Raw genomic sequence first — 115,343 nt, 5'->3', positions numbered from 1 at the left:
CGATGGTGGCTATTACCCCTATTTTTATCGCTATTAAGGCTATCCCCGACGGCACAGGTAAGAATGCTACTGACGGTTCGCAATCCGTTGAAAAAGGGTTGCCATTCTATCGCGATATGCAGTTGCTGCTGATTGGCGTCGTGGTGCTCGCAATGGCATTTGCCGAAGGTTCCGCCAACGACTGGCTTCCATTACTGATGGTTGATGGACATGGATTTAGCCCGACATCCGGATCGCTGATTTATGCCGGCTTTACGCTCGGTATGACCGTCGGGCGCTTCACCGGTGGCTGGTTCATCGACCGCTACAGCCGTGTGGCAGTAGTACGCGCCAGTGCACTGATGGGCGCGCTCGGTATCAGCCTGATCATTTTTGTCGACAGCTCATGGGTGGCAGGTGTCTCGGTGATCCTTTGGGGGCTAGGGGCTTCTCTCGGCTTCCCGCTGACCATTTCAGCCGCCAGCGATACCGGCCCTGATGCGCCAACCCGCGTGAGCGTTGTTGCGACTACTGGCTATCTGGCATTCCTGGTCGGTCCGCCGCTGCTGGGCTATTTGGGTGAACACTATGGCCTGCGCAGCGCCATGTTGGTTGTGCTGGCGCTGGTGCTTGTCGCAGCCATCGTAGCGAAGGCTGTGGCTAAACCGGATGTCAAAAATACCACTGTGATGGAGAACGGCTAATGGGTATCAAGTTAATTGCAGTAGACATGGACGGTACGTTTTTAAGTGACCAAAAGACCTATAACCGCGAGCGGTTTATGGCGCAGTACCGTCAAATGAAAGCACAAGGGATCCGCTTTGTAGTCGCCAGCGGCAATCAGTATTACCAGTTGATCTCTTTTTTTCCCGAACTGGCCAATGAAATCTCATTTGTGGCGGAAAACGGTGGCTGGGTGGTCAGCGAAGGGGAAGATATTTTTAACGGTGAACTGGCAAAAGACGATTTCCAGACCATCGTAGAATATCTGCTGACCCGTGCAGACGTTGATATTATCACCTGTGGTAAAAACAGCGCCTACACCCTGAAGCAGTACAGCGATGAGCATAAATCCATCTCTGCCATGTATTATCACCGTCTTGAATTTGTCGATAACTTCGACAATATCAACGATGTATTCTTCAAATTTGGCCTGAATATCTCCGACGATCGCATTCCCCAGGTGCAGGCCGATCTTCATGAGGCGATTGGCGACATTATGGTACCAGTGCATACCGGATACGGCAGTATCGATTTAATTATTCCGGGTGTTCATAAAGCCAACGGCCTACGCCTGCTGCAACAACGCTGGAATATTACCAACGATGAGGTTGTCGTGTTTGGCGATGGCGGAAATGATATCGAGATGCTGCGCCAGGCAGGATTTAGTTTTGCAATGGCCAACGCCCATGAGCCGGTTATCCAGGCGGCGAAATATCGCGCGGGTTCGAATAACGAAGAGGGCGTGCTGGATATTATCGACCGCGTGTTAAACAATGAAGCACCGTTTACACATTAACGCCTCAGCACAGACGGCAACAAAATGATGGCATGATCTATTCATAATCCGCCTCAAATTAACCCACTGGATTATTACTTCCAGTGAATATTTCAGGTGAGCAGATTATGAAGAAAAGTGTACTGATGGCAACAGTGTTGCTGGGATTTGCAGGAACAGCATTTGCACAGAATGTTACCGTTGATGTACCAAGCGGATACAAAGTAGTAGTTGTTCCTTCTTCCGTCAATGTTCCGCAGGCGGTCAGTGTCGCTACTGCCCCGCAAACGGTTTATGTTGCTCCGGCAGCCACTCCAGCCCCTGTTTACCGCGCACATCCGTATGCGCGTCATGTTGCCAGCGTAGGTGAAGGGATGGTCATTGAGCATCAGATTGATGACCATCACTAATGATTGCAAAGCCCGGAAACCGGGCTTTAACCTTCCCGGGAATTCCCTACCCGCTTATCTTTCAGAAAGATAACCATCAGAATCAGCCACAGCACACCGCTGGCCAGATTAAACAGACTGAACAAGCCGTTTCCACCCAGCAGATAAGCATGTTTGCTCAGCTCAATACCAACGGTAAATATCAGCATTTGCAGCATACCCATTGCTGCTGAAACTGTCCCTTTGCTCATTTCACTGGCAAACAGCGTCAGGCGCACCAACCCGGCATTCGCCACGCCAATGCCAAATGCATAAAGACTTAAACCTGCCGTCATCCACAGATACGCATGAGAAGAAACAACCGTGGCCGCGGCGGCAATGATCAATCCCACGGAGATTGGCCAGCCCCCCATGATGATCAGCGAGCGCACCGTGCGGCGGGATGTCAGACGCGCCAGCACCAGGTTACCTGCAATCAGTGCACCAAAAATCGGCACCTGCAGCAGGCCATATTCGTAGCTGCTGAGATGTTCGCCACTGATAATAATGATCGGGGACTGCGCAATCCACGCCAGCAATGGCAGACTGACAAAGCCCAATGCCAGCGCGCCTGCGACAAAACGCACATTCTTTAGCACCAGCTTATAATCTTTGCCCAACTCTTTGATAGAAAGCTTCTCGCCCAGACGGGTAGCTGTTTCCGGCATCGCGCGCTGCAGGCCAAAAAAGGCAATTGCAGCCAGCGCGGCAAACAGGACAAACATGCCTTCCCACGGAAGGACATGTACCCAGGCGGCCCCAACCAACGGCCCCAAAAGCGGTGCAATCAATGCTACGTTTGCCATTAGCGCAGTGATTTTAATGCACACCGCTTCTTCAAAGGACTCCTGAATTGCGGCGTAACCTACCGCGCCAATAAAGCACAGGCTAATCCCCTGTAAAAAACGCAGGAAAGTAAATTGTTCAATATTTTGTGCAAACAGCGTTGCGAGGCAGGTCACAATGAACCAAACCACCCCGGTTAACATCACCGGACGACGACCAACACGGTCCGACAGCGGCCCTAACAACCACTGTAAAAACATGCCGCCTGCCAGATAAGCGGTCATGGACGTTGGAACCCAATCTAAACCGGCCTGATATTGCTCCACCACCGCCAACATTCCGGGTTGGATCATATCGTTACCGATATATGTAGAGAATTCGTAAAGCACCAGACAGAGAGGGAAAAGTAATGCCTGACGCCCCAAGCGGGCGCCTGAAGATAAACGGTTCTGCATGCAATCTCTTAACAAATGAAAAAACGCGCAAAGTGTAATAAATGCGCCTTACTGGTGATAGTGAATTATGTGATTTGAAAGCAAAATGCGCACATTTTTACACTCAATTGCACGATAGCTTTTTGTTTTAAGGTTAATTTAAGTTGAGACCGCTATCATGCTCAATAAGCCTCATTAATTGTCTTAAAAAGAGTCAGTTAACAGACAAATAGGACAAGACCGCTTTTTATCGCCTGAAAGCAATTTTATGATCCCCAATATGGGCCTTTTTAACGATTACATTGAGTCTGGATGTTATGCTGGAAAATCTGAACAACTCGCTTTTTTACCTGATCAACGCCACGCCGGACTCTGCGCAATGGACGATCTCGCTCGCCATTTTTATTGCCAAAGATCTGATTAGCATCGTACCGCTACTGGCGATCATTCTCTGGCTTTGGGGGCCGCAAAACCGCGTGACCATCCAGCGCCAGTTGGTCATAAAAATGGCGATTGCGCTGGCAGTCGGCTTGACCATTTCATGGATCATGGGACATTTATTCCCTCACGACCGGCCATTCGTCAATCATATCGGCTACAACTTCCTGCACCATGCTGCAGATGACTCCTTCCCGAGCGACCACGGTACGGTTATCTTTACCTTCGCGTTGGCCTTCCTGTTCTGGCACCGCCTGTGGTCCGGAGCACTGTTGATGGTCGTCGCCGTGGCGATTGCCTGGTCGCGTGTTTACCTCGGCGTACACTGGCCGCTGGATATGCTGGGGGGGTTACTGGCAGGTCTGATCGGCTGCCTGAGCGCCCAGATGATCTGGCAACGATTCGGCACAACCCTGTACCACGGTTTGCAGACCTGCTATCGCACCTGTTTTGCCCTGCCTATTCGTAAAGGCTGGGTACGTGACTAACCCACGGTAAAGAGAGTAGTATTAAGCGCGAAACTGAGCACGTATTCTACTCTCCAGGGGAACTATGGAAACTCGACGCGACGAGCGTATTGGTCAATTACTGCAGGCGCTAAAACGCAGCGATAAATTACACCTTAAAGAAGCCGCGACACTGCTGGGTGTATCAGAAATGACCATTCGTCGCGATCTGAATAATAACACGGCCCCGGTCGTACTGCTTGGGGGCTATATTGTTCTGGAACCCCGTAGCGCCAGCCACTATTTAATCAGCGATCAAAAATCCCGCCTGGTTGATGAAAAACGCCGGGCTGCGCAACAGGCAGCCAGCCTCGTCCAGGCGCATCAGACCGTTTTCTTCGACTGCGGAACAACAACGCCGTGGATCATTGAAGCGATCGATAATGAATTACCGTTCACCGCAATCTGCTATTCACTGAATACGTTTCTGGTGTTACAGGAGAAACCACAGTGCCGCGTCATTTTATGTGGCGGCGAATTCCATGCCAGTAATGCTATTTTCAAGCCACTCGATTTCCAGGAAACCCTGAATAACGTCTGCCCGGATATCGCTTTTTACTCCGCAGCCGGCGTGCATATCGATAAAGGCGCAACCTGTTTTAACCTTGAGGAATTACCGGTTAAACACTGGGCGATGTCGATGGCGCAGTACCATGTTCTGGTGGTTGATCACAGCAAGTTTGGGAAAGTGCGTCCCGCGAGGATGGGCGAATTAAAACGCTTTGATACCATCATCAGCGATAACCGCCCGGATGATGCGTTTGTCGAGTATGCCAAAGCGCAGCATATCAAATTGATGTACTAAATTTGTGCCGGATGACGGTGCTTTCATATCGTCATCCGGCATCAGCGATTAAGAGAACCAACCACCAAACCACTGGTGGAATTTCATCATCACAAAGTCCCACATCCGGCTAAAGAATCCCCCCTCGTCCACAGCTTCCATCACCATCAACGGACGCTGTTCAATAGATTTTCCGTTCAACTGGAAGTCGATTGTCCCCACAACCTGGCCCTTCTTCAGTGGCGCGGTCAGTTGTGGCTCTGTCAGGGTAAAGCTCGCCTTCAGGTTTTTCAGCTGACCGCGCGGAATGGTCACAGACCCACCTTCCCCAGCGCCCAGATTGACTTCACTCTTATCTCCAAACCAGACTCGTTGGGTAACAAAGGTGGCGTCCGGTTTAATCGGCGTAACGGTTTCAAAGAAGCGGAAACCCCATGTCAGCAACTTTTCGGATTCATTAAAGCGAATACGATCGGTTTTTGCCCCCAGCACCACGGAGATCAAACGCATATCGCCCTGTGTCGCGGATGCAACCAGGTTATAACCGGCTCCCGCCGTGGTGCCCGTTTTCATACCATCCACATTAAGGTTGGTACTCCACAGCAGGCGGTTACGGTTAGGCTGGCGAATTTTATTAAAGGTAAACTCTTTCTCTTTATGGATGGCGTACTCTTCCGGCACATCGTGGATTAACGCTTTACCCAACAATGCCATATCACGCGCGGTACTGAACTGCCCTGCTGCATCCAGACCATGTACTGTCTGGAAAGTCGTGTTGGTCAATCCCAGTTTTTGCGCATAGCCGTTCATCAAACCGATAAACGATTCCTGGCTGCCGGCAACATAATCAGCGAGCGCAATACAGGCGTCATTACCAGACTGAATGATCACGCCTTTGTTCAGATCGGACACCGCAACCTGATCGCCAGGCTTGAGGAACATCACCGAAGAGCCGCGCAGGGCCGGATTCCCGGTCGCCCAGGCATCTTTCCCGACGGTAACCATGTCATTCAGATTAATTTTCCCGGCTTTTAGCGCCTGACCGACCACATAGCTGGTCATAATCTTGGTCAGACTGGCGGGATCCAGTTTCTCATCGGCATTACCTTCCGCCAGCACTTTGCCGCTGGCGTAATCCATTAAGATCCACGCACGTGCGTCAACGCTCGGCGGGGCCGTTGTTTGTTCCGCCGCCTGTACGGTCGGCGCCAAAAGGATTAAGAGTGCTGAACCTGCAGCAAGGCTGCGTAGGGAAGAGAAGTATTGCGTCATAAATGCCACCCGAGTATCCATTCCAAAAAACCACGTCATACCACACCGTGTTTACACAAAACCGGCCAAGTTGCCTCAGCCAACCATACAGAAAAGTTCTGATGGATGACGTGTAAAATAAGTGCGGTGAGTAATAACGCACTAACGAGCTTAAAGAAACCGTAAGTTGGTAAAGTTTTTAAAGTTTATGCAATAACGCCGCGCTGCGCTGCTCTCATCACGATTTTTTTGCGCCTTGTTGCGTAAATATTAGGTTTACCCCACCATGTGAGCGAGTCAGATAGAGAATGCAGCCATAAAGCTGCTCAATTAATTTGCGGGGTTACTATGATTACACTGTGGGGTCGCAATAATTCGACCAACGTAAAAAAAGTATTGTGGACACTCGAAGAACTGGAACTGCCGTATAGCCAAATTCTGGCTGGGGGACAGCATGGCGTAAATCATGACGCAGACTATCTGGCGATGAACCCTAACGGACTGGTTCCACTGCTACGCGATGACGAAACAGACGTATTGCTGTGGGAATCCAATACCATTGTCCGCTACCTGGCGGCCCAGTACGGGCAAAAACGACTGTGGGTTGACGCTCCGGCGAAACGTGCCGAGGGTGAAAAATGGATGGACTGGGCTAACCAGACGCTGAGCCCTGCACATCGGGTTATCTTATTTGGTCTGGTCAGAACCCCTGCCGATCAACGCGATCAGGCAGCCATCGAGGCCGGTGCGAAGGTCTGCGATAACCTGTTTGCCATTCTCGACAACGCGCTGGCCGACCGGGCGTGGTTTTCTGGCGCTGAATTTGGCACTGCGGACATCGCCGTCGCACCGTTCATCTATAACCTGTTTAATGTCGGCCTGAGCTGGACGCCACGCCCTCACCTGGAACGTTGGTATCAACAGCTCACCGAGCGCCCGGCATTCCAGAAAGTCGTGATGATCCCGGTCAGCTAATCCTGTCAGGGACTCACTTTCAGCAATTCCCCGTCGGACTCGTCGGTTAATACATACAAATAACCGTCTGGTCCGACGCGCACATCGCGGATTCGCTGCCCTCTGTCATGCAAAATACGCCCGTCTTCCGTCACAGTATTACCTTTCACGCTTAACACAATCACCCCCTGTTCTTTCAGCGCACCAATAAACAGTTTGTGTCTCCACTGTGGGAACGTATCGTGATTATAAAAGGCCATCCCACTGACAGCAGGTGATTTTTCCCAGTAAAAGATAGGCTGCTCGGTGCCCGCCACAATTGAGCCTTTTGCTTCGGGGATGTCGAAACCACTGTAGTTAACACCCCATGTCGCGATTGGCCATCCATAGTTTTTACCTTTCCCGGGGATATTGATCTCATCTCCGCCACGCGGGCCATGCTCATTGAGCCACAACGCATCGCTCCAGGGATTCATCGCCATCCCCTGCGGATTGCGGATGCCATACGACCATATTTCAGCCCGCGCGCCAGTCTGGTTCACAAACGGGTTATCCGGTGGAATTTTGCCCTCGTCTGTTAGTCGAACCACTTTGCCCTGTAATTTATCCAGTTCCTGAGCGGTTATGCGCTGGTTATTCTCGCCAAGGCCTATAAATAAATAACCTTTGCCATCAAATACCATACGCCCGCCAAAATGATTCCCGGTTGATAACTTAGGCATTTGGCGGAACACCGTCCGGAAGCCCTGCAGGTGTTTACGATCGTCACTTAACAGCCCGTAGCCTACTGCTGTTCCGGCTCTCCCTTCACTGTCAGCTTCCGCGAAGCTTAGCCACACCCGCCGGGATTGGGCAAAATCCGGTGCCAACGTCACATCAAGCAGTCCCCCCTGACCATTCGCCCAGACTTTGGGTACGCCGGTCAGCGGGTCGGAAAGCCCCTTATCGGGTTGCCAGAGCCTAAGTTGCCCTCCTCTGAGCGTAATCAGCATACTGCGATTATCGGGTAAAAAGGCCAGCGACCACGGGTGGTCGAGTTTGGTTTGCAGGATCTCCACCTTGACGGCAGCGGCATAGGGGGAAAGCAACGCCAGTGAGGCAACACAGAGAAAGAGTCGACGCATAGCACCTCCTTAATGGCTCTGCTTAAAGCGTAGCCAGCAAGGGGAATTATCCCGCCACTTTTACATAATCTTAACGAAAAGGGGGAGCGCCCTCCCCCTGGTTCAGATGTGTTCCAGCGTTGAATAAGCTTGCAAACTCTGGATACTCAGCGTCAGCGTTGTCAGGCAGTTTTCCAGTTTCTCTGCATTAACGGCAATAAAGTTCGGACAATCATGATGTCCACTCATCAGACAAACAGCGGTGGCGGCTAACGCCCCTTCAGCACGACGAAGGGCATTCCACTCTTCCTGATCAAGATGCATACCGTGGAGCTGTGATTGATCGTGCAATTCGCGATTCAGTTCAAAAAAGTTATCACGCAGACGATCGCTCTCGCTGACTGACATATAGCCTTTCGCTTTTCTCAACTGCAGATAAGCGGCAAGTTCGATACGGGCGTTTATCAATTTGTTGAGAAGATCGGTTCTCAGTCTGTCAACAACCATACCTTGTTCCTCCTCTTTCCAACTATGGTGCAACTTAATAGTATGGTTATTTTTTGAACAAAGTCGTGTCCAGGATCAATCCATCACTTAAAATTAACATAATTTACAAATAATCTTTAATTCCGCGCCCGGCAGGCCGCTGATGATTTGAGATTGCGATACAATTTTTGTTCAGAACTCTGTAGAATCCCTGCCCTGAATATTCCAATAACTGAACACTTTTTACGCTATGAGCAATGTAACCCACCAGCCGAAAATCGGCTTTGTCTCCCTCGGCTGCCCGAAAAACCTTGTCGATTCTGAGCGCATCCTGACCGAACTTCGTACCGAAGGCTATGATGTCGTACCAAGCTACGACGACGCGGATATGGTCATCGTTAACACCTGCGGCTTTATCGACAGCGCAGTTCAGGAGTCACTGGAAGCCATTGGTGAAGCGCTGAACGAAAACGGCAAGGTGATCGTCACTGGCTGTCTGGGCGCGAAAGTCGATCAGATCCGTGAGGTCCACCCGAAGGTACTGGAAATTACCGGACCGCACAGCTACGAACAGGTTCTGGAGCACGTTCACCACTATGTTCCCAAACCAAAGCATAATCCTTTCCTGAGCCTGGTTCCTGAACAGGGCGTCAAGCTAACGCCGCGCCATTATGCCTATCTGAAGATTTCTGAAGGCTGTAACCACCGCTGTACGTTCTGCATTATTCCGTCGATGCGTGGCGATCTGGTGAGCCGTCCGATTGGCGATGTTCTCAGCGAAGCCAAACGTCTGGTCGATGCGGGCGTGAAAGAGATTCTGGTGATCTCCCAGGATACTTCTGCTTACGGTGTGGATGTAAAGCATCGTACCGGTTTTCATAACGGCGAGCCCGTTAAAACCAGCATGGTTGACCTGTGCGAACAGTTGTCAAAACTGGGGATTTGGACCCGTCTGCATTACGTCTACCCGTACCCGCACGTTGATGATGTGATCCCGCTGATGGCGGAAGGGAAAATCCTGCCGTATCTGGACATCCCACTGCAGCATGCAAGCCCGCGAATTCTTAAACTGATGAAACGCCCAGGCTCTGTGGACCGACAGCTGGCACGTATTAAACAGTGGCGTGAAATCTGCCCTGAACTGACCCTGCGTTCAACGTTTATTGTTGGCTTCCCGGGCGAAACCGAAGAAGACTTCCAGATGCTGCTCGATTTCCTGAAAGAAGCGCGTCTGGACCGCGTCGGCTGCTTTAAATACAGCCCGGTAGAAGGTGCAGGAGCCAACGATCTGCCAGATCAAATCCCGGAAGAGGTAAAAGAAGAACGCTGGAACCGCTTTATGCAGCTGCAGCAGCAGATCTCTGCTGAACGTTTGCAGGAGAAAGTGGGCCGCGAAATTCTGGTCATCGTGGACGAAGTTGACGAAGAAGGCGCGATTGGTCGAAGTATGGCTGATGCCCCTGAAATCGACGGTGCGGTGTACCTGAATGGCGAAACCAACGTGAAGCCTGGCGATATCCTCCGCGTGAAAGTCGAAAACGCAGATGAATACGATCTGTGGGGCACTCGCATTTAATAAGCGTAACTCAACCGTAGGCCGGATAAGGCGTTACGCCGCATCCGGCAACGCCTGATGACGACGCCAGCGCGTCTTATCAGGCCTTGTATTATCCTTTGATCTTCGGATCCAGCGCGTCGCGCAACCCATCCCCCAGCAGGTTAAACGCCAGCACGGTCAGGAATATCGCCACCGCCGGGAAAATCGCCACGTGCGGCGCGATCACCATATCAGCCCGCGCTTCATTGAGCATGGCCCCCCATTCTGGCGTCGGCGGCTGTGCCCCTAAACCGAGGAAGGACAGGCTCGCGGCAGAGATAATCGACGTGCCGATTCGCATGGTAAAAAAGACCACGATCGATGAAACCGTCCCCGGCAGGATATGGTTAAAAATGATGGTCGCGTCACTGGCACCAATGCTGCGTGCTGACTCAATAAATGTTTGTTGCTTGAGAACCAACGTATTGCCACGAACCAGTCGCGCAAAAGCCGGAATGGAAAACACCGCAACCGCAATAATCACATTCGCAATGCCGCTGCCCAGCACGGCGACCACTGCTATTGCCAGCAAAATCCCTGGAAAGGCAAACAGTACGTCACAGATACGCATAATCAGCCGATCCCACCAGCCTTCGTAATATCCAGCCAGCAGACCCAGTACCGTGCCAATCGCCGCGCCAATAAAGACGGCAAAGACCCCGGCCGCCAGAGAAATTTGTGCGCCAACCAGTACGCGGCTAAAAATATCCCGCCCAAGCGAGTCAACGCCAAACCAGTGCAGCATCGAGGGACCATCATTCAGTCGGTCATAATCGAAGTAGTTCTCGGCATCAAATGGCGTCAACCAGCGAGCAAAAATCGCCACCGCGATCAGGGCCAGGACAAATACACCCGCAATCATCGCCATGCGCTGGCGGCGAAAACGACGCCAGAACTCATGCCACGGCGTGCGTATCTGCTCTGGCTTAACAAGGGGCATTGCATTCAAAATCGCCTGTCGGCGCCAGTTAAAAAATCGCATCCTTACTTGTACCTGATAGCCGGGTTAATGGCGGCGTAAAGCACATCCACCACTAAGTTGATAAGAATAAACTCCAGAGAAAACAACAGCACCTCGGCCTGGATCACCGGGTAGTCGCGCATTTCAACTGAGTCGACCAACAATCGCCCAAGACCAGGCCAGTTGAACACCTTCTCAACCACAATAGAACCGCCCAGCAAAAAGCCAAACTGCAGCCCCATCATGGTGACCACCGGGATCATCGCATTACGCAAACCATGTTTTAATACCACCCAGGTTTCACTCACCCCTTTGGCCCGCGCGGTACGCATATAGTCTTCACTGAGCACATCGACGAACGATGCGCGAGTAAACCGGGCTAACACCGCGGCCACCGCCGCACCCAGCGTAATTGAAGGAAGGATATAGTGCAGCCAGGTGTCAGCGCCAACGGTGGGCAACCAGCCAAGCTCAACGGAGAATATCTGCATGAGCAGCATGCCAAGCGCAAAGGCCGGGAAAGAGATCCCGGTTACTGCCAGCGTCATACTCAACCTGTCAGGCCAGCGGTTGCGCCAAACGGCGGCAATGATCCCCGCCGTCATACCAAACAAAACCGCCCACGCCATACTGGCGATCGTCAGCCATAGCGACGGCATAAAACGACTGGCTATCTCTTCTGAAACCGGACGACGAGAAACCATCGAGGTCCCGAAGTCACCTTGCAACACGTTGGTCATGTAATGCCAGAACTGAATATGCAGCGGCTGGTCCAGACCCAACTGCGTACGCACCAGTTCAATCACCTCGGCGTCGGCTTCCGGTCCGGCAATCAGCCGCGCCGGATCGCCGGGTAGCAGGTGAACAAATAAAAATACCAGCACCGCCACAATTAACAGCGTCGGAATCAACCCCAGCAGGCGCTTGAAAACATAGTTGAGCATCAGACTCCCTTCGCCGGCCCCGTCCATGCAGGGCCGAATGAATAGCTTATTTCAAATCCGCGTCATCAAAACTAAACCCGGTGTCGGGCATGATCCAGAATCCGGTCAAATTCGTACTGTGCGCCGAGATCAGTTTCTCCACCACCAGCGGGATCCACGTCGACTCTTTCCAGATGATATCCTGCGCGTCCTTGTACAGCTTCGCTTTCTGCGCCGGATCGTTGGTTTGCAAGGCCGCCGCTAAATCACTGTCCACCTGCTTATTGCTGTAGAACGCGGTATTAAACAAGGTTGGTGGCCAGTTCTGTGACGCAAACAGCGGCGACAACGCCCAGTCCGCTTCGCCTGTAGACGCCGACCAGCCGGTGTAGAACATCCGTACCCCGCTTTCTTTCTGCGCCTTACCCTCGACTTCCGCCGCCCGCTGCCCGGCATCCATCGCCGTCACCTGAGCCTTCACGCCCACCTGCGCCAGTTGCTGCTGGGTAAATTGCAGCACTTTCTGCGCGGTGCTGTGGTTATGGGATGACCACAGCGTGGTGGTAAAGCCGTTGGGATAACCCGCTTCTTTCAGCAATTGGCGTGCTTTTGCCGGATCGTAAGGCCACGGCGTGTAGCTTTGCGCATAGGCTATTGATGGCGGAAGAACGCCCGTTGCCGGCGTGGCGTAACCGGCAAAAGCCACTTTCACCAGCGCCTGACGGTTGATGGCATAATTCAACGCCTCGCGCACCTTCGGATTATCGAACGGTTTTTGCGTGACGTTCATGCTGATATAACGCTGCATAATAGACGGGCTGGCGACCAGTTCCAGGTTTTTATTCTTCGCCAGTAACGCCGCCTGCTCGTACGGAATAGGGAAAGCAAACTGCGCTTCCCCGGTTTGCAGCATTGCCGCACGCGTGTTGTTGTCCGTTACCGGACGCCAGGTAATCGTATCCAGCTTTGGCAACCCTTGCTGCCAGTAGCCCGCGAACTTCTTAACTTTGACAAAGTCGGTCTGATTCCAGGTTTCAAGCTGGTACGGCCCCGTCCCTACCGGATGAAAGCCTATCTCTTTCCCGTATTTCTCCAGCGCAGCCGGAGATATCATCGCCGTAGCCGGATGTGCCAGAATATTGATAAAGGCAGAGAATGGCTGCTTCAGCGTAATCTTCACTGTAGCAGGATCAACCACCTCGGTTTTATCGATATTCTTATACAGGTTATAGCGTTTAAGGTGATTTTCCGGATTGCTGGCGCGATCAAGGTTGGCTTTTACCGCAGCCGCATTGAAGTCAGTCCCATCCTGAAACTTCACGCCCTGTCGCAGTTTAACGGTGTACGTCAGGCCATCATCAGAAACGGTATAGCTTTCCGCCAACACATTTTTCAGCTTCATCTCTTTATCAAGGCCGAACAGCCCCTGATAAAACGACTTCGCTACCGCCTGCGACAACGTGTCGTTCGCGTCATAGGGGTCGAGCGTGGTGAAATTAGACCCTACAGCAACCACCACATCTTTGGCGGCCCAGCCAGGCGATGCGGCCAGCGCAGAGGCCACTCCCACAGCAACCAGCCATTTCCGAGCAACAATTTTTGTCATGTTATTCTCCTTAAACCCTGCCTGCCTGTCATAAACGCGAAAGCGCACTTTCCGCTGGCACGCGCGCAACGTAATGCCCCGGTTCCACTAACTGTAGTGAAACCGGGGGGATCTCTTCACCGCGTTTGCGGATATTACTGGGGATATCATCCGACAACAGCACGCGCTGTGGTCTTTGATGCGATGGATCGGCAACCGGGACTGCCGCCATAAGTTTTCGCGTGTAGGGATGCTGTGGATTTTCAAACACCGCCCGTCGGGTGCCGATCTCAACAATCTGCCCCAGGTACATCACCGCCACGCGGTGACTAATACGCTCCACCACCGCCATATCGTGGGAAATAAACAGGTACGCAATACCCATTTCCCGCTGTAGGTCGAGCAACAGATTAATAATTTGCCCGCGAATCGAGACATCCAGTGCCGAGACGGACTCATCGGCAATAATCACTTTAGGATTGAGCGCCAACGCCCGGGCTATACAGATACGCTGACGCTGACCACCGGAAAATTCGTGCGGATAGCGCCAGGCGTGCTCAGGTAGCAACCCGACACGCTCGAGCAACCATGCGACCCGTTTTGTCGCCGCATCGCCTTGCAACAAACCGTGCACCCGCAGTGGCTCTAAGATGGAATATCCCACCGTCTGTCGGGGGTCGAGCGACGCATAAGGGTCCTGGAAGATAAACTGGATATCCCGACGCAGCGGCTGCAACTTGCTGGCGGCCAGGGTATCAATGCGTTGTCCCTTGAAGAAAATCTCCCCGCGCTGGGACTCCACCAGACGCAACAATGCCCGCCCGGTCGTTGATTTACCACACCCCGACTCGCCTACCAGTGAAAGCGTTTCGCCGGGCCAGAGATCAAAACTGACGTTTTCCACCGCATGCACCTCGCGGGTCACGCGATTAAGGATGCCGCTACGCAGGGGAAAACGTGTCACCAGGTTGCGAACCCGCAGAATCGGCTCTCCCTCAACTACCGTGTCCTGCTCGGTTTGAGGTTCAACATGATGAGGATCGTGCAGAGAAATAAGCGGGAAGCGTCGCGGAAAGTCATGCCCGCGCATCTCCCCAAGTTGCGGCACTGCTGCCAACAGCGCTTGAGTGTAAGGATGCTGCGGAGCATGAAAAATCTGCTCAACGCTGCCCGTTTCGACCGCTTCACCCTGGTACATCACCAGCACCCGGTCAGCGATATCTGCCACCACGCCCATATCGTGGGTGATAAAAATAACGCCCATCGACATCTCTTGCTGCAGCACTTTTATCAGTTGCAGGATCTGTGCCTGAATCGTGACGTCCAGCGCGGTGGTCGGCTCATCGGCAATCAACACCGCAGGGCGACACGACAGCGCCATGGCAATCATCACACGCTGGCGCATGCCGCCGGAAAGCTGGTGCGGATAACGCGATAAAATCGCCTTCGCCTCGGGGATACGCACCTGGTCGAGCATTCGCTTCGCTTCTACCATCGCCTCTTCGTGACTGGCACCCTGGTGCAAGCGGATAGACTCGGCAATTTGCTCGCCGACGGTAAACACCGGGTTAAGCGATGTCATAGGCTCCTGGAAGATCATCGCGATATCCGCGCCACGCACATGGCGCATCTGGGCTGCGCTCTGCTCGCCGAGTTCAATCACCTGCCGATTACGCCGCCGTAGCAGCATCGCATCACAGCTTACCTCGCCGCCCGCCTGTTCAATCAGGCGCATCAGCGACAAGGCCGTTACCGATTTTCCGGAACCGGACTCGCCAACAATCGCCAGCGTTTCGCCACGCTTCAGGCGAAATGACAGATTGCGCACAGCGCTAACGCGTTGCTGCTCCTGTTCAAAGGCAATATTCAGGTTGCTGACGGACAGCACATCACGGGCATCAAGCTCATCACTGTGTGGCAACGGTATCTCCTTTTTCCCGATAAATACCAGTGGTGGGCGTGTCGCCTGCGTATCCCCAGGCGCGGTACATGCCTTCGCTGTTAAACGGCAAAGCCACATTCCCTTCATGATCGATAGCAATTAATCCACCGCTGCCGCCCAGCGCCGGTAATTTTTCCATCACCACGCGTTCACACGCCTCTGATAAACTCAGGCCGCCATAATCCATCAATGCCGCAATGTCATAGGCCGCCAGTGCGCGAATAAAAACTTCACCTGTTCCGGTGCAGGAGACGGCCACACTTGCGTTATTGGCATAACAGCCTGCGCCGACCAGCGGACTATCCCCCACCCGACCCGGTAATTTGTTGGTCATCCCGCCAGTCGATGTTGCTGCCGCCAGATTGCCAAACATATCCAGCGCAACCGCACCCACGGTACCCATTTTATTGTTTTCATCCAGCGGGGTCGCACTGTGATCCAGCACCGTTTCACCCGCTGCTTGCGCCGCCAGCAGCTGTGCATAGCGTTCTGGCGTCGAGAAAATATCCGCCGAAACGCGCTCCATACCCTGGGCAATGGCAAAATTTTCTGCCCCTTCACCAATCATCATGACGTGGGGGCTGTGTTCCATCACCAGGCGCGCCGCGAGGATCGGGTTGCGCAGATGACTGACTCCGGCGACAGCACCCGCTTGCAGGGTATTACCATCCATGACGCAGGCATCCAGTTCATGGGTTTCATCACGGGTATACACAGCACCAATTCCGGCGTTAAACAGAGGGCACTCTTCCAGTAGGCGCACAGCCTCAGTGACAACATCCAGTGCGCTTCGGCCCGCTTCTAGCATACGTTGACCGGTTTCAACGATATCTGACAGCGCCTGTATATAACGCAACTCCTGCTCCTGGCTTAGCTCTGCGCGGGTTATTGCCCCAGCGCCGCCGTGAATTGCAATGGCTGCTTTGCCCATTTTTTTCATCCATTAAGGTGGCAGGTAACGGGGTTATAAATATCAGAATTTCTGTGAGTTATTGATTCGATTTTTGAATATAGAAAGATGCAGACGTCATGTAAAGGTAAAGGCCCGCCCCTCACACTTCTTCGCATCAGGTCATGCAGCAGTGTTCAACAAACAGGAGATTCCCCGACGTTATTGAATAAATTAATTCAACCGATCGGTAATCTGTTTTTTTGCATAAAACACAAAGCGTTCAACAGACGGCATACATGCGGCCCAGTTCTCTTTGGTTAACCCCAGATATTCCGCACGCGCAGCCTGCAACGTGGCGGCATGTTCAGTGGGCAATTGCGGTATCAGCCAGTACGCAGCCTCATCTTTAGCGACAATATTGCCCGTAATCGCGCTATACCAGATGCGTGCCAGAGCAAGGATAATATTCCGCTCGTCCCCTTCTAAATCGGCCGGTTTCTGCCACATATCAAGGATATGTCGAAATGTTTGTACGATATCGCTAAAAGGGATGACATTGAATAATCTCTCAGCGGGTTCACCGAACAACGGTACGCTGGCACGCCGGGCCTGGGTCAGCAGAATGGAAAGGTCGGGATCCACCTGCGCCGGTTCATACACACCAGCGCAGATATCTTCACGCAACCATTCACCAAACTGCATCTCTCTCGCCGGTGGAAATCGCCACGGTACAATCTGCGAGAACAGTACAACGGTCACTTCCAGCGCACGATACCGCACGCAGACGCCGGGAGGCGCAGAAATAGCCAGCAAATCCTGCATCAATTTTTTTCTTTGCTGCATATCCAGCGGTTGCCTGATGGTAACCAGTAAATCGATGTCGCTTTGGGGTTTTAATCCCCCTTCAACAGCAGATCCATACAAATGAATGGCAACGAGATTCCCCTGGAAAATCTGGCGGATGAGCGCACTGGCGGCATCCACCTGGCGTCGAATGGCGTCCGGGATATTATGAGTCATTTAGCCCCCAGGGAAAAAAGAGCGGAAATAGTGAGTTTATACGGCATTTTTCCTGTCGCGCTATCCTCTGGCAGAAAACCGTTATCAGATCCGATCCTAAGCCTGAGGTGGCATACTGTCCGCGTCCATTTTCTGACATAATAACCGGATTCGATTTTGCCCCGCAGGAGTCTTCACATGGAATTTACCGCCGGACTGATGCCGCTTGAAACGGCTCTCTCTCAGATGCTTTCGCGTATTACCCCACTCACCGCCGTCGAAACGCTGCCCCTGGTTCAATGCTTTGGTCGTATTCTGGCGACCGACATCGTCTCCCCGATTGATGTCCCTGGATTCGATAACTCGGCAATGGATGGTTATGCGGTGCGTTTGGCCGATCTGCAATCCGGCCAGCCGCTCTCCGTTGCAGGTAAAGCCTTTGCCGGTCAGCCTTTCCATGGCGAGTGGCCTGCGGGAACCTGCATCCGTATTATGACCGGTGCCCCGGTTCCTGTCGGTTGCGAAGCGGTAGTGATGCAGGAGCAAACGGAACAAACTGACGACGGTGTGCGTTTTACCGCCGACGTCCGCAGCGGACAAAATATTCGTCTGCGCGGTGAAGATATTGCCAACGGCGCGGTGGTATTTCCCGCCGGGACTCGCCTGACCACCGCCGAGCTTCCCGTGCTGGCTTCGCTCGGTATTGCCGATGTCCCCGTCGTGCGCAAAGTCCGCGTGGCGTTGTTCTCCACCGGTGATGAACTGCAACTGCCGGGTCAGCCGCTGGGCGACGGACAGATTTATGATACTAACCGTCTGACCGTACATCTGATGCTGCAGCAGTTGGGCTGCGAGGTGATCAACTTAGGGATTATTCGTGACGATCCCAACGCGCTGCGCGCCGCGTTTATCGAAGCCGACAGCCAGGCCGATGTCGTTATCAGTTCCGGTGGTGTTTCTGTTGGCGAAGCGGATTACACCAAAACCATTCTGGAAGAACTGGGAGAAATTGCCTTCTGGAAATTGGCCATCAAACCCGGTAAACCGTTCTCCTTTGGCAAACTGAGCAACAGCTGGTTTTGCGGCCTGCCGGGTAACCCGGTGTCAGCGGCCCTCACCTTTTATCAACTGGTCCAACCACTACTGGCGAAACTCAGCGGTAACACCGCCTGCGGACTGCCGCCACGCCAGCGCGTGCGCAGCGCATCACGTCTGAAGAAAACGCCTGGCCGTCTGGATTTTCAGCGCGGTGTATTACAGCGTACCGCAGAAGGCGAACTGGAAGTCACCACTACCGGACATCAGGGCTCGCATATTTTTAGCTCCTTTAGCCTGGGCAACTGTTTTATCGTGCTGGAACGCGACCGTGGTAACGTCGAAGCCGGAGAATGGGTTGAGGTCGAGCCGTTTAACGCACTGTTTGGAGGCCTGTAATGGCAGAACTCAGCGACCAGGAGATGATGCGCTATAACCGGCAAATCATTCTGCGCGGCTTCGATTTCGAAGGTCAGGAAGCGCTCAAGGAGGCGCGGGTACTGGTCGTTGGTCTGGGAGGGCTGGGATGCGCGGCAACTCAGTATCTGGCGGGCGCGGGCATCGGACATTTAACCCTGCTCGACTTTGACACGGTCTCCGTGTCGAATCTCCAGCGCCAGACGCTGCACAGCGATGCGACAGTTGGACAGCCGAAAGTGCTCTCCGCCCGCGACGCCCTGGCGCGAATCAACCCCTATATCGCCATTACGCCAGTGAATGCGCTGCTGGACGAGAGCGAGATTCACTCGCTTATCGCCGAACACGATTTGGTGCTGGACTGTACGGATAACGTCAGCATCCGCAATCAGCTGAATGCAGGATGCTTTGCCGCCGGGGTTCCGCTGGTTTCCGGTGCGGCAATTCGCATGGAAGGGCAAATTACCGTCTTTACGTATCAGGAAGGCGAGCCCTGCTACCGTTGCCTGAGCCGTCTGTTCGGTGAAAACGCCCTGACCTGCGTCGAGGCAGGCGTGATGGCCCCGCTAATCGGCGTGATCGGATCGTTACAGGCGATGGAAGCCATTAAGCTGCTGGCAAGCTACGGTAAACCGGCGTCTGGAAAAATCGTCATGTACGACGCCATGACCTGCCAGTTTCGCGAAATGAAGCTGATGCGTAATCCGGGGTGCGAGGTTTGTAGTCGGTAAAAAAGTCGGGTGGCGGCTTCGCCTTACCCGACCTACAACGGCTCGAACGTAGGCCGGGTAAGCGTTAGCGCCACCCGGCAACAGCATCAGATCGACGTGCGACCAAATGCGCTCTGCCAGTCGTGCTCAAACTTCGCCACGGCAGCATCAACGGCTGGAGAGCTAATCATCTGCTGAGCGACATCCAGCGGCAGCGTGATGGACTCACAGCCGACCAGCAGGCAATCCAGCGCCTGACGCGGCGTTTTGAAACTGGCTGCCAGCACTTTGGCGTGCGGGGCATGCATTTTCAATAAGGCCTGCAGATCGGTCACCGTCTGAATGCCGTCGCCCCCCTGAGCGTCCACGCGGTTAACGTATGGCGCAACATATTCGGCGCCAGCCAGCGCAGCTAAAAGCCCCTGAGCAGCACCGTAAACCGCGGTCCCCAGCGTCGGGATGCCCTCTTCTTTCAGCAATTTAATTGCTGCCAGACCCTCTGCCGTGACCGGCACTTTCACGACGATATCCGCGATGATTGCCCGCAGTTTACGCGCATCGCTGACCATCCCTTCGGCGGTGGTCGCCATTACCTGTGCAAACAGGCGGCCTTGCCCACCCATCGCGTCCTGCAATTGCGGCAGTAACACGTCCAGCGTCTGCTTACCTGCCGCCACAATGCTTGGGTTAGTGGTCACCCCTGCCAACGGAAAAACACGCGCCAGCGCTTTTACCGCGGCAACATCAGACGTATCTAAATAGAGTTCCATCACCTTTCCTCAAACGAATAATTAGCATGAATAAAAGGTAGCACGGCGAAACCTCGCGGTTAGTTGACGCACGTCAATATAACTTTCATTAGAAAGTAATTTAATCTTTATACGAAAGAAAAGAGGCCGCTTATGATTTTCAATATCCAGCGCTATTCCACGCATGATGGTCCAGGTATCCGCACCGTGGTGTTCCTTAAGGGATGTTCACTGGGTTGTCGGTGGTGCCAGAATCCGGAAAGCCGCGCCCGGACGCGGGATCTGCTCTATGACGCACGTCTGTGCCTTGATGGTTGCGATCTTTGTGCTCAGGCGGCACCGGAGGTGATTGAGCGGGCACTGAGCGGGTTGCTGATTCATCGCGAAAAACTGACCGATGATGCTCTGACGGCGCTGACCCACTGCTGCCCTACCCAGGCGCTGACCGTCTGTGGAGAGGTAAAAAGCGTGGACGAAATCATGGCGACCGTATTGCGGGATAAACCGTTTTACGACCGCAGCGGAGGGGGACTCACGCTTTCCGGCGGCGAACCGTTTATGCAGCCAGAGCTGGCGGCTGAATTGTTCCAGGCCAGCCACGAAGCAGGCATTCATACGGCAGTAGAAACCTGTTTGCATGTTCCCTGGAAGTATATTGAGCCGTCATTACCCTACGTTGATCTGTTCCTGGCCGATTTAAAGCATGTCGCCGACGCGCCGTTTAAACAGTGGACCGATGGCAGCGCCTCTCGCGTGCTGGAAAACCTGAAAAAACTGGCCGCCGCCGGTAAAAAAATAATTATCCGCGTCCCGCTGATTCAGGGATTCAACGCTGACGAAGCAGCTATTCAGGCCATTACCGATTTTGCCGCCGACGAACTCCACGTCGGAGAGATCCATTTTTTGCCCTACCACACGCTGGGCATCAACAAGTACAACTTACTCAATCAACCCTACAACGCCCCGGATAAACCGCTTGATGCGCCTGCGCTGCTCAAATTTGCCCAGCAGTACGCCAGCCTTAAAGGTTTAACCGCGACCCTACGAGGATAATCGCCATGACTACTCTGAAACTGGACACACTCAGCGATCGTATCAAAGCGCATAAAACGGCCCTGATCCACATCGTGAAACCGCCGGTTTGTACCGAGCGCGCCCAGCACTATACCGAGATGTACCAACAGCATCTGGATAAACCCATCCCGGTACGCCGTGCGCTGGCACTGGCTCATCACCTGGCGGAACGCACTATCTGGATCAAGCATGACGAGTTGATCATCGGTAACCAGGCAAGCGAAGTACGCGCCGCGCCAATCTTCCCGGAATACACCGTCTCCTGGATTGAAAAAGAGATCGATGATCTCGCCGACAGGCCCGGTGCAGGCTTCGCGGTTAGCGAAGAGAACAAGCGCGTATTGCATGAGGTGTGCCCATGGTGGCGCGGTCAGACCGTACAGGACCGCTGCTACGGCATGTTTACCGACGAACAAAAAGGGCTGCTGGAAACCGGCATTATCAAAGCTGAAGGTAATATGACCTCCGGCGACGCACACCTGGCGGTGAACTTCCCGCTGCTGCTGGAAAAAGGTCTCGACGGTCTGCGCCACAAAGTCGATGAACGTCGTTCCCGCATTAATCTGACTTGTCTGGAAGACCTCCATGGCGATCAGTTCCTGAAAGCGATTGATATCGTGCTGGAGGCCGTCAGCCTGCACATTGAGCGCTTTGCCGCGCTGGCGCGTAAAATGGCGTCCACAGAAACGCGCGCCAGCCGCCGTGATGAACTGCTGACCATGGCGGAAAACTGCGATGTCATCGCCCATGAGCCGCCAAAAACGTTCTGGCAGGCGCTGCAGTTGTGCTACTTCATCCAGTTGATCCTGCAAATTGAATCGAACGGTCACTCCGTATCGTTTGGCCGCATGGATCAGTACCTCTATCCGTTCTACCGTCGTGACGTAGAACTAAACCAGAGTCTCGATCGTGAGCACGCCATTGAGCTGTTGCACAGCTGCTGGCTGAAATTGCTGGAAGTAAACAAAATTCGCTCTGGCTCCCACTCGAAAGCCTCAGCAGGCAGCCCGCTGTATCAGAACGTGACCATCGGTGGCCAGAACCTGGTCAACGGTCAGGCGATAGATGCCGTCAACCCGCTCTCCTATGCCATTCTGGAATCCTGTGGCCGACTGCGCTCTACCCAGCCGAACCTCAGCGTGCGTTATCATGCGGGGATGAGTAATGACTTCCTGGATGCCTGCGTGCAGGTGATCCGCTGCGGCTTCGGGATGCCAGCCTTTAACAACGATGAAATCGTCATTCCGGAATTCATTAAGCTGGGCATTGAACCGCAGGACGCCTATGACTACGCAGCTATTGGTTGCATCGAAACCGCTGTTGGCGGGAAATGGGGCTACCGTTGCACCGGCATGAGCTTTATTAACTTTGCCCGCGTGATGCTGGCGGCGCTGGAAGGCGGACGCGATGCCACCAGCGGCAAAGTATTCCTGCCGCAGGAAAAAGCGCTTTCAGTCGGCAACTTTAATAATTTCGATGAAGTGATGGAGGCCTGGGATACGCAGATCCGCTACTACACGCGCAAATCCATCGAAATAGAGTATGTCGTCGACACCATGCTGGAAGAAAACGTACACGATATTCTGTGCTCTGCGCTGGTAGATGATTGTATTGAGCGCGCGAAGAGCATTAAGCAAGGTGGCGCGAAGTATGACTGGGTATCCGGTCTGCAGGTGGGTATCGCCAACCTCGGCAACAGCCTGGCAGCAGTGAAGAAACTGGTCTTTGAACAGGGCGCTATCGGTCAACAACAACTGGCCGCCGCGCTGGCTGATGATTTTGATGGTCTGACCCACGAGCAGTTGCGTCAACGCCTGATCAACGGCGCGCCAAAGTACGGCAACGATGACGATAGCGTTGATACGCTGCTGGCTCGCGCTTATCAGACCTACATTGACGAACTTAAGCAGTATCACAACCCGCGTTACGGCCGTGGTCCGGTTGGCGGCAACTACTATGCCGGGACCTCGTCTATCTCCGCAAACGTACCATTCGGCGCGGCAACGATGGCAACGCCGGATGGCCGTAAAGCGCATACTCCGCTGGCAGAAGGCGCCAGCCCGGCCTCCGGTACGGACCATCTCGGCCCAACGGCGGTAATTGGCTCTGTAGGTAAACTGCCTACCGGCTCAATCCTCGGCGGCGTACTGTTAAACCAGAAGCTGAACCCGGCCACGCTGGAAAATGAGTCTGATAAACAAAAGCTGATGATTCTGCTGCGTACCTTCTTTGAAGAGCACAAAGGCTGGCATATTCAGTACAACATCGTTTCTCGTGAAACGCTGCTGGAAGCCAAAAAACACCCGGATCAGTACCGTGACCTGGTGGTGCGTGTCGCGGGTTATTCCGCCTTCTTCACCGCGCTGTCTCCGGATGCGCAGGACGATATCATCGCGCGCACTGAACATATGCTGTAACCCCCTCCCGCCCGGTGGCACTGTGCTTACCGGGCCTACATACTCTCCCTTTAGCCGGGTAAGGCGAAGCTGCCACCCGGCCTTTTACTTTCATTCGAAATTAAATTTGTGCTACAGGTCACATTGTTATTAGAATGTTTCTGGTTGCAGTTATAAGCCAGGAGCATATATGACCATCAACGTTATCGTCACCGATATGGACGGAACGTTTCTCGACGACGCCAAGCAATACGATCGCGAACGCTTTATGGCGCAGTACCAGGAACTGAAAAAAAGAGACATTGAATTTGTCGTGGCCAGCGGCAATCAGTACTACCAGCTTATCTCCTTCTTCCCCGAGCTGAAAAATGAGATCTCCTTTGTTGCCGAAAATGGAGCATTGGTATTCGAACATGGTAAGCAACTGTTTCACGGCGAGCTGACCCGCCACGAATCCCGCATTGTCATTGGCGAACTGCTCAAAGATAAGCAGCTCAACTTTGTGGCCTGTGGACTGCAAAGCGCCTACGTGAGCGAAAATGCCCCAGAGTCCTTTGTCGCGTTGATGGCAAAACACTACCATCGCCTGAAACCCGTAAAGGATTACCAGGATATCGACGATGTGCTGTTCAAGTTCTCGCTGAATTTACCTGACCAACAGATCCCATTAGTTATCGATCACCTTCATTCTGCTCTCGACGGCATTATGAAGCCCGTCACCAGCGGCTTTGGGTTTATCGACCTGATCATTCCCGGCTTACATAAAGCCAACGGGATCAGCCGTCTGTTAAAACGCTGGAACCTGTCACCACAAAACGTGGTCGCCATTGGCGACAGCGGCAACGACGCGGAAATGTTGAAAATGGCGCACTACTCTTTCGCCATGGCTAATGCAGCCGAGAACATCAAATTTATTGCCCGCTATCAGACCGACGATAATAACCATCAAGGCGCGCTGAACGTAATTCAGGCGGTGCTGGATAACACTTCGCCTTTTAACGCCTGATCCTGCCAACCGGAGTACCTGCTCCGGTTCTCACCGTTTTTGCATTCCGTGCACACCATCAAGTTTTTAAACTTGCATTAACTTATTTTTAACTTATATTGCACTTGTAAGTTAGATAAGTTTCAAATGAAAGTTATGCGAGGTGGTTATGGCTTTTACTTTTACCAGCGACACATTGCCCGCCGATCACAAAGCGGCAATCCGTCAGATGAAACAGCAACTGCGGGTACAGCTTGGGGATGTTCAGTTGGTCTTCAATCAGCTGAGCGATGCCATTGCCACCCGCGTGGCGGAAATCAACGCCCTCAAAGCGCAAGGCTCCCCGGTATGGCCGGTGTTGTCCTATACGGATATCAAAGCGGGTCGCGTGAGTGCAGAGCAGCGTGAAGAAATTAAGCGTCGCGGATGCGCAGTCATTAAGGGGCATTTCCCCCGCGAACAGGCGCTGGCATGGGATCAGTCGATGCTCGATTACCTGGATCGCAACCATTTTGATGACGTCTACAAAGGACCGGGCGATAACTTCTTCGGCACCCTGAGCGCATCGCGACCTGAAATCTACCCCATTTACTGGTCCCAGGCGCAGATGCAGGCCCGCCAGAGTGAAGAAATGGCCAATGCACAGTCGTTCCTCAATCGTCTTTGGACATTTTCAAGCGAAGGTAAACAATGGTTTAACCCGGATGTCAGCGTTATCTACCCTGACCGTATACGCCGCCGTCCGCCGGGAACCACCTCCAAAGGGCTGGGCGCGCATACGGATTCCGGCGCGCTGGAACGCTGGCTGCTGCCTGCGTATCAGCGGGTATTTGCTCATGTTTTCAATGGTAAACTGGACGATTACGATCCGTGGCAGGCAGCGCATCGCACCGAAGTAGAAGAGTACACGGTGGATAACACCACCAAATGTTCAGTCTTCCGTACCTTCCAGGGCTGGACTGCGCTGTCCGATATGCTGCCAGGTCAGGGATTGTTGCACGTGGTCCCTATTCCTGAAGCGATGGCGTATGTGCTGTTACGCCCATTGCTTGACGATGTGCCGGAAGATGAACTGTGCGGCGTCGCGCCCGGCAGAGTCCTGCCAATTTCCGCGCAATGGCATCCGCTGCTGATTGAAGCGCTAACCAGCATTCCACAGCTGGAAGCCGGAGACTCAGTGTGGTGGCATTGTGATGTCATTCACGCCGTCGCGCCGGTAGAAAATCAACAGGGTTGGGGCAACGTGATGTACATCCCTGCCGCACCGATGTGCGAAAAGAATCTGGCCTACGCTCACAAAGTGAAAGCCGCGCTGGAAAAAGGCGCGTCGCCGGGTGATTTCCCGCGCGAGGATTATGAAACGAACTGGGAAGGACGCTTCACGCTGGAGGATTTGAATATCCACGGTAAACGCGCGCTGGGGATGGAATAATCCTTCCCCTTTCATCGCTTTTAAAATAGTCCGGTTTTCTTCATTATATGATAAAAACCGGGTATTTTTTTATTCTACTGAAATTGCTGCCAGTTTCCATTTATCCTTTTCTTTGAGCATAGTAACGTTAATCTCGCCAGACTCTCCGTTTTTAAACTCTACGCTTCCAGACAAAGAACCAACATCATTTACTACATTGAAACTATCGAAACTGTATTCACTAATATCATCAAAATGAACAGACTCGGTTACAAGCTTAAAATCCTCGCTGTTCATTTTTCTTTGCAAAGAAGAAGAGCTTGCCTGATAAGCCTGAATATATTTTCCATCACGGAGCAAATCTATCTCTGTTCGCGCAGCATCCTTCAAATCACCCATCGTGGAAAAAAGGAAAGTGCCAAGGCCGATAAAAATAATCAGTGCGGCAATCACCGCTCCCGCAATAACAAATTTCCTTTTCTTCTTGTCTGCTAACAGACCACGAACCTGCCATCCCGCATCACGAACAATATCAAAAATAGGATCGGTAATTTCCGTTGATACAAATTTATAGCCATCAATTTTACCGAAGCTACCATCTTCTTTTTTACCCCAGGATCCCCCAGCAGAAAACTCAAGGCGTTTCCCGATCTGGACAGATTTGCTTAATCTGAACCCACCCAAATCTGCATCCCACTCCACATCGGTCGTTTTTTCACGATAAGTAATTTGCTTTTTGCTTTCATTGAAAAACAGTCTTAACTCATATTGTTTTTGCAATCCGTATTGACTGAAATAATCTATCCACTCAGCATCTTCGATATTCCAGGATGCAACAATATCATCACCATCTTCACGTAAAATGAAAGGATGCTCGTTGCTGTTGTTTAAATTTAGTAAGTTTAATTTAAGATTGGCTAAAGAGAGTGGTTCCATCTGACTCATTTTCTTTCCTTGCGTAGGTCGTTATGGAAAGTATCTTAGCCACAATTGTGGCTAAGATTAATCAGTAGAACTTTTTTTCAGAAAAGTGCGGGGAGAGAGACTTATTCGACGCCTTTACTCCGCAGGTAATCTTCGTAGTTGCCGGTGAAGTCGATCACGCGTTCCGGCGTAATTTCAATCACGCGGGTTGCCAGGGAACTGACGAACTCACGGTCGTGAGAAACAAAGATCAGCGTGCCCTGGTACATTTCCAGCGCCATGTTCAGCGACTCGATAGATTCCATATCCAGGTGGTTGGTTGGTTCATCCATCACCAGAATATTCGGTTTCTGCATCATCAGCTTACCGAACAGCATGCGTCCTTTTTCACCACCGGAGAGCACTTTTGCAGGCTTCTTGATATCGTCCTGGCTGAACAGCAGACGACCGAGGAAGCTGCGCACAACCTGCTCATCGTCGCCTTCTTGTTTCCACTGGCTCATCCATTCGAAAACGGTCAGATCGTTTTCAAACTCGTATTCGTGATCCTGCGCGTAGTAACCAACCTGGGCGTTTTCAGACCACTTAACGGTACCGTTGTCCGGCTGCAAATCGCCAACCAACGTTTTCAGCATGGTGGATTTACCCACGCCGTTGGCGCCAATGATGGCAACCTTCTCCCCCACTTCCAGCAGCAGGTTGAAGTTTTTAAACAGCGGGCCTTCATCAAAACCTTTCGCCAGCGCTTCCACTTCCAGCGCGTTACGGAACAGTTTCTTATCCTGCTCGAAACGGATGAACGGGTTCTGACGGCTGGACGCTTTCACTTCATCGAGCTTGATCTTATCAATCTGGCGCGCACGAGAGGTCGCCTGACGAGATTTAGATGCGTTGGCGCTAAAGCGGCTGACGAAGGATTGCAGATCGGCAATCTGTGCTTTCTTCTTGGCGTTATCGGCCAGCAGACGTTCACGCGCCTGGGTTGCCGCCGTCATGTATTCGTCGTAGTTACCCGGATAAACACGCAGTTCGCCGTAGTCCAGATCCGCCATGTGCGTGCAGACCATGTTCAGGAAGTGACGATCGTGCGAAATGATGATCATGGTGCTGTCACGCTCGTTCAGCGTCTGCTCCAGCCAGCGGATGGTGTCGATATCCAGGTTGTTGGTTGGTTCGTCGAGCAGCAGAATGTCCGGGTTAGAGAACAGCGCCTGTGCCAGAAGCACACGCAGTTTCCAGCCGGGCGCGACTTCGCTCATCGGGCCGTAATGCTGCTCTACCGGAATACCGACGCCCAGCAGCAGTTCACCCGCACGCGCTTCCGCAGAGTAGCCGTCCATTTCGCCGTACTGAACTTCAAGGTCAGCCACTTTATAGCCGTCTTCTTCGCTCATCTCGGCCAGAGCGTAGATACGGTCGCGCTCCTGCTTCACTTCCCACAGTTCAGCGTGCCCCATAATTACTGTGTCGAGAACAGTGAACTCTTCAAAGGCGAATTGATCCTGACGCAGCTTACCGATGCGCTCATTCGGATCGAGGGAAACGTTGCCCAGCGTCGGTTCGAGGTCGCCGCCGAGAATTTTCATAAAGGTGGATTTACCGCTACCGTTCGCGCCAATCAGGCCGTAACGATTGCCGCCGCCAAATTTGACGGAAATATTTTCAAACAGCGGCTTACTGCCGAACTGCATAGTGACGTTGCTGGAAACTAACACTGGCGTATCCTGAAAGAGAAAGAAATATGTGACAAACCGCTTATTATGCCATAACTCTGCAATAAGATCGCGCCGTTCATGCAGCACAGATAAAGTGAAAGCAAAAGGAAAAAAATGTGATTTAGTACACATCCGAATTCCTTGTTGCTCAGAATGCACATATAATGCCTGCCCAACACTACATAAATCTCAACCCACTAGCCTGCCTGGCACTGAATCTCGCATACATGAACATGAATATGAAATTAACAACGCTTTTCGCGGCGGCACTCGCAATAGTTGGTTTTTGTAACACCGCTTCTGCCGTCACGTACCCGCTGCCTACCGATGGCAGCCGTTTGATTGGCCAGAACCAGGTCATCACGATTCCTGAAAGCAACACCCAACCGCTGGAATATTTTGCGGCAGAGTATCAGATGGGTCTGTCTAACATGCTGGAAGCTAACCCGGGCGTGGATACCTTCCTGCCGAAAGGCGGCACCGTGCTGAACATTCCTCAGCAGTTGATCCTGCCGGATACCGTGCATGAAGGTATTGTGATTAACAGCGCCGAAATGCGTCTGTACTACTACCCGAAAGGTACTAACACCGTCATCGTTCTGCCTATCGGTATCGGCCAGTTAGGTAAAGACACCCCTATCAACTGGACCACCAAAGTTGAACGTAAGAAAGCGGGTCCAACCTGGACGCCAACCGCGAAAATGCATGCGGAATACCGCGCTGCGGGCGAACCGCTGCCAGCCGTTGTTCCGGCAGGTCCGGATAACCCGATGGGTCTGTACGCGCTGTATATCGGTCGCCTGTACGCCATCCACGGCACCAATGCTAACTTCGGCGTCGGCTTACGCGTCAGCCACGGCTGCGTGCGTCTGCGTAACGATGACATCAAGTTCCTGTTTGAAAATGTGCCGGTCGGTACTCGCGTCCAGTTTATCGATGAGCCGGTAAAAGCCACTACCGAACCAGACGGCAGCCGTTACATCGAGGTACATAACCCGCTGTCTACGACTGAAGCACAGTTTGAAGGCGGGGAAATCGTACCAATTACGCTGAATAAGAGCATTACCAGCATCACCGGTCAGTCTGACGTCGATCAGGCCGTCGTTGAGCAGGCGGTACAGAACCGTTCTGGTATGCCGGTTCGTCTGAACTAATCGGCTATACATGCCCGATGGCGCTACGCTTATCGGGCCTACCAGCACTGTAGGCCGGATTAGGCGCCAGCCGCCATCCGGCACACCACATCAATTACATCATCAACAGCAAGCCATATCCCACCAGCGCCGCCCATATCAGCATCGGCACCGAATACAGATGAAAACGCCACCAGATGCGTCGGTCATTTGCCATGCGTAAAGCAATCAGATTCGCCAGCGACCCCGGCAACAGGCCAAACCCTCCGATATTAACTGCCCAGGCCAACAATAGCGTCGGCGGAACATAGTTGAGCAACAAAATCGTGCTGGGAACGTTACTGATAAATTGCGACAAGCCGATTGCCGTCAACCACAGCCCCGGTGCTGAAAGCGTGCCAATCTGACTGGTTATTCCGTGTAACACCGGCAACTGCGTCAGCAAATGCACATCAATAAACATCGCCATAAACACTAACAGCAACGTCCAGTCAACGCTGAGGATCACACGGCGAGCCAGTACCATGAACCCCGCGGCGACGATCGCCAGGCCCCACAGCTCTTGTTTTAACTCCAGTGCCGTCAGGAAGATGATATACAACGCCAGACAGCTCCACACCAGACGCGGTTGCCAGTCAGGCGCGGACGTACCGGTGTGATAATGCAATGCTTTATTCGGGAAACTGAACCAGCACAGCACCACCAGCGTCAGCATCATGGTCCCGGCAAGCGGCGCCATTTGCGAGGTAAATGCGGCAAATGACAAGCCAGAACGCCCCCACATCAGAATGTTTTGCGGGTTACCGATTGGCGTGAGCAACGATCCGGCGTTAACCGCCAGCGCCTCAAAGATAATCAGGCGATTCACCGGAATAGCGCACAATTTTTTCAGGGTGATCGTCAGCGGAACAACAATAAACAGCGCCACATCATTGGTCAGAAACGTCGACAGCGCCGCCGCCAGCACCATAAATATCGCCAGTTGGCGTTCTGTGTTGAAGCGGCGAGTCATCTTGCGCCCTAACACATCAAAATAGCCGCTGAGCTCGACGCCTTTGGTCAGTAACATCAGACCGCTAAGCGTAATAATCGTGTGCCAGTCAATGGCTCCCGGCCACAGCCGGGGCGCAAATGGCGTGAAAAGGCTCAGTGCACCCCCAACAATGATTAACAGTTGGAAAAAGCGATCGCGCTGTAAGGCGCGTAGCAAAGGGAAACTCATTCAGAGCCTGTTCCTTGCTGTTGCGTAAACCGGCTAAAAGCCTCCAGTGTTTCCTTACTGACGTGATGCTCCATTCCTTCCGCGTCGCGACGGGCAATTTCCGGGCTGATACCTAACATCAACAGGAAATTCTCCACAATCTGATGACGCTCCCGACTCTCCTGAGCTAATCGCTCACCTTCTGCGGTTAAAAACACGCCCCGCCAGGGGATCATTTCAATCAACCCAACGGAGGCAAGGCGTTTAAGCATTTTGGCAACCGTCGGCTGGGAAACCCCAAGCCGCGCGGCCATATCTACCTGGCGTGCTTCACCCACCTCGATAATGAGATCGGAAATCAGCTCTACGTAGTCATCAATCAGCTCACGGCGATGCGCCTCCCGGACCTGACGAAATCCTTCAACGTGTTCTTCGACATTCACCAATTGCGTCACTTTTTTTGTTGTTGGCATACCTGCGCGACGACTCATTCTGCTTCCTCGTTACTGTGACGCGTTAACGGCATCTGATTAGAGAACGCTCATTGTAAACCAGAGTTGCGTGGGCACAAAAAATTAACGTTTTAGCAATAGCTATATAATATAGCCTGTGCTATATCTGTATATAATAAAGACATCCCTCAAGGACTGATGGGATCGTGAAGTCAGGAGGTTTATATGAATGAATTTAAGAGGTGTATACGCGTGTTTAGCCACTCTCCCTTTAAAGTACGGTTGATGCTGATCTCTATGCTGTGTGACATGATTAACGGCAAACCAGAGCAGGATAAATCCTCAGCAAAATAATGCGGCGTCGCGGTACGCCGCTTCATTTCTTTGCCGTAACCTGATTACGGTGATAGGTTTCGTCCGAATAACCCTTCTTTTTGTCTGTTTTGCAGTTGCCCTCTCAAAACAATTTCTTTGTAGTAGTTGACCTTCTCTTGCACACACTCTATCTTTTCGCAGCCCTGCATATATTGCGGCTCGCGGATGCGGACCCATTCCCTCTTCTCGCTCTCTCAGGCAGGCATGACCCTTTGCGCCAGGGGTAGCACATGGCGTTTTTGCAACAGTGGCATATGAATTTAACCCTCAAAGATTCAATCATTGCTCGCAGCCGGGCGATTAGTCCGTGGACTGGCTTTTACTTTTTACAGTCTTTGCTGATCAACCTCGCGCTGGGCTACCCACTAAGCCTTCTTTATAGCGTTGCCTTTACCTGTGTATTGATGCTGTTGTGGCGTACTGCGCCGCGCGCGCAAAAAGCACTGATTGGCGTCTGTTCGTTGATTGCGGCAATGTATTTTCCGTTTGGCCAGGCTTACGGCTCGCCAAACTTTAATACGTTGTTAGCGCTGCACTCGACCAACATGGAAGAGTCGACCGAAATCCTGACCATCTTCCCCTGGTACAACTACCTGGTTGGCGTGTTTATTTTTGCGCTCGGCGTTATCGCCGTACGGCGTAAAAAAGACGAGCAGAAACGTCGCTGGAACAAGTACGACAGCCTGTGCTTGCTGTTCAGCATCGTTGCATTCTTTGTTACTCCGGTACAAAACCTGGCATGGGGCGGCGTTTTCAAGTTAAAAGATACCGGTTACCCGGTTTTCCGCTTTGCCAAGGACGTTATCGTCAATAACAACGAAGTGCTTGATGAGCAAGAGCGTATGGCGAAGCTGTCGAGTGTCAAAGACAGCTGGACAGTCACCGCCGTGAAGCCGAAGTATCACACCTATGTTGTGGTGATCGGTGAAAGCGCCCGTCGTGATGCGTTAGGCGCGTTTGGCGGTCACTGGGATAACACGCCGTTTTCCAGCACCGTTAATGGCTACATTTTTGCTGATTACATTGCCGCCAGTGGTTCTACGCAAAAATCGCTCGGCTTAACGCTAAACCGGGTCGTCGATAATAAACCTCAGTTCCAGGATAACTTTGTCACGCTGGCCAACCGCGCTGGGTTCCAGACGTGGTGGTTTTCCAATCAGGGGCAGATCGGTGAATACGATACGGCAATCGCCAGCATTGCGAAGCGAGCAGATGAAGTTCAGTTCCTGAAAAACGGTGATTTCGAAGCGGACAAAAACACCCGTGACGAAGCGCTGTTGAAAATGACCGCCCAGGTGCTGGCCACCGAACGCACCCAGCCGCAACTGATTGTGCTGCATTTAATGGGTTCTCACCCGCAGGCCTGCGACCGTACACAAGGAAAATATGAGACTTTCGTCCAGTCCAAGGAGACCTCCTGTTACCTGTACACCATGACGCAGACGGATGACCTGCTGCGCCAGCTTTACGAGCAGTTGCGTAACAGCGGCAGTAGCTTCTCGATGGTCTATTTCTCCGATCATGGCCTCGCCTTTAAAGAGCGCGGAAAAGAGGTGCAGTACCTGGCGCATGACGACCAGTTCCAACAGAACTTCCAGGTGCCCTTTATGGTACTGTCCAGCGATGATAAAGCGCATCGGGTGATTAAGGCCCGTCGATCCGCCAATGATTTCCTGAGTTTTTTCTCACAGTGGACGGGGATCAGCGCGAAGGAAATTATCAACAGCTACCGCTTTATCTCTGAGAAAAAAGCCGGGCCAGTGTATATCACCAACTTTAAATTGCAGAAGGTGGACTACAACCATTTGGGCACTGATATCTTCGAGACCAAATCTCGTTAACAGCTCATAATTGCAGGCAAAAAAAATCCGCCCCTGGAGGCGGATTTTTTATATCACCGAAGTGATTAGAAGCGGTAACCAACACCCGCGATCCAGGTACCTACGTCAACGCTACGAATACGGCTCTGCTCGTAAGAGAAGTCCAGAGCAACGTTTTCGATCGGGTTGAACTGCACACCGGCACCGTAAGAGAAACCGTAGTCGCTGGTGTCGTGTTTGTCAGCAGGCGTTGCTGCATCCTGGAATTTACCGTAGCCAACACCTACAACACCGTAGACGCTTGCCCAGTCATTCAGACGGTAAGCCGGACCTGCAGTGATGCCGTAGTATTGGGTTTTGTTGTAATCGCCAAACGAGTCGGTACGATCTTTTTCAGTGTAAGTGAAGGAACCGATCACGCCCAGCGGGCTGTTGTCCTGCTCGTAACGATACTTCAGGTTGAAACCGTTCATTTTGTTCGCTGCGCCCTGAGCATCGCTCTGAGCGTAACCACCAGTAACGGTAGAAGTAGCAGCTACAGCGGTACCTGCGGAGAAAGCCAGAACAGCGGCCAGTGCTGAAAGACATGCAATTTTTTTCATAACCACCTCAAATGTGCTTCAAGTAAATCTTAAGTTTTAAATATACCAAAAACTGATGGGAAACTCTTTGCGATTCGCGATGTCTAACGAAGCTTTTCATGTAACAGAACGTTTCATAAACCCGCTATCTCTTTCAATTAACATCACTTTTCTAATGATTTATGCCATTATTGCGCGCACAACACGGCACATTCATCCAGATGATTCCTAATCGCGCAGATTATTAATCCATCGTTTTCATGCCATTGTACGGATCTCAGTAATTTTTTTTTCAACGAATACTCAACCAGCCGAGCGTATTTCCATTACACTCGCTGTTTTACTTTTCTATACACATACTCACGCGCATCGCAGCAAATCTGCGGCGTCCCGCGGGGCAAGGTGTGTAACCATCATTTGACAGGAGAAAGGATGCCGGGGTCGTCACGTAAAGCGCCAGTCTGGTTGCCTATTTTGGTTTTGCTGATAGCTATGTCCTCGATTCAAAGCGGCGCATCGCTGGCGAAATCGCTGTTCCCTCTCGTCGGTGCGCCAGGCGTTACCGCCCTGCGCCTCGCACTGGGAACGCTCATCCTTATCGCATTCTTTAAACCCTGGCGTTTACGTTTTGCCAAAGAGCAACGTCTTCCCCTGCTGTTTTATGGTTTGTCTCTGGGTGGGATGAACTATCTCTTTTACCTGTCAATTCAGACTGTACCGCTGGGTATTGCCGTAGCGCTGGAATTTACCGGGCCGCTCGCGGTGGCGTTGTTTTCCTCCCGCCGCCCGGTGGATTTTATCTGGGTTGCGCTGGCCGTGCTCGGACTGTGGTTCCTGCTACCGTTAGGTCAGGATGTTTCTCACGTTGATTTAACCGGTGCCGCGCTGGCATTAGGTGCTGGCGCCTGTTGGGCTATCTATATTCTTACCGGGCAACGCGCAGGCGAAGAGCATGGCCCGGCAACGGTCGCAGTTGGCTCATTAATCGCAGCGCTGGTTTTCGTGCCGATTGGCGTCATTCAGGCAGGCGATGCGCTGTGGCACTGGTCTATTCTCCCGTTGGGCTTAGCGGTAGCAGTCCTCTCTACTGCGCTCCCCTATTCGCTGGAAATGATCGCATTAACGCGACTGCCTACACGTACCTTTGGGACACTGATGAGCATGGAGCCTGCACTGGCTGCAGTGTCTGGAATGATTTTCCTCGGGGAAACGCTGACGTTTATCCAGACGCTGGCTCTGGGAGCGATTATTGCTGCGTCCATGGGCTCTACGCTCACCATCCGTAAGGACCCGCAAATTAAGCAAATTGACGTGAATTAACCTGCCAATATTCTGCATGGTTTGCATAATCATGCAGAATATCTTGTTATCTATCCCCACTATTATTATCGCCCTCTACCTCCCTGTTGAAGCACGCTATTTATGCTGAGGCATAGCATTAACACAATAATAACAATACGCTGTGCTAAAATAATTTATTACATTGATTTATATCGATATTTTATATTTTCACTCGCCTCGCTATTAAAGCAATAGGCAACACCAGAAAAATAAAACTGAAATTAGCGCTATACTTATCCTCGTTGAAGATTTGGGACGTAAACATCAAGAGGATATGAGATTATGAGTACTGCAAAACTGGTAAAAACAAAAGCATCAGCCCTCCTTTATACCCGTAACGATGTAACCGACAGCGATAAAAAAGCGACCGTTGAACTGCTGAATCAGCAGGTGATCCAATTCATCGACCTGTCATTGATCACCAAACAGGCACACTGGAATATGCGCGGCGCAAACTTCATTGCCGTACATGAAATGCTGGATGGTTTCCGGACAGCACTGACCGATCACCTCGATACCATGGCTGAGCGTGCCGTACAGTTAGGCGGTGTGGCACTGGGGACAACGCAGGTTATTAACAGCAAAACGCCACTGAAAAGCTACCCGCTGGATATCCATAACGTACAGGACCACTTAAAAGAGCTGGCCGAACGTTATGCCGTGGTTGCTAACAGCGTACGTAAAGCGATAAGTGAAGCAAAAGATGAGGATACAGCAGATATCTTCACTGCGGCCTCCCGTGACCTCGACAAATTCTTGTGGTTTATCGAAGCGAACATCGAATAACAGACATATAAGAAATACCTATATTACCCTCGCATTTGCGGGGGTTTTGCACTTCTATGGTGCACAACATTGATCATTCGTCACTCCAAAGTAAATTATTTGTAATAATCACCTCACACAATCGTTAACGAAAGATTGTTTTATCAACAATTTTTACGCTAAATAGTCATACCGTTTGCACCACGTCCGTCATGCACCAAATGAGTGCCCTGAAACGGTGCAAACAGCCCGCTTTGCCCTACTTATTGTGCAACAAAATGAGACGCCCTCTTGTTAAAACAATGAGTTGCAAAATTGGCACGATTCTTTCATTAAGCCATATGTTCTCGCAGGGGATCGCCCCGTGGATATAAAAGGAAATCCTATGAAGTCTGTATTAAAAGTTTCACTGGCTGCACTTACCCTGGCTTTTGCGGTGTCCTCCCATGCCGCAGATAAGAAACTGGTTGTCGCAACCGACACCGCCTTTGTTCCCTTTGAATTCAAACAGGGTGACAAATACGTTGGTTTTGATGTGGATCTGTGGGCTGCCGTCGCCAAAGAACTAAAGCTGGATTATGAACTGAAACCAATGGATTTCAGCGGCATCATCCCGGCTCTGCAAACCAAAAACGTCGATTTGGCGCTGGCAGGTATCACTATTACCGAAGAGCGTAAAAAAGCCATCGACTTCTCTGACGGCTACTACAAAAGCGGCCTGTTAGTGATGGTGAAAGCGAATAACAACGACGTGAAAAGCGTGAAAGATCTCGATGGTAAAGTTGTCGCAGTGAAGAGCGGCACCGGTTCCGTTGATTACGCGAAAGCTAACATCAAAACTAAAGACCTGCGTCAGTTCCCGAACATCGATAACGCGTATATGGAACTGGGTACCAACCGCGCAGACGCCGTACTGCACGATACACCAAACATTCTGTATTTCATCAAGACTGCGGGCAACGGTCAGTTCAAAGCTGTAGGTGATTCCCTGGAAGCCCAGCAGTACGGTATCGCCTTCCCGAAAGGCAGCGATGAACTGCGTGAGAAAGTGAACGGCGCGCTGAAAACGCTGAAAGAGAACGGTACTTACAACGAAATCTACAAAAAATGGTTCGGTACTGAACCTAAATAATAATCTACAGCACAGGCCCGGTAGCGTGATGCTTGCCGGGTCTACGCCAGCATTTTTGAGACCTGTAGGCCGGATAAGTACATCCGGTAAAACGGGCAATTGACTCTTTTCACCACGGTAACAGGAACGACATATGCAGTTTGACTGGAGTGCCATCTGGCCCGCCATCCCGCTTTTGATAGAAGGCGCCAAAATGACCCTGTGGATTTCAATCCTCGGTCTGGCTGGCGGTCTGATTATCGGGCTTGCAGCAGGTTTTGCGCGTACTTTCGGCGGTTGGATAGCCAACCACGTAGCGCTGGTGTTTATCGAAGTCATCCGCGGTACGCCAATCGTTGTACAGGTGATGTTTATCTACTTCGCCCTGCCAATGGCGTTTAACGATTTGCGTATTGACCCCTTCAGCGCCGCTGTTGTCACCATCATGATTAACTCCGGCGCCTATATCGCGGAAATCACGCGTGGCGCGGTACTCTCAATCCACAAAGGATTCAGCGAGGCTGGCCTGGCGCTTGGACTTTCACGCACGGAGACTATCCGTCACGTAATTTTACCTCTTGCGCTGCGTCGTATGCTGCCACCGCTGGGCAACCAGTGGATCATCAGCATCAAAGATACCTCGCTGTTTATCGTCATTGGCGTCGCTGAACTGACCCGTCAGGGCCAGGAAATCATTGCCGGTAACTTCCGCGCACTGGAAATCTGGAGCGCCGTTGCGGTGTTCTATCTGATCATAACGCTGGTGCTGAGCTTCATTCTGCGTCGTCTGGAAAGAAGGATGAAAATCCTGTGATTGAATTTAAAAACGTTTCTAAGCACTTTGGTCCAACCCAGGTGCTACACAACATCGATCTGAATATTAAACAAGGTGAAGTCGTGGTGATTATCGGGCCATCTGGCTCCGGTAAATCTACCCTGCTGCGCTGCATTAACAAGCTGGAAGAAATTACCTCCGGTGACCTGATTGTTGACGGCCTGAAAGTGAACGATCCGAAGGTAGACGAGCGGTTAATCCGCCAGGAAGCCGGGATGGTGTTTCAGCAGTTCTACCTGTTCCCGCATCTGACGGCGCTGGAAAACGTCATGTTTGGGCCGCAGCGCGTACGCGGGGCAAATAAAGAACAGGCCGAGAAACTGGCGAAAGAACTGCTGGCGAAAGTAGGTCTGGCCGAACGTGCGCATCACTACCCTTCTGAACTGTCCGGCGGTCAACAACAGCGTGTGGCTATCGCCCGTGCGCTGGCGGTGAAGCCGAAAATGATGCTGTTTGATGAGCCAACCTCAGCGCTGGATCCGGAACTGCGCCACGAAGTTCTGAAAGTTATGCAGGATCTGGCGGAAGAAGGAATGACCATGGTGATTGTGACCCACGAAATCGGTTTTGCCGAAAAAGTGGCTTCACGCCTGATTTTCATCGATAAGGGACGTATTGCCGAGGACGGCAATCCGCAGGCCCTGATTGAAAATCCGCCCAGCCAACGCTTACAGGAATTCTTGCAGCACGTTTCCTGATAGCCCTGCCTCCCTTCGCCCGAAGGGAGGTTTTTCACCAGAATCCTCTCATTTCAATTCTCTCCCGCCCTGACATCTATACTTATCCTTTTGAATTTATTTTCTCATAGGAGGAGTGATGCGCGGGATCCTGTTCATCATTGTTTGTCTGTTGAGTCTTCCGACCCAGGCGGTGACGATTCCTGGCGTCACCACGCCAACGTCAACCAACGCGCAAACCACACCGGCGAAAGAGCCGGATATTGAACAGAAAAAGGCGGCTTACGGCGCCCTGGCCGATGTGCTGGAAAATGACGCCTCGCGTCAGGAGCTGATCGGCCAGTTACGCAAAGTGGCCACTGCCCCTCCTGCCGAGCCGGTGCCGACCATTGTCCCGCCCACGTTAACGGAAGAAAAAACGGTACTGGAAAACGTCACGGATGTCACCCGCCACTACGGTGAAGCCCTCTCCAGCCGCTTTGCCCAGCTTTATCGCAATATTACCGATGCCCCGCATAAGATCTTTAACCCGCAAACATTCACCAATGCCCTGACGCATTTTTTAATGCTGGCGGTGTCAGTGTTCGGTTTTTTCTGGCTGGTTCGCCTGTGCGCGCTGCCGCTGTATCGCAAAATGGGACAATGGGCACGACGCAAAAACCGTGAGCGCAGTAACTGGCTCCAGCTTCCGGCGATGATCGTTGGCGCATTCGTTATCGATTTGCTTCTACTGGCGCTCACCTTGTTTGTCGGGCAGATACTGAGCGACAAAATGAACGCCGGCAGTCGCACCATCGCCTTTCAGCAAAGCCTGTTTCTCAATGCCTTCGCCCTGATTGAATTCTTCAAGGCCATTTTGCGCCTGATATTTTGCCCGGCGGTGACCGAGCTGCGCCCGTTTAACATTCAGGATGCAGGCGCACGCTACTGGAATCGCCGTTTGAGTTCATTGAGCAGCCTGATTGGCTACGGGCTTATCGTTGCCGTACCCATTATTTCGAATCAGGTTAATGTGCAGGTCGGCGCGATGGCAAACGTCATCATCATGCTGTGCATCACGCTGTGGGCGCTGTACCTGATTTTCAGAAACAAGAATGAGATTACCCAGCACTTACAGAATCTTGCCGCACGCTCTTTAGCTTTCTTTAGCCTGTTTATCCGTGCTTTTGCGCTGATATGGCATTGGCTGGCCAGCGCCTACTTCATTGTGCTGTTTTTCTTCTCGCTGTTTGATCCAGGCAACAGCCTGAAATTCATGATGGGCGCCACGCTGCGCAGCCTGGTGATCATCGGGATAGCCGCCTTTGTATCCGGCATGTTATCCCGCTGGATTGCCAAAACCATTACCCTGTCGCCGCACACGCAGCGCAGCTATCCGGAATTACAAAAGCGGCTAAATGGCTGGCTGTCAACGGCGTTAAGCGTGGCCAGGATCCTGACAGTGTGCGTCGCGGTCATGCTGCTACTCAACGCCTGGGGACTGTTCGACTTCTGGAACTGGCTGCATTACGGCGCAGGCGAAAAAACGGTGGATATCCTGATCCGTATCGCGCTGATTTTATTCTTCTCCGCCATCGGCTGGACGATCCTCGCCAGCCTGATTGAAAATCGTCTGGCTTCCGATATTCATGGTCGCCCGTTACCCAGCGCGCGTACTCGCACCCTGCTGACGCTGTTTCGCAACGCACTGGCGGTGATCATCAGCACGATCACTATCATGATTGTACTGTCCGAAATTGGCGTCAATATCGCCCCTTTACTGGCTGGTGCCGGAGCGTTGGGGCTGGCTATCTCTTTCGGCTCACAAACGTTGGTAAAAGATATTATTACCGGGATCTTTATTCAGTTCGAGAATGGCATGAACACCGGCGATCTGGTGACCATCGGTCCACTCACCGGTACGGTAGAACGGATGTCCATCCGCTCAGTGGGCGTGCGTCAGGACACCGGGGCGTACCATATCATCCCGTGGTCATCGATAACGACCTTCGCCAATTTTGTGCGTGGCATTGGATCGGTCGTCGCCAATTACGATGTAGACCGCCATGAGGATGCGGATAAAGCGAATCAGGCATTGAAAGACGCGGTTGCTGCGGTGATGGAAAAAGAAGATATCCGCGGGCTTATCATTGGCGAGCCGTCGTTTGCCGGGATTGTGGGGTTAACCAATACGGCCTTCACGCTGCGGGTTTCGTTTACCACCTTGCCGCTGAAGCAGTGGACGGTACGTTTTGCGCTCGACAGCCAGGTGAAAAAATACTTCGATCTGGCCAACGTACGCGCTCCGGTACAGACCTATCAGGTGCTGTCTGCACCGGGGTCAGGCCCACAATCAACGGCAGCAGAACCGCTGCCGCCGGGCGAGCCCACGATTTAGCGTTGACGCGCCATAAAACGACGACGCTGATCGTTATCCATAAAGGTCCAGGCAATAAAGCGGCTCTGCTTTTGTCCCTGGGCCATCTCTTTCTTGACCACTTTCACCGCGCCCGCATCGGTTAACGCGTGATATAGCGGAGGCAAATTCTCGCCGCGCGAAACCAGCGTGGTGAACCACATTACCTGGCGACCAAAGGCCTGGCTTTCGGCGATCATTTTTTTGATGAACGCCACTTCACCGCCTTCACACCACAGCTCCTGCTGCTGTCCGCCAAAGTTCAGCGCATCATCTTTGTCCTGGCCCAGATTACGGCGTTTGCGTTCGCTTCCGGCACGGGCAGAGGCAGCAGAATCATGGAATGGCGGATTACACAACGTGGCTTCATACTGTTCATTCTTGTGAATAATGCCGTTGAAGATTGCCGAAGCATCTTTCTGACGACGCAGACGAATCGCCCGGGTTAAGCCAGGGTTGCCATTGATGATTGCCTGAGCGCTGCTAAACGCTTCGCTACTGGTTTCGCTGCCGGTAAATCGCCAGCCGTATTCATGCACGCCGATCAGTGGATAAATGCAGTTCGCCCCTACCCCAACATCCAGCACGCTGGCATTTGCAGGGATGGTTCCGGTGGTTTCACCCAACAGGTCGGCCAGATGGTGAATGTAGTCCGCACGACCCGGAACCGGTGGGCAAAGAAAACCTTCCGGGATATCCCAGTTTGCCACTGCATAATAATGCGCCAGCAGTGCTTTATTGAGCGCCTTAACTGCCTGCGGATTGGCGAAATCAACACTCTGCTCGCCGCCGGGCGTGAGGGTGAGAAATTGCGTCAGCTCGGGGGTAACCTGGCATAACGTCGCAAGATCATAGCGGCCATTGTGGCGGTTGCGTGGATGTAATCCCGGTTTCTGGGGGGGCATAGCATTCTCCTTTTAACAGCGGCGTAAGATACCCGCATAACGCCACGGGGTAAACATACACAGCAGGGAAATTTCATTTTTTATACGAATTGCATCGTTCAAAAAATAGCCTGTTGTTGGTCGATTTTTTGCGGCAAATGCCCTGCAATGACGACCTAAACTTATCAGGCACGATCTGTTGTTTCTCAGAGGATATCATCATGAAGAAATGCCTCACATTCCTTGCCGCTACCATACTTACCGGCATGACATTTGCGACTTTTGCTGCCCAGCCCAATGCCAGTCCTGCCAACGGTCCACTACAAGCCTCCGGTACGATTTCCGTGAGCGGAGCATCAAGCCTGGATGACCTCGAAGGTAAGCTGGCAGAAAAAGCCAAAGAACAAGGCGCGAAAGGTTTTGTGGTTAATTCCGCTGGCGGTAAAAATCAGATGTACGGTACAGCAACTATTTATAAGTAACTCTCACTCAGCTCAACTGCATTCGCCCTGAATGCAGTTTGCTGTCCTTTCTTTCTGAAATCCCCTGCATGAACTGTAACCGCCATGTTGGAATTTTGAATTCAATGTAAATAAATGTATTTATTTTTGAAGTAATGAATGCTAAAACGTCACACTTATTGATAATGCTTATCAAAATTATTATCAATTACGCATTTCATTCAGGCGAGGCCTGCAGGGTATAACGTCCACAGAGATGTCCCTTCGTTTGAGTGAAACCTTCTACTCAAAAATAATAAGTCATTCATTAACATGGATAAAAATCGCAACTTGCCGTCCAGTAGTTTTCATTCACTGACTTTTTTTGCCGGTCTGTGCATTGGCCTGTCTCCGGTAGCCCAGGCTGTAGCCGCAAGCGATCAGGATAAAAAACAAGAAGACACTCTGGTCGTTGAAGCGGCCAAACCTTCGCTGTACGCCCCAACACAGTCTGCCGACCCTAAATTCTCCCGACCGGTAGCGGATACCACTCGCACCATGACGGTGATTTCTGAGCAGGTTATTAAGGATCAAGGCGCAACAAATCTGACCGATGCGTTGAAAAACGTGCCGGGTGTTGGCGCATTTTTTGCGGGTGAAAATGGTAACTCCACCACCGGCGATGCGGTGTATATGCGAGGTGCTGACACCTCAAACAGCATTTATATCGACGGTATTCGTGATATTGGTAGCGTCACGCGTGACACCTTCAATACCGAACAGGTTGAAGTGATTAAAGGCCCTTCCGGTACCGACTATGGTCGCAGTGCCCCCACTGGCTCCATCAATATGATCAGCAAGCAGCCGCGCACCGATTCAGGTATTGATGCCTCAGCCAGCGTCGGTAGCGCCTGGTTTCGCCGGGGAACGCTGGATATCAATCAGGTCATCGGTGACACCACCGCAGTACGCTTAAACCTGATGGGTGAAAAAACGCATGATGCCGGTCGCGACAACGTGCAGAATGAACGTTACGGCGTGGCCCCCTCTCTCGCTTTTGGCTTAGGTACCGAGAACCGACTGTATCTGAACTATCTACACGTTACTCAACACAACACACCGGATGGAGGCATTCCCACCATCGGCCTGCCGGGTTACTCCGCGCCTTCCGCGGGTACTTCTGCACTGAATCATTCAGGAAAAGTGGATACGCATAATTTCTACGGTACAAACTCGGATTACGACGATTCGACGACCGATACTGCGACGATGCGTTTTGAACATGATCTGAGCGACAGCACCACGATTCGCAACACCACCCGCTGGTCGCGTATTAAGCAGGATTATCTGATGACGGCGGTAATGGGCGGTGCGTCAAACATCACCCAACCCACCAGCAGCGTTGACACCTGGAACTGGTCGCGTGTCGCGAATACCAAAGATGTCAGCAACAAAATCCTCACCAACCAGACCAACCTGACCTCAAAGTTTTACACGGGATCCATCGGTCATGACATCAGCACCGGTGTGGAGCTGACGCGCGAAACGCAAACCAACTATGGCGTAGTCCCGATCACTCCGCCGCCGGTCAATATTTACTCACCGAACAGCAACGTGAACATTGGTGGATTATCCCGTAATGGCGCCAACGCCAACGGCCAGACCGATACCTTCGGTATTTACGCCTTCGATACTCTGCAAATTACGCGTGATATTGAACTGAACGGTGGTATTCGTCTGGATAATTATCGTACCGAGTATGACAGCGCCACCGCGTGCGGTGCTTCTGGCCGTGGTGCAGTTGCATGTCCGACAGGCGTCGCCAAAGGTTCTCCGGTTACGACCGTGGATACTGCCAAATCAGGCAATCTGGTGAACTGGAAAGCGGGCGCGCTGTATCACCTGACCGATAACGGCAATGTCTACATTAACTATGCCGTTTCTCAGCAACCGCCGGGCGGCAGTAACTTTGCCCTTGCACAGGGCGGAAGCGGTAACAGCGCCAACCGGACCGATTTTAAACCGCAGAAAGCGAAAACCAGCGAGATCGGCACCAAATGGGAGGTGCTGGATAAGCGCCTGCTGTTAACCGCCGCGATTTTCCGTACGGATATTGAAAATGAAGTAGAGCAGAACGACGACGGAACATATTCCCAGTACGGGGAGAAACGCGTTGAAGGCTACGAACTCTCTGTAGCTGGCAACATCACTCCCGCATGGCAGGTTATTGGGGGATACACCCAGCAACGCGCCACGATCCACAGCGGCAAAAACGTTGCTCAGGATGGTTCTTCTTCCCTGCCCTATACGCCGGAACATGCCTTCACGCTGTGGAGCCAGTATCAGGCTACCGATGATATTTCCGTTGGCGCGGGCGCACGTTACGTGGGTAGTATGCATCGCGGCTCGGACGGCGCCGTGGGTACGCCATCTTATACTGAAGGCTACTGGGTTGCGGATGCCAAGTTAGGCTATCGCGTAAACCGCAATCTCGATTTCCAGCTGAACGTCTATAACCTGTTCGACACCGATTATGTATCCTCCATTAACAAGAGTGGATACCGTTACCATCCGGGCGAGCCAAGAACCTTCCTGCTCACCGCCAATATGCATTTCTGATCCATCTCGTGGGGCGTAAGCCCCACTTTCAGGAGAAACACTGATGATGTACCACATTCCCGGCGTTCTGTCGGCGCAGGATGTCGCCTGGTTTCGCGAACAACTGGACGCTGCCGACTGGGTTGATGGCCGCGCAACCACCGGCACTCAGGGCGCGCAGGTAAAAAACAACCAGCAGGTGGATACGCAAAGTGAGCGTTACGGCATTTTGCAACAGGCGGTACAAACCGCGGTGAATAACAGCCCGCTTTTCTTCGCCGCAGCATTACCGAAAACGCTCTCCACACCGCTGTTTAATCGCTACCAGAACAACGAAACCTACGGTTTTCACGTTGATGGCGCGGTGCGTAGTCACCCGGAAAACGGCTGGATGCGCACAGACCTTTCCGCCACCTTATTCCTCAGTAATCCCGACGATTATGCGGGAGGAGAGCTGCTGGTCAATGACACCTACGGCCAGCATGCGGTGAAACTTCCTGCTGGCGATCTGGTACTTTACCCTTCCAGCAGCCTACATTGCGTCACGCCAGTAACCCATGGCGTTCGTGTGGCATCCTTTATGTGGGTACAATCAATGATCCGTGATGACAAAAATCGCGCCATGCTTTTTGAACTGGATAAAAACATTCAATCCCTGAAGGCTCGTCATGGGGAGAGCAACGAGATCCTGTCATTACTCAATCTCTACCATAACCTGCTGCGCGAATGGTCTGAAATCTGATACTGCTGGCGCATGGTCGTTTTTCAGCCATCACCTTCGCTATACTTATTCTGTAGACATCAACAGGAGGTACATATGGCATCCGGATGGGCAAATGACGACGCTGTTAACGAACAGATCAACAATACGATTGAAGATGCTGTTGCCCGCGCCCGCGGTGAGTTACCGACGGGGGAAAGTCTGCATGAATGTGAAGAATGTGGCAATCCTATCCCGCAGGCGCGCCGTGAAGCGGTACCCGGCGTGCGTTTGTGCATCTCCTGCCAGCAGGATAAAGATTCACATAACTCTGCATTTTCAGGATATAATCGCAGAGGTTCGAAAGACAGCCAGCTACGTTGACTCATCTTTACCAAAAGTTTCAGCGCATACGATTTCCTTTACGAGCACGCTTTTTCACTCGCGGTGTAGCAAAATGTGCCGTTGTCACTTTCTCTGTAAAGCGCTATGACAAGAACTGTAAATCCCTCTTCTGAATTTATTAATATTCAATAAGTTATTTGTCATTCAATTTTTTTGATTGATGTCGTCAATTCTATTCGATTTTCTCTCACCGAAAAAAACGTGATACTTCTCACATCGACAGAACAACGTCTGCTGAACAGAACATCGACTAACCGAATAAACCTGCGAGAGAAAAATCATGAAAAACATTAAATTTGCTGTTGCTGCTATCGCCCTGTCTACCCTGTCATTTGGTGTTTTCGCTGCTGAGCCGGTTACCTCCACTCAGGCGCAAAGCATGAATAAAATGGGTGTGGTATCTGCTGATGGCGCCACCACGCTGGACGGCCTGGAAGCAAAACTGGCTGAAAAAGCAGCTGCTGCTGGTGCAAGTGGTTACAGCATCACCTCCGCTGTCGGCAACGACAAAATGAGCGGCACCGCGGTTATCTACAAATAACCAACAGAATTCCTGTACGACCCAATGCTCCAACCCTCATTGACCCTGTTTGTTACCCTTTGTTTGCCCGTCCGCCACTGGACGGGCTTTTTTTATCTAACGTTCAAGCCGTTGGCGAAACGCCTGCAATACCGCATCCGGCATACCGATTTGCTGTGCCGCCTCACATATCGCTTGCCAACTTCCGGCATCAAGCGGGATACCCTGCGCCAGCCGCTCTTCACGGGTATTCACTTCCCACTCACCCGGTAACAGGATAGGCGTATCCTCAGCATGCGGCGACGCTTTGACCCATTCAGCAAATGCCGAAACCTGATTGTCACAGTCCGGGGCACCGAATAGTGTTGGGTTAATGATGATCGTGATCATGCAGTTAATAATGGCGTCTGCGCTGTTCTGCAAACTGGCTTCGTGGGTCGTTTTACCGCCAGAAAGCGCACCGCCCATGATTTCACACATTGCCGCCAGCGCGTAGCCTTTATGCTGGGCAAAGGTGAGCAGCGAGCCCAATGGCGATTCCTGCATAACGGCAGGATCGGTAGTAGGAGCCCCCTGAGCATCAATCAGACAGCCCGGCGCAACCGGCTCACCTTTGTGCCACGCCACGCGCGTTTTGCCAAAAGCGATGGCGCTGGTCGCATAGTCCAGCAGCAACGGGAAATCATTTTTACGTGGAAACACAACGCAGAAAGGGTTGGTGCCAAAACGGCTATCACGACCATGGAACGGGGCAACCATCGGGATCCCCACCACATTCACAAAGTGTATAGAGACAAAGCCCGCCGCCGCACACTGCTCCGCCCAGTAGCCAATGCGCCCAATGTGGTGAGAATTATGCAGTGCTACCGCAGCAATTCCATACTGCTGTGCTTTCTCAATCCCCAGCGCGATAGCTTCATGCGCGGCTACCTGACCAAATGCGCAATCCCCATCCAGCGTAACCACTGCGCCCGCATCTTTGACCACTTTGGCATGACGATTGATCTGCAGATGTCCCTGCGAGAATGAGCGAATGTAGCTTGGGATCATCCCGATACCGTGTGAATCATGCCCGGCGAGGTTTGAGGCTATCAGATGATCGGCCACCAACTGCGCCTCCTGCTCGTCACTCCCCATCTGTCGGAAAACGGCCTGAATAAACGCATGTAGCGTTGGCGCGTGAAAGCGATGTCCACTGTCCATTGTTATCTCCTGTTGTGTTGCGTGTTTGTTGTGTTTCTTATTTTTCAACAAACTATGCTGCGCTACGGTCGCCAGGAGGTCAATAATCGTGCAGAAATTTCACGTTGCAGAGGGTGCTGGACAGGAACGACTGACGGGCCAGATGGCAGGCCCGTCGGGATGAAGAAAGGGTCAGAAGCTTTGATTGACGCGAGCGAGCCCGTCTGCCAGCGTGGCGGATTCTCCGGTGGCCACCAGACAGCAGGCCATTTGAATTTTCAATGAGGCCGGTATCGGCTCGCTTCCGGCCAGACAGCGTTCTATCCAGCGGGCAGTGGTTTCCGGATCTTTTGCTACCGGCAGTGGGACTGGCTCGTCAGGCATCTCACTCTGGCGGTCCTGTAGCACTCGCACGCCGGACGAATCTATCAGGCTTATCTGCGGACAGCGCTGCGGGTTGGCGTACACCTCGCCTTCGGTACCGTGCATCAGCAGACCACGGCCGCCGATGTCGCCAAAAAATTTCGCCACTCGCGAGACATATTCAGGATGAGAAACACTGGCAAGACGCAGCGCGGCATCTTCTGCAAACGGCGTGGCCAACTTCGCCAGCGTATGTGCACTGTTGCGCACCCCCATTCTCCAGCGCATCGTCAGTTGCTTATCCAGAGGCGGACACAGCGCGCGCACCGGAATAAATACCGGTTCATGACCATCCAGTTTTGCCTGTGCCTGGCCGGCATGCAGCGTGGGCATGATCCCCATCAGCTCAAAAATAGTTTCTGTCAGCACGCGGGTAGGATCCTCGCTGACGCCGTGCACCACCACCGGGAAGCCCAGCTTATGCAATAAGATAGCCAGCAGCGGCGTCAGATTGGCCTGCTTGCGCGCGCCATTGTAGCTGGGAATGACAATGGGCATGGGTTTGGCAACCGGCGGCGTCAGGCGAATGGTGTGGTTTTGCATCGCTTCGTAAAAGCCCAGCATTTCCGCTTCGCCTTCGCCTTTAATGCGCAACGCAATCAGCACGCCGCCCATTTCAAGATCCGGTACATCGCCATTCAGCATATGGGTATACAGTCCGCGAGCAGTATCCTGGTCCAGGTCACGCGCGTGATTTTTACCTCGCCCAATCTCTTTGATGATTTTGCGGTAATCCATCGATAACTCCTTTCCTGTTGCTCGCATCGTTAACGCCGACGGCGGCGCGTGGGTTTCGCTTTTTCTTTTGGTTTTACTATAACGTCTGGCACAGCAGGCTGCTCTATCGGAAAAATGGGTAACGCGTTCAGTAAACGCTTGCCATAGTTTTTGGTCAACAACCGCTTATCGTAGATCACAACTTCACCCCAGCAGCCATGGCTACGAATGAGTCGCCCCACCTGCTGGATCAAATTGAACGACGCTGCTGGTAAGCTTTGCACCTCAAAAGGGTAGCGGTTCAGGCTTTTCAGCCACTCGCCCTCAGTGACCACTACCGGACTATCGATGGGCGGAAACGCGATTTTGTGAATATGTACCTGGGTCAGCAATTCGCCTTTCAAATCCAGACCTTCGGCAAAAGATTGCAGTCCAACCAGTACACTGCGTTCACCGTTTTCCACCCGCTTTCGGTGTAACTCCACCAGACGATAGCGCGGCTGGTCGCCCTGTACCAGCAGCAGCAAGCGCAGATCGGTAACGTGCTCAAGAAAACGCTGCATCGCCCGTCCGCTGGCAAAAAGCACCAACATGCCCTGATGCTTTTTACTTTCCAGTTGCTCGCGGAAATAGGCGGCCATTTCCGCGATATGCTGCTCTTCGTTATCAATTAACGGTTCGTAGCGCATCTGCGGAATGACGATTTTGCCCTGTTCAACGTGGTTAAACGGTGAGTCCAGTGCAACAAAGCGGTCTCCCGCTTTTTCTTTCAGACCGCTCATCTCCTGCAGACGCGAGAAGCTATTGAGAGAACGCAGCGTGGCAGAGGTGACAATAATATGCGGTACGCTACGCCACAGCAGTCTTTCGAGCTGATCGCTCACGCGGATCCCCACGCAGTGAAACCAGACGTGGATCTGTCCGTCACGCACCTCGCGCGTCGCCCATTTACTCACCGGCGCGCCTGACGACTGTGCCAGCGACGCCAGACGCCACAATTTGCTTTGCGCCTCGAACATGCCCAATGCCCGGTTCATCTGCAAAATAACCCGATGCAGACGCACAATATCGTGGGTACCGGTTTTTTCACTGAGATCGTTGAGGAACAGTTCTGCCAGGCCGCGCAGCATTTCCGTCAGTTTCGCCAGCCGCTGGCAGATCTCCATCACTTCACCAGGCAGTTCTCCCATTGCAAAGCGGTGTTCCGCTTCCTGGGTAGCGGGCATATAGAGATTGAGGATGTTATTAAGTGAAGCAATCAGTTCATACAGCTCTTCACAGTGACCGTTCAACCGCTCGGCATTCGCCAGCGGCGGCGTGGTTTTCGGGCGGAACTGCTCCATGCAGGTCGCCACTAATTTGCAGAACAGATCCAACTGAAGTCGATACCATGGGGCACTGATTTCTGCACTCATCTCCAGCGCATCGCGGGCGACGTCCGGCAAATGATGGCCTTCATCAAGGACTAACAGCAGGTTTTTCGGCTCCGGCAAAACGGCTTCGCTTTCCATTGCCGCCATCACCAGCGCATGATTAGCCACCACCACTTCGGCTTCCTGAATCTCGCGGCGGGCGACAAAAAAAGGGCATTCACGATAGTAGTGACAGTTGCGATTCAGACAGCTGGCTTTATCGGTGCTCAGACGCTGCCAGAGTCCGTCATCGATGGTGATATCGGTGTGATCGCGCAGCCCGTCCCACTTATAGCTGTCGAGATCGCCTTTCAACCTGGCACAGCGCTTTTGTTCTTCCTGATTATTTGGCGTCAGGTCATCGTCGAGAAAGGCCAGCAGATCCTGTTGATTGGGTTCGGTACTGGCCAGCGCGGCCAAATTGCGCGGGCAGACATAACGACCACGACCAAAAGCAGCGGTAAAACGCAGATCGGGGATGATTTTACGCAGCAACGGCAGGTCTTTGCTGTAGATCTGATCCTGCAACGCAACGTTAGCGGTACTGACCACCAGCGTTTTCTGTTCTTCACGCGCAATGGCAATACCGGGAATCAGATACGACAGGGTTTTCCCCACTCCGGTCGGCGCTTCAATCGCCAGATGCCGTCCTTCTTCACCTGCCAGCGTTTTCGCGACGTCAGCAATCATCTGCCGCTGCGGCGCACGGGGGATAAAATCGGGGATCTGTTCCTGAAGCGCCTTATACCAGGCGGCGATTTGCGCTTTTAACGCAGCCGTAAGTGCCATGAGAAAACCTGAAATACTGTATAAACAGCCACTATTGTGGCACTTTCTGGGACGTGTCGCAAAAAGAAAAGCCCGACCTTTCGGCCGGGCTCGCAATTACTGTGCGGAAGATGGTTTGCGCGGACGGCGCGGCGGACGAGGCTTATCGCCTGCCGGTTTGCCTTCGCCGCTACGCGGTTTCGCTTTTGGCGCACCGCCATCCTGACGACGCGGCTGCTGGCCACGCCCTGCTCCACCCTGACCGCGACCGCCGCCGCCACGCTGCTGGCGACCGTTCTGGATCGGCTCAGCTTTAATGGAGGGATCCGGCTCATAGCCTGGCGTTGCAATACGCGGGATCTCTTTTTTCAGCAGCTTCTCGATGTCACGCAACAACTTGTGTTCATCGACGCACACCAGAGACAACGCTTCGCCGGTAGCTGCGGCACGCCCGGTACGACCAATACGGTGCACATAATCTTCCGGGACGTTTGGCAGCTCGTAGTTCACCACGTGCGGTAACTCTTCAATGTCCAGCCCGCGCGCGGCAATATCGGTCGCTACCAGCACGCGTATATCACCGGATTTAAAATCGGCCAGCGCACGGGTACGCGCTCCCTGAGATTTGTTACCGTGGATCGCCGCGCTGCGGATACCGTCTTTATTCAGCTGTTCAGCCAGATGATTCGCACCGTGTTTGGTACGGGTAAACACCAGCACCTGCTGCCAGTTGCCCTGACCAATCATCTGCGACAACAGCTCACGTTTACGTTTTTTATCCACGAAATGAACGTGCTGAGTCACCTGCTCTGAGGCGGTATTACGGCGCGCCACTTCGATTTCCAGCGGATTGTGCAGCAGCTTTTCGGCCAGCGACTTAATATCGTCAGAGAACGTTGCTGAGAACAGCAGGTTCTGGCGTTTTGCCGGCAGCTTCGCCAGAACGCGACGAATGTCGTGAATAAAGCCCATATCCAGCATGCGGTCAGCTTCATCGAGTACCAGGATCTCAACCTGATCCAGTTTCACCGCATTCTGGTGTTCCAGATCGAGCAAACGACCAGGCGTGGCAATCAGCACATCTACGCCGCCGCGCAGCTTCATCATCTGCGGGTTAATACTGACGCCGCCGAAGACCACTAGCGAGCGGATGTTCAGATACTTACTGTAATCACGGACGTTTTCGCCAATTTGAGCAGCCAGTTCGCGGGTTGGCGTGAGGATCAGCGCACGCACCGGGCGACGGCTTTTACCATGCGGCTGATGGGTAATCAGGTGCTGCAACAGCGGCAGGGTAAAACCTGCCGTTTTCCCCGTACCGGTCTGGGCGCTGGCCATCAGATCGCGGCCTTCCAGCACGGCAGGGATCGCCTGTTGCTGAATAGGGGTAGGTTCACGGTAACCCTGTTCGGCAACGGCACGTAAAATTTCAGGGTTTAAACCAAGGGAATCAAAAGACATAACAACTCCGAACCGCCCTGACCGTTACCGGTGTCGTTTTCAGGGAGATACATACAATAGAGATGACAAAAACCACAATGTCATGAAGGGGCGGAGTGTAGCAGTTTTTGTGATGTGCCGCATAAATTATCCCTGCGAGGAAAATAACGATCCGGACTGGACAAGGTTGCACATCAGTCATAATCTTAATCAATCGATTGATTAAGATCAGGTCATGCTATGAATACACCCACCATGACAACCAAAGGTGAACAGGCGAAGAACCAACTCATTGCCGCCGCATTGGCACAATTCGGCGAGTATGGTCTGCACGCCACCACGCGCGATATCGCCGCGCAGGCCGGGCAAAATATAGCGGCTATCACCTACTATTTTGGCTCAAAAGAGGATTTATATCTCGCCTGCGCCCAGTGGATTGCCGATTTTATCGGCTCACAGTTTCGTCCGCACGCTGAAGAGGCCGAGCGTTTATTCGCTCAGCCAGAGCCGGATCGTGGCGCGATGCGCGAATTAATCCTGCGCGCCTGCAAAAATATGATCATGTTGCTCACCCAGGACGACACCGTAAACCTGAGCAAATTTATTTCGCGGGAACAGCTTTCCCCCACCGCGGCTTATCAACTGGTGCACGACCAGGTTATCAATCCGCTGCATACACACCTGACGCGCCTGATTGCCGCCTATACCGGCGGCGATGCCAACGATACCCAAATGATTCTGCATACCCACGCCATCCTCGGCGAGGTGCTGGCCTTTCGTCTGGGGAAAGAAACCATTCTGTTGCGTACGGGTTGGTCACAATTTGATGAAGATAAAACCGCGCTGATTGATCAAACGATCACCTGTCACATCGATCTTATTCTGCAAGGTTTAACGCAAAGGAGTCTGGAGTCATGAAAAAACCTGTCGTTCTCGGGCTGGTTATCGCGGCCCTCGTTGCCGTGATTGCCGGTGGAACGTGGTGGTATCAGAGTCGGCAAGATAACAGCCTGACGCTGTACGGCAATGTCGATATCCGTAGCGTCAACCTAAGTTTTCGCGTCGGCGGCAGACTGGCCTCGCTGGCGGTTGATGAAGGCGATGCGATTACCGCCGGTCAGGTGCTGGGCGAACTGGACCGCGCACCGTATGAAAACGCATTGATGCAGGCCAAAGCCAATGTTGCCGCTGCCCAGGCGCAATACGATCTGATGCTGGCCGGGTATCGCGCTGAAGAGATCGCCCAGGCGGCAGCGGCCGTCAAACAGGCACAGGCCGCCTATGATTACGCACAGAACTTTTATAATCGACAGGTTGGATTGTGGAAAAGCCGCACCATCTCCGCTAACGATCTGGAAAACGCCCGTTCATCACGTGACCAGGCGCAAGCCTCGTTAAAATCCGCACAGGACAAACTCAGCCAATATCGCAGCGGTAATCGTGTGCAGGACATCGAGCAGGCAAAAGCCACGCTCGAACAAGCTCAGGCCGAGCTGGCACAGGCAGAGCTTAATTTGCATGACACCACGCTGACCTCGCCGTCTGACGGTACGCTGCTTACCCGTGCAGTCGAACCCGGCAGTATGCTAAGCGCAGGCGGTACGGTACTGACGCTGTCACTCACGCGTCCGGTTTGGGTTCGCGCCTACGTAGATGAGCGGAATCTGAGCCAGGCACAGCCGGGACGTGAGATCCTGCTCTACACCGATGGCCGTCCGGACAAACCGTATCACGGTAAAATCGGCTTTGTGTCACCAACCGCCGAATTTACGCCGAAAACGGTCGAGACCCCTGACCTGCGCACCGACCTGGTTTATCGCCTGCGTATTGTGGTGACCGACGCGGACGATGCGCTGCGCCAGGGAATGCCGGTGACGATCAAATTCAGTGACGAGGCACGGCATGAATGATGCCGTTATTACGCTCAAAGGCCTGACTAAAAACTTTGCCGGAATGGAAAAACCGGCCGTTGCCCCGCTCGACTGCACCGTACATGCAGGCTACGTGACCGGACTTGTCGGGCCGGACGGCGCGGGGAAAACCACGTTGATGCGCATGCTGGCGGGATTGTTAAAACCCGATGCCGGAAGTGCTGCGGTGATTGGCTTTGACCCTATCAAGGACGACAGCGCGCTGCATGCGGTACTGGGCTATATGCCGCAGAAATTTGGCCTGTATGAAGATTTAACCGTCATGGAGAACCTCAATCTCTATGCTGATTTGCGTAGCGTCACCGGCGAAGCGCGAGAAAAAACCTTTGCCCGCCTGCTGGAATTTACCTCGCTGGGGCCATTTACCGGACGACTGGCGGGCAAACTTTCCGGTGGGATGAAACAGAAGCTCGGGCTGGCCTGTACGCTGGTCGGCGAACCCAAAGTATTGTTGCTGGATGAACCGGGTGTCGGTGTGGACCCCATCTCCCGTCGTGAACTGTGGCAAATGGTGCACGAACTGGCGGGGGATGGCATGTTGATCCTCTGGAGCACCTCGTATCTGGATGAAGCAGAGCAGTGCCGCGATGTACTGCTGATGAACGAAGGCGAACTGTTGTATCAGGGTGAACCGACGCGACTGACGCAAACCATGGCGGGCCGCAGTTTCCTGATGAGCAGTCCGCAGGAAAATAACCGTCGATTGCTGCAACGGGCATTAAAACTACCGCAGGTCAGCGACGGGATGATTCAGGGGAAATCGGTACGCTTAATCCTGAAAAAAGCAGCAACTGCGGACGATATTCGTCGGGCAGACGGCATGCCGGAGATTAACATCAGCGAAACGACTCCCCGCTTCGAGGATGCCTTTATCGATTTACTCGGCGGAGCCGGGACATCGGAATCGCCACTGGGCGCTATCCTGCATACGGTTGAAGGCACGCCTGGCGAAACGGTGATCGAAGCCAAAGCGCTGACCAAGAAGTTTGGCGATTTTGCCGCGACCGACCACGTAGACTTTTCCGTACAACGTGGTGAGATTTTTGGCCTGCTAGGGCCCAACGGTGCCGGTAAATCTACCACCTTTAAAATGATGTGCGGCCTGCTGGTTCCCACCTCCGGCAAAGCGCTGGTGCTGGACATGGATCTGAAAGTCAGCTCCGGCAAAGCACGCCAGCATCTGGGCTATATGGCGCAAAAATTCTCCCTGTACGGCAACCTGACCGTTGAGCAGAACCTGCGCTTTTTCTCCGGCGTCTACGGTCTGCGTGGCCGTGCGCAGAAAGACAAAATTGATCGTATGAGCGAGGCATTCGGTTTGAAAAGCATCGCGTCTCACGCCACCGACGATCTGCCGCTGGGCTTTAAGCAGCGCCTGGCACTGGCCTGCTCGCTGATGCATGAACCCGATATCCTGTTCCTCGATGAACCCACTTCCGGAGTCGATCCCCTCACCCGTCGGGAGTTCTGGCTGCATATCAACAGCATGGTGGAAAAAGGCGTCACGGTGATGGTGACCACCCACTTTATGGATGAGGCGGAATACTGTGACCGTATCGGGCTGGTGTATCGCGGCAAACTGATTGCCAGCGGCACGCCTGATGACCTGAAAGCACAAGCAGCCGATAGCGACACGCCGGACCCAACGATGGAACAGGCGTTTATCACGCTAATCAATGACTGGGATAAGGAGCACGCGCATGAGTAATTCCGCCCTCTCCTGGCGTCGCGTACGCGCGCTGTGCGTGAAAGAAACCCGCCAGATCGTCCGCGATCCCAGCAGTTGGCTGATTGCCGTCGTGATCCCGCTGCTGCTGCTGTTTATCTTCGGCTACGGGATCAACCTCGACTCCAGCAAGCTGCGGGTAGGGATTTTGCTCGAACAGCAAAGCGAGGAGGCGCTGGATTTTACCCATACCATGACCGGCTCGCCGTATATTGATGCTACCATCAGCGATAACCGTCAGGAATTGATTGAGAAAATGCAGGCCGGGCGCATTCGCGGGCTGGTGGTGATCCCGGTGAATTTTGCCCAGCAGATGGCGCGACCCAACGACGTGGCGCCGATCCAGGTGATCACCGACGGCAGCGAACCGAATACCGCCAACTTTGTACAGGGTTATGTCGAAGGTATCTGGCAGATCTGGCAACAACAGCGGGCGGAAGACCGGGGAGAATCATTCAAGCCCTTGATCGACGTGCAGACCCGCTACTGGTTTAACCCGGCAGCCATCAGCCAGCACTTTATTATTCCCGGAGCGGTGACCATCATAATGACGGTCATTGGCGCAATCCTCACCTCATTAGTGGTAGCGCGCGAATGGGAACGCGGAACCATGGAGGCCCTGCTGTCTACCGAAGTCACCCGCGTCGAGCTGCTGCTGTGCAAACTGATCCCGTATTACTTTCTGGGCATGCTGGCGATGCTGCTGTGTATGCTGGTGTCGGTATTTATTCTTGGCGTGCCCTATCGCGGCTCGTTGCTGATCCTGTTTTTCATTACCAGCCTGTTTCTGCTGAGTACGCTCGGCATGGGCCTGTTGATTTCGACTATTACCCGCAACCAGTTTAACGCCGCGCAGGTCGCGCTGAACGCCGCTTTCCTGCCCTCGATTATGCTGTCAGGTTTTATCTTCCAGATAGACAGCATGCCCGCGATTATCCGGGCGGTAACCTACATTATTCCGGCGCGTTATTTCGTCAGCACCCTGCAAAGCCTGTTTCTGGCGGGAAATATTCCAGTGGTGCTAATTATCAACGTGCTGTTTTTAATCGCTTCGGCGGTAATGTTTATTGGCCTGACGTGGCTGAAAACCAAACGTCGGCTGGATTAAGGGGACGGGCATGTTTCATCGCTTATGGACGTTAATTCGTAAAGAGCTGCAATCGCTGCTACGCGAACCGCAAACGCGAGCCATTCTGATTTTACCGGTACTGATTCAGGTGATCCTGTTCCCGTTTGCGGCAACGCTGGAAGTCACCAACGCCACTATCGCTATCTACAACGAAGACAACGGTAAACATTCGGTGGAATTAACCCAACGCTTCGCCCGCGCCAGCGCCTTTACCCATATTCTGCTGCTAAAAAGTCCCCAGGAAATCCAACCCACCATCGACACGCAAAAAGCACTGCTACTGGTGCGCTTCCCGGCAGACTTCTCGCGTAATCTGGATACTTTCCAGCAGGCACCCATGCAGCTAATTCTCGATGGGCGCAACTCCAACAGCGCGCAGATTGCCGCAAATTATCTGCAGCAGATCGTTAAGACGTATCAGCAGGAGTTGATGGACGGCAAGCCGAAACCAAACAACAGCGAGCTGGTCGTGCGTAACTGGTACAACCCGAATCTGGATTACAAATGGTTCGTGGTTCCGTCGCTGATCGCCATGATCACCACTATCGGCGTAATGATCGTCACCTCGCTCTCGGTTGCTCGCGAGCGCGAGCAAGGCACGCTGGATCAACTGCTGGTTTCCCCACTTACCACCTGGCAGATTTTCATCGGTAAAGCGGTGCCGGCACTGATTGTTGCCACCTTTCAGGCCACCATCGTACTGGCAATCGGCATCTGGGCCTATCACATCCCGTTTGCCGGTTCACTGGGGCTGTTCTACTTCACGATGGTGATTTACGGACTGTCGCTGGTGGGATTTGGCTTGCTGATTTCGTCACTGTGCGCGACACAGCAGCAGGCATTTATCGGCGTCTTTGTCTTTATGATGCCGGCGATTTTGCTGTCCGGATATGTCTCTCCGGTCGAAAATATGCCTGTGTGGTTGCAGAATCTGACATGGATAAACCCGATCCGTCACTTTACGGACATCACAAAACAGATTTACCTGAAGGATGCGAGTCTGCAGATTGTCTGGGGAAGTTTGTGGCCGCTATTGGTGATAGCGGCCACAACAGGCTCAGCGGCGTATGCGATGTTTAGACGCAAAGTGATGTAACTTTTTGTCTTTCGCCAACAGCGAGACCACTGCGGGTCCGGCAAGGATCGCCAGCCCCGCCAGCGCCAGTAACACGTTGTTTTGCAGCACACGCGACAGTAACCACAGTACGATCATTGCCGCACCGAAATACCACGTGGTCGTCAGCTCTTCCAGCACGTCAGCCACATCACGCCAGCGCTGTTCATGGTGACGTTGCAATGCCAGCATTAAGATAACCGTTACGCCATACACGACGCATAATCCCAGGCCGACGTGCACCAGCTTGCCGCTCATCCAGCCCATTACCAGCAACGCCACTACCAGTAAATGCAACACAATCTGCCAGCAACTTAGACCCGTTGCGACACGAACACGTTGTTGCCACCTCATGGCTTTTCTCCTGAAGGATTTTTAACTAATTATTCAGAGTACCGGACTTTACGGAAAATTCCGCAACACCGCATCTTTTTGTGACGGCGACTACACTATTTATTTCGCCACAGAATTCGCGATACGGTCAAAACCCTCATCCCGAAGGATGATGGAGAGAGTCAGGAAAGTGACGCCAACGGGAGAATCATGAGCGAATCAGCAGACCGATTTTCATTCAATGTGCTCACCATTAATACTCACAAGGGTTTCACCGCCTTTAACAGACGCTTTATTTTGCCCGAGCTGCGGGATGCCGTCAGGGCAGTTGGCGCAGATATTGTGTGCCTGCAGGAAGTGCTGGGCGCTCACGACGTACACTCACTGCAGATAGAAAACTGGCCGGATACCAGCCATTACGAGTTTCTGGCCGACACCATGTGGCGCGATTTCGCCTACGGGCGCAATGCCGTGTATTCACAGGGGCATCACGGCAACGCCGTGCTATCGCGCTACCCCATTGAGCATTATGAAAACCGTGATGTATCCGTTGGCACGAGTGAAAAACGCGGTGTGCTTTACTGCCGCATTGTGCCGCCGATGCTTTCCCGCCCGATTCATGTGATGTGCGTCCACCTCGGTTTGCGTGAAGCCCATCGCCAGGCACAGCTCAGTATGCTGGCAAATTGGGTCAATGCCCTGCCCGACGCGGATCCCGTGGTGGTTGCTGGCGATTTTAACGACTGGCGACAACAGGCAAATTATCCGTTGAAGAGCCAGGCCGGCCTTGACGAGATTTTTACCCGCGCTCACGGTCGCCCGGCGCGAACATTTCCGGTGCAGTTTCCCCTGCTGCGTCTGGACAGGATCTATGTGAAAAACGCGAATGCCAGTACCCCAACGACGCTGGCGCTGCGTCACTGGCGACATTTGTCCGATCATGCCCCTCTGAGTGCGGAGATTCGTGTATGAAAACTGGCTGGCGTGAAGGCAATCAAATTCAGCTACTGGAAAATGGCGATCAGTACTATCCCGCCGTATTTCACGCGATTGAGCACGCGGAGCAAAAAATCATTCTGGAGACCTTTATCTGGTTTGAAGATGCGGTCGGGAAACAGCTACATGCCGCACTGCTCGCTGCCGCACACCGCGGGATCGCCGCAGAGGTGTTGCTGGACGGCTACGGCTCACCAGATCTAAGCGACAGCTTTGTCGAAGAGTTAACCGCGGCGGGTATTGTTTTCCGTTATTACGATCCGCGCCCACGCCTGTTCGGGATGCGCACCAATCTGTTTCGCCGGATGCATCGCAAAATTGTGGTCATTGACGATCGCATCGCCTTCGTCGGCGGTATTAATTACTCCGCCGAACACATGTCTGACTACGGGCCGGAAGCCAAGCAAGATTACGCTGTGCGTGTTGAAGGTCCGATTGTGGTTGATATTCTGACATTCGTGCTGGAAAACCTGCCGGGACAAAGCGCCGTACGCCGCTGGTGGCGACGGCATCACCGGGCAGTCGAAAATCATCGCCCCGGTGAAGCGCAGGCGCTGTTCGTCTGGCGTGATAACGAGGAACATCGCGATGATATTGAACGCCATTATTTGAAAATGCTCGCGCAGGCAAAGCGGGAAGTGATTATTGCCAATGCCTATTTCTTCCCCGGTTATCGTCTGTTGCATGCCCTGCGTAAAGCAGCACGACGCGGCGTACGGGTAAAACTCATCGTTCAGGGCGAGCCTGATATACCCATTGTGAAAGTGGGTGCCCGGCTGCTGTATAACTATCTGGTCAAAGGGGGCGTCCACGTCTACGAATATCACCGCAAGCCGCTGCATGGCAAAGTGGCGCTGATGGACGATCACTGGGCGACGGTGGGCTCCAGCAATCTTGATCCACTGAGTCTGTCGCTCAATCTGGAGGCAAATCTGATTATTCATGACCGCACGTTTAATCAGACCCTGCGTGACAACCTGAACCCTATTATTGCGCAGGACTGCAAGCGGGTTGATGAATCCATGCTGCCAAAACGCACCTGGTGGAACCTGACCAAGAGCGTACTGGCCTTCCACTTTTTACGCCACTTCCCGGCGCTGGTCGGCTGGCTGCCGGCGCATACCCCGCATCTGGCCGAGGTAGAGCCGCCCGCGCAGCCCACTCTGGAAACTCAGGACCGTATACAAACTGAGGATGCTGGAGGGAAAACCTAATGGCAAAAAACCACCGACGCTGGCGGTTAGCAAAAAAGATCCTCACATGGCTGTTTTTTATTGCGGTGATCGTGCTGCTGGTTGTTTATGCCAGCAAGGTCAACTGGCAGGAAGTGTGGACGGTAATTCGCGATTACAATCGGATCGCTCTGCTCAGCGCCGTGGGTCTGGTGATTATCAGTTATTTACTTTACGGCTGTTATGATCTGCTCGGGCGCTACTACTGCGGCCACAAACTGGCAAAACGCCAGGTCATGCTGGTGTCGTTTATCTGTTACGCCTTCAACCTGACGTTGAGCACCTGGGTGGGTGGTATAGGGATGCGTTATCGCCTTTACTCGCGCCTCGGATTGCCGGGGGGCACAATAACGCGGATTTTTTCGCTGAGTATTACCACTAACTGGCTGGGCTATATTCTGCTGGGCGGTTTTATATTTACCTTCGGCGTCGTCGAACTGCCCCCACACTGGTATATCGATGAAGGTACGCTGCGTATTTTGGGCGTAGCGCTGCTGCTGATTATTGTTGTTTATCTGTGGTTTTGCGCCTTCGCTAAACATCGTCACATCACCATCAAAGGCCAAAAACTGGTGCTGCCCTCCTGGAAATTTGCCCTCGCGCAAATGGCGATATCCAGTGCGAACTGGATGGTAATGGGGGCGATTATCTGGCTGTTGCTCGGTCAGAATATCGATTATTTCTTCGTGCTGGGCGTGCTGCTGGTGAGCAGTATTGCCGGCGTAATCGTGCATATTCCGGCGGGGATCGGCGTGCTGGAAGCGGTGTTTATGGCGCTGCTGGCGGGAGAGAATGCGTCTCAGGGAACGATCATTGCTGCCCTGCTGGCGTATCGCGTATTGTACTATTTTATTCCGTTGCTGCTGGCGCTGATGTGTTATTTGCTGCTGGAGAGTCGGGCGAAAAAGCTACGGGCAAAGAACGAGAAGGCGATGGCGAAATGATTTGCCGGACACGACGTTAAGCCGCATCCGGCAACAGAGAATTAACGACGATTACCGAAAATACGCAGCAGCATCAGGAACAGGTTGATGAAGTCCAGATACAGCGTTAACGCCCCAAGAATGGCGTATTTACGCAAGTTGGAACTGTCGCGCTGGTCAATTTGCTCACCGATATTTTTCAGCTTTTGCGTGTCATAGGCGGTCAGGCCGACAAACACAATCACCCCAATGTAGGTCACCGCCCACATCAGCGCTTCGCTCTTCAGCCAGAAGTTAACCAACGAGGCCAGAACGATACCAATTAACGCCATAAACAGCATGTTGCCAAAGCCGCTGAGATCGCGTTTGGTGGTGTAGCCGTACAAACTCATGATACCGAACATCCCGCCGGTGACCACAAAGGTACTGGCGATAGACGAATAGGTATAGACAATGAAAATGCTTGATAGCGTCAGACCGGTTAACGCCGAGTAGAGCATAAACAGCGTCGTTGCCATTCCAGCGCTGAGCTTTTGCACCATGCCGGACAGGACAAATACCAGCGCCAGCTGTGCAATGATCAGCCCAAAGAAGGTAATTTTGCTGGAAAAGACAAACATCATCACCGCAGGCGTATTCGCCGCGTACCATGCAATAAACGCCGTCAGTAACAACCCACAGGTCATCCAGCCGTACACCTGCGCCATGTAGGTTTGCAGGCCGGAACGGGCCTGCACAATAGAATCGGATCGTGGGAATCGGTCCATGACAATCTCCTGAGTCAGTATGTGCCTAAACCAATTGTACTCTACCAGCGTTTTGCTGCTTGCTTATCGCTGTCGCGGGCGTCGACCCAACGTTCACCTTCTGGCGTGGCTTCGCGTTTCCAGAACGGCGCACGCGTTTTCAGGTAATCCATAATGAATTGCCCGGCATCAAACGCGCTACTACGATGTGCACTGGTCACACCGACAAAAACAATTTCATCGCCCGGCCACAGTTCGCCAATACGATGGATCACCGTTACCCGGCCCAGCGGCCAGCGCGAACGCGCTTCGTCGACGATTTCCGCCAGCGCTTTTTCGGTCATTCCCGGATAGTGTTCCAGCGTTAACGCCTTAACGCTGTCACCGAGATTGTGATTGCGCACTTTACCGGTGAAAGTGACTACCGCGCCGTCTTCATCGCGCTCTGCCAGCCAGGGATACTCATCCCCGACGCGAAACGGCGCATGGCCAACAACAATTCGCGTTTCAGCCATTTTAGCCTCCGGTTACCGGCGGGAAGAAAGCGACTTCATCACCCGCGTTAAGAGGATGATCAAAACTGACCAGCGTCTGGTTTACCGCCGCCAGCAGCTTGCCGTCTTCCAGCGCCAACGCCCAGCGATCGCCTTTGCCCGCCAGATGCTGGCGCAGCGCTTCTACCGTTGGAAATTCAGCCGTCATTTCTAGCGCATCGGTGTTGACCAGTTCGCGTACCTGAGCAAAGAAGAGAACCTTAATCATGTGCATCCACCTTAAAATCCCCCGACTTGCCGCCGCTTTTTGCCAGCAGACGCACCGGACCAATCACCATATCCTTTTGCACTGCTTTGCACATATCGTAGATGGTCAACGCCGCCACGGAGGCTGCTGTTAACGCTTCCATTTCAACGCCGGTTTTACCGGTCAGGCGACACAGCGTTTCAATCCGTACGCGATTGTGCTCCGGCTCGGCGTGAAGATTGACTTCGACCTTGCTCAGCATCAGCGGATGGCACAGCGGGATAAGATCCCAGGTACGTTTGGCGGCCTGAATACCCGCAATACGCGCCGTGGCGAAAACATCACCTTTATGATGACTACCATCGATAATCATCGCCAGCGTTTCGCTACGCATGGTCACGAATGCTTCAGCACGCGCCTCGCGTACGGTTTCCGCCTTGGCGGAGACATCCACCATATGCGCTTCGCCAGCGGCGTTAATATGAGTCAGTTGCGACATACTTATTTCTTCAAATGTGGGTGGAAATTACACGGACGCGTACGGGCATCAAGCTGCAGCGCAATGATATTTTCCCAGGCGGTACGACACGCTTTGGTCGACCCCGGCATGGCGAAAATCAGCGTTTTATTGGCCACCCCGGCAACCGCTCGAGACTGCAGCGTCGCGGTACCAATCTCTTCAAACGACAGCATACGGAAGACTTCGCCAAACCCTTCAACTTCTCTGTCAAACAGCGGCAGCAGCGCTTCCGGTGCCTGGTCCCCTTCGGTTAACCCAGTGCCGCCAGTAATGAGCACCACTTGCACATCGTCACTGGCAATCCAGGCTGAAACCTGAGCGCGAATCGCATAGCGGTTCTCTTTGACAATCGCCTTATCAACAATCTGATGACCCGCTTCCAGCGCCGAGTCGCGCAGATAATGGCCGGAGGTGTCATCTTCTTCGCCACGACGGTTGGAAACAGTAAGAATAGCAATGCGTGTCGGGATAAATTCAGCGCTTACCTGACTCATGAGAAACTCCTTTTAGCGATCAGCCGCCAATGTAAGATAAGTTTTGCGTAATACCGGTATTGTTCTGATGCAGGAAATGGGTCTGCTTTTTCTCCAGCAACGCGGCAGAGATACGTTCTTCAAGCGCAGCCTGCTGGGCGTCGTCGGTCAGCAAATCACGCAAGTTCACCCCGCCTTCACCAAATAAACACAGATGAAGTTTGCCGACGGATGAAACACGCAGGCGATTGCAGGTGGCGCAGAAGTCTTTCTCATAAGGCATGATCAGACCAATTTCACCGGCATAATCAGGATGACAGAAAACCTGAGCCGGACCGTCGCTGCGCTGGCGTAACTGGTGGATCCAGCCGCGCTTAAGCAGTTCATCGCGCAGTACCTGCCCGGAGATATGGTGTTTGCGGAAGAGAGAGCTGCCCTCACCCGTTTCCATCAGTTCAATAAAACGTAGCTGAATCGGCCGTGGTTGAACCCAGGCGAGGAAGGTGTCCAGTTGATGATGGTTTACGTCGCGCATCAGCACGGTGTTGACTTTCACTTTTTCAAAACCGGCATCGAAGGCGGCGTCAATCCCCGCCATCACCTGCTGAAACTTATCCTGCCCGGTAATGGCGTGAAACTGACGGGCATCCAGGCTGTCGACGCTGACGTTGAGCGCGGTCAGTCCGGCATCGCGCCAGGCAGCAGCATCGCGCGCCAGACGATAACCATTGGTGGTTACCGCAATCTGACGGATGGCGTCGTTTTCACGTACGGCAGCAATAATGTCGGTAAAATCGCGACGCAGTGACGGTTCGCCACCTGTCAGACGCACTTTTTCCGTTCCCAGGCTGGCGAACGCACGCGTGACGCGGCGAATTTCATCAACGGTCAGAAAGCCGTTATTAGTCACACCACCTGGCTTATAGCCATCTGGCAGACAGTAAGTGCAACGAAAGTTACACACATCGGTAATCGACAAACGCAAGTAGTAAAACTTACGCGCGAATGCATCGGTAAGTTGAGAGCCCATGTACACCTTTCCAAATACGGGAGGCGAAGTCATTTCTTCCTGCGCCCTGGTGACAATCGTATTCACGTATCGTCACGGCCAAAGCACCGTATCATTTGACCCAGGTGCAGAGGCTAGAGTGTTTATACTCGTCATGCTTCGAGTACATTGTGGTTATGCCGATACTAGCGTGTAAATGACACTTTTGCCATGTACACTTTCGCTGTATAAATATGTATATAGCGGCATGATCGTGCAATTTCGCTACAGAATAAGCAAAAACCATCGTTTTGCATTGATATACATCATCTTGCTATCAGGTGGATGTCGTCAGAAAGGGGTAGATCGCAGAAAATTATTTTCTGCAGATGGCGACTGGATAATTGCTGAAAACACGCTATTTACGTTACTGTAACGCCGATCAATTGATATCAGGAATAACTATGCGCACTCGTACGCTGGCAGATCTGGATCGCGTTGTCGCTCTCGGCGGAGGGCATGGATTAGGACGCGTTCTGTCGTCACTTTCTTCTTTAGGTTCACGCCTGACGGGCATCGTCACGACCACCGATAACGGCGGTTCCACGGGGCGAATTCGCCGTTCAGAAGGCGGTATTGCCTGGGGAGACATGCGGAACTGCCTCAACCAGTTAATTACCCAACCAAGCGTCGCATCGGCGATGTTTGAGTATCGTTTTGGCGGTAATGGCGAACTTTCCGGCCATAACCTCGGAAATCTGATGTTAAAGGCGCTCGATCACCTCAGCGTGCGGCCTCTGGAAGCCATCAATTTAATTCGTAGCCTGCTAAAAGTTGATGCACATTTAATTCCCATGTCAGAACTACCGGTGGACCTGATGGCGCTCGACGATCAGGGACATGAAGTGTATGGCGAAGTAAATATCGACCAGCTCACTACCCTGCCGCAAGAATTAATGCTCTCACCTAAAGTTCCCGCCACGCGAGAAGCGATTGAAACCATCGCGGAAGCGGACCTGATCCTGATAGGACCGGGGAGTTTTTATACCAGCCTGATGCCGCTATTGCTGCTTGACGAAATGGCGCAGGCATTGCGTCGCACACCGGCACCAATGGTTTATATCGGCAATCTGGGACGCGAACTCAGCCTGCCTGCCGCCAGCCTGACGCTTGCCGATAAGCTGGCCATCATTGAGCAATATGTTGGTAAGAAGGTGATTGATGCGGTGATTGTCGGACCAAAAGTCGATGTTTCGGCCATGACCGACCGCATTGTGATTCAGGATGAACTGGAGGCCAGCGATATTCCCTACCGTCATGACCGTCAATTGCTGCATAGCGCGCTGGAGAAAGCGGTGCAGGCGTTAGGTTGAACGTATTTGCCTGATGCGCTGCGCTTATCAGGCCTACAGGTACGCTTGTAGGCCTGATAACGGGTCTCCCCGCCATCCGGCATCGCGTTAAGACGCCGCGATAAACAGCTCGCGCAGTTGATGCAACTGGTCGCGGATCGTCGCGGCCTCTTCGAACTCAAGGTTCTGCGCATGCTGCATCATCTGGCCTTCTAACTCGTGAATCTTCTGCTGCAGCGCTTTCGGCGTCATGTCCAGCTCAACAACCTCGGATTTCGCCCCGGCACGCGACTTCCCTTTACCTTTCGCTTTGGTCTTCGCAATATTCTGACCCAGCGCCAGAATATCGACCACTTTCTTGTTCAGCCCCTGTGGCGTAATACCGTGCTCTTCGTTATACAGTTGCTGTTTCTCGCGACGACGTTCGGTTTCACCAATGGCCTTCGCCATCGATGCGGTAATTTTATCGCCATAGAGAATCGCTTTACCGTTGATGTTACGCGCCGCTCGACCTATGGTCTGGATAAGCGATCGTTCCGAACGCAGGAACCCTTCTTTGTCCGCATCCAGAATCGCCACCAGAGAGACCTCAGGCATGTCCAGGCCTTCTCGCAACAGGTTGATACCAACCAGCACGTCAAACTCGCCCAGGCGCAAATCACGAATGATTTCCATACGTTCCACGGTATCGATGTCGGAGTGCAGATAGCGCACCCGCTCGCCGTGTTCTTCGAGGTATTCGGTGAGATCCTCCGCCATGCGTTTGGTGAGCGTTGTGACCAGCACACGTTCGTTAATCGCCGCACGGGTGCGGATCTCCGACAGCAGGTCATCAACCTGCGTCGCCACCGGGCGCACCTCAATGACCGGATCCAGCAGGCCGGTCGGTCGTACCACCTGATCGACCACTTCATCACCGGATTTCTCCAGCTCATAGTTGCCCGGCGTCGCCGAAACGTAGATAGTTTGCGGAGCCAGCGCCTCGAACTCTTCAAATTTGAGCGGACGGTTATCCAGCGCCGACGGCAGACGGAATCCGTATTCGACCAGGGTCTCTTTACGCGCCCGGTCGCCACGGTACATGCCACCAATTTGCGGAATCGTAACGTGAGATTCATCCACCACCAGCAGGCCATCGGCAGGCAGGTAATCAAACAGCGTCGGCGGCGGCTCGCCAGGGCCGCGCCCGGACAGATAGCGGGAGTAGTTTTCAATCCCCGAGCAGTAACCCAGCTCGTTCATCATTTCCAGATCGAACTGCGTACGCTGGCTTAAACGCTGTTCTTCTACCAGTTTGTTGTTCGCCAGCAGGATTTTGCGGCGCTCCGCCAGCTCGACTTTAATTTCTTCCATTGCCTGCACGATACGTTCGCGCGGCGTCACGTAGTGGGTTTTCGGGTAAATGGTGAAGCGCGAAATAGTGGATTCAACCTGCCCGGTTAGCGGGTCGAACAGCGACAAGCGCTCAACTTCTTCATCAAACAGTTCAACACGCAGCGCGATATCGTCAGATTCGGCCGGAAAGATGTCGATCACCTCACCACGCACGCGGAACGTCCCGCGCTGGAATGCCTGATCGTTACGCGTGTATTGCAGTTCAGCAAGCCGGCGCAGGATCGCGCGCTGGTCGATAATCATCCCCACCGTCAGATGCAACATCATCTTCAGATACAGATCCGGATCGCCCAGACCATAGATCGCGGAAACAGAGGCCACCACCACCACATCCCGCCGTTCAAGCAGGGCTTTGGTCGCCGACAAACGCATCTGTTCAATGTGTTCGTTTACCGACGCATCTTTCTCGATAAAAGTATCAGAGCTCGGGACATAAGCCTCCGGCTGATAATAGTCGTAGTAGGAGACGAAATATTCCACTGCGTTATCCGGGAAGAACTCTTTCATCTCACCGTACAACTGGGCTGCGAGGGTTTTGTTAGGGGCCAGCACCATCGTCGGACGCTGTAAATCCGCAATCACGTTGGCAATAGTGAATGTTTTCCCCGACCCCGTCACCCCGAGCAGCGTCTGATGCGCCAGACCATCCTCCAGCCCTTCTTCCAGGCGACGAATCGCCTCAGGCTGATCGCCAGAGGGTTTAAAAGCGGAATTCAGTTTGAACGGTTTACTCATGAGCAGCTACCTGAAGCAATGGGCGGGCAGGTGTGTAATTTTACTCGCAGCAGTATATTTTGCCAGTAAAATATACTGGATGAAAAAACAGTAACGCACCAGAATATTTCTGTTACGCCATCAGAATGCCCGTCAGAGCAGGCTAAAATTTTGGCGCTGGCGAGATAAAACACCAGTAAAAATGTGTTATCCCCAAACCAATGACTTTTTTAACATTTGTCAAGACGGCAGATGAAAGTTTTATGGCAACGCATGACACTTCCGCGACAGCCATTGCTTTTATCTAACATTCTGTATTTCAATAACTATTCTCTCGAGCCGTCTTTCGCATCAATTTAGTCGCAGGCCGCGTCTTCTCTCGCTTACATTGTGTTTTCTAACTCTAATACACAAGGTTATCCACAGGAATAGTGGATAACTGCCTCCAGCCCGTGCTGACTGCCGCCTGGCAAAAACACCGACTTGCTCTTTTCGGGTGGGATAAAAAAAAATTATCGCCATTTTTTTATATTTATCAGCCAACGGAGCCCTGGAGGCTGTCGAGATCTTGCTCGCATTTTCACCATTTACCTGCCTGCACCATCCCGACGCGACCAGGCACTGGCAATGTGCGCAAAATTAACCCGGATCGTTAAAAACCAGACATCGCTGCCGATGGATCACGCTATCCCGCTGTTTTTCGCGCATTTCCCATTTGTGGCAAGAGATTTGCAATTTTCTTCTGCTCCCCGGCCTGTCGGGCGGATAACTTCATGATGGAGAAAACCTATGTTGAGTCTTCGCGCAGTGAATCACTATTACGGTAACCAGCACACGCTATGGGATGTGGATCTCGACCTGCAGCCCGGCAAGTGTACTGGTGTGCTGGGACTTCCGGGGATGGGGAAAACGACGCTGGCCAATTGCATCATCGGCAATTTGCCTATCGAAAGCGGTACGATGGTCTGGCATCAGGCAGGCGCGCCACCGCGCGATCTGAGTCCGATCCCGGCGGCAAATCGCATTGCGCTGGGTATTAACTCCGTTTCACAACAGAGACGGATTTTTTCGCAACTGACGGTCGAGGAAAATCTGCATATTGCACGCCAGGCGGTTGAAGAAAGCGAAACAATGAACAGCAGCGATATATACCGCCTCTTCCCACAGTTGTACAGTCTGCGTCAGACCAAAGGGGTTGCCTTATCAGAGGATAATCAGCACCAGCTCGCACTCGCCAGCGCGCTGGTTACACGCCCACGCCTGCTAATCCTCGATGAGCCTACGCGAGGAACGGGCCAGGCGTATATCCACAAGCTGGGGAACCTGATTGTGAGGCTAAGCCAGGAGTTGGGCATCGCCATAATGCTCGCAGAGCAAAGCCTGCCGTTTATTCGTCGGGTCGCTGATTGCTATTGCCTGTTACATCGCGGACGCAATGTGGCCCAGGGACAACTGGCGCAGCTCAGCGACCCGTTGCTTAACGACTGGATGGCGCCAGAGGCAAAACGCTAAGGTCGAGATAGTGCCCTGTCGTTGCGCGTTCTGGCTCGTCCTCCAGCCATGGGATTTCCCCCAGCAGCGGAGCCGGAATCGCGCGTTTCAGCGTTGCCATATATTCAGCATGGCGTTTCCCTGGCGGAGTCACATCATTGGCGACCCACCCCGCCAGCGTCAACCCAGCCTGTTGTACCGCTTGCGCAGTCAGAATGGCATGGTTGATGCAGCCAAGCTTGACGCCAACCACCATAATCACCGGCAGTTGTTCTGTTTGTACCCAGTCAGAAAAACTCAGCGTGGGTGAAAGCGGCGTAAACCAACCGCCAGCGCCTTCCACCAGCACCCAGTCAGCCTGCTCTTCCAGCTTACGTAACCCCGCAGACATCACTGAGGCCTGAATAGGGCGACCTTCGTCAGCGCTGATGATATGCGGTGACGTGGGTTCGGCAAAGGTATAGGGATTGATTGCCGTATAGTGCACTGCCACAGCGCTGTTGCGCTGTAATGCCAGAGCATCGCTATTACGCAGACCCTCAGCCGTTATTTCACTACCGGACGCCACGGGCTTATAGCCGACCGTTCGATAACCCAATTGCCCCGCGGCCTGCAGGAGCGCACAGCTGGCAATTGTTTTACCAACCTCAGTGTCCGTCCCGGTGACAAAATACGTTCTGGTCACGTTGAATTACTCCTAAAAAAAGTTGATACGTCAGCGGGTATTTTCCCTGTACAGAGGGCCAGGCTAACTGTAACTGCTGCAGCTGTGAACGGGTCAGCACACGCTGCTCGCGTCCATCATGGAGATGCGTCGCACCGATCCCTTTGAGCGAGCGCATGGCGCTCAACGCGTCGTCAAACCACAGTGTCACCGGATGAAGCTGATACTCGACGTCCCAGCCATGCAGAGCCTTTTCAAGTTGCTCCACGGGCAAGAAACGGTTGGTGTGCTCCCGGTCATCTACCGCTTGCCACGCCCGGCGTAATTCCGGCATCGAGCCGTGTGCCAGGGTACTAAACGCCACCGTGCCTCCGGGGCGCACAACCCGGCAAAGCTCACTTAACGCGCCGTGTAAATCGCTGCACCACTGCACCGCCAGATTGCTCCAGGCCAGGTCAAAAGTGGCAGCGTTTTGAGGGATGGCTTCAATATCCGCCAGCAGATAGTGGTGGGCGGCATTTTGCCGCTGTGCCTCTGCCAGCATTTGTTCAGAAAGATCCAGTGCGCTGACTTCGCTTCCCTGCTCACACCAGTAGCGACTCATGCGCCCTGGGCCGCACCCCGCATCCAGTACCCGTGCATAATCCCGTTCACCAAGCAGCGCCAGCAAGGCGTCGGCGCTTTGGCACTGTAGCCCGGCATGTTGTTCATAGTGGGAAGCGGCGCGTCCAAATGCAGCAGCAATGGCCTGCTTATTGACCTGCGCCATGCAGCACCTCCAGCAAGCGGTCGATATCCTGGCATTCATGCGCCTGCGTCAGCGTCAGCCGTAATCTGGCGGTGCCGACCGGTACCGTAGGAGGCCGGATGGCGGTCACCCAACAACCTTGGGCGCGTAAAACCTCCGCCAGTTGCAGTGCTTTATGGTTATCGCCCACGATCAATGGCTGGATGGCACTGTCTGAGTTTGCCAGCGTGAAATCCGCAATATCCAGGCCAGCACGAAAACGTTGGATCAGCATGGCCAGTTTTTCCCGGCGTTCATCGCCCTCACGGCTGCGGATCACCGCCAGCGCGGCGCGTAAGGCCTGCGCCTGCGCCGGAGGCATGCTGGTGCTGTAAATCAGGTGACGGGCAAACTGCAGCAGATAATCGGCCACGCTGTCTGAACACAGGATTGCCGCGCCGCTGACGCCAAATCCTTTCCCGAAGGTCACCACTAACAGCTCAGGTTTCACCTGCTGTCGGAAGCATGAGCCGCGCCCTTCCTCACCGCTAACGCCTATACCGTGGGCATCATCCACCAGCAACCACGCATTCTGGCGTTGCGCCTCAGCGTGAATTTCCGCCAGCGGTGCGCTGTCGCCATCCATGCTGAACACGCCTTCGGTCACCACCAACTGCTGCCCCAGACAGGGGGCAGACAGCAGACGAGCCAAATGTTGCGGGTCGTTATGGGTAAAACGGCGTAACACGGCGGGACTCAGACTGGCCGCTTCCAGCAACGACGCATGGCTGAGGCGGTCGGCGACAATCCGGTCATCTTTTCCCATCAACGCTGTGATCACCGCCTGGTTGGCGGCGAAACCGGAAATGAACAGCAATGCTCGTGAATAACCCAGCCATTGCGCCAGTTCGTCTTCCAGCGCCTGATGCGCGATGGAATAGCCGCTAACATGGCCTGAACCCCCGCTGCCGACGCCAAAACGTTCAGCCCCCTGCTGCCAGGCACAGACTATCTGCGGATGGTGACTCAACCCCAGATAATCGTTACTGGAAAAATTCAGATACTGACGCCCCTCGGCCAACAACCAGCGCCCTGCCCCCTGTGTCACCACATAGCGGCGACGCAGAGCATCAGCAGAACGACGCAAAGTGAGCGCATCGTCAATTTTTTGCTGCCAGGTCATACGGTTGCCGCGTTGTAGTAGTCGTCTGTATCCGGGGTGCGCAACGCCTGCTCCAGACGTTGCTGCTGTTCGTTATCGCCCGCCAGTACCGCCGTTTGCTGCGGATTCAGACCGAGTTTGCGGAATAAAAGCAGATCTTTGTCTTCGTTCGGGTTGGGTGTAGTGAGCAGTTTGCAGCCGTAGAAAATCGAGTTGGCCCCGGCCATAAAACACATTGCCTGGGTCTGTTCGTTCATCTGCTCGCGCCCGGCAGAAAGACGCACGTACGAGGTCGGCATCATGATGCGCGCGACGGCGATAGTACGAATAAAATCAAACGCATCCACATCGTCGTTATCGGCAAGCGGCGTGCCCTTTACTTTCACCAGCATGTTGATGGGGACGCTTTCCGGTGGTGTGGGTAGGTTCGCCAGTTGCAGCAGCAGGCCCGCGCGGTCGGTCACCGTTTCACCCAGCCCCACAATCCCGCCAGAGCAAACTTTAATCCCCGCCTCACGCACTTTATCCAGCGTATCCAGGCGCTCCTGATACGAACGGGTGGTAATGATATTGCCGTAAAATTCCGGCGAGGTGTCGAGGTTGTGGTTGTAGTAGTCCAGACCCGCATTGGCCAGGCGCTGGGCCTGAGATTCGTCCAGCGTGCCCAGCGTCATACAGGCTTCCAGCCCCAGTTCTTTCACGCCCTGAACCATTTGTTCCAGGTACGGCATATCGCGTTCGTGCGGGTTCTTCCACGCCGCGCCCATGCAAAACCGCGTTGAACCGGCTTGTTTCGCCTTACGTGCAGAGTCCAGAACCTGCTCAACTTCCATCAGACGCTCGGTTTCCAGACCGGTTTTATAGCGGGAACTTTGCGGGCAGTATTTGCAGTCCTCCGGACAGGCACCGGTTTTAATCGACAGCAGCGTACTCACCTGTACCTGCCGCGGATCAAAATGCTGACGGTGCACTTGTTGCGCTTCAAACAGCAGATCCAGCAGGGGTTTTTCAAATAATTCGGCGACTTGCGACATTGTCCAGCGAGAAGAATGAGCCATATTGATATACGTTTCGTTGTCAGTTTGGTGTAGACTCGTAAACCTAAATCTTTTTAATTTGGTTTACAAGTCGATTATGACAACGGACGATCTTGCGTTTGACCAACGCCATATCTGGCACCCTTACACCTCCATGACCTCCCCGCTACCGGTTTATCCAGTGGCCAGTGCCGAAGGTTGTGAACTGCTATTAGCCAACGGTGAGCGGCTGATTGACGGTATGTCGTCCTGGTGGGCGGCGATCCACGGTTACAATCACCCGCAGCTGAACGCCGCGATGAAAACGCAGATTGATGCCATGTCGCACGTGATGTTTGGCGGCATTACCCATGCCCCGGCTATTGCGCTGTGTCGCCAGTTGGTGGCGATGACGCCCGAGGCGCTGGAGTGCGTTTTTCTCGCGGATTCTGGTTCGGTCGCCGTGGAAGTTGCGATGAAAATGGCGCTGCAATACTGGCAGGCCAAAGGTGAATCCCGTCAGCGTTTCCTGACGTTTCGTAACGGTTATCACGGCGATACTTTCGGCGCAATGTCGGTCTGCGATCCCGACAACTCGATGCACAGTCTGTGGAAGGGTTATCTGCCGGAGAACCTGTTTGCGCCCGCCCCGCAAAGCCGCATGGGCGGCGAGTGGGACGAACTGGATATGGTACCGTTCGCCCGCCTGATGGCCGCACATCGCCACGAAATTGCGGCGGTGATCCTTGAACCAATCGTACAAGGCGCTGGCGGCATGCGTATGTATCACCCCGAATGGTTAAAACGCATCCGTAAAATGTGTGACCGGGAAGGCATTTTGCTGATTGCCGATGAAATCGCCACCGGATTTGGTCGCACCGGCAAAATGTTTGCCTGTGAACACGCCGATATCACCCCGGATATTTTGTGCCTTGGCAAAGCGTTAACCGGCGGAACGATGACCCTTTCCGCCACCCTGACCACCCGCCAGGTCGCGGAAACCATCAGCAACGGTGAAGCCGGATGTTTTATGCACGGCCCGACTTTCATGGGCAATCCACTGGCCTGCGCCGTCGCCTCCGCCAGCCTGTCGTTACTCGAAACCGGCGAGTGGCGCTCGCAGGTAGCGAACATAGAAGCGCAGCTGCGGGCAGAGCTCACCCCGGCGGCTGATTCCCGTTGGGTCGCCGACGTGCGCGTGCTTGGTGCCATCGGCGTCATCGAAACCACACATCCGGTGAATATGGCCGCTTTACAGAAGTTCTTTGTCGAACAGGGCGTGTGGGTAAGACCGTTTGGTAAGCTCATTTATCTGATGCCGCCGTACATCATCAAGCCCGAACAACTGCGTCGTCTGACCCAGGCCGTCAACGAGGCTGTGCGCAATGCAACATTTTTTAGCGATTAATCAGCGGTAAGCTCTACGGTTTCTGGCTACACTTTTTGGCTAACGAGAGGAGTCAGCATGAAACTAATCAGTAACGATCTGCGCGATGGCGAAAAGCTTCCTCATCGCCACGTCTTTAACGGCATGGGATATGACGGGGATAATATTTCCCCGCATCTGGCATGGGATGATGTGCCCGCCGGGACTAAAAGCTTTGTCGTGACCTGTTACGATCCTGATGCGCCAACCGGCTCCGGCTGGTGGCACTGGGTGGTGGTAAATCTGCCTGCAGATACCCGGGTTTTACCACAAGGTTACGGCTCGGGGCTGGTTGCGTTGCCGGATGGCGTGATTCAGACCCGTACGGATTTTGGTAAAGCCGGTTATGGTGGCGCTGCGCCGCCGAAAGGGGAAACCCATCGCTATATCTTTACGGTTCACGCACTGGATGTGGAGCGTATTGATGTCGATGAGGACGCCAGCGGCGCGATGGTTGGATTTAACGTCCATTTCCACTCGCTCGCCAGCGCTTCTGTTACCGCATTATTTAGCTAAGTTCTGTTGTGCCGGATGTCGGCTTAGCCTCATCCGGCCTACAAAGCAGACCGTAGGCCTGATAAGACGCGTCAGCGTCGCCATCAGGCAATTTTCTACAGAAATTCGGGCAGCAATTTCAGCAACGTTCCTTGTGCTAACAGTTCGGTCGCGCACTCGATATCCGGGGCGAAAAAGCGATCCTGCGTGTAATGGGCAACCTGCTCGCGTAAAGCCTGGCGCGCCTGCTCCAGCAGCGGGCTTGAGGTTAACCCTTCACGCAGGTCAATCCCCTGACACGCCGCCAGCCACTCTACGGCAATCACGCCGCGCGTATTTGCTGCCATCTCCCACAGTCTGCGCCCCGCCGCCGGAGCCATAGATACGTGATCTTCCTGGTTGGCGGACGTCGGTAAACTGTCTACGCTGTGCGGATGCGCCAGCGCTTTGTTCTCGCTCGCCAGCGCGGCAGCCGTGACTTGAGCAATCATAAAGCCGGAGTTCACCCCACCGTTTTTCACCAAAAACGGCGGCAGTTGCGACATGTGTTTATCCATCATCAGCGCAATACGTCGCTCCGACAACGAGCCGATTTCGGCAATCGCCAGCGCCAGATTATCTGCCGCCATCGCCACCGGTTCAGCATGGAAGTTACCGCCGGAAATGACATCCCCCTCTTCGGCAAATACCAGCGGGTTGTCGGAAACCGCGTTGGCTTCGACCAGCAGAACATCCATCACCTGGCGCATTTGCGTCAGACACGCCCCCATCACCTGCGGCTGACAGCGCAGAGAATACGGATCCTGCACTTTCTCACAGTTATGATGCGACTGCGAAAGCGCGCTGGTGTCAGTTAATACGTGACGATACAGCGTCGCGGCATCAATCTGCCCACGCTGTCCTCGTGCGGCATGAATACGGGCATCAAACGGACGACGAGAGCCCAGCACGGCTTCGGTGGTCAGCGCCCCGCACACCGTTGCAGACGCGAACAGCTCCTGAGCTTCAATTAATCCGCGCAGCGCAAAGGCGGTGGACGCCTGAGTTCCGTTGAGCAGCGCCAGCCCTTCTTTCGCCTCCAGCGTAATCGGCTCCAGCCCGGCCTTTTTCAGCGCTTCGGTCGCCGGGAGCCATTCCCCCTGCCAGCGCGCCTTCCCTTCTCCGAGCAGCGTCAAAGACATATGCGCCAGCGGCGCCAGGTCACCCGATGCCCCCACTGAGCCTTTCGCCGGGATCAGTGGATACACCTCGGCATTCACCAGCGCAATCAGCGCTTCAATCACGCTCAGGCGAATACCGGAAAAACCGCGCGCCAGGCTGTTGATTTTCAGCACCATAATCAGACGCACCATCGCGTCGTCCAGCGCCTCGCCGACACCTGCCGCATGGGAAAGCACCAGCGAGCGCTGCAAATTTTGCAAATCTTCCGTGGCGATACGGGTCTGGGCCAGCAGGCCAAAGCCGGTATTAATGCCATACGCCGTACGGCCTTCAGCGACAATATTATTGACGCAGGCGACGCTGGCGTTGATAGCATCAATCGCGGCAGCATCGAGGCTCAGTTTGACCGGCTGCTGCCAGATGTCGCGTAGTTGCACAAAGCTCAGATGACCCGGTGTTAATGTCATGGTGTTCATATCAGCGTTTCTCCTGCGTCGCAGCAATCATCGGCAAATTCAGCCCTTCTTCGACGGCGCATTCCACCGCAATGTCATATCCGGCGTCGGCGTGACGCATCACCCCGGTCGCCGGATCGTTATGTAAGACCCGGGCGATACGCGCCGCGGCTTCATCGGTGCCATCGCAAACAATCACCATCCCGGCATGCTGAGAGAAGCCCATACCGACCCCACCACCGTGATGCAACGACACCCAGGTCGCGCCGCTGGCGGTATTAAGCAGCGCGTTCAGCAGCGGCCAGTCGGATACGGCGTCTGAACCGTCGCGCATCGCTTCGGTTTCGCGGTTCGGGCTGGCAACGGAGCCAGAGTCCAGATGGTCACGGCCAATAACAATCGGCGCGGACACTTCGCCGCTACGTACCATTTCGTTAAACGCCAGCCCCAGCTTTTGCCGCCATTCCAGCCCGACCCAGCAGATACGCGCCGGTAAACCCTGGAAATTAATCCGCTCACGCGCCATATCCAGCCAGTGGTGCAGATGCTTATCGTCAGCCACGATCTCTTTCACTTTGGCATCGGTTTTATAAATATCCTGCGGATCGCCGGAAAGCGCCACCCAACGGAACGGGCCAATGCCGCGACAGAACAACGGTCGAATGTAAGCAGGTACGAAGCCGGGGAAATCAAAAGCGTTTTCCACGCCCATCTCTTTAGCCATCTGGCGAATGTTATTGCCGTAATCAAACGTCGGCACGCCCATTTGGCTAAACGCCAGCATCGCCTCAACGTGCGTTGCCATTGAACGTTTCGCCGCCTGCACCGTGCCCTGCGGATCGGACACCGCTTTTGCCTGATACTCATCCCAGCTCCAGCCGGACGGCAGATAACCGTGCAGCGGATCGTGGGCGCTGGTCTGGTCGGTGACCATGTCCGGGCGCACGCCGCGCTTAACCAGTTCCGGCACAACGTCAGCAGCGTTCGCGCATAGCGCAATGGAGACCGCTTTACCCTCGCGAGTGTACTTATCGATTCGCGCCAGCGCATCGTCCAGTGAGGTGGCCTGCTCGTCCACGTAACGGGTACGCAGACGGAAATCGATCCGGCTCTGCTGGCATTCAATATTCAGCGAACACGCACCCGCAAGCGTTGCAGCGAGGGGTTGCGCACCACCCATGCCGCCCAGCCCGGCGGTCAGAACCCAGCGTCCGCTCAGGTTACCCTGATAATGCTGACGCCCGGCCTCAACGAAGGTTTCATAAGTGCCCTGTACGATGCCCTGACTGCCGATGTAGATCCAGCTCCCGGCGGTCATCTGGCCGTACATCGCCAGCCCTTTGGCATCCAGTTCATTAAAGTGTTCCCAGGTAGCCCAATGTGGCACCAGGTTGGAGTTGGCAATCAGCACGCGCGGTGCGTTGTCGTGAGTTTTAAATACGCCTACCGGTTTTCCGGACTGGACCAGCAGCGTCTCATCGGTCTCCAGTTTGGTCAGCGCGTTGATGATGGCGTCATAGCACTCCCAGTCCCGCGCGGCCCGGCCAATCCCACCGTACACCACCAGCTCATGCGGATTTTCCGCCACATCGGGATCCAGATTATTCATTAACATGCGCAGCGGCGCTTCAGTCAGCCAGCTTTTGGCCGTTAAGGTGGTGCCGCGTGGGGCACGAATATCCTGCTGACGATATTTGCTATGGGACATGACAGAAAACTCCTCGCGAACGTCGGATAGATAAGTAACATATACTTGTCTATACAAGTCACCGCAAGGATGATTTTAACAATTAAGATACATTTTTATTATATTGCGTCAGCAATCACGGTTTTCATGTCCTGTATCAGGACATAAACCGCCCTTGCAGGCGATAGCGGGAACCCGGGAACAGCAAACGGGCATGAGAGACAATAGAAGACGCAGACCAGGTCTTGCGGCGGATCAGCAGGCAGGGATCGTGTTCTTTGATATTCAGCAGCGCGCACTCTTCAGCGCTGGCACGTACCGCTTCAACAATATGCTCACCTTCCGTTAAAGGGGCTATCAGCGACAGGTAAGCGTGTGGCGTAGTCTGGCTGTAATCCTGCGCCAGATACTCCGGCACAATTTCGGCATTCACGCAGCGATCTTCAATCTGTACTGGCAGATCGTTCTCGTAGTGCACCATGACAGAGTGAAAAATAGAGGTGCCTTCTTTGACGTTTAATACCAAAGCCTGCTGCGCGTTTGCCCGGGTTCTTTCCAGCGTCAGCACTTCGCACCGGTGCTGATGCTGACGGGCGTTGATTTCATCCGCGATGCTGCGAATTTCAAACAGCGCGGACTGGCCTTTTGGCTCGGCGACAAACGTCCCCACGCCCTGCAAACGCACCAGTAAACCTTCATCCGTTAACTCACGCAGCGCCCGGTTGATGGTCATGCGGCTGAAACCATACTGCGCCACCAGCTCTGCCTCAGACGGAATGCGATCGTGAGGTTGCCAGATACCGCTGGCAATTTTTTCGCTGATCTCCTGTTTGACCTTTTCGTAAAAAGGAGCCGGAGCAGAACGGGATGGGAGCATGCGTGAGCCTTCCTTAAGCTGAAAATGTGAGTGGGTACAGTTTACAGGCATTACCCGAACCTGATAAGCGCAACGCCATCAGGTATGTCAGTGCCACCAGTGGGCGATTTGCCAGCCTAATCGCGCCGCAACCCGCGCAGCCCTGCCATCATCATCAAAACGCGGGTTAAACTCAACCATATCTACCGCCTGGAGTTTACCGCTGCGACAAAGAGGTTCAATCAGCCCCAACAACGTCGCCAGCGGGACACCCAACGCGGCAGGCGCGGATACGGCGGGCATTTCCCACACCGGCAGCACGTCGAGGTCGATTGTCAGATAGATGACATCCATGTTTGCAACAAATTGCGCCAGCTGCGCCTGCGCCGTATCACAATGCAGATCCTCCACTACGGTCACACCGAGCCGCTGGGCCTCATCCCACAGCGCCTGGGTATTCGCTGCCCGACTGACGCCAACGCAGGCGTAATGAAATTCACGCTGCTGTTGCTCACAGAGGTGCGCCAGTTGACGAAACGGCGTACCGGAAGTGGGTTGTTCGGCGTAGCGTAGGTCCAGGTGCGCATCGAGGTTAACAATCCCCACTTTTGCCTGCGGGAAGGCATCCAACACCCCTGCACCATGCGCAAATGCCGTTTCATGTCCCCCGCCCAACACGAAGGTGCGCATCTCCGCCTGCAGGCAACGCTGCACCGCTGTACGCAGCGCCTGCTGAGCACCTTCAAGGTCGGGAGCCTGGGCCACAATGTTTCCCAAATCGACCAACCGTTGATGACCCGCGTGACTGGCTAAATTGGCCAGTGCTTTACGCAGCGCGTCCGGCGCTCCGGCGGCTCCCGTGCGTCCCTGATTACGTTTAACGCCTTCGTCGCAGGCAAACCCGAGCAGTGCTATCTGCTCAGCGTGCATTTCCGGGGAAAACGCCGGGCTCAGCATGATAGTCTGAAACAGACGCAGCGCAGTCGGCGATTCGGCCCGGTCATCACGTCCCTGCCACAGCGCAGGAGAAGCGGGTTGCCAGTTGGTCATAATGGTTGCCCTTTAAATACACGCTGATAGATTGGGTTGCGACCAGGTTCATAGAGAATTTCGACCGGGAGTTCGGCATCCCACACCACAAAGTCGGCCACAAACCCCGCTTTCAGTTGACCGTGAGTGGCATGACGCCCCAGCGCGCGGGCAGCATGACGGGTTACCCCCGCCCATGCCTCTTCCGGCGTTAAGCCAAACTGTACACAGGCCATATTCATCGCCCAGTGCAGGCTAATAAACGGGCTGGTGCCGGGGTTGTAGTCGGTCGCCACCGCCATCGGAACCTGATACTGACGTAATAACTCGACTGGCGGATGCTGTTTCTCTTTGAGGAAATAAAAAGCGCCGGGCAATAGCACACCGACCGTACCGCTTTGGCTCATCGCCGCCACGCCCGCTTCATCCAGATATTCAATGTGATCGGCGGATAAGCCGTGATAGCGGCTTACCAACTGCGCCCCGCCCAGTAATGACAGTTGTTCGACATGACCTTTAACCGGGATACCCAACGCCTGCGCGGCCTGAAAGACGCGTTCGCTCTGCGCCAGCGTAAAGCCCACGGTTTCACAGAACAGGTCAACGGTTTCAAATAAACCCTGTTCCCACAACTGCGGCAAAATAGTCTCGCAAACCAGCGTAATGTAGCTATCGGGATCATCGCGATACTGCGCCGGTGTGGCATGTGCAGCTAACAGCGTTGGGCTTATTTCGACGGTATTTTCTGCCGCCAGCGCAGCCACGACGCGTAAAATTTTCTCTTCTGTCGGCAAATCCAGACCGTAGCCGGATTTTATTTCCAGCAGCGTAACACCTTCTTTGATCAGCTGTTCCATCCGCTGATGGGCTACCTGTAAGAGTTGTTCATCGGAGGCGCTGCGCGTCGCCGACACGGTGGCATTAATCCCCCCACCCTGAGCGCTTATCTGCTGGTAGGAGACACCATTTAGCCGCTGCTCCCATTCACCTGCGCGGTTTCCGCCAAAGACAAGATGCGTATGGCAATCAATCAGGCCAGGCGTAATCAGCCTGCCCTGCATATCAAAAGTATTGTCATGTGTGAGATATAACGATGATTCCGGGACGATATCGCGAATCTTGCCCTGGCGGACGATCAGCGCATGACCATCCACCAGCCCATACGGGGTATCACGTTCAGGATCCATGGTCGCCAGGCGGACATTACGCCAGATAGCATCATCAGGGAAAAATTGCTGCATTCGACTCACCACTTGTCATAGGTTGTATAGACATTTATTTTGCATCCTGTGGATGTTGTCAACCTGAAGGACCAAAATTGTTATCTAATTGTGATATAAGGACTCTCTACACCCGAGATTGTTGCTATAAAAAACAACTTTTTACCTTTTCACCTTCCCGTTTCGCTCAACTTAGTATAAAAAAGCAGGCTTCAATGGATAACTTTCAAAGCCCGGAGCAACCTGTGAACATTTCATCAGTTTCCCGTCTGGCGCTGGCTATGGCTTTTGGCGTGACGCTGACTGCCTGTAGCTCTACACCGCCCGATCAAATTCCTTCCGATCAGACCGCGCCAGGAACGTCTATGCGCCCGATTCTGTCGGCCAATGAAGCGAAAAATTTCGTCGCTGCGCACTATTTTTCCGCACTGACGCCAAACACTGCGCCGTGGGGCCCCTCTTCTATTACTTTGCCCGCGCAGCCTGACTTCGTCGTTGGCCCGGCAGGCACCCAGGGCGTGACGCATACCAGCATTCAGGCCGCGGTTGATGCGGCAATCATTAAACGTACCAACAAACGTCAGTACATCGCGATTATGCCAGGTGAGTATCAGGGCACGGTCTACATCCCGGCAGCAACGGGAAGCCTGACGCTGTACGGTATGGGCGAAAAACCGCTGGATGTGAAAATTGGCCAGGCTATTGATGGCGAAATGAGCACCGCGGACTGGCGTCGTACGGTGAACCCAGGCGGTAAATATATGCCGGGTAAACCTGCGTGGTATATGTATGATAATTGCCAGAACAAGCGCGGAACCAACATCGGCGTGATGTGTTCTGCTGTCGTCTGGTCGCAGAATAACGGCCTGCAATTGCAGAACCTGACCATCGAAAATAACCTCGGTGACAGCGTTGATGCGGGTAATCACCCGGCCGTTGCGCTGCGTACCGATGGCGATAAAGTGCAGATCGACAAGGTTAACATTCTGGGACGTCAGAACACCTTCTTCGTGACCAACAGCGGCGTACAAAACCGTCTGGAAAACGATCGTCAACCGCGTACTCTGGTAACCAACAGCTACATTGAAGGCGATGTGGATATTGTTTCTGGTCGCGGCGCGGTGGTGTTCGATAACACCGATTTCCGCGTAGTGAACTCCCGCACCCAGCAGGAAGCGTACGTGTTTGCACCGGCAACCCTGTCCAACATCTACTACGGTTTCCTCGCCACTAATAGCCGCTTTACTGCAGCAGGCGATGGCGTCGCGCAGTTGGGTCGCTCGCTGGATGTCGATTCGAACACTAACGGTCAGGTGGTTATCCGCGACAGCGTGATTAACGAAGGCTTTAACATGGCGAAACCCTGGGCTGACAGCGTTATCGCAAAACGCCCGTTTGCCGGGAACACCGGTACGGAAGATGACAAAGGTGAAATTCAGCGCAACCTGAACGACACCAACTTCAACCGCATGTGGGAATACAACAACCGCGGTATTGGTAGCAAAGTGGTCGCAGAACCGAAGCAGTAACAGCGAAAAGGGATGGCTTACTGCCATCCCTGAACATGCCTATCTACTTATTGCACCAACACTGCCCGGTTGCTGTAAAGGCGGTTGAGTTCTTTTCTGCTGAGTCCGCGTTCTGAAGCCTTGCTTTGAGGTAAATCATCTGCGGGCTGTACATCGACAGTTTCTTTTGTTTTTGTTCTGGATTCTTTATATTCTTTCACAAGACTGAACAGTTTTTCAGAATGCGTTTTAAGGTCTCCATTCTGCATCTGTTTAATTCCAACTTCATCATGAGCATTAAAAAATGCCGTAACAAACCTATCGAAATTGTCTTCCAGATGTACTTTTGTCATGGCATTGAGATCGTCACCCTTCATTGCAGCATCATCATTCATTGCAATTCGATTTAACATCGCCGCCGCAGAATGAAAAAGACAGTTACCATCACCGTTTACCTGAACAGATTTCATTGATGATGGGCTAAAGCCATCATAATGTCCATCTTCTAAAAATACGAAAATATCCTTGTTAGTTTCCAACTCCGTCTCTATCTTTAATCCTCTATATACTAATTTCCAGTCAAGGTCAACACGACCAAGAAGTCCTCCATTACCATGCCCACCGTTCAAAACATGGAGACGAATACCTTCACTTTCCAAATATGAGTAAAGAGCTAAAACAGCTATTTCGCCATCAATTTGTGAATGGAACTTATTAAAATCAATTTCATTGAGAATTTCTTTCTTCAAAAAAATTTCTTTTTTAGTTAACGCAACTTCAGGATTAGAAATTTTGACAGTTTGCGGCACTTCAGATGCACTATTGTCTACACGATATTTCTCCCCGATAAGTTCCATCACACTCGAGTTTACATCATCCGTGGATATCCCGGATTCATCATGGCGTTTAATGTTGTCGGTATTCTGGCTACTTCCTACTACTTGTTCATTTTTTTTAATAGAAGCTTCATTGCTGTTGCTGATAAGCGAACGGGGGGACTCCTGCAGACGGCGGATTTCCCGGCCACTCACCGTTTTCTTTATTGCATTATTTTCTTGCAATAATTGAGATGGCTCCTGGGATGGCAGCGGTAACGCCTGCGCCACGTTTTCGTTTACTGGTGACGACGCTGATTTCAAAGCGTTTTCTAATAAAACTGACTTATCACCTGGCATAGTGGCGCCAACTTTTCCTTCATGGACTTTTAAGCTATTATATCTCATATCATTAAAATAATAGTAACCTCCGTTATCTAATGATTTTTTAGTATCTGGATGACATTGGTCAAAAGCAAAATTTCCAGACGGAAATAGTCTTTTTCCTGATGTCAATATCTTAGTACTAAAGCCCGATAACTCTAGCTGTTCAAAAATATTGTCCATAGACTCTTTATTGTCACTACTGATAACGACATCATCTTTTTGATAATGCATTGTGCCATTGCCATTCCTTATACTTTCAAATTTCTTTATTAAACACTCAGAGGGGATCTGCAACTGAGTGTCATTAAATAAACTAGATTTTTTCATTACACCTTTAACGTCAGTAGGTTTATCCTCCGGATTACTAGCTTGTAAAAAAATAGAGTCTACAGGGATCTCAAATGGAGTATCAAAAAACAAAGAAATATAAGTAGGTTCGTCATCCTTATCAATACCAATATTATGACGACCTTTAATGAAATTAATACCCACCGTGGTATCATTCACTAGATAACACGGTGGCAACGACCGCATAACACCTGGAAGCATTGCACTAGCAAAAGCATCATACTTTCCATCTTTTAATTGTAATCCTTTTTCTAAAAGAACGTTCTCAATCAGATCATCACGCTCTCTTTTAATCATTGCCATCTGTGCATTGATTTTTCGCATCTCACTGTCATAAAATTCAGGATTAGTACGTGAAAAGGATTTTAATTTTCTTATTTCGATGGATTTCTCTTGTAATTTTTTATTCCGACTTGATACGAGTTCTGTAATTTGTTGAATGTACTGCTTGCCGTACTTTTGATCCAACTCAGCCTTGGGATTTTTAGTATCAATGCTTAATACAACATCAGATTGCTGAAAATAATCATTGAACTCACGAACAAAAAACCTTACATCAGCAACATAATTTTCTTCCTTGGTTTTAACGGCAGCAAAAAAATCTTTTTTTTCTGATTCATTCATTGTCCTGATAATTTCATATTTTTTATTTTCAGGGATCATTTTTTTTACAGCGATAATATCCTTTTTACTATATCCATCTGGAAAAACCTCAGGTAAATTTGTTAAAACAAAATTTCTTTTATAAGTACAACCTGGAATGGTATCAATTTTACCCTTCACCCCTGGTATTTTAAGATGCCCCGATCCTGATATTGGTGTATATTCTGTCGCATCTTCATTATACTTACCATTTGAATCATAAAAATATTTAATCTGTACAAGCAAATTCTTTTGCTTCTGCAATTCTGTGACGGTCATACCGTTTTCAGTAAACTCAACATCTTTGAATGGGATATTTATTTTTTCAAAAATTGACTTTTGCTCTTTAATTTCTTCAAGCAACTGTTTTCTTTCAGCTCTGTCAGAGGTTTTCCTGGCCATTTCCTCAAGAGCATTTACATTTTTTAACGTATATACTTTATTATTAAAGGTGATTTTAAACTCAGGAGTATTCGGCCCCTCTGGAACAGTCGATACATTTGATGCAAGGGTTTTATTACCGGAATGTAACCCAACAATCGGCTTATCTTCTATAGACTCACTGGATTGACTCACTGCAGCTTCAGTTGCCTGCGTATCGATCGACTTGTCTTCCACTTCAGATTCACTAGCCCGCCCCATTTCCTCTTCGCTTGACAACATATCGATAAACAAATCTTTCTCAACCTGCTCACTGGTTTGACCTACTACTGCATCGGTTGCCAACAGATCAATAATCGAGCCTTCCACTACAGACTCACTGGATTGACTCACTGCAGCTTCTGTTGCCTGCGTATCAACAACATGCTCACTCACTTCAGGCTGACTGAGTTGCCCTACTGTAGCGTTAGTTTTTGCATTTTGCGGTAAATCACTAGCCCATTTTAGAAACTCATTAATTCTTTTTGCCTGTTTCTCAGTTGCGAGACATTGTTCTTTAGATTCTTTATTCTGATTATGGCTTACCGCCGTTCCGTTTACAGATGTTAATTTATCGTCATTAAGCGAGCGGATCTCTCTAAGCGCATGTGATGAAAATGTAAAATCAGCGCCTTTTATATCGACCATTTTTTCTATTGAAGAAAGCAAATACTTTAACTGGCTTTCTCTGGTGATTGCCAGATGATGATATTTCCTGGCCAATTCCCTGTTGGCCGATGTATGTTCTTTACCTGAATACGAGGCATACTTATCCCATGCAACAGTGGATTCTTGCTGTAAAAAAAGGACTTTATCTTTCAGAGATAATTGATTGTAATAGGACTTCACTACCGAAGAGGTTTTTGCAGCTTCCTTAACTGTCAAGGTCTCAATATGGTTGTCCAACCATGCGATTTGCTGCCTTGAACTTTCTCGCTCATACTTGTTTTTAAGCTCGTGAAGCCCAGATATCTTGCTATCTCTCAATTCCCTGAGCGTATTAATACCTTTCTGTGAAAACTCATTTTCTACATTATTGTTTTTAAGACACACCGCAACCATACTCGCCATACTACCGGGTTCTGCTCCGGTGATATTTTTCAATTCTATTTTAAGCGAGATAATTTCTTTACGATACGTTTTATTTTTTAACAGATTCAACTGTCTGGCTAGTTTACCTATCTCTTGTCCGTATTCTGACGTTTTGGCATCATCATCCGAGAAACCATTATGTTCCAGATGATTGAGTAAATCCTTTTCCTTTCGTTTCAGTTCACGCTTAATTTTTTTAGGGTTTATCGATGCCAACTCCTCCAGGCTGGAAATAGCACTCTTGATATTTTCCGCTCTCACTCTCGAAGAGACCGTCTTAACATCTTGTATTCCGCTAAAATCATTACTGTTCACCATGTTACCCAGAACTGTTCGATAGTCAGAATTAGCGTAAACAGTATTAATATACAGCTTGAATTTCTCACCATTATAAATCGTCGGAAGATATTTCGCCGCATCAGCTTTAGATATAAACTTGAGATGCCCTTCTTTAACCAAATTCTCAATAACGGCACAACGGAGTTTATCTTTTTCTGTCCAGCCTTCCATGGATTTTGCAGACCAGTCCGCACACAGTGCATCCATCCCTTTAGTGTAGTTTTTTTTACTGATAAATCGCGTTAGAGCCTGAGAATCTGCATGGCGTTTACTTTGTTCTAGCGATTCCCAATTTTTACCATTAGAGTTACGGAACATTGAATTGATATTATTCTGCAAATGATACAGCTTATCCTTTCCAAAAGACTCTTTAACATCAGCATCTGTTCCTATACCTATAACCCTGGCAGGAACACCACTACCAAATTCATGAATAAGAGAGTTTATACATTCACTGATTTTATTCTCTTGAAAAGATTTTGATGTATCCAGAAATGTGGGGAAGTAAGTCTGTAACGATTCCTTTCCATATAATACACCGAGAGGAAGTTCATTTTTTTCGTTAAGAATGATATTCTGGTTCTTCTCACGGATAAATAACTTTAAATTCGCAATATTGTTTGATTTGTCAAAAGTGCTATATTCCGCCTCAGGTTCCTGCCAGGCAATTATATTACCCCATGAAATGTTCTTACCGTTATATTGAATTCCTTTAGCACTGATTAATTTATTTCCTTTACTATCGGTGGCACTATCAGCAATGAGTGTCATTCTTTCTTTTCTGTCTAACGTTCTGGCAAATGTAGTCCCCCCATCCTTCTCGACCAATGAATAGTGGACCAGAGGGTTACCAACATGTTTAGCAGGCACATGTAAGTTAAGGGTCCCCTTGCCATCACCGCTGCCAGAGTTAAGGGTCAAGGTCCCCATGACACTAACCTGCGCTTTTAGAGGCACCTCAATAGTGACCGTCGTATCACTTTTCGTTCGACAATCAGTGATACGTCGAACGGCGTGACATGTTTCAGCTCTGGAAAGTTTTTGGTCTGATGGATTAGATACAGATTTAATTTTATCCCTAAAGTTGTCTACCGTGTTGTTTCTGTATAATCGTTTCGGAATTGAGTTTTGTACTTCAGGTACAGTGCTCCATTGGCTGCCGGTATTCAATACATCAGTTGTACTCATATTATTCCTCCAGAATATAATCCATTTAACTATCACTATTTTGAATAAATGACAGCAAGCATATATGCATCATCTATTCTTTTCATTCTGTAGAATCTCATATGTTTTGAATGGAAAATTTCAAAAAACGCTCCATGTTCCGGAAAAGTTTTTACGCAAAAATTCAGTGATGTTTAATGCAGAAAAAAGGAAGAAACCTAAATCATCAACAAAAACGCGAGTACAACTGACTATAGAAGAGGAACAAACAGACAGAAACAGCAAAAGCATTCGCAATCAATCTTACAGATAGCGACGCCCGCTAACGGGCGTCGCTGTTGTTAGTACGCGTTAATCACCACCCACATCGGACCTTGCCCTACCGCGTAGCGACCTTTCTCCGTCAACAGGCCTTGTTCGCCTGCAATCTCATACACCGCGATATGGTGCGATTTTTGCCCGGCGGCGATCAGGTATTTCCCACTGTGGTCGATATTAAAACCGCGCGGCTGGGTTTCGGTCGGCTGGAAGCCTTCTTTCGTCAGCACACTCCCATCTTCTGAGACGCTAAACACCGTAATCAGGCTGGCGGTACGGTCACAGGCATACAGATGACGACCATCTGGCGTAATATGGATATCTGCCGCCCAGCGGGTATCAGAGAAATCAGCAGGCATCATATCCAGCGTCTGTACGCACTCAATCTTGCCGTACGGATCTTTCAGTTCCCAGACGTCAACGGAGCTGTTCAACTCATTCACGCAGTAGGCATATTGCTGATTCGGATGGAATGCCATATGGCGCGGGCCTGCGCCTTCAACGGTAGTCACTTCCGCCGGCTCCTGCGCGACCAGATGACCATCATCGCTGACGGTGAACAGGCAGATACGATCCTGTTTCAACGCCGGAACCCATAGGGTACGGTTATCTGGTGAGATGTTGGCCGAGTGGCAACCGTCCAGACCTTCAACCACGTCAACCAGCTCTACCGGCAGACCATCATCCAGACGGGTAACGCTCACGCTGCCCGCGTTATAAGAGCCAACAAACACAAAACGCCCCTGATGATCGGTAGAAATATGCGTCGGGCTCCCCGGCAGCGCAGACTCTGCCGCGAAAGTCAGCGCACCGTCATCAGGCGCAATACGGTAAGCCAGCACGCGAAACTCCGGGCGCACGCCAACATAGAGGTAGCGCTTATCCGGGCTGACGACCATCGGCTGTACCTGACCCGGCACATCAACCACCTGCGTCAGCGTCAGAGACCCCTCTTGATTCAGGCTCCAGACGTGAATTTGCTGACTCTCAGGGCTGGCGGTATAAACGGTTTGCTTCATGAAAACTCCTTTGCTTTTGGCAGGTGGCTGCAATTGCCTGACACACGCCTAAGGTAGACGCTTTTAACGGTGAATGCTTAATTAAGGCTCAGAATTTTGTCCGGCTCCCGTCTCGGTGTACCATTCCAGCAGACAAAATTCTCAACCTTAATCTGGAAAAACCTATGACCGCACGCGTGATTGCCCTGGATTTAGACGGTACCCTGTTGACCCCGAAGAAAACCTTGCTGCCCTCCTCTCTCGAAGCGCTCTCGCGCGCCAGAGAAGCAGGCTACCAACTTATCATTGTCACGGGTCGCCATCACGTTGCTATTCATCCTTTTTATCAGGCACTGGCGCTGGATACACCTGCAATTTGCTGCAACGGTACCTACTTGTATGATTATCAGGCGAAAAAGGTGCTGGAATCCGATCCCCTCCCGGTTAACCAGGCGTTGCAACTGATCGATATGCTGAATGAACATCAGATCCACGGGCTGATGTATGTGGATGAAGCCATGCTGTATGAGCGCCCAACCGGGCATGTGGTGCGTACCGCTAACTGGGCGCAAACCCTGCCGCCGGAACAGCGCCCGACCTTCACCCAGGTACCTTCACTGGCGCAGGCGGCGCATGACGTCAACGCCGTGTGGAAATTTGCCCTGACTGACGAAGATATTCCAAAGCTGCAGCAGTTTGGTAAACATGTTGAACAGCAACTGGGGCTGGAGTGTGAGTGGTCCTGGCACGATCAGGTTGACGTGGCCCGTAAAGGCAACAGCAAAGGACGACGCCTTGCCCAGTGGATTGAAGCCCAGGGCGGATCAATGGAAAACGTGATCGCTTTTGGCGATAACTTCAACGATATCAGTATGCTGGAAGCCGCAGGTACCGGCGTGGCGATGGGCAATGCCGATGATGCAGTCAAAGCCCGCGCCAACATCGTGATTGGTGACAACACCACCGACAGCATCGCGAAATTTATCTATTCCCACCTGTTGTAATCAGGCAGTAATCGACACGCTCTTAATTTGCGCATACAGCCACAGGCCAGGCTTGATACCCAGTTCATCCCTGGCCCATGGGCTAATTCTCGCCCACAGCGTTTTCCCGCCGACCTCAAGCTGTACTTCCACCTGACCGTTATCGTCATAGCACTGCGCGACTTTCGCCCGCAGCACGTTACGAATACTGGTCTGCTGCGGCGGTTGGAGCACCAGTGAAACATCTGATGCCTGAATACGAATACGCAGCGCGGTTTGCAGTGGTTGATCCAGCTTATTGACCCACAGATGCTGATCGCCGAGCGCCAGCGCGGTCATCGCATAGTGTGGATGATGTTCCAGTACGCTGACTTTCAGAATGCTGCTTTGCTGTTCCTTCGGCAGCCAGGGGTGCATCACGCTGCTGCCCCAGACGTCCTCCAGCGAACCAAACGCTTTCACCTGCCCGTTTTCCAGCACCATCACTTTGTCCGCCAGGTGCAAAATTTCATCGAGCGAGTGACTGACATACAGCATCGGAATATTAATTTCACGCGCCAGGCGTTGCAGGTAAGGCAGCAGTTCGCGCTTACGCGGAATGTCCAGCGAGGCGAGCGGCTCATCAAGCAACAACAACTCCGGCGCGGTAAGCAGCGCCCGACCGATGGCGACACGTTGTTTTTCACCACCAGAAAGGCCGCCGGGTAGACGGTCGAGCAAAGGCTCAATACCCAACAACGCCACCAGCTTATCAAACTGTCCGGCCATGCTTTTCGCCATACCGTAACGCAGATTGCCGCGTACTTTATAATGCGGGAACAGACGCGCATCCTGAAAAACATAGCCCACCCGGCGTTTTTCAGGCGTCAGGCAGATACCGTTTTCAACGTCATTCAGTACCCGACCGTTGAGCACAATGCGCCCGGACTGTGGTTGGGTCAGACCACTGATAGCATTAATCAGCGACGTTTTGCCCGCGCCAGAGACACCAAAAATAGCGGTAATACCGCTGGCTGGCAGCGTTTCGTTGAGCGTCAGGCAGTGGGTTCCCAGCGTCTGGGAGAAATTAAGTTCCAGCATGATTATCGCCCCGTCCGCTCACGGCTAATTCGCGCCAGCCACTCAGAAATGAGCAGCGAAATCAGCGCCAGCACGATAGAAATAATGCATAACCTTGCCGCCGCGCTTTCGCCACCAGGCGTCTGGATGAGGGTGTACATCGCCGAAGGAATGGTGCGCGTTTCGCCTGGGATATTAGAAACAAAAGTAATGGTTGCGCCGAATTCCCCGAGTGAACGCGCGAACGCCAGCACCGTACCGACAATAATACCGGGCAGCATCAGCGGTAAGGTAATGGTCATGAATACGCGCCAACGCCCGGCTCCCAGCGTGCGGGCCGCCTGCTCCAGCTTGACGTCAACACCTTCCAGCGCCAGACGAATAGCCCGCACCATAAGAGGAAAAGACATCACCGCCGCGGCCAGTACCGCACCGCGCCAGCTAAAGGCAAAGGTGATGCCAAACCAGTCATACAGCCATTCGCCAATGAATCCGCGCCGCCCCATAGCCACCAGCAACAGGTACCCCACCACAACCGGTGGCAGTACCAGCGGCAAGTGCAGTACGCTGTCGAGCAACGCTTTGCCCGGGAACTTACAGCGTACCAGTAGCCAGGCAAAGAAGATCCCAAACGGCAGGCTAAACAACACGGCCAGGGAAGAAACTTTCAGGCTCAGTAAGACGGCCTGCCATTCAGGATCGGTCAGTATCATTACTTGGTCGTAAATCCATAACGTTTGAAGATTTCAGAAGCCTGCGGTCCTTTCAGGTAATCATAGAACGCGCTGACCGTTGCGTTGGAGTGGCCATCAACAACCGCGATAGGGTATTCCACTTTTTTATGTGAGTCTTCCGGGAAGGTCGCCACAACTTTTACGCCTTTGCTGGCGACGGCATCAGAACCATAGACAATGCCCAGCGGGGCTTCGTTGCGTTCAACCAGCGCCAATGCGCCACGAACATCTTCAGCCGGAGCCAGTTTCGGTGCCAGGGTATCCCATGCTCCCAGTTTTTGCAGCGCCTCTTTGGCATAAATGCCCGCCGGAACATGCTCCGGATCGCCAACGGCCAGACGTCCACCGTTCAACAAACTGGTCCAGTTGGTTTTGCTGTCGATAGTGAAGTCTTTCTGTGCGCTGGCTTTCGGCGCGACAACGACCAGGCTGTTACCGAGCAGCGTTTTGCGCGTTGCGGTATCGATAGACTTTTTGTCTACCGCGTAATCCATCCACTTTTGATCGGCAGAAATAAACAGATCGGCCGGTGCGCCTGCTTCAATCTGGCGCGCCAGCGTGGAAGAAGAAGCAAAAGAAGAAACGACATCAACGTTCTTCTCTTTTTTATATTCTGCGGCAATATCCTGCATCGCGTTCGTTAACGACGCCGCTGCAAACACTGTGATTTTACCTTCATCCGCCAGTGCATGTCCGGCAACAGAAAGAGAAAGTGTTGCCCCTGCAAACAAGCGTAACCATGTACGTGCCATCTGTAACTCCTTTGAGTTTCGTTATGTAGGCGCAAATATAACGAGTAAATCAGGATTTTCCCAGCGGTTATTACTACCAATTAGAGGTTACACAAAGAAAATATCGGCAGGGAAAGCAGGATCTTGAGGAACTAACGCAGTTGGATAATGAGCAATAAAAAACGCCCGGCTAAGCGGGCGTTCGGGGAATCAATGGTTCTGTCTGGATTGGTCTTTCTGACCGATACCGGAAAAAATGTTGAACACTTCACCCAGTCCGTAAATCAGTCCCAGAATGATGGCCATTACCACAGGTACCATGATTACGGCGAATACCAGACTTTTCAATAACTCTAACATGGTCAACTCCAGATATAGTCCTTAGTTGTATTCTAACCACATAACACAGAAAAGCACTCCCCTTTTGTGCGGTCGGCTTTGCTCAGGCGCGGTTTTCCGTCACAATACCCTTTTTTGCCAGGAGCTTGTTATGCAGGCCGAAATCCTACTTACACTGAAACTTCAGCAAAAACTGTTTGCCGATCCCCGCCGCATTTCTCTGCTTAAGCACATTGCGCTTTCCGGCTCCATCAGTCAGGGCGCGAAGGATGCAGGTATCAGTTATAAAAGCGCCTGGGACGCGATTAACGAAATGAACCAGCTTAGTGAGCAGACGCTGGTAGAGCGCGCCACCGGAGGCAAAGGCGGCGGCGGTGCAGTGTTAACCCGCTACGGCCAGCGCCTGATTCAGTTGTACGACCTGCTGGCGCAAATTCAGCAAAAAGCCTTCGATGTCCTCAGCGATGACGATGCGGTTCCACTTAATAGTCTGCTGGCGGCCATCTCTCGTTTTTCACTGCAAACCAGCGCTCGTAACCAGTGGTTTGGCACAATAACCGCGCGCGACCACGACCAGGTTCAGCAGCATGTTGACGTCCTGCTGGCTGATGGCGCAACCCGGCTGAAAGTCGCGATTACCGCGCAGAGCGGTGAACGTCTGGGGCTTGATGAAGGCAAAGAAGTCTTGATCCTGTTGAAAGCGCCGTGGGTCGGAATTACCCAGGATGACGCTATCGCTCAGGCCGCCGATAACCAGCTGCAGGGCACGATCAGCCATATCGAACGCGGCTCGGAACAGTGCGAGGTATTGATGACGCTACCAGACGGTCAGACGCTGTGTGCGACCATTCCGACAGAAAATACCGCGACGCTGCACGAAGGCGCGAATGTCACGGCCTATTTCAACGCAGACAGAGTGATTATCGCAACGCTGTGCTGAGTGATTGACATCGGCCTGAAGAACACGTATCCCTGTTATTAATCGCTGCAGATAATGGGATACAAAATGTCATCGTTGCAAATTTCGCAAGGCACGTTTCGTCTGAGTGATACCAAAACGCTTCAGTTGAATTCGTTGACGTTAAACGCGGGTGATAGCTGGGCGTTTGTGGGGTCTAACGGCAGCGGAAAATCCGCACTGGCGCGTGCGCTCGCCGGAGAATTACCGTTACTAAAAGGCGAACGCCACAGCCAGTTCACGCGTATAACCCGTCTCTCCTTTGAGCAACTACAAAAGCTGGTCAGCGACGAATGGCAGCGTAACAACACCGATCTTCTGAGCCCAGGCGAAGACGATACCGGGCGTACTACTGCGGAAATTATTCAGGATGAGGTCAGCGATCCTGCTCGCTGTGCCGCCCTGGCACAGCAGTTTGGTATTACCTCACTGCTCAGCAGACGTTTCAAATACCTTTCCACCGGCGAAACGCGGAAAACTCTGCTCTGTCAGGCACTGATGTCTGAACCCGATTTGCTGATCCTTGATGAACCGTTTGACGGACTGGATGTGGCTTCACGTTGCCAGTTGGCAGAGCTGCTCGCAGCGTTACATCAGGCCGGTTTTACGTTAGTGCTGGTGTTAAACCGCTTCGATGAAATTCCCGAGTTCGTGCAGTTTGCCGGCGTGCTGGCCGATTGCACATTGACAGAAACTGGTGAAAAAACGGGTCTTCTGCAACAAGCGTTAATCGCCCAACTTGCCCATAGTGAACGACTTGATGGTATTACCCTGCCCGAACCGGATGAGCCTTCCGTACGTCGCATATTGTCTGAGAACGAACCGCGGATTATGCTCAACGACGGGGTCGTTTCCTATAATGATCGCCCGATTCTTCATCATCTGAGCTGGCGGGTAAACCCAGGGGAACACTGGCAGATTGTCGGTCCAAACGGTGCGGGAAAATCAACGCTGCTCAGTTTAATCACCGGCGATCATCCGCAGGGCTATAGTAATGATTTGACGCTGTTTGGCCGTCGTCGGGGTAGCGGTGAAACTATCTGGGATATCAAAAAACACATCGGTTACGTCAGCAGCAGCCTGCATCTGGATTACCGGGTAAGCACTACGGTGCGTAACGTCATTCTCTCAGGCTACTTCGATTCCATCGGTATTTATCAGGCCGTATCAGACAGACAACACAAGCTGGTACAACAGTGGCTGGATATTCTGGGAATGGATAAACGCACTGCAGACGCCCCTTTCCACAGCCTTTCCTGGGGACAACAGCGGCTGGCGCTGATTGTGCGCGCGCTGGTTAAACACCCTACGCTATTGATCCTTGATGAACCCTTGCAAGGCCTGGACCCGCTAAACCGCCAGTTGATCCGCCGCTTCGTTGATGTTCTGATCGGTGAAGGTGAAACCCAACTGCTGTTTGTTTCCCACCATGCTGAAGATGCACCCGCCTGCATTACCCACCGACTGGAGTTTGTGCCCGAAGGCGATATCTACACCTATCAACAAACATCACTGCGTTAATTTTCATGCCTGGGCGTTTGAACACGCCCTTTTTTCTGCTTTTTTTTCAGACAAACGCTGAGATAACAACCTAACGTAATGATTTAAAATAAAATAACCACTACCAATATGTGAAAATGTTAGTGTGTAAACGATTCCACTAATTTATTCCATGTCACACTTTTCACAACTTTGTTATGCTATCTTCATTACATGATATAGGCATAACGGAGCGAATTATGAGAGTATTGGTTACAGGTGGTAGCGGTTACATTGGAAGCCACACTTGTGTGCAGTTGCTTAAGAATGGCCACGACGTCGTGATCCTTGATAACCTTTGCAACAGTAAGCGCAGCGTACTGCCCGTTATTGAGCGTTTAGGTGGAAAACATCCGACCTTCGTCGAAGGTGATATCCGTAACGAAGCGCTGATCACCGAAATCCTGCACGATCATGCCATCGATACGGTCATCCACTTTGCCGGTCTGAAGGCCGTCGGCGAATCCGTTGCTAAACCGCTGGAGTACTATGACAACAACGTCAACGGCACTCTGCGTCTGGTCAATGCGATGCGCGCCGCCAACGTGAAAAACTTCATATTCAGCTCCTCCGCCACAGTCTATGGCGATCAGCCGCAAATTCCTTACGTTGAAAGCTTCCCGACCGGTACACCACAAAGTCCGTACGGCAAAAGTAAGCTGATGGTGGAACAGATCCTGACCGATCTGCAAAAAGCACAACCTGAGTGGAGCATCGCGTTGTTACGCTATTTCAATCCGGTTGGCGCACATCCGTCAGGAGACATGGGCGAAGACCCGCAAGGCATCCCTAACAATCTGATGCCTTACATCGCGCAGGTTGCCGTGGGCCGCCGTGAGTCTCTGGCCATATTTGGTAATGACTACCCGACCGAAGACGGTACCGGCGTTCGCGATTACATCCACGTGATGGATCTTGCCGACGGTCACGTTGTCGCAATGGAAAAACTGGCGGGCAAACAAGGGGTACATATTTACAACCTTGGCGCTGGCGTTGGTAGTAGTGTACTGGATGTGGTCAACGCCTTCAGCAAAGCCTGCGGTAAGCCAGTGAACTACCATTTTGCTCCGCGCCGCGACGGCGATCTGCCTGCCTACTGGGCCGATGCCAGCAAAGCAGACCGCGAACTTAACTGGCGCGTGACGCGTACACTGGATGAAATGGCACAAGATACCTGGCACTGGCAATCACGCCATCCACAGGGATATTCGGATTAAGGACCAATCATGACGCAATTCAATCCTGTCGATCATCCACATCGCCGTTTTAACCCGCTCACCGGGCAGTGGATCCTCGTTTCACCGCATCGCGCCAAACGCCCATGGCAAGGGGCGCAGGAAACTCCGTCTAAGCAGGTACTGCCCGCGCATGATCCGGACTGCTTCCTGTGCGCGGGCAATACGCGCGTTACCGGTGACAAAAACCCGGATTACACCGGGACCTATGTCTTCACTAATGACTTTGCGGCTCTCATGTCTGATACCCCGGACGCGCCGGACAGTCACGATCCGTTGATGCGTTGCCAGAGCGCACGCGGTACCAGCCGCGTGATCTGCTTCTCGCCCGATCACAGTAAAACGCTGCCAGAGCTCAGCGTCCCTGCGCTGACAGAAATTGTACAGACATGGCAGGAACAAACCGCAGAGTTAGGCAAAACCTATCCCTGGGTGCAGGTATTTGAAAATAAAGGCGCAGCGATGGGCTGCTCGAACCCGCACCCCCACGGACAAATTTGGGCCAACAGTTTCCTGCCCAACGAAGCCGAACGTGAAGATCGCCTACAGAAAGCGTACTTCACTGAACAGGGCACGCCAATGCTCGTTGATTACGTCCAGCGAGAACTGGCGGACGGCAGCCGTACGGTCGTAGAAACCGAGCACTGGCTGGCGGTTGTCCCTTACTGGGCTGCATGGCCGTTCGAAACGCTGCTGCTGCCGAAAGCGCATGTCCTGCGTATTACCGATTTGACCGACGAACAGCGTGCTGACCTGGCGCTGGCGTTGAAAAAACTGACCAGTCGTTATGACAACCTGTTCCAGTGCTCTTTCCCCTACTCTATGGGCTGGCACGGCGCGCCGTTTAACGGCGAAGAGAATGGTCACTGGCAGTTGCACGCACACTTTTACCCGCCGCTGCTGCGTTCCGCGACCGTACGTAAGTTTATGGTTGGTTACGAAATGCTGGCTGAAACCCAGCGCGACCTGACGGCAGAGCAAGCGGCTGAGCGACTGCGTGCGGTCAGCGACATCCATTTTCGCGAATCCGGAGTTTAAATAATGAGTCTGAAAGAAAAAACACAATCTCTGTTTGCAGAAACGTTTGGCTACCCTGCCACCCATACTATTCAGGCTCCGGGTCGCGTAAACCTGATAGGCGAACACACCGATTATAACGACGGCTTCGTTCTGCCCTGCGCCATCGACTATCAAACCGTCATCAGTTGTGCGCCGCGCGATGATAGAAAAGTTCGCGTGATCGCCGCTGATTACGACAATCAGATTGATGAGTTCTCACTCGATGCGCCGATTATCGCCCACGATAGCCAGCAATGGTCGAACTACGTGCGTGGCGTGGTGAAGCATCTACAAAAACGCAGTAATGCCTTTGGCGGCGCAGATCTGGTGATCAGCGGTAATGTCCCGCAAGGCGCGGGTCTAAGCTCTTCCGCCTCGCTGGAAGTGGCTGTGGGCACCGTGTTCCAGCAGCTCTATCACCTGCCGCTCGACGGCGCGCAGATCGCCCTGAACGGCCAGGAAGCGGAAAACCAGTTTGTCGGCTGTAACTGCGGCATTATGGACCAGCTCATCTCCGCGCTGGGCAAGAAAGATCATGCGCTGCTGATCGATTGCCGTACGCTGGGCACCAAAGCCGTTTCCATGCCGGAAGGTGTGGCGGTGGTGATCATCAACAGTAACTTTAAACGTACGCTGGTTGGCAGTGAGTACAACACCCGTCGCGAACAGTGTGAAACCGGCGCGCGTTTCTTCCAGCAGCCAGCGCTGCGTGATGTCAGCCTTGAAGAGTTTAACGCCGTCGCCCACGAGCTGGATCCGATTGTCGCCAAACGCGTCCGCCACGTCATCACGGAAAATGCGCGTACCGTTGAAGCAGCACAGGCGCTGGAAAAAGGCGATCTGCTACGCATGGGCCAACTGATGGCGGAATCTCACGCCTCAATGCGCGATGACTTTGAAATTACCGTGCCGCAAATTGATACGCTGGTAGAGATTGTCAAAGCGACCATCGGCGATAAAGGCGGTGTACGCATGACCGGTGGCGGCTTCGGCGGCTGCATCGTGGCGCTGATCCCACAAGATTTGGTGCCTGCCGTGAAGCAGGCTGTCGCCGGGCAGTACGAAGCAAAAACCGGTATCAAAGAAACATTCTACGTCTGCAAACCCTCACAAGGAGCCGGACAATGTTAAACGAAATCCCCGTGCAGGCTCCGGACGGTCAGCCGTTTCGCCTGCTCACCCTGCGCAATGACGCAGGGATGGTGGTCACGCTGATGGACTGGGGCGCAACCCTGCTGTCTGCCCGTATTCCGCTCAGCGATGGTAGCGTGCGCGAAGCATTACTCGGTTGCGCCAGCCCGGAACAATACCCACAACAGGCCGCATTTTTGGGGGCCTCGATTGGCCGCTACGCTAACCGTATCGCCAACAGCCGCTATACTTTTGCCGGCGAAACCGTTGAATTAATACCAAGCCAGGGCGACAACCAGCTGCACGGCGGGCCGGACGGTTTCGACAAACGTCGCTGGCAGATAGTCAATCAGAATGACCGTCAGGTGCTGTTCGCCTTAACGTCTGACGATGGCGATCAGGGCTTTCCGGGTCACCTCTGCGCCACCGCGCAATATCGCCTGACCGATGATAACCGTATTTCGATTACCTACCGTGCGACAGTGGATAAGCCCTGTCCGGTGAATCTGACGAATCACGTTTATTTCAACCTCGACGGCGACAAAACGGATGTCCGCCCGCACAAGCTGCAGATTCTGGCCGATACGTACCTGCCGGTTGATGAAATGGGTATCCCGCATGACGGACTGAAACCCGTGGCGGGCACCTCGTTCGATTTCCGTGCACCTAAACGCATCGACAGCGAGTTTCTGACCGATGACGATCAGCGCAAGGTGAAAGGTTACGATCACGCTTTCTTGTTACAGACGCAAGGCGATGCCCGCAAACCGGTCGCCATGGTCTGGTCCCAGGATGAAAAACTGCAAATGGAGGTCTACACCTCTGCCCCGGCATTGCAGTTCTATTCCGGTAACTTCCTCGGCGGCACACCATCCCGTGGGCCTGACGCCTACGAAGACTGGCAAGGACTGGCGCTGGAAAGTGAGTTTCTGCCTGACAGCCCAAATCATCCGGAATGGCCGCAGCCAGACTGCTTCCTGCGACCGGGCGAAGAATACGCCAGCGTGACGGAATACCGGTTTATTCCTGCCTGATAGTTAACCGTGACGAGCCGATACCCGGCTCGTCATTTATCCCCACGCGAGATCCGCTCAAAACCACACCACTCAAAGACAAAATCGCAACCTTGAGTTCACAAGAACCTTACACTGTGCCGCTATTTTCGCTATGGTTATGCGTAAGCATTGCCGCTGACACTTTACGGCAATATAATGAGAATTATTATCATTCAATATGATTTATAGGAGTGAGTGTATGGCTGTAACTAAGCTGGTTCTGGTACGTCATGGTGAAAGTCAGTGGAACAACGAAAACCGCTTTACCGGTTGGTATGATGTTGACCTGTCTGAAAAAGGCGTGGGCGAAGCAAAAGCGGCAGGTAAACTGCTGAAAGAGGAAGGCTACAGCTTCGATTTTGCTTATACCTCTGTGCTGAAACGTGCCATCCACACCCTGTGGAATGTCCTGGACGAACTGGATCAGGCCTGGCTGCCGGTTGAGAAATCCTGGAAACTAAACGAACGTCATTACGGCGCACTGCAGGGGCTGAACAAAGCCGAAACTGCTGAAAAATACGGTGACGAGCAGGTTAAGCAATGGCGTCGTGGCTTTGCGGTCACCCCACCGGAACTGACTAAAGATGACGAGCGCTATCCGGGTCACGATCCGCGTTATGCCAAACTAACCGACAAAGAACTTCCGGTCACCGAAAGCCTGGCACTGACTATCGATCGCGTTATCCCTTACTGGAATGAAACCATTCTGCCGCGCATGAAAAGCGGTGAGCGCGTCATTATTGCCGCTCACGGTAACTCCCTGCGTGCGCTGGTGAAATACCTGGATAACATGGGCGAAGATGAGATCCTCGAACTGAACATCCCGACCGGTGTACCGCTGGTGTATGAGTTCGACGAAAACTTCAAGCCGATCAAACATTACTATCTGGGTAACGCTGACGAGATCGCAGCAAAAGCTGCAGCGGTAGCCAACCAGGGTAAAGCGAAGTAATTTCATCAGGCCTACAAGCTTGCTTGTAGGCCTGATTACTCTGTTTTTTATGCCACTTTACCAGCTGTAACGGACGTCCAGGCTACCGTTGAGATCGCCATAATCATTACGTCCCTTTTGCCCAGCAACCTGACCCGTGATGCTCCACTGGCTATTCAGATTCGCCTGAATACCTACTTTCACCTCGGCGCGATCTGCCGGAAGATCCTGCTTCACCTGCGCGCCATCAAACGAAACGGCAACATCATCGCTGGTGTGTAACCAGTTCACCTCCGCAAACGGCTGGATAACCGACGTGGTATTCTTGTGCAGCTTGCCATCTACCCGCAGTCCGAGACGCGTGTTCCAGCTGTCACCGTTTTGTCCGTCAATACGCGTTCCATTCTGCACAACCGCGTCCGCTTTATATTGCTGCCATGTCACCTGAGCCTGTGGCGTCAGGCTGACAGTGTTCAGGTTTTCAAGTCCGATGTCGTACCGATAACCCGTTTCCAGAGAAACAGCGCTGGCTGTCGAATCATAATCCTTTGAACCCACGTCGCCGTTATTTACGCTGTTATTGTAGAGGCCGTACTGGTACCAGCTATCCACATACAGCCCGCTATGGTCCTTCGCATCCGCAAACCAGGTGGCATAAGCCCCAAGATTGTAACCGGCTACGTTACCACTGGCAGAGAACTGGCTCCCATCCGCCCCTCGGTTACCGGTGCTGTCCGTATCGGCGTTGATATAGCTCACCATCAGCCCTGCTTTCAGGCTCTGCACGCTATCATCCCAGCTCAGTATATCGCCGCCAATCTGGAGCTGAGAATAGTTGTTGTCAATATCCACATGACCGTTTGCAGCCTGTGATGATGCATCACCTGCTTTAAAGCGCATCCACATACTGCCGTCATCGGTACGTAACTGGCTGCCTTCGCGGTCATAAAGGGTCTGCATTTGCAGATTACGCGCCATCCACTGGTTGCCGAGATAGGCGCCGATATCAGCGCGATACTGAGGGTCCACAGGGACGGCATTGCCACCGTCATCCGGATTAACCGGAGTGACATCGCCACCATCGTCAGGATTAACCGGGGTAACGGTCTGCGAGCGCAAATACCAGTCACCACCGTCCTGATACAAGCGGTATTCATACAATCCGACCTGAACCTGGTTGCCTTGGGTGAAGACGCCGTCAGACTGACCGCCGACATCTATCACCTCGATCCCCTGCGTGGTGAGGGCTCCGTCCCCGCCAGTATTAGTAACAAAGACAGTGGTCGTGCCTGCGGTATCGCCGGAAATGAGGAGCTTATCCGTCGGGGAGGCATCATCCCCCAGCTGTGTATTAAGGGAGAGCGTGCCATTATTACCGGTGTAATTGCCGTTAATGGTGAGGGTGTGACCGGTCTCATTGCTTTGACTGATGGCGATGTTGCCAGCATTCGAGACATCATCATTGATAACGCCGGTACCGCCGAGGGTTGCCCCAGCAGCGACGCTGACAGAGCCGGAAGGTAGGTAGCCCATTAACTGCGAAGATGAGCCAGATACTGTGGGGACGCCGATAACGGCAGAATCAGCGAGCCAGAGGGTGCCTTCGTCGACAAGCGTGTCACCAGCGTAAGTGTTGTTACCGGTAAGCAGCAACGTACCCTGCCCGGTTTTTTGCAGGGACCCAATGCCCTGAATGCTGTTGCTCTCGGTACGGGAGGCTCCCGCGTCGAGGTCATAATCCAGGATCCCACTGTTGGTGATAACACCGGTTACGGCATTAACGATGGCGCCGGTTTTAATCAGGGTAGTACCTTCAAGGATGGCATAATCTGATTCCAGCCAGAGTGAGCCGCCGCTGTTGACGGTAGTGTTGCTGGCGAAACTGGCTGTTTCTCCGCCGTCCACGTGTGTGCTAAGTACCAGCGTCCCCCCCTGATTTACAGTCGTGTTTTTAACGATACCATAGACTTCCTGCACACCCTTGTTATTGATGGTCGCACCGCTGGATAACCCAAAAACGTGTTCCGTTCCGCCAGCATTGATGACGGAATCCACTGCGGTTCCGTACACATCGTTTCTTGCTCCCGAATTGATGGTAGTGTGTTCTGCTGTACCATAGACATCCTGTTGGCCTTTTCCGCTCAGCACGGCATTCACGGAGGTGCCATTCTCCTGAATCTGGAGAGTGCCTCCCGTTACCTGCGCATCCTGAGACAGTCCGCCGTCCATGACATACTGCCACCCGCCTTCTATCGTCGTATTGAAGGCGCTGCCGTAGACATCCTGAAAGTCATCTGTGGTATTCAGGGTCTCTCCACTAACGGACTCACCGGCCGCAACAGTCGGGGTATAATCCGCCATCGCCGGACCAGAGAGTAACCCCAGCAGCGTGGCGATGCCTGCCGCCCTGGCCTGGTTTTTTATCTGACTGTCACCCTGTGCAAATTCAGAAGCCACGACATACATATTACGCGCGGTATTCCAGACGATGTTAAAGCTTTTATTCATATTCATCCCTTTATATTTATATAAAATCCTGGGAATATGATAACCCTGGATTTAATATATTTATTACAGGAATGATAAAATTAGGAATATATTTATATTCACCTTAGAAATATATTGAGTATATAAAATAAAATTAGCTTATTAATATTAATTAAAAAAACCGGCCTGATTCGCCGGTTTTTATAAGGGAGGATGATAACTTTAACCGCGACGCGCCTTGACCGCATCCGCCAGCTGGCGCAGCACTGCATCGGTGTCTTCCCAACCAATGCAGGCATCAGTAATGCTTTTGCCGTAGGTCAGCGGCTCACCGCTATCCGGGTTCTGATTACCCTCGACCAGATGGCTTTCGATCATCACGCCAATAATCGCTTTTTCGCCGCCAGCGACTTGTCCACAAACGTCTTTCGCAACATCCATCTGCTTTTTGAACTGCTTGCTGGAGTTGGCATGGCTAAAGTCAATCATCACTTGCGCAGAGAGTCCTGCTTTAATCAGACCTTCTTTTACATCTGCGACGTGCTGAGCGCTGTAGTTTGGCTCTTTGCCGCCGCGCAGAATAATATGGCAATCGCCATTACCGCTGGTATTCACGATCGCCGAATGACCCCATTTGGTCACGGACAGGAAGCAGTGTGGCGCTCCTGCGGCGTTGATTGCATCAATCGCGACTTTGATCGTGCCATCGGTACCGTTTTTAAAACCAACCGGGCAAGACAGACCCGATGCCAGCTCGCGGTGTACCTGGGACTCAGTGGTACGCGCCCCGATCGCGCCCCAACTCATCAGGTCGGCGAGGTATTGCGGCGTGATCATGTCGAGGAATTCACCCGCAGCCGGCAATCCGCTGTCGTTGATATCCAGTAGCAATTTACGTGCAATGCGCAGCCCATCGTTGATCTGGAAGCTGTTGTCCATGTGCGGATCGTTGATCAGCCCCTTCCAGCCGACGGTGGTACGCGGCTTTTCAAAATAGACGCGCATGACGATTTCAAGCTCGCCTTTTAACTCTTCGCGCAGCGCCAGCAGGCGAGCGGCGTACTCTTTGGCGGCTGCCGGATCATGAATAGAGCACGGCCCAATCACCACTAACAGGCGATCGTCGCTCCCTTTCAGAATTTTATGAATCGCCTTACGGGCATGAGCCACCGTGTTTGCGGCATTTTCAGTAGCGGGGAATTTTTCCAGCAGTGCGACTGGCGGTAATAACTCGTTGATCTCTTTGATGCGTAAATCGTCGTTCTGATAATTCATGATTATTCCAGCGTTGCCATACTTATATAAATGAATGCAATCCCTCCAATCTATATCTTCAGTCATAAAGTGTAAACGGGGTTTTACAGTACGAACCGTGTTATCCCGGGATTACGCAAAAAAACGCAAGAATGTAGCGAATAATGAGATCCAAACCGCAAATTCCAACTGTAATTGCGGATTTTATTATTATTTTCAAAATTCTGTGCTGGCTATCGATGCACATTGTGGATTTTTACCCACTGTACTGTAAGGCAATGCCCAATATTTACGTGGCTGATAACGGGAGAATAGAAGCTCTCCTTTTTAATTTTATCCCCCCAAAAACGGTATGATGTCATACAGTAAAGGTGAGAATAACAAAGGGATGGCACAATGGCGCACTCACATACTCATACTTCCCCTGACCAGCCAAAGGATAATAACGCCCGTCGACTGCTGTTCGCCTTCTGCATTACAGCGGGGTTCATGCTGGTTGAAGTGGTGGGAGGGATACTCTCCGGCTCGCTGGCCTTGCTGGCTGACGCCGGGCATATGCTTACGGATGCAGCAGCACTGCTTTTCGCGCTGCTGGCCGTCCGGTTTTCCCACCGACCGCCCACAATACGACACACCTTCGGCTGGCTGAGGCTCACGACGCTGGCCGCGTTTGTTAATGCCATCGCATTGGTCGTGATCACCATTTTAATCGTCTGGGAAGCCATTGAGCGCTTCCAGACACCTCGTCCCGTGGCTGGCGGCATGATGATGGTTATAGCTGTCGCGGGTTTACTCGCCAACGTGCTGGCTTTTTGGGTTTTACATCGCGGCAGTGAAGAGAAAAACCTCAACGTCCGCGCCGCAGCGTTGCATGTAATGGGGGATTTACTCGGCTCGGTCGGGGCGATCATCGCTGCGCTGATTATTATCTGGACGGGCTGGACCCCTGCGGATCCTATTCTCTCTATTCTGGTTTCCGTACTGGTGCTGCGCAGTGCCTGGCGATTGTTAAAAGATAGCGTCAATGAATTGCTGGAGGGCGCACCTCATGCGCTGGATATCGCTGCCCTACAGCGACATCTCAGCCGGGATATTCCCGAAGTTCGCAATGTGCACCATGTCCACGTCTGGATGGTGGGTGAAAAGCCGGTCATGACGCTGCATGTGCAGGTGATCCCACCGCACGATCACGATGCGTTGCTGGAGCGTATTCAGCATTTCCTTATCCATCACTACCAGATTGAACACGCGACGATCCAGATGGAGTATCAGCCATGCAATGGGCCGGACTGCCACCTGTATCAGGGCGTGTCCGGCCATTCACATCATCACCATTAATGAGACAGCGCGTGGGAACCTCGTTCACGCGCGCTGTTAATCCACATCCTGCTCCCGTTGAGGGCGATAACCGTCAGGATCATGTATTCCAGCGACATGGCATACACCCCTTGCAGGGCAAAGATCACCACGCTGATTACGTTGATGATTACCCACAGCAGCCAGTTTTCAACGTATTTGCGCGTCATCAGGATCATCGCCACAATCGATAGCACCATCATGCAGGAATCCCAGAACGGGAACGCATCGGGTTGCAGTTCAGGCACAGCAATCTGTAACCCCAATGTCTGCATTATGTTGACCGCAATGCGAGTCAGGAACGCAAATACCGGATCGATATAGACCGACATCAGGCCGATCGCTACCACGCAGGCCGCCAGCCAGCCCAGCGCTTTTGGTAACGGTAGCCAGCGAATTTTAAGTTCCGCTTCATGCTGGCTGGTTTGCCGGGACCAGGCGTACCAGCCGTAGATGTTGGCGGCAAAGAAAAAGACTTGCAGCAACAGGCTGGCATAAAGCTGGATCTGAAAGAAGATAATCGCAAACAGCGTGACGTTTATCAGGCCGAAGAAGTAATTGCTTATTTTCTCAAGGCTCGCCAGGCCAATACACAGCAACCCGGCAATCGTCCCCACGGCTTCGATCCACGACAGATCGTAACCACCCGCGCCAATCGGAATATGTACCAGGATGTTCTGCGTGCTAAAAAAGTCCATCTTTTCCCCCAGAGCAAAAATAAATAATTAAGCTCGAAGTGTAGCCGCAAATTCCAACATGCGGTTTAACGGCAACAACGCCCCTTCTCGCAGCGCAGCATCAACATGTATCTCATGAGCCGCTCCGCCTTGTTCTAGGCCCTCAGCAATCGCCTTGAGGCCGTTCATCGCCATCCACGGACAATGCGCACAGCTGCGACAGGTTGCCCCCTCACCGGCTGTCGGCGCTTCAAGCAATTCTTTATCCGGAACGGCCTGCTGCATTTTGTAAAAAATGCCCCGGTCAGTCGCCACAATCAGCTGTTGATGCGGTAACGATTTAGCTGCGTTGATTAACTGGCTGGTTGAGCCAACCGCATCGGCCATATCAACGATAGACTGAGGGGACTCCGGGTGCACCAACACCGCAGCATCAGGGTAAAGCCCCTTCATGCGTGTTAAAGCCTGAGTTTTAAATTCGTCGTGGACGATACAGGCCCCCTGCCAACAAAGAACGTCTGCACCGGTCTGTTTTTGCACGTAGTTGCCCAGATGTCTGTCCGGGGCCCAGATGATTTTTTCACCTAAACTATCAAGGTGCTCAATAAGTTCTACCGCGATACTGGACGTGACAACCCAGTCCGCTCGCGCTTTAACGGCAGCGGAGGTATTGGCGTAAACCACCACGGTACGATCAGGATGCGCATCGCAAAACGCGCTGAAAGCATCAATCGGACAACCCAGATCTAATGAACATTCCGCCTGTAAGGTCGGCATCAGGATAGTCTTTTCCGGACTGAGAATTTTGGCGGTTTCTCCCATAAACCTTACGCCCGCAACCAGCAGCGTAGAGGCAGAATGTTTTGCACCAAACCGCGCCATCTCCAGCGAATCTGAGATACAGCCACCGGTCTCTTCGGCCAACTGCTGAATTTCAGGGTCGGTGTAATAGTGCGCGACCATGACGGCATCACGCTCTTTCAGCAGACGTTTAATTTTCTCTCGATAAAATTGCTTTTCATCCGCACTCAGCAGCGCTGGCTTCGGCGGAAACGGATAAATTGCTGCTTCTGGATCAAACATCACGCTCATCTTGCTTTCTCGTTTTACTGGCTTAACGAAATAACCGATTAAAAGCGTGACGCACGCCATATTCGGTTAGAATTGTTTTGTATGCTAAACAAGATAGCGGATTGGTGTAGAAAAGTCACAAGAATTGCGTGTGATGCATGCCGAATGGCACTGACGTCTTATCCGGCCTACATGAGTCGTGTCGTCTGTAGGGCTGATAAGCGAAACACATCAGGCAAGCAGGTTCGAATCAAAAATCCTGCGCATAGCAAAAAGGCGCCTTTAGGGCGCCTTTTTACACTGGTGGGGCGTGCAGGATTCGAACCTGCGACCAATTGATTAAAAGTCAACTGCTCTACCAACTGAGCTAACGCCCCCATATGGGGTTTACTGCTTTACTCTTTTCAGGAACCCACCACAATATTGGTGGGGCGTGCAGGATTCGAACCTGCGACCAATTGATTAAAAGTCAACTGCTCTACCAACTGAGCTAACGCCCCATTTGGGTGTTGCCTGAAAATTTTTTACTCGGAACCACCAAAATAGTGGTGGGGCGTGCAGGATTCGAACCTGCGACCAATTGATTAAAAGTCAACTGCTCTACCAACTGAGCTAACGCCCCGAGTGGTGGGTGATGACGGGATCGAACCGCCGACCCCCTCCTTGTAAGGGAGGTGCTCTCCCAGCTGAGCTAATCACCCGATACTACGCTGGATACTACTTACTAACTGAGTTAGTGGTGGGTCGTGCAGGATGACTCGACTTCGTCTCGCCCTACGGGCCGTTGCTTACGCAACGTTATCCTTCACGTTTTACAATCGCGTTCCACCTTAGCGATTGGTGGGTCGTGCAGGATTCGAACCTGCGACCAATTGATTAAAAGTCAACTGCTCTACCAACTGAGCTAACGACCCACTTTTGCGCTGCTTTTGGTTTGTTTGATATCCCTTGGCAACGGCGGCATATATTACTGATTTCAGATTTTAGCGCAACAAAAATTTCGATGTAAATTACTCAACTGCTTAGGAATCACACGACGCGACCAGAAATAACACGATTTCTGGTCGCATGGTGTGCATTACATCGCGCCAAGGCGTTTTTGCGCTTGTTTCGCGCCATCAGTACCAGGGTATTTAGTGATAACCTGCTGATAAACCGCTTTCGCTTTTGCTGTGTCACCCTTGTCCTGCATGATGACGCCGACTTTGTACATCGCGTCTGCAGCCTTCGGTGATTTCGGGAAGTTTTTAACTACGGATGCAAAATAGAACGCTGCATCATCTTTTTTACCCTTGTTGTAATTCAACTGACCGAGCCAGTAATTCGCATTGGGCAGGTAAGTAGAATCCGGGTACTTTTTGATGAAGTTCTGAAATGCAACGATCGCATCATCCTGACGGGATTTATCCTGCACCAGGGCGATTGCCGCATTGTAATCAGTATTCGCATCGCCAGTTTGCGCCGGTGCGCCTGACGAAGCTGCAGCACCCGCATCGGGTGCCGGGGTTGCCGCCCCACTCTGATCGCCAGCCGCAGATTGCGCCGCAGGCGCGCTACCGCTGCCAAGATTATTCATCTGCAGCAATATCTGTTTTTGGCGTTCAACAACCTGATTCAGCTGATACTGACTTTCCTGAATTTGACCACGCAGGGCATCAATATCGGACTGATTATCGGAGAGTTGTTGCTGGAGTTGGGTTAAAAGCTGACTGTGAGCGTTAGAAATACGCTCGAGTTGAGTGACGCGGTCTTCGACCGAGCCAGAGCCGACACTACTGATTGGCGCCTGAGCAAAAGCGGCCCAGGGGGCCGCTATGCCAACCAGTAACGACAGACTCAACAGGTGATGTCTGAAGTTACTGCTCATGCAATTCTCTTAGTAAACCAGTACGGCGCGACGGTTTTTGGCGTAAGCCGCTTCGTCATGACCCAGTACTGCAGGTTTTTCTTTACCGTAAGAAACGATGGAGATCTGGTCAGCAGAAACGCCTTTACCCTGCAGGTACATCTTAACGGCGTTAGCACGACGTTCACCCAGGGAGATGTTGTACTCAGGCGTACCACGTTCGTCCGCATGACCTTCTACGGTGACTTTGTAAGACGGGTTGCTACGCAGGAAGTTAGCGTGCGCATCCAACATTGCAGCGAAGTCAGAACGGATATCGTACTTATCCAGATCGAAATAAACGATGTTGTTCTGCTGCAGCTGTTGCATCTGCAGACGCGCTTGCTCTTCGGAGGACATGTTGCCGCTACCGTTTGCATCCATACCAGTGCCGGCACCCAGCATGCCTTCGCTGCCGTCATTGCTGGCGTTCTTGTTAGAAGAACATGCCGCAATAGCCATAACAGGCAGAGCAATCATCAGCCCTTTCAGCACTTTGTTCAGTTGCATTTCAATGATTCCTTTATTAATCAATTATTTATTATCACAGATACGGCGACCAGGCAGGGAATTTAACCTGACCATCAGTTGCCGGAAGACGCGCTTTGAAACGCCCATCTGTAGAAACCAAATTCAGCACGGATCCCATCCCCTGAGAAGAGCTGTAGATTACCATAGTGCCGTTAGGTGCCAGACTTGGCGTTTCGTCCAGGAACGTTGACGACAGAACTTGTACGCCACCCGCTACCAGATCTTGTTTGGCAATGTGCTGCTGACCATTAGCCGAGCTTACCATTACCATAAACTTACCGTCGCTGCTGACATCAGCATCCTGGTTTTGTGAACCTTCCCAGGTAATACGCTGCGGAGCACCGCCGTTGACGTTAACTTTATACACCTGCGGACGACCGGCCTGGTCAGACGTAAAGGCCAGGTTTTGGCTGTCCGGGAACCAGGTAGGTTCCGTGTTGTTGCTACGACCATCAGTGACCTGACGGATCTGACCGGAACCGATGTCCATAACGTACAGATTCAGGCTACCGGTTTTAGACAGGGCAAATGCCAGTTTGCTGCCATCCGGAGAAAACGCAGGTGCACCGTTGTGACGCGGGAACGAGGCAACCTGACGCACTGCGCCGTTGGACAACGTCTGAATAACCAGCGCTGAACGACCGCTTTCGAAGGTAACGTAGGCCAGTTTAGAACCGTCCGGAGACCACGCCGGAGACATCAGCGGCTGCGGAGAGCGGTGAACGACAAACTGGTTGTAACCATCGTAGTCAGACACACGTAATTCGTACGGGAACTGACCACCGTTCGTCTGAACAACATACGCGATACGAGTACGGAATGCGCCCTTAATACCAGTCAGTTTTTCAAAAACTTCGTCACTTGCGGTATGGCCCGCATAACGCAGCCACTGCTTGTTCACTTTATATGTGTTCTGTGCCAGTACGGTACCTGGTGCGCCACCGGTATCAACCAGTTGATATGCAACGCTATAGGAACCATCCGGGTTTGGCGTAACCTGGCCAACCACTACGGCATCAATACCCAGGGCAGACCATGCAGCAGGCTGAACTTCAGCCGCAGTCCCCGGCTGCTGCGGCAGGCGAGAACGGTCTAATGGGTTAAATTTACCGCTGTTACGCAGGTCAGCACCTACGATACCACCGATATCTTCAGGTGCGGCGCCCGGCCCTGCCCACTGGAACGGGACAACACCAATCGGGCGTGCCGAGTCCACCCCTTGGGTGATCTCGATACGTACTTCTGCATGCAGCACTGCTGCCCACAGCATCAGAAAACCAAATGCTACTCGTAATGCCTGCTTCATCATATCTCCCTTATCTGGACGGAACGCCCACGATAATTTAGCAGAATGTTAACAAACTCAAATACACAAAACTACCAGAACTCTGTCTCAACCTTAGACTGTTTCCCCCGATTCCTCAGGGGTCGTTATTACAGTTTAAAGTCCAGTTTGGCATCTTTTACTTTTTCATAAACAGCCTGGCTAGGCGGCTTAGGAATTCTGGCTGTTTTCGCAGCCGTCAGCGCAGCCTGGCACAATGCCGGATCCCCGCCCTCTTCGGTCACATCCAGTAGCAGACCATCAGGCGCTAACTTGATATGTAATACGCAGGATTTACCCGCATACAAATCGGCGCCATACAGACGACTCTGAATCGCATTACGAATTTGAGATGCGTAAGCACTGATATCAGCGCCAGATGCACCGCCATTTGCACCACTTGTACCACTATCTTTCGCCGGTTGGCCGTTTCCTTTCGCTCCACCGCCCGATTTCGGTGCATTCTTACCGGAGCTTAAGTCACCTAATAAGTCGTCAACACCCGAAGCGGCAGCGGCTTTTTCGGCAGCGGCTTTTTTCGCAGCAGCGGCTTTATCTGCCGCAGCTTTCTTATCGGCAGCAGCTTTCTCGGCTGCAGCCTTTTTATCTGCTGCAGCTTTTTCAGCAGCAGCTTTCTTGTCAGCGGCAGCCTTTTCAGCAGCGGCAGCTTTCGCGGCGGCGGCTTTTTCTGCTTTCTCAGCGGCAGCTTTCTCGGCTGCTGCTTGCTTAGCGGCTTCAGCTTGAGCTTTCTTCGCAGCGTCCGCGGCTGCCTTAGCAGCTTGTGCTTCGGCAACCTTCTTAGCATCGGCAGCCGCTTTTGCAGCTTCCGCCTCAGCTTTCTTCTGTGCATCAGCAGCGGCTTTCTTCGCGGCATCTGCCGCTTGTTTCGCCTGAGCATCTGCTTTAGCTTTCGCATCTGCAGCAGCCTTCGCCGCAGCCTCTTCAGCCTGCTTTTGTTGCTCCTGTGCTTTCGCCGCAGCGGCTTCAGCCTGTTTCTGCTGTTCCGCCTGCTCGCGTACTTTTTCCTGCGCCGCTAAACGTTCTTTTTCCAGCTGTTTCAGACGCTCTTGCTCTGCCGCCTGCTTCTCACGAAGCTCCTCGGCCTGCTGCTGCGCCTGTTTCTCACGCTGTTCTTCTGCACGTTTCGCACTTGCCTGCTGTTGCTGCTGCCTGTCGTACTGTTGAACAACAGCACCAGGATCGACCATAACGGCGTCGATGGACGAACCGCCACCGCCGCCGGCTGAAGCATCAATGTGCTCATCGAACGAACTCCAGATCAGCGCTGCAAATAAAATGACATGCAGCACCGCTGAAATAATTATCGCCCTTTTGAGCTTGTCGTTTTGTTCGGTTGCCTTTGACACTCTCGGTTCCCAAAAAACTGTTCGCCTGTTACGCGCTATCTTTCAAGCCAGCAATACGCAGTCATCAGATTGGCTGCGTCATCAAGCCAACCGATTTAACGCCTGCACTGTGTAACAAGTTCAGCGCTTTAATTATTTCATCATAAGGCACGTCTTTCGCACCACCGATTAAAAATACCGTTTTCGGATTGGTCTGCAGGCGGCTCTTCGCTTCCGCGATAACCTGCTCCGGCGGCAGCTGATCCATCCTGTCTTTTTCAACCACCACGCTGTATTGCCCAACACCGGAAACTTCAATAATGACCGGTGGCTCGTCGTTACTGCTGACGGCTTGCGATTCGGTCGCATCCGGCAGGTCGACTTCCACACTCTGCGTAATGATCGGCGCGGTTGCCATAAAGATCAGCAACAGCACCAGCAGTACGTCGAGCAACGGTACAATATTGATTTCAGACTTAAGTTCGCGACGACCTCGTCCACGCGTTCTGGCCATGGTTTACCCCTTGTTGCTCTCGCTAACGGTAAACGCCTGGCGGTGCAGAATCGCGGTGAACTCTTCCATAAAGTTGTCGTAATTCAGTTCCAGCTTGTTCACGCGCTGATTCAGTCGGTTGTAAGCCATAACCGCCGGAATTGCCGCAAACAGACCGATGGCCGTTGCAATCAACGCTTCCGCGATACCCGGTGCAACCATTTGCAGCGTCGCCTGTTTTACCGCGCCCAGCGCGATAAATGCGTGCATGATCCCCCAAACGGTACCGAAC

At 52.6% G+C, this 115,343-nt stretch carries 103 protein-coding genes, 5 tRNA genes and 1 riboswitch (2 of these 109 only partly in view); of the genes, 49 read left to right on the top strand and 59 right to left on the bottom strand.

Annotation, left to right across the window (positions count from 1 at the left end):
• The 3 genes from OGY19_RS24205 to OGY19_RS24195 all read left to right on the top strand — a co-directional run.
• Positions 1 to 683: the 3' portion of an MFS transporter gene (locus tag OGY19_RS24205; RefSeq protein ID WP_115602321.1), read on the top strand. It extends 526 nt beyond the left edge of the window; only the last 683 of its 1,209 coding nucleotides appear in the window; its start codon lies off the left edge, out of view; the stop codon is at positions 681 to 683.
• The gene (locus tag OGY19_RS24200) at positions 683 to 1,498 is read left to right on the top strand and encodes a Cof-type HAD-IIB family hydrolase (protein ID WP_115602322.1); all 816 of its coding nucleotides are present in this window, start codon (positions 683 to 685) and stop codon (positions 1,496 to 1,498) included. The genes OGY19_RS24205 and OGY19_RS24200 overlap by 1 nt, the downstream gene beginning before the upstream one ends.
• Positions 1,499 to 1,605: 107 nt before the next feature.
• Complete coding sequence (locus OGY19_RS24195) at positions 1,606 to 1,887, top strand: hypothetical protein (RefSeq protein WP_048212166.1); 282 nt, start codon at positions 1,606 to 1,608, stop codon at positions 1,885 to 1,887.
• A 26-nt stretch (positions 1,888 to 1,913) separates the two neighbouring features.
• Here the strand turns inward: OGY19_RS24195 and OGY19_RS24190 are convergent, their stop codons facing one another.
• Complete coding sequence (locus OGY19_RS24190) at positions 1,914 to 3,146, bottom strand: MFS transporter (RefSeq protein WP_048212167.1); 1,233 nt, start codon at positions 3,144 to 3,146, stop codon at positions 1,914 to 1,916.
• A gap of 296 nt (positions 3,147 to 3,442) precedes the next feature.
• On the opposite strand from OGY19_RS24190, the gene ybjG reads away from it, so the two are divergent.
• Together ybjG and deoR are read left to right on the top strand one after the other, a co-directional pair.
• A complete protein-coding gene (gene ybjG, locus OGY19_RS24185; RefSeq protein WP_048212168.1) occupies positions 3,443 to 4,051 on the top strand; it encodes an undecaprenyl-diphosphate phosphatase in 609 nt (202 codons plus the stop codon).
• Between the two features lie 64 nt (positions 4,052 to 4,115).
• On the top strand, positions 4,116 to 4,874 hold the full coding sequence (gene deoR, locus OGY19_RS24180) for a DNA-binding transcriptional repressor DeoR (protein WP_048212169.1): 759 nt from the start codon (positions 4,116 to 4,118) through the stop codon (positions 4,872 to 4,874).
• Between the two features lie 48 nt (positions 4,875 to 4,922).
• Here deoR and dacC read toward each other — a convergent pair whose 3' ends face one another.
• The gene (gene dacC / locus OGY19_RS24175; protein WP_286597348.1) at positions 4,923 to 6,125 is read right to left on the bottom strand and encodes a serine-type D-Ala-D-Ala carboxypeptidase; all 1,203 of its coding nucleotides are present in this window, start codon (positions 6,123 to 6,125) and stop codon (positions 4,923 to 4,925) included.
• A gap of 327 nt (positions 6,126 to 6,452) precedes the next feature.
• Between dacC and OGY19_RS24170 the strand changes: the two genes are divergently transcribed.
• Positions 6,453 to 7,079 carry a glutathione S-transferase family protein gene (locus tag OGY19_RS24170; protein WP_048212170.1) on the top strand — a complete coding sequence of 209 codons (627 nt, stop codon included), beginning with the start codon at positions 6,453 to 6,455 and terminating at the stop codon, positions 7,077 to 7,079.
• Between the two features lie 5 nt (positions 7,080 to 7,084).
• On the opposite strand, the gene OGY19_RS24165 is transcribed toward OGY19_RS24170, so the two are convergent.
• Together OGY19_RS24165 and bssR are read right to left on the bottom strand one after the other, a co-directional pair.
• Positions 7,085 to 8,182 (bottom strand): PQQ-dependent sugar dehydrogenase, encoded by a 1,098-nt coding sequence (locus OGY19_RS24165; RefSeq protein ID WP_115602323.1) that lies wholly within the window; start codon positions 8,180 to 8,182, stop codon positions 7,085 to 7,087.
• 102 nt (positions 8,183 to 8,284) lie between these two features.
• The gene (gene bssR, locus OGY19_RS24160) at positions 8,285 to 8,668 is read right to left on the bottom strand and encodes a biofilm formation regulator BssR (protein WP_048212172.1); all 384 of its coding nucleotides are present in this window, start codon (positions 8,666 to 8,668) and stop codon (positions 8,285 to 8,287) included.
• Positions 8,669 to 8,897: 229 nt separating this feature from the next.
• On the opposite strand from bssR, the gene rimO reads away from it, so the two are divergent.
• On the top strand, positions 8,898 to 10,223 hold the full coding sequence (gene rimO / locus OGY19_RS24155; protein ID WP_115602324.1) for a 30S ribosomal protein S12 methylthiotransferase RimO: 1,326 nt from the start codon (positions 8,898 to 8,900) through the stop codon (positions 10,221 to 10,223).
• 91 nt (positions 10,224 to 10,314) lie between these two features.
• Here the strand turns inward: rimO and gsiD are convergent, their stop codons facing one another.
• The 6 genes from gsiD to OGY19_RS24125 form a co-directional block, all read right to left on the bottom strand.
• The gene (gene gsiD / locus OGY19_RS24150; RefSeq protein WP_115602325.1) at positions 10,315 to 11,226 is read right to left on the bottom strand and encodes a glutathione ABC transporter permease GsiD; all 912 of its coding nucleotides are present in this window, start codon (positions 11,224 to 11,226) and stop codon (positions 10,315 to 10,317) included.
• Between the two features lie 2 nt (positions 11,227 to 11,228).
• Positions 11,229 to 12,149 carry a glutathione ABC transporter permease GsiC gene (gene gsiC, locus OGY19_RS24145; RefSeq protein ID WP_048212175.1) on the bottom strand — a complete coding sequence of 307 codons (921 nt, stop codon included), beginning with the start codon at positions 12,147 to 12,149 and terminating at the stop codon, positions 11,229 to 11,231.
• Positions 12,150 to 12,195: 46 nt separating this feature from the next.
• A complete protein-coding gene (gene gsiB / locus OGY19_RS24140; protein WP_115602326.1) occupies positions 12,196 to 13,734 on the bottom strand; it encodes a glutathione ABC transporter substrate-binding protein GsiB in 1,539 nt (512 codons plus the stop codon).
• Positions 13,735 to 13,762: 28 nt separating this feature from the next.
• The gene (gene gsiA / locus OGY19_RS24135; protein WP_286597344.1) at positions 13,763 to 15,634 is read right to left on the bottom strand and encodes a glutathione ABC transporter ATP-binding protein GsiA; all 1,872 of its coding nucleotides are present in this window, start codon (positions 15,632 to 15,634) and stop codon (positions 13,763 to 13,765) included.
• Positions 15,621 to 16,586 carry a beta-aspartyl-peptidase gene (gene iaaA, locus OGY19_RS24130; protein ID WP_286597342.1) on the bottom strand — a complete coding sequence of 322 codons (966 nt, stop codon included), beginning with the start codon at positions 16,584 to 16,586 and terminating at the stop codon, positions 15,621 to 15,623. Before iaaA ends, gsiA begins: the two co-directional genes overlap by 14 nt.
• 192 nt (positions 16,587 to 16,778) lie before the next feature.
• Positions 16,779 to 17,567 carry an aminoglycoside adenylyltransferase family protein gene (locus tag OGY19_RS24125; protein ID WP_115602327.1) on the bottom strand — a complete coding sequence of 263 codons (789 nt, stop codon included), beginning with the start codon at positions 17,565 to 17,567 and terminating at the stop codon, positions 16,779 to 16,781.
• A gap of 177 nt (positions 17,568 to 17,744) precedes the next feature.
• Between OGY19_RS24125 and moeA the strand changes: the two genes are divergently transcribed.
• A complete protein-coding gene (moeA, locus tag OGY19_RS24120) occupies positions 17,745 to 18,980 on the top strand; it encodes a molybdopterin molybdotransferase MoeA (RefSeq protein ID WP_115602328.1) in 1,236 nt (411 codons plus the stop codon).
• Positions 18,980 to 19,729 carry a molybdopterin-synthase adenylyltransferase MoeB gene (gene moeB, locus OGY19_RS24115; protein WP_061067595.1) on the top strand — a complete coding sequence of 250 codons (750 nt, stop codon included), beginning with the start codon at positions 18,980 to 18,982 and terminating at the stop codon, positions 19,727 to 19,729. The genes moeA and moeB overlap by 1 nt, the downstream gene beginning before the upstream one ends.
• An 86-nt stretch (positions 19,730 to 19,815) precedes the next feature.
• Here the strand turns inward: moeB and fsa are convergent, their stop codons facing one another.
• A complete protein-coding gene (gene fsa / locus OGY19_RS24110; RefSeq protein WP_048212182.1) occupies positions 19,816 to 20,478 on the bottom strand; it encodes a fructose-6-phosphate aldolase in 663 nt (220 codons plus the stop codon).
• Positions 20,479 to 20,610: 132 nt separating this feature from the next.
• Here fsa and OGY19_RS24105 point away from each other — a divergent pair, with 132 nt between their 5' ends.
• The 4 genes from OGY19_RS24105 to OGY19_RS24090 all read left to right on the top strand — a co-directional run bounded on the left by OGY19_RS24105 (position 20,611) and on the right by OGY19_RS24090 (position 26,344).
• Positions 20,611 to 21,510, top strand: coding sequence for a glycyl-radical enzyme activating protein (locus OGY19_RS24105; protein WP_061067594.1), 900 nt, complete (start codon positions 20,611 to 20,613; stop codon positions 21,508 to 21,510).
• A gap of 5 nt (positions 21,511 to 21,515) precedes the next feature.
• Complete coding sequence (locus OGY19_RS24100) at positions 21,516 to 23,948, top strand: glycyl radical protein (RefSeq protein WP_115602329.1); 2,433 nt, start codon at positions 21,516 to 21,518, stop codon at positions 23,946 to 23,948.
• 169 nt (positions 23,949 to 24,117) lie between these two features.
• Complete coding sequence (locus OGY19_RS24095; protein ID WP_048212185.1) at positions 24,118 to 24,933, top strand: Cof-type HAD-IIB family hydrolase; 816 nt, start codon at positions 24,118 to 24,120, stop codon at positions 24,931 to 24,933.
• Positions 24,934 to 25,081: 148 nt separating this feature from the next.
• On the top strand, positions 25,082 to 26,344 hold the full coding sequence (locus OGY19_RS24090) for a DUF1479 domain-containing protein (protein ID WP_115602330.1): 1,263 nt from the start codon (positions 25,082 to 25,084) through the stop codon (positions 26,342 to 26,344).
• Positions 26,345 to 26,413: 69 nt separating this feature from the next.
• Here OGY19_RS24090 and OGY19_RS24085 read toward each other — a convergent pair whose 3' ends face one another.
• The gene (locus OGY19_RS24085; protein ID WP_061067591.1) at positions 26,414 to 27,268 is read right to left on the bottom strand and encodes a hypothetical protein; all 855 of its coding nucleotides are present in this window, start codon (positions 27,266 to 27,268) and stop codon (positions 26,414 to 26,416) included.
• A gap of 101 nt (positions 27,269 to 27,369) precedes the next feature.
• The gene (locus OGY19_RS24080; protein WP_008784214.1) at positions 27,370 to 28,962 is read right to left on the bottom strand and encodes an ABC-F family ATPase; all 1,593 of its coding nucleotides are present in this window, start codon (positions 28,960 to 28,962) and stop codon (positions 27,370 to 27,372) included.
• A gap of 233 nt (positions 28,963 to 29,195) precedes the next feature.
• Between OGY19_RS24080 and ldtB the strand changes: the two genes are divergently transcribed.
• Positions 29,196 to 30,116, top strand: a complete 921-nt coding sequence (ldtB, locus tag OGY19_RS24075) for a L,D-transpeptidase (protein ID WP_115602428.1) — start codon at positions 29,196 to 29,198, stop codon at positions 30,114 to 30,116.
• 94 nt (positions 30,117 to 30,210) lie between these two features.
• Here ldtB and OGY19_RS24070 read toward each other — a convergent pair whose 3' ends face one another.
• A complete protein-coding gene (locus tag OGY19_RS24070) occupies positions 30,211 to 31,317 on the bottom strand; it encodes an anion transporter (protein WP_286597337.1) in 1,107 nt (368 codons plus the stop codon).
• The gene (mntR, locus tag OGY19_RS24065) at positions 31,314 to 31,787 is read right to left on the bottom strand and encodes a manganese-binding transcriptional regulator MntR (RefSeq protein ID WP_003831586.1); all 474 of its coding nucleotides are present in this window, start codon (positions 31,785 to 31,787) and stop codon (positions 31,314 to 31,316) included. Before mntR ends, OGY19_RS24070 begins: the two co-directional genes overlap by 4 nt.
• 186 nt (positions 31,788 to 31,973) lie before the next feature.
• On the opposite strand from mntR, the gene mntS reads away from it, so the two are divergent.
• Positions 31,974 to 32,102 (top strand): manganase accumulation protein MntS, encoded by a 129-nt coding sequence (gene mntS, locus OGY19_RS24060; RefSeq protein ID WP_061067589.1) that lies wholly within the window; start codon positions 31,974 to 31,976, stop codon positions 32,100 to 32,102.
• A 275-nt stretch (positions 32,103 to 32,377) separates the two neighbouring features.
• Complete coding sequence (locus OGY19_RS24055; protein WP_061067588.1) at positions 32,378 to 33,964, top strand: phosphoethanolamine transferase; 1,587 nt, start codon at positions 32,378 to 32,380, stop codon at positions 33,962 to 33,964.
• Between the two features lie 65 nt (positions 33,965 to 34,029).
• Here the strand turns inward: OGY19_RS24055 and ompX are convergent, their stop codons facing one another.
• Positions 34,030 to 34,545, bottom strand: a complete 516-nt coding sequence (gene ompX, locus OGY19_RS24050) for an outer membrane protein OmpX (protein ID WP_048212190.1) — start codon at positions 34,543 to 34,545, stop codon at positions 34,030 to 34,032.
• Positions 34,546 to 34,956: 411 nt separating this feature from the next.
• On the opposite strand from ompX, the gene rhtA reads away from it, so the two are divergent.
• The 6 genes from rhtA to ybiO all read left to right on the top strand — a co-directional run bounded on the left by rhtA (position 34,957) and on the right by ybiO (position 41,630).
• On the top strand, positions 34,957 to 35,844 hold the full coding sequence (gene rhtA, locus OGY19_RS24045; RefSeq protein ID WP_048212191.1) for a threonine/homoserine exporter RhtA: 888 nt from the start codon (positions 34,957 to 34,959) through the stop codon (positions 35,842 to 35,844).
• A gap of 303 nt (positions 35,845 to 36,147) precedes the next feature.
• Positions 36,148 to 36,651 (top strand): DNA starvation/stationary phase protection protein Dps, encoded by a 504-nt coding sequence (gene dps, locus OGY19_RS24040; protein WP_005123679.1) that lies wholly within the window; start codon positions 36,148 to 36,150, stop codon positions 36,649 to 36,651.
• Positions 36,652 to 37,015: 364 nt separating this feature from the next.
• Entirely contained in the window at positions 37,016 to 37,762 is a 747-nt protein-coding gene (glnH, locus tag OGY19_RS24035) for a glutamine ABC transporter substrate-binding protein GlnH (RefSeq protein WP_061067587.1), read from the top strand.
• Positions 37,763 to 37,895: 133 nt separating this feature from the next.
• A complete protein-coding gene (gene glnP / locus OGY19_RS24030) occupies positions 37,896 to 38,555 on the top strand; it encodes a glutamine ABC transporter permease GlnP (protein ID WP_005123684.1) in 660 nt (219 codons plus the stop codon).
• Positions 38,552 to 39,274 carry a glutamine ABC transporter ATP-binding protein GlnQ gene (glnQ, locus tag OGY19_RS24025; protein WP_042309588.1) on the top strand — a complete coding sequence of 241 codons (723 nt, stop codon included), beginning with the start codon at positions 38,552 to 38,554 and terminating at the stop codon, positions 39,272 to 39,274. The genes glnP and glnQ overlap by 4 nt, the downstream gene beginning before the upstream one ends.
• A 118-nt stretch (positions 39,275 to 39,392) precedes the next feature.
• The gene (gene ybiO / locus OGY19_RS24020) at positions 39,393 to 41,630 is read left to right on the top strand and encodes a mechanosensitive channel protein (RefSeq protein WP_115602332.1); all 2,238 of its coding nucleotides are present in this window, start codon (positions 39,393 to 39,395) and stop codon (positions 41,628 to 41,630) included.
• On the opposite strand, the gene rlmF is transcribed toward ybiO, so the two are convergent.
• Positions 41,627 to 42,553: a 23S rRNA (adenine(1618)-N(6))-methyltransferase RlmF gene (gene rlmF / locus OGY19_RS24015; protein WP_115602333.1), complete on the bottom strand. Its 927-nt coding sequence runs from the start codon at positions 42,551 to 42,553 to the stop codon at positions 41,627 to 41,629. The two genes, ybiO and rlmF, sit on opposite strands and share 4 nt — an antisense overlap.
• A gap of 200 nt (positions 42,554 to 42,753) precedes the next feature.
• On the opposite strand from rlmF, the gene mcbA reads away from it, so the two are divergent.
• From mcbA to ybiJ, 5 genes are all read left to right on the top strand, one after another.
• Positions 42,754 to 43,014, top strand: coding sequence for a DUF1471 family periplasmic protein McbA (gene mcbA / locus OGY19_RS24010; protein ID WP_048212195.1), 261 nt, complete (start codon positions 42,754 to 42,756; stop codon positions 43,012 to 43,014).
• Positions 43,015 to 43,305: 291 nt separating this feature from the next.
• Positions 43,306 to 45,591: a catecholate siderophore receptor Fiu gene (locus OGY19_RS24005; protein ID WP_115602334.1), complete on the top strand. Its 2,286-nt coding sequence runs from the start codon at positions 43,306 to 43,308 to the stop codon at positions 45,589 to 45,591.
• A 43-nt stretch (positions 45,592 to 45,634) separates the two neighbouring features.
• Positions 45,635 to 46,312, top strand: coding sequence for a PKHD-type hydroxylase YbiX (gene ybiX / locus OGY19_RS24000; protein WP_115602335.1), 678 nt, complete (start codon positions 45,635 to 45,637; stop codon positions 46,310 to 46,312).
• Between the two features lie 75 nt (positions 46,313 to 46,387).
• The gene (locus OGY19_RS23995; RefSeq protein WP_048212198.1) at positions 46,388 to 46,654 is read left to right on the top strand and encodes a DksA/TraR family C4-type zinc finger protein; all 267 of its coding nucleotides are present in this window, start codon (positions 46,388 to 46,390) and stop codon (positions 46,652 to 46,654) included.
• Between the two features lie 301 nt (positions 46,655 to 46,955).
• Complete coding sequence (gene ybiJ / locus OGY19_RS23990) at positions 46,956 to 47,216, top strand: DUF1471 family protein YbiJ (RefSeq protein ID WP_048212199.1); 261 nt, start codon at positions 46,956 to 46,958, stop codon at positions 47,214 to 47,216.
• A 96-nt stretch (positions 47,217 to 47,312) separates the two neighbouring features.
• Here ybiJ and OGY19_RS23985 read toward each other — a convergent pair whose 3' ends face one another.
• The 4 genes from OGY19_RS23985 to rhlE form a co-directional block, all read right to left on the bottom strand.
• Positions 47,313 to 48,398 carry a malate/lactate/ureidoglycolate dehydrogenase gene (locus OGY19_RS23985; protein WP_115602336.1) on the bottom strand — a complete coding sequence of 362 codons (1,086 nt, stop codon included), beginning with the start codon at positions 48,396 to 48,398 and terminating at the stop codon, positions 47,313 to 47,315.
• Positions 48,399 to 48,569: 171 nt separating this feature from the next.
• Positions 48,570 to 49,538, bottom strand: a complete 969-nt coding sequence (ybiB, locus tag OGY19_RS23980) for a DNA-binding protein YbiB (protein WP_115602337.1) — start codon at positions 49,536 to 49,538, stop codon at positions 48,570 to 48,572.
• Positions 49,539 to 49,567: 29 nt separating this feature from the next.
• The gene (gene dinG, locus OGY19_RS23975; RefSeq protein WP_286597332.1) at positions 49,568 to 51,718 is read right to left on the bottom strand and encodes an ATP-dependent DNA helicase DinG; all 2,151 of its coding nucleotides are present in this window, start codon (positions 51,716 to 51,718) and stop codon (positions 49,568 to 49,570) included.
• 96 nt (positions 51,719 to 51,814) lie between these two features.
• On the bottom strand, positions 51,815 to 53,158 hold the full coding sequence (gene rhlE / locus OGY19_RS23970; RefSeq protein WP_115602338.1) for an ATP-dependent RNA helicase RhlE: 1,344 nt from the start codon (positions 53,156 to 53,158) through the stop codon (positions 51,815 to 51,817).
• 219 nt (positions 53,159 to 53,377) lie between these two features.
• On the opposite strand from rhlE, the gene cecR reads away from it, so the two are divergent.
• Genes cecR through OGY19_RS23945 form a run of 5 tightly spaced genes read left to right on the top strand, consistent with a single transcriptional unit; the run spans position 53,378 to position 59,019 of the window.
• Complete coding sequence (cecR, locus tag OGY19_RS23965; protein WP_003035216.1) at positions 53,378 to 54,055, top strand: transcriptional regulator CecR; 678 nt, start codon at positions 53,378 to 53,380, stop codon at positions 54,053 to 54,055.
• A complete protein-coding gene (hlyD, locus tag OGY19_RS23960; protein ID WP_115602339.1) occupies positions 54,052 to 55,047 on the top strand; it encodes a secretion protein HlyD in 996 nt (331 codons plus the stop codon). Before cecR ends, hlyD begins: the two co-directional genes overlap by 4 nt.
• Positions 55,040 to 56,776, top strand: coding sequence for an ATP-binding cassette domain-containing protein (locus OGY19_RS23955; protein WP_115602340.1), 1,737 nt, complete (start codon positions 55,040 to 55,042; stop codon positions 56,774 to 56,776). Before hlyD ends, OGY19_RS23955 begins: the two co-directional genes overlap by 8 nt.
• Complete coding sequence (locus OGY19_RS23950; RefSeq protein WP_061067576.1) at positions 56,769 to 57,902, top strand: ABC transporter permease; 1,134 nt, start codon at positions 56,769 to 56,771, stop codon at positions 57,900 to 57,902. The genes OGY19_RS23955 and OGY19_RS23950 overlap by 8 nt, the downstream gene beginning before the upstream one ends.
• 10 nt (positions 57,903 to 57,912) lie before the next feature.
• Entirely contained in the window at positions 57,913 to 59,019 is a 1,107-nt protein-coding gene (locus OGY19_RS23945; RefSeq protein ID WP_061067575.1) for an ABC transporter permease, read from the top strand.
• On the opposite strand, the gene OGY19_RS23940 is transcribed toward OGY19_RS23945, so the two are convergent.
• Positions 58,981 to 59,391 carry a YbhQ family protein gene (locus OGY19_RS23940; protein ID WP_048212208.1) on the bottom strand — a complete coding sequence of 137 codons (411 nt, stop codon included), beginning with the start codon at positions 59,389 to 59,391 and terminating at the stop codon, positions 58,981 to 58,983. The genes OGY19_RS23945 and OGY19_RS23940 overlap by 39 nt on opposite strands.
• A 189-nt stretch (positions 59,392 to 59,580) precedes the next feature.
• Between OGY19_RS23940 and OGY19_RS23935 the strand changes: the two genes are divergently transcribed.
• From OGY19_RS23935 to OGY19_RS23925, 3 genes are read left to right on the top strand one after another with little or no spacing between them, the layout of a single operon-like run.
• On the top strand, positions 59,581 to 60,342 hold the full coding sequence (locus tag OGY19_RS23935; RefSeq protein ID WP_101741860.1) for an endonuclease/exonuclease/phosphatase family protein: 762 nt from the start codon (positions 59,581 to 59,583) through the stop codon (positions 60,340 to 60,342).
• Complete coding sequence (gene clsB / locus OGY19_RS23930) at positions 60,339 to 61,580, top strand: cardiolipin synthase ClsB (protein ID WP_115602341.1); 1,242 nt, start codon at positions 60,339 to 60,341, stop codon at positions 61,578 to 61,580. The genes OGY19_RS23935 and clsB overlap by 4 nt, the downstream gene beginning before the upstream one ends.
• Positions 61,580 to 62,542, top strand: a complete 963-nt coding sequence (locus OGY19_RS23925) for a lysylphosphatidylglycerol synthase domain-containing protein (protein ID WP_115602342.1) — start codon at positions 61,580 to 61,582, stop codon at positions 62,540 to 62,542. The genes clsB and OGY19_RS23925 overlap by 1 nt, the downstream gene beginning before the upstream one ends.
• A 41-nt stretch (positions 62,543 to 62,583) precedes the next feature.
• Here OGY19_RS23925 and OGY19_RS23920 read toward each other — a convergent pair whose 3' ends face one another.
• The 6 genes from OGY19_RS23920 to moaA form a co-directional block, all read right to left on the bottom strand.
• The gene (locus tag OGY19_RS23920; protein WP_115602343.1) at positions 62,584 to 63,288 is read right to left on the bottom strand and encodes a Bax inhibitor-1/YccA family protein; all 705 of its coding nucleotides are present in this window, start codon (positions 63,286 to 63,288) and stop codon (positions 62,584 to 62,586) included.
• A 41-nt stretch (positions 63,289 to 63,329) separates the two neighbouring features.
• A complete protein-coding gene (gene moaE / locus OGY19_RS23915) occupies positions 63,330 to 63,782 on the bottom strand; it encodes a molybdopterin synthase catalytic subunit MoaE (protein ID WP_061067572.1) in 453 nt (150 codons plus the stop codon).
• Position 63,783: 1 nt separating this feature from the next.
• Positions 63,784 to 64,029: a molybdopterin synthase sulfur carrier subunit gene (gene moaD, locus OGY19_RS23910; RefSeq protein WP_048212212.1), complete on the bottom strand. Its 246-nt coding sequence runs from the start codon at positions 64,027 to 64,029 to the stop codon at positions 63,784 to 63,786.
• On the bottom strand, positions 64,022 to 64,507 hold the full coding sequence (gene moaC / locus OGY19_RS23905; RefSeq protein ID WP_003035188.1) for a cyclic pyranopterin monophosphate synthase MoaC: 486 nt from the start codon (positions 64,505 to 64,507) through the stop codon (positions 64,022 to 64,024). The genes moaD and moaC overlap by 8 nt, the downstream gene beginning before the upstream one ends.
• Positions 64,508 to 64,509: 2 nt before the next feature.
• Positions 64,510 to 65,022 carry a molybdenum cofactor biosynthesis protein B gene (gene moaB, locus OGY19_RS23900; RefSeq protein ID WP_286597324.1) on the bottom strand — a complete coding sequence of 171 codons (513 nt, stop codon included), beginning with the start codon at positions 65,020 to 65,022 and terminating at the stop codon, positions 64,510 to 64,512.
• Positions 65,023 to 65,041: 19 nt separating this feature from the next.
• Entirely contained in the window at positions 65,042 to 66,031 is a 990-nt protein-coding gene (gene moaA, locus OGY19_RS23895; protein WP_115602345.1) for a GTP 3',8-cyclase MoaA, read from the bottom strand.
• A riboswitch (molybdenum cofactor riboswitch) is annotated at positions 66,019 to 66,164 on the bottom strand. (Overlaps the previous gene by 13 nt.)
• A 289-nt stretch (positions 66,165 to 66,453) precedes the next feature.
• Here moaA and yvcK point away from each other — a divergent pair.
• Positions 66,454 to 67,362 (top strand): uridine diphosphate-N-acetylglucosamine-binding protein YvcK, encoded by a 909-nt coding sequence (gene yvcK / locus OGY19_RS23890; protein ID WP_061067569.1) that lies wholly within the window; start codon positions 66,454 to 66,456, stop codon positions 67,360 to 67,362.
• Positions 67,363 to 67,449: 87 nt separating this feature from the next.
• On the opposite strand, the gene uvrB is transcribed toward yvcK, so the two are convergent.
• A complete protein-coding gene (uvrB, locus tag OGY19_RS23885; protein ID WP_061067568.1) occupies positions 67,450 to 69,471 on the bottom strand; it encodes an excinuclease ABC subunit UvrB in 2,022 nt (673 codons plus the stop codon).
• Positions 69,472 to 70,239: 768 nt separating this feature from the next.
• Between uvrB and OGY19_RS23880 the strand changes: the two genes are divergently transcribed.
• The gene (locus OGY19_RS23880) at positions 70,240 to 70,962 is read left to right on the top strand and encodes an ABC transporter ATP-binding protein (RefSeq protein WP_115602346.1); all 723 of its coding nucleotides are present in this window, start codon (positions 70,240 to 70,242) and stop codon (positions 70,960 to 70,962) included.
• Here OGY19_RS23880 and bioD read toward each other — a convergent pair.
• From bioD to bioB, 4 genes are read right to left on the bottom strand one after another with little or no spacing between them, the layout of a single operon-like run.
• Entirely contained in the window at positions 70,928 to 71,626 is a 699-nt protein-coding gene (bioD, locus tag OGY19_RS23875) for a dethiobiotin synthase (protein ID WP_061067566.1), read from the bottom strand. The two genes, OGY19_RS23880 and bioD, sit on opposite strands and share 35 nt — an antisense overlap.
• The gene (bioC, locus tag OGY19_RS23870) at positions 71,589 to 72,374 is read right to left on the bottom strand and encodes a malonyl-ACP O-methyltransferase BioC (RefSeq protein ID WP_286597320.1); all 786 of its coding nucleotides are present in this window, start codon (positions 72,372 to 72,374) and stop codon (positions 71,589 to 71,591) included. Before bioC ends, bioD begins: the two co-directional genes overlap by 38 nt.
• Complete coding sequence (gene bioF / locus OGY19_RS23865; protein ID WP_286597318.1) at positions 72,358 to 73,515, bottom strand: 8-amino-7-oxononanoate synthase; 1,158 nt, start codon at positions 73,513 to 73,515, stop codon at positions 72,358 to 72,360. The genes bioC and bioF overlap by 17 nt, the downstream gene beginning before the upstream one ends.
• Positions 73,512 to 74,552, bottom strand: a complete 1,041-nt coding sequence (gene bioB, locus OGY19_RS23860) for a biotin synthase BioB (protein WP_286597316.1) — start codon at positions 74,550 to 74,552, stop codon at positions 73,512 to 73,514. The genes bioF and bioB overlap by 4 nt, the downstream gene beginning before the upstream one ends.
• Before the next feature lie 76 nt (positions 74,553 to 74,628).
• On the opposite strand from bioB, the gene bioA reads away from it, so the two are divergent.
• Both bioA and OGY19_RS23850 read left to right on the top strand, forming a co-directional pair.
• On the top strand, positions 74,629 to 75,918 hold the full coding sequence (gene bioA / locus OGY19_RS23855) for an adenosylmethionine--8-amino-7-oxononanoate transaminase (protein ID WP_286597314.1): 1,290 nt from the start codon (positions 74,629 to 74,631) through the stop codon (positions 75,916 to 75,918).
• A 57-nt stretch (positions 75,919 to 75,975) separates the two neighbouring features.
• The gene (locus tag OGY19_RS23850) at positions 75,976 to 76,452 is read left to right on the top strand and encodes a kinase inhibitor (RefSeq protein ID WP_142879563.1); all 477 of its coding nucleotides are present in this window, start codon (positions 75,976 to 75,978) and stop codon (positions 76,450 to 76,452) included.
• 95 nt (positions 76,453 to 76,547) lie between these two features.
• On the opposite strand, the gene hutH is transcribed toward OGY19_RS23850, so the two are convergent.
• From hutH to hutI, 5 genes are all read right to left on the bottom strand, one after another.
• A complete protein-coding gene (gene hutH, locus OGY19_RS23845) occupies positions 76,548 to 78,068 on the bottom strand; it encodes a histidine ammonia-lyase (RefSeq protein WP_199985066.1) in 1,521 nt (506 codons plus the stop codon).
• A gap of 1 nt (position 78,069) precedes the next feature.
• Positions 78,070 to 79,755 (bottom strand): urocanate hydratase, encoded by a 1,686-nt coding sequence (hutU, locus tag OGY19_RS23840; protein WP_116361001.1) that lies wholly within the window; start codon positions 79,753 to 79,755, stop codon positions 78,070 to 78,072.
• 136 nt (positions 79,756 to 79,891) lie between these two features.
• A complete protein-coding gene (locus OGY19_RS23835) occupies positions 79,892 to 80,611 on the bottom strand; it encodes a histidine utilization repressor (protein WP_003023059.1) in 720 nt (239 codons plus the stop codon).
• An 87-nt stretch (positions 80,612 to 80,698) separates the two neighbouring features.
• Positions 80,699 to 81,640: a formimidoylglutamase gene (gene hutG / locus OGY19_RS23830; protein ID WP_115600751.1), complete on the bottom strand. Its 942-nt coding sequence runs from the start codon at positions 81,638 to 81,640 to the stop codon at positions 80,699 to 80,701.
• On the bottom strand, positions 81,637 to 82,860 hold the full coding sequence (gene hutI / locus OGY19_RS23825) for an imidazolonepropionase (protein ID WP_061067557.1): 1,224 nt from the start codon (positions 82,858 to 82,860) through the stop codon (positions 81,637 to 81,639). The genes hutG and hutI overlap by 4 nt, the downstream gene beginning before the upstream one ends.
• A 224-nt stretch (positions 82,861 to 83,084) precedes the next feature.
• Between hutI and OGY19_RS23820 the strand changes: the two genes are divergently transcribed.
• Positions 83,085 to 84,368 (top strand): putative acyl-CoA thioester hydrolase, encoded by a 1,284-nt coding sequence (locus OGY19_RS23820; protein WP_115602348.1) that lies wholly within the window; start codon positions 83,085 to 83,087, stop codon positions 84,366 to 84,368.
• Between the two features lie 47 nt (positions 84,369 to 84,415).
• Here the strand turns inward: OGY19_RS23820 and OGY19_RS23815 are convergent, their stop codons facing one another.
• Positions 84,416 to 89,320 carry an OTU domain-containing protein gene (locus tag OGY19_RS23815; RefSeq protein ID WP_502873223.1) on the bottom strand — a complete coding sequence of 1,635 codons (4,905 nt, stop codon included), beginning with the start codon at positions 89,318 to 89,320 and terminating at the stop codon, positions 84,416 to 84,418.
• A gap of 578 nt (positions 89,321 to 89,898) precedes the next feature.
• On the bottom strand, positions 89,899 to 90,894 hold the full coding sequence (gene pgl / locus OGY19_RS23810) for a 6-phosphogluconolactonase (protein WP_115600752.1): 996 nt from the start codon (positions 90,892 to 90,894) through the stop codon (positions 89,899 to 89,901).
• Between the two features lie 164 nt (positions 90,895 to 91,058).
• Between pgl and OGY19_RS23805 the strand changes: the two genes are divergently transcribed.
• Positions 91,059 to 91,877 (top strand): pyridoxal phosphatase, encoded by an 819-nt coding sequence (locus tag OGY19_RS23805; protein WP_061067554.1) that lies wholly within the window; start codon positions 91,059 to 91,061, stop codon positions 91,875 to 91,877.
• Here the strand turns inward: OGY19_RS23805 and modC are convergent, their stop codons facing one another.
• The 4 genes from modC to OGY19_RS23785 form a co-directional block, all read right to left on the bottom strand.
• On the bottom strand, positions 91,878 to 92,936 hold the full coding sequence (gene modC, locus OGY19_RS23800; RefSeq protein WP_040232493.1) for a molybdenum ABC transporter ATP-binding protein ModC: 1,059 nt from the start codon (positions 92,934 to 92,936) through the stop codon (positions 91,878 to 91,880). It lies immediately after the preceding gene.
• Positions 92,937 to 92,938: 2 nt separating this feature from the next.
• Complete coding sequence (gene modB, locus OGY19_RS23795; protein WP_005125418.1) at positions 92,939 to 93,628, bottom strand: molybdate ABC transporter permease subunit; 690 nt, start codon at positions 93,626 to 93,628, stop codon at positions 92,939 to 92,941.
• Complete coding sequence (modA, locus tag OGY19_RS23790; protein WP_048212228.1) at positions 93,628 to 94,401, bottom strand: molybdate ABC transporter substrate-binding protein; 774 nt, start codon at positions 94,399 to 94,401, stop codon at positions 93,628 to 93,630. The genes modB and modA overlap by 1 nt, the downstream gene beginning before the upstream one ends.
• Before the next feature lie 189 nt (positions 94,402 to 94,590).
• Entirely contained in the window at positions 94,591 to 94,740 is a 150-nt protein-coding gene (locus OGY19_RS23785; RefSeq protein WP_003023026.1) for an AcrZ family multidrug efflux pump-associated protein, read from the bottom strand.
• Positions 94,741 to 94,870: 130 nt separating this feature from the next.
• On the opposite strand from OGY19_RS23785, the gene modE reads away from it, so the two are divergent.
• From modE to gpmA, 7 genes are all read left to right on the top strand, one after another.
• Positions 94,871 to 95,659: a molybdenum-dependent transcriptional regulator gene (modE, locus tag OGY19_RS23780; protein WP_061067553.1), complete on the top strand. Its 789-nt coding sequence runs from the start codon at positions 94,871 to 94,873 to the stop codon at positions 95,657 to 95,659.
• Positions 95,660 to 95,725: 66 nt separating this feature from the next.
• Positions 95,726 to 97,198: a molybdate ABC transporter ATP-binding protein ModF gene (gene modF, locus OGY19_RS23775; protein ID WP_061067552.1), complete on the top strand. Its 1,473-nt coding sequence runs from the start codon at positions 95,726 to 95,728 to the stop codon at positions 97,196 to 97,198.
• Between the two features lie 218 nt (positions 97,199 to 97,416).
• Entirely contained in the window at positions 97,417 to 98,433 is a 1,017-nt protein-coding gene (gene galE / locus OGY19_RS23770; protein ID WP_040232497.1) for a UDP-glucose 4-epimerase GalE, read from the top strand.
• A 9-nt stretch (positions 98,434 to 98,442) separates the two neighbouring features.
• On the top strand, positions 98,443 to 99,489 hold the full coding sequence (gene galT / locus OGY19_RS23765; RefSeq protein ID WP_048212231.1) for a galactose-1-phosphate uridylyltransferase: 1,047 nt from the start codon (positions 98,443 to 98,445) through the stop codon (positions 99,487 to 99,489).
• Positions 99,490 to 99,492: 3 nt separating this feature from the next.
• Positions 99,493 to 100,641 (top strand): galactokinase, encoded by a 1,149-nt coding sequence (gene galK, locus OGY19_RS23760; RefSeq protein ID WP_115600753.1) that lies wholly within the window; start codon positions 99,493 to 99,495, stop codon positions 100,639 to 100,641.
• Positions 100,635 to 101,675 carry a galactose-1-epimerase gene (gene galM, locus OGY19_RS23755; RefSeq protein ID WP_115600754.1) on the top strand — a complete coding sequence of 347 codons (1,041 nt, stop codon included), beginning with the start codon at positions 100,635 to 100,637 and terminating at the stop codon, positions 101,673 to 101,675. The genes galK and galM overlap by 7 nt, the downstream gene beginning before the upstream one ends.
• A 220-nt stretch (positions 101,676 to 101,895) precedes the next feature.
• Positions 101,896 to 102,648 (top strand): 2,3-diphosphoglycerate-dependent phosphoglycerate mutase, encoded by a 753-nt coding sequence (gene gpmA / locus OGY19_RS23750; RefSeq protein WP_003022999.1) that lies wholly within the window; start codon positions 101,896 to 101,898, stop codon positions 102,646 to 102,648.
• 57 nt (positions 102,649 to 102,705) lie between these two features.
• On the opposite strand, the gene OGY19_RS23745 is transcribed toward gpmA, so the two are convergent.
• Together OGY19_RS23745 and aroG are read right to left on the bottom strand one after the other, a co-directional pair.
• Positions 102,706 to 105,135: an autotransporter outer membrane beta-barrel domain-containing protein gene (locus OGY19_RS23745; RefSeq protein WP_115600755.1), complete on the bottom strand. Its 2,430-nt coding sequence runs from the start codon at positions 105,133 to 105,135 to the stop codon at positions 102,706 to 102,708.
• 201 nt (positions 105,136 to 105,336) lie between these two features.
• Positions 105,337 to 106,389 (bottom strand): 3-deoxy-7-phosphoheptulonate synthase AroG, encoded by a 1,053-nt coding sequence (gene aroG, locus OGY19_RS23735; RefSeq protein ID WP_003831449.1) that lies wholly within the window; start codon positions 106,387 to 106,389, stop codon positions 105,337 to 105,339.
• A 375-nt stretch (positions 106,390 to 106,764) separates the two neighbouring features.
• Between aroG and zitB the strand changes: the two genes are divergently transcribed.
• A complete protein-coding gene (zitB, locus tag OGY19_RS23730; RefSeq protein ID WP_115600756.1) occupies positions 106,765 to 107,706 on the top strand; it encodes a CDF family zinc transporter ZitB in 942 nt (313 codons plus the stop codon).
• Here zitB and pnuC read toward each other — a convergent pair.
• The 13 genes from pnuC to tolQ all read right to left on the bottom strand — a co-directional run.
• Positions 107,703 to 108,422, bottom strand: a complete 720-nt coding sequence (pnuC, locus tag OGY19_RS23725; RefSeq protein ID WP_115600757.1) for a nicotinamide riboside transporter PnuC — start codon at positions 108,420 to 108,422, stop codon at positions 107,703 to 107,705. The genes zitB and pnuC overlap by 4 nt on opposite strands.
• A gap of 27 nt (positions 108,423 to 108,449) precedes the next feature.
• Positions 108,450 to 109,493: a quinolinate synthase NadA gene (gene nadA / locus OGY19_RS23720; protein WP_115600758.1), complete on the bottom strand. Its 1,044-nt coding sequence runs from the start codon at positions 109,491 to 109,493 to the stop codon at positions 108,450 to 108,452.
• Positions 109,494 to 109,773: 280 nt separating this feature from the next.
• Positions 109,774 to 109,849, bottom strand: a tRNA-Lys gene (locus tag OGY19_RS23715).
• A gap of 47 nt (positions 109,850 to 109,896) precedes the next feature.
• Positions 109,897 to 109,972 (bottom strand) — tRNA-Lys (locus tag OGY19_RS23710).
• A gap of 46 nt (positions 109,973 to 110,018) precedes the next feature.
• Positions 110,019 to 110,094, bottom strand: a tRNA-Lys gene (locus OGY19_RS23705).
• A 3-nt stretch (positions 110,095 to 110,097) separates the two neighbouring features.
• A tRNA-Val gene (locus tag OGY19_RS23700) sits at positions 110,098 to 110,173 on the bottom strand.
• Positions 110,174 to 110,310: 137 nt separating this feature from the next.
• Positions 110,311 to 110,386 (bottom strand) — tRNA-Lys (locus tag OGY19_RS23695).
• 164 nt (positions 110,387 to 110,550) lie between these two features.
• Complete coding sequence (cpoB, locus tag OGY19_RS23690; RefSeq protein WP_048212240.1) at positions 110,551 to 111,339, bottom strand: cell division protein CpoB; 789 nt, start codon at positions 111,337 to 111,339, stop codon at positions 110,551 to 110,553.
• Positions 111,340 to 111,348: 9 nt separating this feature from the next.
• Entirely contained in the window at positions 111,349 to 111,867 is a 519-nt protein-coding gene (pal, locus tag OGY19_RS23685) for a peptidoglycan-associated lipoprotein Pal (protein WP_003022983.1), read from the bottom strand.
• 34 nt (positions 111,868 to 111,901) lie between these two features.
• Positions 111,902 to 113,194, bottom strand: coding sequence for a Tol-Pal system beta propeller repeat protein TolB (gene tolB, locus OGY19_RS23680; protein ID WP_038638949.1), 1,293 nt, complete (start codon positions 113,192 to 113,194; stop codon positions 111,902 to 111,904).
• A 128-nt stretch (positions 113,195 to 113,322) separates the two neighbouring features.
• Complete coding sequence (gene tolA, locus OGY19_RS23675) at positions 113,323 to 114,579, bottom strand: cell envelope integrity protein TolA (protein ID WP_003022980.1); 1,257 nt, start codon at positions 114,577 to 114,579, stop codon at positions 113,323 to 113,325.
• A 64-nt stretch (positions 114,580 to 114,643) separates the two neighbouring features.
• Entirely contained in the window at positions 114,644 to 115,072 is a 429-nt protein-coding gene (gene tolR / locus OGY19_RS23670; protein WP_005125437.1) for a colicin uptake protein TolR, read from the bottom strand.
• A 3-nt stretch (positions 115,073 to 115,075) separates the two neighbouring features.
• Positions 115,076 to 115,343, bottom strand: partial view of a Tol-Pal system protein TolQ gene (tolQ, locus tag OGY19_RS23665; protein WP_003022976.1) — the final stretch only. Its footprint extends 425 nt past the window's final position; only the last 268 of its 693 coding nucleotides appear in the window; the start codon falls outside the window, past its right edge; the stop codon is at positions 115,076 to 115,078.

The organism is Citrobacter sp. Cy070, assembly GCF_030332245.1.
Taxonomy (GTDB): Bacteria; Pseudomonadota; Gammaproteobacteria; order Enterobacterales; family Enterobacteriaceae; genus Citrobacter; species Citrobacter youngae.
Note: the sequence above shows the minus strand (reverse complement) of the source record. Positions and strands in the feature narration are given on the sequence as shown.

What these genes read in the sequence shown, in the direction of transcription:
- OGY19_RS24200 (WP_115602322.1), top strand. Translation starts at nt 683, where the DNA reads ATGGGTATCAAGTTAATTGCAGTAGACATGGACGGTACGTTTTTAAGT.
- OGY19_RS24195 (WP_048212166.1), top strand. Translation starts at nt 1,606, where the DNA reads ATGAAGAAAAGTGTACTGATGGCAACAGTGTTGCTGGGATTTGCAGGA.
- OGY19_RS24190 (WP_048212167.1), bottom strand. Translation starts at nt 3,146, where the DNA reads ATGCAGAACCGTTTATCTTCAGGCGCCCGCTTGGGGCGTCAGGCATTA.
- ybjG (WP_048212168.1), top strand. Translation starts at nt 3,443, where the DNA reads ATGCTGGAAAATCTGAACAACTCGCTTTTTTACCTGATCAACGCCACG.
- deoR (WP_048212169.1), top strand. Translation starts at nt 4,116, where the DNA reads ATGGAAACTCGACGCGACGAGCGTATTGGTCAATTACTGCAGGCGCTA.
- dacC (WP_286597348.1), bottom strand. Translation starts at nt 6,125, where the DNA reads ATGACGCAATACTTCTCTTCCCTACGCAGCCTTGCTGCAGGTTCAGCA.
- OGY19_RS24170 (WP_048212170.1), top strand. Translation starts at nt 6,453, where the DNA reads ATGATTACACTGTGGGGTCGCAATAATTCGACCAACGTAAAAAAAGTA.
- OGY19_RS24165 (WP_115602323.1), bottom strand. Translation starts at nt 8,182, where the DNA reads ATGCGTCGACTCTTTCTCTGTGTTGCCTCACTGGCGTTGCTTTCCCCC.
- bssR (WP_048212172.1), bottom strand. Translation starts at nt 8,668, where the DNA reads ATGGTTGTTGACAGACTGAGAACCGATCTTCTCAACAAATTGATAAAC.
- rimO (WP_115602324.1), top strand. Translation starts at nt 8,898, where the DNA reads ATGAGCAATGTAACCCACCAGCCGAAAATCGGCTTTGTCTCCCTCGGC.
- gsiD (WP_115602325.1), bottom strand. Translation starts at nt 11,226, where the DNA reads ATGCGATTTTTTAACTGGCGCCGACAGGCGATTTTGAATGCAATGCCC.
- gsiC (WP_048212175.1), bottom strand. Translation starts at nt 12,149, where the DNA reads ATGCTCAACTATGTTTTCAAGCGCCTGCTGGGGTTGATTCCGACGCTG.
- gsiB (WP_115602326.1), bottom strand. Translation starts at nt 13,734, where the DNA reads ATGACAAAAATTGTTGCTCGGAAATGGCTGGTTGCTGTGGGAGTGGCC.
- iaaA (WP_286597342.1), bottom strand. Translation starts at nt 16,586, where the DNA reads ATGGGCAAAGCAGCCATTGCAATTCACGGCGGCGCTGGGGCAATAACC.
- OGY19_RS24125 (WP_115602327.1), bottom strand. Translation starts at nt 17,567, where the DNA reads ATGACTCATAATATCCCGGACGCCATTCGACGCCAGGTGGATGCCGCC.
- moeA (WP_115602328.1), top strand. Translation starts at nt 17,745, where the DNA reads ATGGAATTTACCGCCGGACTGATGCCGCTTGAAACGGCTCTCTCTCAG.
- moeB (WP_061067595.1), top strand. Translation starts at nt 18,980, where the DNA reads ATGGCAGAACTCAGCGACCAGGAGATGATGCGCTATAACCGGCAAATC.
- fsa (WP_048212182.1), bottom strand. Translation starts at nt 20,478, where the DNA reads ATGGAACTCTATTTAGATACGTCTGATGTTGCCGCGGTAAAAGCGCTG.
- OGY19_RS24105 (WP_061067594.1), top strand. Translation starts at nt 20,611, where the DNA reads ATGATTTTCAATATCCAGCGCTATTCCACGCATGATGGTCCAGGTATC.
- OGY19_RS24100 (WP_115602329.1), top strand. Translation starts at nt 21,516, where the DNA reads ATGACTACTCTGAAACTGGACACACTCAGCGATCGTATCAAAGCGCAT.
- OGY19_RS24095 (WP_048212185.1), top strand. Translation starts at nt 24,118, where the DNA reads ATGACCATCAACGTTATCGTCACCGATATGGACGGAACGTTTCTCGAC.
- OGY19_RS24090 (WP_115602330.1), top strand. Translation starts at nt 25,082, where the DNA reads ATGGCTTTTACTTTTACCAGCGACACATTGCCCGCCGATCACAAAGCG.
- OGY19_RS24085 (WP_061067591.1), bottom strand. Translation starts at nt 27,268, where the DNA reads ATGAGTCAGATGGAACCACTCTCTTTAGCCAATCTTAAATTAAACTTA.
- ldtB (WP_115602428.1), top strand. Translation starts at nt 29,196, where the DNA reads ATGAATATGAAATTAACAACGCTTTTCGCGGCGGCACTCGCAATAGTT.
- OGY19_RS24070 (WP_286597337.1), bottom strand. Translation starts at nt 31,317, where the DNA reads ATGAGTTTCCCTTTGCTACGCGCCTTACAGCGCGATCGCTTTTTCCAA.
- mntR (WP_003831586.1), bottom strand. Translation starts at nt 31,787, where the DNA reads ATGAGTCGTCGCGCAGGTATGCCAACAACAAAAAAAGTGACGCAATTG.
- mntS (WP_061067589.1), top strand. Translation starts at nt 31,974, where the DNA reads ATGAATGAATTTAAGAGGTGTATACGCGTGTTTAGCCACTCTCCCTTT.
- OGY19_RS24055 (WP_061067588.1), top strand. Translation starts at nt 32,378, where the DNA reads ATGAATTTAACCCTCAAAGATTCAATCATTGCTCGCAGCCGGGCGATT.
- ompX (WP_048212190.1), bottom strand. Translation starts at nt 34,545, where the DNA reads ATGAAAAAAATTGCATGTCTTTCAGCACTGGCCGCTGTTCTGGCTTTC.
- rhtA (WP_048212191.1), top strand. Translation starts at nt 34,957, where the DNA reads ATGCCGGGGTCGTCACGTAAAGCGCCAGTCTGGTTGCCTATTTTGGTT.
- dps (WP_005123679.1), top strand. Translation starts at nt 36,148, where the DNA reads ATGAGTACTGCAAAACTGGTAAAAACAAAAGCATCAGCCCTCCTTTAT.
- glnH (WP_061067587.1), top strand. Translation starts at nt 37,016, where the DNA reads ATGAAGTCTGTATTAAAAGTTTCACTGGCTGCACTTACCCTGGCTTTT.
- glnP (WP_005123684.1), top strand. Translation starts at nt 37,896, where the DNA reads ATGCAGTTTGACTGGAGTGCCATCTGGCCCGCCATCCCGCTTTTGATA.
- ybiO (WP_115602332.1), top strand. Translation starts at nt 39,393, where the DNA reads ATGCGCGGGATCCTGTTCATCATTGTTTGTCTGTTGAGTCTTCCGACC.
- rlmF (WP_115602333.1), bottom strand. Translation starts at nt 42,553, where the DNA reads ATGCCCCCCCAGAAACCGGGATTACATCCACGCAACCGCCACAATGGC.
- mcbA (WP_048212195.1), top strand. Translation starts at nt 42,754, where the DNA reads ATGAAGAAATGCCTCACATTCCTTGCCGCTACCATACTTACCGGCATG.
- OGY19_RS24005 (WP_115602334.1), top strand. Translation starts at nt 43,306, where the DNA reads ATGGATAAAAATCGCAACTTGCCGTCCAGTAGTTTTCATTCACTGACT.
- ybiX (WP_115602335.1), top strand. Translation starts at nt 45,635, where the DNA reads ATGATGTACCACATTCCCGGCGTTCTGTCGGCGCAGGATGTCGCCTGG.
- OGY19_RS23995 (WP_048212198.1), top strand. Translation starts at nt 46,388, where the DNA reads ATGGCATCCGGATGGGCAAATGACGACGCTGTTAACGAACAGATCAAC.
- ybiJ (WP_048212199.1), top strand. Translation starts at nt 46,956, where the DNA reads ATGAAAAACATTAAATTTGCTGTTGCTGCTATCGCCCTGTCTACCCTG.
- OGY19_RS23985 (WP_115602336.1), bottom strand. Translation starts at nt 48,398, where the DNA reads ATGGACAGTGGACATCGCTTTCACGCGCCAACGCTACATGCGTTTATT.
- ybiB (WP_115602337.1), bottom strand. Translation starts at nt 49,538, where the DNA reads ATGGATTACCGCAAAATCATCAAAGAGATTGGGCGAGGTAAAAATCAC.
- dinG (WP_286597332.1), bottom strand. Translation starts at nt 51,718, where the DNA reads ATGGCACTTACGGCTGCGTTAAAAGCGCAAATCGCCGCCTGGTATAAG.
- rhlE (WP_115602338.1), bottom strand. Translation starts at nt 53,158, where the DNA reads ATGTCTTTTGATTCCCTTGGTTTAAACCCTGAAATTTTACGTGCCGTT.
- cecR (WP_003035216.1), top strand. Translation starts at nt 53,378, where the DNA reads ATGAATACACCCACCATGACAACCAAAGGTGAACAGGCGAAGAACCAA.
- hlyD (WP_115602339.1), top strand. Translation starts at nt 54,052, where the DNA reads ATGAAAAAACCTGTCGTTCTCGGGCTGGTTATCGCGGCCCTCGTTGCC.
- OGY19_RS23955 (WP_115602340.1), top strand. Translation starts at nt 55,040, where the DNA reads ATGAATGATGCCGTTATTACGCTCAAAGGCCTGACTAAAAACTTTGCC.
- OGY19_RS23950 (WP_061067576.1), top strand. Translation starts at nt 56,769, where the DNA reads ATGAGTAATTCCGCCCTCTCCTGGCGTCGCGTACGCGCGCTGTGCGTG.
- OGY19_RS23945 (WP_061067575.1), top strand. Translation starts at nt 57,913, where the DNA reads ATGTTTCATCGCTTATGGACGTTAATTCGTAAAGAGCTGCAATCGCTG.
- OGY19_RS23940 (WP_048212208.1), bottom strand. Translation starts at nt 59,391, where the DNA reads ATGAGGTGGCAACAACGTGTTCGTGTCGCAACGGGTCTAAGTTGCTGG.
- OGY19_RS23935 (WP_101741860.1), top strand. Translation starts at nt 59,581, where the DNA reads ATGAGCGAATCAGCAGACCGATTTTCATTCAATGTGCTCACCATTAAT.
- clsB (WP_115602341.1), top strand. Translation starts at nt 60,339, where the DNA reads ATGAAAACTGGCTGGCGTGAAGGCAATCAAATTCAGCTACTGGAAAAT.
- OGY19_RS23925 (WP_115602342.1), top strand. Translation starts at nt 61,580, where the DNA reads ATGGCAAAAAACCACCGACGCTGGCGGTTAGCAAAAAAGATCCTCACA.
- OGY19_RS23920 (WP_115602343.1), bottom strand. Translation starts at nt 63,288, where the DNA reads ATGGACCGATTCCCACGATCCGATTCTATTGTGCAGGCCCGTTCCGGC.
- moaE (WP_061067572.1), bottom strand. Translation starts at nt 63,782, where the DNA reads ATGGCTGAAACGCGAATTGTTGTTGGCCATGCGCCGTTTCGCGTCGGG.
- moaD (WP_048212212.1), bottom strand. Translation starts at nt 64,029, where the DNA reads ATGATTAAGGTTCTCTTCTTTGCTCAGGTACGCGAACTGGTCAACACC.
- moaC (WP_003035188.1), bottom strand. Translation starts at nt 64,507, where the DNA reads ATGTCGCAACTGACTCATATTAACGCCGCTGGCGAAGCGCATATGGTG.
- moaB (WP_286597324.1), bottom strand. Translation starts at nt 65,022, where the DNA reads ATGAGTCAGGTAAGCGCTGAATTTATCCCGACACGCATTGCTATTCTT.
- moaA (WP_115602345.1), bottom strand. Translation starts at nt 66,031, where the DNA reads ATGGGCTCTCAACTTACCGATGCATTCGCGCGTAAGTTTTACTACTTG.
- yvcK (WP_061067569.1), top strand. Translation starts at nt 66,454, where the DNA reads ATGCGCACTCGTACGCTGGCAGATCTGGATCGCGTTGTCGCTCTCGGC.
- uvrB (WP_061067568.1), bottom strand. Translation starts at nt 69,471, where the DNA reads ATGAGTAAACCGTTCAAACTGAATTCCGCTTTTAAACCCTCTGGCGAT.
- OGY19_RS23880 (WP_115602346.1), top strand. Translation starts at nt 70,240, where the DNA reads ATGTTGAGTCTTCGCGCAGTGAATCACTATTACGGTAACCAGCACACG.
- bioC (WP_286597320.1), bottom strand. Translation starts at nt 72,374, where the DNA reads ATGGCGCAGGTCAATAAGCAGGCCATTGCTGCTGCATTTGGACGCGCC.
- bioF (WP_286597318.1), bottom strand. Translation starts at nt 73,515, where the DNA reads ATGACCTGGCAGCAAAAAATTGACGATGCGCTCACTTTGCGTCGTTCT.
- bioB (WP_286597316.1), bottom strand. Translation starts at nt 74,552, where the DNA reads ATGGCTCATTCTTCTCGCTGGACAATGTCGCAAGTCGCCGAATTATTT.
- bioA (WP_286597314.1), top strand. Translation starts at nt 74,629, where the DNA reads ATGACAACGGACGATCTTGCGTTTGACCAACGCCATATCTGGCACCCT.
- OGY19_RS23850 (WP_142879563.1), top strand. Translation starts at nt 75,976, where the DNA reads ATGAAACTAATCAGTAACGATCTGCGCGATGGCGAAAAGCTTCCTCAT.
- hutH (WP_199985066.1), bottom strand. Translation starts at nt 78,068, where the DNA reads ATGAACACCATGACATTAACACCGGGTCATCTGAGCTTTGTGCAACTA.
- hutU (WP_116361001.1), bottom strand. Translation starts at nt 79,755, where the DNA reads ATGTCCCATAGCAAATATCGTCAGCAGGATATTCGTGCCCCACGCGGC.
- OGY19_RS23835 (WP_003023059.1), bottom strand. Translation starts at nt 80,611, where the DNA reads ATGCTCCCATCCCGTTCTGCTCCGGCTCCTTTTTACGAAAAGGTCAAA.
- hutG (WP_115600751.1), bottom strand. Translation starts at nt 81,640, where the DNA reads ATGACCAACTGGCAACCCGCTTCTCCTGCGCTGTGGCAGGGACGTGAT.
- hutI (WP_061067557.1), bottom strand. Translation starts at nt 82,860, where the DNA reads ATGCAGCAATTTTTCCCTGATGATGCTATCTGGCGTAATGTCCGCCTG.
- OGY19_RS23815 (WP_502873223.1), bottom strand. Translation starts at nt 89,320, where the DNA reads ATGGGGACCTTGACCCTTAACTCTGGCAGCGGTGATGGCAAGGGGACC.
- pgl (WP_115600752.1), bottom strand. Translation starts at nt 90,894, where the DNA reads ATGAAGCAAACCGTTTATACCGCCAGCCCTGAGAGTCAGCAAATTCAC.
- OGY19_RS23805 (WP_061067554.1), top strand. Translation starts at nt 91,059, where the DNA reads ATGACCGCACGCGTGATTGCCCTGGATTTAGACGGTACCCTGTTGACC.
- modC (WP_040232493.1), bottom strand. Translation starts at nt 92,936, where the DNA reads ATGCTGGAACTTAATTTCTCCCAGACGCTGGGAACCCACTGCCTGACG.
- modB (WP_005125418.1), bottom strand. Translation starts at nt 93,628, where the DNA reads ATGATACTGACCGATCCTGAATGGCAGGCCGTCTTACTGAGCCTGAAA.
- modA (WP_048212228.1), bottom strand. Translation starts at nt 94,401, where the DNA reads ATGGCACGTACATGGTTACGCTTGTTTGCAGGGGCAACACTTTCTCTT.
- OGY19_RS23785 (WP_003023026.1), bottom strand. Translation starts at nt 94,740, where the DNA reads ATGTTAGAGTTATTGAAAAGTCTGGTATTCGCCGTAATCATGGTACCT.
- modE (WP_061067553.1), top strand. Translation starts at nt 94,871, where the DNA reads ATGCAGGCCGAAATCCTACTTACACTGAAACTTCAGCAAAAACTGTTT.
- modF (WP_061067552.1), top strand. Translation starts at nt 95,726, where the DNA reads ATGTCATCGTTGCAAATTTCGCAAGGCACGTTTCGTCTGAGTGATACC.
- galE (WP_040232497.1), top strand. Translation starts at nt 97,417, where the DNA reads ATGAGAGTATTGGTTACAGGTGGTAGCGGTTACATTGGAAGCCACACT.
- galT (WP_048212231.1), top strand. Translation starts at nt 98,443, where the DNA reads ATGACGCAATTCAATCCTGTCGATCATCCACATCGCCGTTTTAACCCG.
- galK (WP_115600753.1), top strand. Translation starts at nt 99,493, where the DNA reads ATGAGTCTGAAAGAAAAAACACAATCTCTGTTTGCAGAAACGTTTGGC.
- galM (WP_115600754.1), top strand. Translation starts at nt 100,635, where the DNA reads ATGTTAAACGAAATCCCCGTGCAGGCTCCGGACGGTCAGCCGTTTCGC.
- gpmA (WP_003022999.1), top strand. Translation starts at nt 101,896, where the DNA reads ATGGCTGTAACTAAGCTGGTTCTGGTACGTCATGGTGAAAGTCAGTGG.
- OGY19_RS23745 (WP_115600755.1), bottom strand. Translation starts at nt 105,135, where the DNA reads ATGAATAAAAGCTTTAACATCGTCTGGAATACCGCGCGTAATATGTAT.
- aroG (WP_003831449.1), bottom strand. Translation starts at nt 106,389, where the DNA reads ATGAATTATCAGAACGACGATTTACGCATCAAAGAGATCAACGAGTTA.
- zitB (WP_115600756.1), top strand. Translation starts at nt 106,765, where the DNA reads ATGGCGCACTCACATACTCATACTTCCCCTGACCAGCCAAAGGATAAT.
- pnuC (WP_115600757.1), bottom strand. Translation starts at nt 108,422, where the DNA reads ATGGACTTTTTTAGCACGCAGAACATCCTGGTACATATTCCGATTGGC.
- nadA (WP_115600758.1), bottom strand. Translation starts at nt 109,493, where the DNA reads ATGAGCGTGATGTTTGATCCAGAAGCAGCAATTTATCCGTTTCCGCCG.
- cpoB (WP_048212240.1), bottom strand. Translation starts at nt 111,339, where the DNA reads ATGAGCAGTAACTTCAGACATCACCTGTTGAGTCTGTCGTTACTGGTT.
- pal (WP_003022983.1), bottom strand. Translation starts at nt 111,867, where the DNA reads ATGCAACTGAACAAAGTGCTGAAAGGGCTGATGATTGCTCTGCCTGTT.
- tolB (WP_038638949.1), bottom strand. Translation starts at nt 113,194, where the DNA reads ATGAAGCAGGCATTACGAGTAGCATTTGGTTTTCTGATGCTGTGGGCA.
- tolR (WP_005125437.1), bottom strand. Translation starts at nt 115,072, where the DNA reads ATGGCCAGAACGCGTGGACGAGGTCGTCGCGAACTTAAGTCTGAAATC.